This window comes from Mesorhizobium sp. M0217 (assembly GCF_040321955.1).
Taxonomy (GTDB): Bacteria; Pseudomonadota; Alphaproteobacteria; order Rhizobiales; family Rhizobiaceae; genus Mesorhizobium.
Genome location: NZ_JAMYSN010000013.1, coordinates 1 through 110,946, shown reverse-complemented (window position 1 = coordinate 110,946; position 110,946 = coordinate 1). Strand labels below are relative to the sequence as shown.

General features: G+C 62.7%; 115 protein-coding genes, 1 tRNA gene and 1 pseudogene (1 of these 117 only partly in view). 69 read left to right on the top strand and 48 right to left on the bottom strand.

Going from position 1 to position 110,946, the window contains the following annotated elements; genetic code table 11:
• Positions 1-681: the 3' portion of a sigma-70 family RNA polymerase sigma factor gene (locus NKJ18_RS20735; protein ID WP_352759449.1), read on the top strand. 177 nt of this gene lie to the left of the window's left edge; only the last 681 of its 858 coding nucleotides appear in the window; the start codon falls outside the window, past its left edge; it ends in the stop codon at positions 679-681.
• 113 nt (positions 682-794) lie between these two features.
• Here the strand turns inward: NKJ18_RS20735 and NKJ18_RS20730 are convergent, their stop codons facing one another.
• Entirely contained in the window at positions 795-1,379 is a 585-nt protein-coding gene (locus NKJ18_RS20730; RefSeq protein ID WP_352759447.1) for a TetR/AcrR family transcriptional regulator, read from the bottom strand.
• A gap of 103 nt (positions 1,380-1,482) precedes the next feature.
• Here NKJ18_RS20730 and NKJ18_RS20725 point away from each other — a divergent pair, with 103 nt between their 5' ends.
• Positions 1,483-2,298 carry an oxidoreductase gene (locus NKJ18_RS20725; protein ID WP_023832020.1) on the top strand — a complete coding sequence of 272 codons (816 nt, stop codon included), beginning with the start codon at positions 1,483-1,485 and terminating at the stop codon, positions 2,296-2,298.
• Between the two features lie 68 nt (positions 2,299-2,366).
• Complete coding sequence (locus tag NKJ18_RS20720; RefSeq protein WP_023730811.1) at positions 2,367-3,368, top strand: NADP-dependent oxidoreductase; 1,002 nt, start codon at positions 2,367-2,369, stop codon at positions 3,366-3,368.
• 96 nt (positions 3,369-3,464) lie between these two features.
• Here NKJ18_RS20720 and NKJ18_RS20715 read toward each other — a convergent pair whose 3' ends face one another.
• Positions 3,465-4,382, bottom strand: coding sequence for a polyprenyl synthetase family protein (locus NKJ18_RS20715; protein WP_352445288.1), 918 nt, complete (start codon positions 4,380-4,382; stop codon positions 3,465-3,467).
• A gap of 132 nt (positions 4,383-4,514) precedes the next feature.
• On the opposite strand from NKJ18_RS20715, the gene NKJ18_RS20710 reads away from it, so the two are divergent.
• The 4 genes from NKJ18_RS20710 to NKJ18_RS20695 all read left to right on the top strand — a co-directional run bounded on the left by NKJ18_RS20710 (position 4,515) and on the right by NKJ18_RS20695 (position 7,297).
• Positions 4,515-5,222: a biosynthetic peptidoglycan transglycosylase gene (locus tag NKJ18_RS20710; RefSeq protein ID WP_050587122.1), complete on the top strand. Its 708-nt coding sequence runs from the start codon at positions 4,515-4,517 to the stop codon at positions 5,220-5,222.
• A 153-nt stretch (positions 5,223-5,375) separates the two neighbouring features.
• Positions 5,376-5,558 (top strand): 50S ribosomal protein L32, encoded by a 183-nt coding sequence (gene rpmF, locus NKJ18_RS20705; protein ID WP_008834724.1) that lies wholly within the window; start codon positions 5,376-5,378, stop codon positions 5,556-5,558.
• A 196-nt stretch (positions 5,559-5,754) separates the two neighbouring features.
• On the top strand, positions 5,755-6,702 hold the full coding sequence (locus NKJ18_RS20700) for an agmatinase (RefSeq protein ID WP_352519841.1): 948 nt from the start codon (positions 5,755-5,757) through the stop codon (positions 6,700-6,702).
• 193 nt (positions 6,703-6,895) lie between these two features.
• The gene (locus NKJ18_RS20695) at positions 6,896-7,297 is read left to right on the top strand and encodes a hypothetical protein (RefSeq protein ID WP_023670154.1); all 402 of its coding nucleotides are present in this window, start codon (positions 6,896-6,898) and stop codon (positions 7,295-7,297) included.
• Positions 7,298-7,419: 122 nt separating this feature from the next.
• Here the strand turns inward: NKJ18_RS20695 and NKJ18_RS20690 are convergent, their stop codons facing one another.
• From NKJ18_RS20690 to NKJ18_RS20680, 3 genes are all read right to left on the bottom strand, one after another.
• Positions 7,420-7,851, bottom strand: a complete 432-nt coding sequence (locus NKJ18_RS20690) for a GlcG/HbpS family heme-binding protein (protein ID WP_352759445.1) — start codon at positions 7,849-7,851, stop codon at positions 7,420-7,422.
• Between the two features lie 176 nt (positions 7,852-8,027).
• Positions 8,028-8,261 (bottom strand): hypothetical protein, encoded by a 234-nt coding sequence (locus NKJ18_RS20685; protein WP_023684002.1) that lies wholly within the window; start codon positions 8,259-8,261, stop codon positions 8,028-8,030.
• Between the two features lie 79 nt (positions 8,262-8,340).
• The gene (locus NKJ18_RS20680) at positions 8,341-8,868 is read right to left on the bottom strand and encodes a winged helix-turn-helix transcriptional regulator (protein WP_023754138.1); all 528 of its coding nucleotides are present in this window, start codon (positions 8,866-8,868) and stop codon (positions 8,341-8,343) included.
• A gap of 115 nt (positions 8,869-8,983) precedes the next feature.
• Here NKJ18_RS20680 and NKJ18_RS20675 point away from each other — a divergent pair, with 115 nt between their 5' ends.
• From NKJ18_RS20675 to NKJ18_RS20655, 5 genes are all read left to right on the top strand, one after another.
• Positions 8,984-9,817, top strand: a complete 834-nt coding sequence (locus NKJ18_RS20675) for an alpha/beta fold hydrolase (RefSeq protein ID WP_352759443.1) — start codon at positions 8,984-8,986, stop codon at positions 9,815-9,817.
• 116 nt (positions 9,818-9,933) lie between these two features.
• Positions 9,934-10,590, top strand: a complete 657-nt coding sequence (locus NKJ18_RS20670; RefSeq protein WP_023683999.1) for a glutathione S-transferase family protein — start codon at positions 9,934-9,936, stop codon at positions 10,588-10,590.
• 5 nt (positions 10,591-10,595) lie between these two features.
• The gene (locus tag NKJ18_RS20665; protein WP_023699361.1) at positions 10,596-10,922 is read left to right on the top strand and encodes an ArsR/SmtB family transcription factor; all 327 of its coding nucleotides are present in this window, start codon (positions 10,596-10,598) and stop codon (positions 10,920-10,922) included.
• Positions 10,923-10,945: 23 nt separating this feature from the next.
• Positions 10,946-11,320, top strand: a complete 375-nt coding sequence (locus NKJ18_RS20660; protein ID WP_032893136.1) for a nuclear transport factor 2 family protein — start codon at positions 10,946-10,948, stop codon at positions 11,318-11,320.
• Between the two features lie 16 nt (positions 11,321-11,336).
• Positions 11,337-11,801, top strand: coding sequence for an SRPBCC family protein (locus tag NKJ18_RS20655; protein ID WP_023670148.1), 465 nt, complete (start codon positions 11,337-11,339; stop codon positions 11,799-11,801).
• Between the two features lie 29 nt (positions 11,802-11,830).
• On the opposite strand, the gene NKJ18_RS20650 is transcribed toward NKJ18_RS20655, so the two are convergent.
• From NKJ18_RS20650 to NKJ18_RS20640, 3 genes are all read right to left on the bottom strand, one after another.
• On the bottom strand, positions 11,831-12,094 hold the full coding sequence (locus NKJ18_RS20650) for an ArsR/SmtB family transcription factor (RefSeq protein WP_023670147.1): 264 nt from the start codon (positions 12,092-12,094) through the stop codon (positions 11,831-11,833).
• A 32-nt stretch (positions 12,095-12,126) separates the two neighbouring features.
• On the bottom strand, positions 12,127-13,365 hold the full coding sequence (locus NKJ18_RS20645; protein WP_023670146.1) for an MFS transporter: 1,239 nt from the start codon (positions 13,363-13,365) through the stop codon (positions 12,127-12,129).
• Positions 13,366-13,461: 96 nt separating this feature from the next.
• On the bottom strand, positions 13,462-13,656 hold the full coding sequence (locus tag NKJ18_RS20640) for a DUF1192 domain-containing protein (RefSeq protein WP_023670145.1): 195 nt from the start codon (positions 13,654-13,656) through the stop codon (positions 13,462-13,464).
• A 146-nt stretch (positions 13,657-13,802) separates the two neighbouring features.
• Here NKJ18_RS20640 and NKJ18_RS20635 point away from each other — a divergent pair, with 146 nt between their 5' ends.
• The 3 genes from NKJ18_RS20635 (at position 13,803) to NKJ18_RS20625 (ending at position 16,393) form a co-directional block, all read left to right on the top strand.
• Positions 13,803-14,813, top strand: coding sequence for an NAD(P)H-quinone oxidoreductase (locus tag NKJ18_RS20635; protein WP_032887144.1), 1,011 nt, complete (start codon positions 13,803-13,805; stop codon positions 14,811-14,813).
• Between the two features lie 421 nt (positions 14,814-15,234).
• On the top strand, positions 15,235-15,375 hold the full coding sequence (locus NKJ18_RS20630; RefSeq protein WP_023670143.1) for a DUF1127 domain-containing protein: 141 nt from the start codon (positions 15,235-15,237) through the stop codon (positions 15,373-15,375).
• Positions 15,376-15,700: 325 nt separating this feature from the next.
• Positions 15,701-16,393, top strand: a complete 693-nt coding sequence (locus NKJ18_RS20625) for a DUF1013 domain-containing protein (RefSeq protein WP_023670142.1) — start codon at positions 15,701-15,703, stop codon at positions 16,391-16,393.
• A 63-nt stretch (positions 16,394-16,456) separates the two neighbouring features.
• On the opposite strand, the gene NKJ18_RS20620 is transcribed toward NKJ18_RS20625, so the two are convergent.
• The 3 genes from NKJ18_RS20620 to NKJ18_RS20610 all read right to left on the bottom strand — a co-directional run bounded on the left by NKJ18_RS20620 (position 16,457) and on the right by NKJ18_RS20610 (position 18,065).
• Positions 16,457-17,176, bottom strand: coding sequence for a helix-turn-helix transcriptional regulator (locus NKJ18_RS20620; RefSeq protein WP_023670141.1), 720 nt, complete (start codon positions 17,174-17,176; stop codon positions 16,457-16,459).
• A gap of 126 nt (positions 17,177-17,302) precedes the next feature.
• Positions 17,303-17,713: a hypothetical protein gene (locus NKJ18_RS20615; RefSeq protein ID WP_031205930.1), complete on the bottom strand. Its 411-nt coding sequence runs from the start codon at positions 17,711-17,713 to the stop codon at positions 17,303-17,305.
• Positions 17,714-17,894: 181 nt separating this feature from the next.
• Positions 17,895-18,065, bottom strand: a complete 171-nt coding sequence (locus NKJ18_RS20610) for a hypothetical protein (protein ID WP_023670139.1) — start codon at positions 18,063-18,065, stop codon at positions 17,895-17,897.
• 204 nt (positions 18,066-18,269) lie between these two features.
• On the opposite strand from NKJ18_RS20610, the gene NKJ18_RS20605 reads away from it, so the two are divergent.
• Entirely contained in the window at positions 18,270-18,431 is a 162-nt protein-coding gene (locus NKJ18_RS20605) for a hypothetical protein (RefSeq protein ID WP_023670137.1), read from the top strand.
• Between the two features lie 9 nt (positions 18,432-18,440).
• On the opposite strand, the gene NKJ18_RS20600 is transcribed toward NKJ18_RS20605, so the two are convergent.
• From NKJ18_RS20600 to tkt, 8 genes are all read right to left on the bottom strand, one after another.
• The gene (locus NKJ18_RS20600) at positions 18,441-18,701 is read right to left on the bottom strand and encodes a hypothetical protein (protein WP_023706279.1); all 261 of its coding nucleotides are present in this window, start codon (positions 18,699-18,701) and stop codon (positions 18,441-18,443) included.
• Between the two features lie 85 nt (positions 18,702-18,786).
• Entirely contained in the window at positions 18,787-19,500 is a 714-nt protein-coding gene (locus NKJ18_RS20595; protein ID WP_352759438.1) for an SGNH/GDSL hydrolase family protein, read from the bottom strand.
• A gap of 63 nt (positions 19,501-19,563) precedes the next feature.
• Positions 19,564-20,304 carry a DUF899 domain-containing protein gene (locus NKJ18_RS20590; RefSeq protein WP_023693666.1) on the bottom strand — a complete coding sequence of 247 codons (741 nt, stop codon included), beginning with the start codon at positions 20,302-20,304 and terminating at the stop codon, positions 19,564-19,566.
• Positions 20,305-20,476: 172 nt separating this feature from the next.
• Positions 20,477-21,502 (bottom strand): class I fructose-bisphosphate aldolase, encoded by a 1,026-nt coding sequence (locus NKJ18_RS20585; protein ID WP_352759436.1) that lies wholly within the window; start codon positions 21,500-21,502, stop codon positions 20,477-20,479.
• Positions 21,503-21,622: 120 nt separating this feature from the next.
• Positions 21,623-22,825, bottom strand: coding sequence for a phosphoglycerate kinase (locus tag NKJ18_RS20580; RefSeq protein WP_352759434.1), 1,203 nt, complete (start codon positions 22,823-22,825; stop codon positions 21,623-21,625).
• Positions 22,826-22,970: 145 nt separating this feature from the next.
• The gene (locus tag NKJ18_RS20575) at positions 22,971-24,857 is read right to left on the bottom strand and encodes a potassium/proton antiporter (protein ID WP_352759432.1); all 1,887 of its coding nucleotides are present in this window, start codon (positions 24,855-24,857) and stop codon (positions 22,971-22,973) included.
• A 206-nt stretch (positions 24,858-25,063) separates the two neighbouring features.
• Positions 25,064-26,074, bottom strand: coding sequence for a type I glyceraldehyde-3-phosphate dehydrogenase (gene gap / locus NKJ18_RS20570; RefSeq protein ID WP_023670130.1), 1,011 nt, complete (start codon positions 26,072-26,074; stop codon positions 25,064-25,066).
• Positions 26,075-26,229: 155 nt separating this feature from the next.
• Positions 26,230-28,221 (bottom strand): transketolase, encoded by a 1,992-nt coding sequence (tkt, locus tag NKJ18_RS20565; protein WP_023670129.1) that lies wholly within the window; start codon positions 28,219-28,221, stop codon positions 26,230-26,232.
• A 273-nt stretch (positions 28,222-28,494) separates the two neighbouring features.
• On the opposite strand from tkt, the gene NKJ18_RS20560 reads away from it, so the two are divergent.
• From NKJ18_RS20560 to NKJ18_RS20545, 4 genes are all read left to right on the top strand, one after another.
• Positions 28,495-28,767 carry a DUF4164 domain-containing protein gene (locus NKJ18_RS20560; protein WP_023670128.1) on the top strand — a complete coding sequence of 91 codons (273 nt, stop codon included), beginning with the start codon at positions 28,495-28,497 and terminating at the stop codon, positions 28,765-28,767.
• 12 nt (positions 28,768-28,779) lie between these two features.
• Entirely contained in the window at positions 28,780-29,145 is a 366-nt protein-coding gene (locus NKJ18_RS20555; RefSeq protein WP_023670127.1) for a cell division protein ZapA, read from the top strand.
• A gap of 190 nt (positions 29,146-29,335) precedes the next feature.
• Complete coding sequence (locus NKJ18_RS20550) at positions 29,336-29,995, top strand: peroxiredoxin (RefSeq protein ID WP_023825000.1); 660 nt, start codon at positions 29,336-29,338, stop codon at positions 29,993-29,995.
• Positions 29,996-30,140: 145 nt separating this feature from the next.
• Positions 30,141-31,013, top strand: coding sequence for an MBL fold metallo-hydrolase (locus NKJ18_RS20545; protein WP_352759430.1), 873 nt, complete (start codon positions 30,141-30,143; stop codon positions 31,011-31,013).
• Positions 31,014-31,311: 298 nt separating this feature from the next.
• Here the strand turns inward: NKJ18_RS20545 and rpoH are convergent, their stop codons facing one another.
• Entirely contained in the window at positions 31,312-32,223 is a 912-nt protein-coding gene (gene rpoH / locus NKJ18_RS20540; protein WP_023670124.1) for an RNA polymerase sigma factor RpoH, read from the bottom strand.
• A 188-nt stretch (positions 32,224-32,411) separates the two neighbouring features.
• A complete protein-coding gene (locus tag NKJ18_RS20535) occupies positions 32,412-33,431 on the bottom strand; it encodes an RluA family pseudouridine synthase (protein WP_352759429.1) in 1,020 nt (339 codons plus the stop codon).
• Between the two features lie 24 nt (positions 33,432-33,455).
• On the opposite strand from NKJ18_RS20535, the gene NKJ18_RS20530 reads away from it, so the two are divergent.
• From NKJ18_RS20530 to tolA, 10 genes and pseudogenes are all read left to right on the top strand, one after another.
• On the top strand, positions 33,456-33,839 hold the full coding sequence (locus NKJ18_RS20530; protein WP_352759427.1) for a fimbrial protein: 384 nt from the start codon (positions 33,456-33,458) through the stop codon (positions 33,837-33,839).
• 26 nt (positions 33,840-33,865) lie between these two features.
• Positions 33,866-34,273, top strand: coding sequence for a VOC family protein (locus tag NKJ18_RS20525; protein ID WP_352759425.1), 408 nt, complete (start codon positions 33,866-33,868; stop codon positions 34,271-34,273).
• A 92-nt stretch (positions 34,274-34,365) separates the two neighbouring features.
• Positions 34,366-34,440, top strand: a tRNA-Glu gene (locus NKJ18_RS20520).
• 327 nt (positions 34,441-34,767) lie between these two features.
• Positions 34,768-34,995 carry a hypothetical protein gene (locus NKJ18_RS20515; RefSeq protein WP_352759423.1) on the top strand — a complete coding sequence of 76 codons (228 nt, stop codon included), beginning with the start codon at positions 34,768-34,770 and terminating at the stop codon, positions 34,993-34,995.
• A gap of 75 nt (positions 34,996-35,070) precedes the next feature.
• On the top strand, positions 35,071-36,963 hold the full coding sequence (locus NKJ18_RS20510; RefSeq protein WP_352759421.1) for a hypothetical protein: 1,893 nt from the start codon (positions 35,071-35,073) through the stop codon (positions 36,961-36,963).
• Positions 36,960-37,694 carry a hypothetical protein gene (locus NKJ18_RS20505; RefSeq protein WP_352759419.1) on the top strand — a complete coding sequence of 245 codons (735 nt, stop codon included), beginning with the start codon at positions 36,960-36,962 and terminating at the stop codon, positions 37,692-37,694. The genes NKJ18_RS20510 and NKJ18_RS20505 overlap by 4 nt, the downstream gene beginning before the upstream one ends.
• Complete coding sequence (locus NKJ18_RS20500; protein WP_352759471.1) at positions 37,691-38,578, top strand: SIR2 family protein; 888 nt, start codon at positions 37,691-37,693, stop codon at positions 38,576-38,578. Before NKJ18_RS20505 ends, NKJ18_RS20500 begins: the two co-directional genes overlap by 4 nt.
• A gap of 1,004 nt (positions 38,579-39,582) precedes the next feature.
• On the top strand, positions 39,583-40,206 hold the full coding sequence (locus NKJ18_RS20495; RefSeq protein WP_023824997.1) for a VOC family protein: 624 nt from the start codon (positions 39,583-39,585) through the stop codon (positions 40,204-40,206).
• The gene (locus tag NKJ18_RS20490) at positions 40,190-41,071 is read left to right on the top strand and encodes a glutathione S-transferase family protein (RefSeq protein ID WP_352759417.1); all 882 of its coding nucleotides are present in this window, start codon (positions 40,190-40,192) and stop codon (positions 41,069-41,071) included. Before NKJ18_RS20495 ends, NKJ18_RS20490 begins: the two co-directional genes overlap by 17 nt.
• 219 nt (positions 41,072-41,290) lie before the next feature.
• A pseudogene (tolA, locus tag NKJ18_RS20485) lies at positions 41,291-41,658 on the top strand (cell envelope integrity protein TolA).
• A gap of 131 nt (positions 41,659-41,789) precedes the next feature.
• On the opposite strand, the gene NKJ18_RS20480 reads toward tolA, so the two are convergent.
• Positions 41,790-42,005, bottom strand: a complete 216-nt coding sequence (locus tag NKJ18_RS20480) for a hypothetical protein (RefSeq protein ID WP_023690098.1) — start codon at positions 42,003-42,005, stop codon at positions 41,790-41,792.
• Positions 42,006-42,308: 303 nt separating this feature from the next.
• Between NKJ18_RS20480 and NKJ18_RS20475 the strand changes: the two genes are divergently transcribed.
• Both NKJ18_RS20475 and NKJ18_RS20470 read left to right on the top strand, forming a co-directional pair.
• On the top strand, positions 42,309-42,695 hold the full coding sequence (locus NKJ18_RS20475; protein ID WP_245261963.1) for a hypothetical protein: 387 nt from the start codon (positions 42,309-42,311) through the stop codon (positions 42,693-42,695).
• The gene (locus tag NKJ18_RS20470; RefSeq protein ID WP_023690100.1) at positions 42,692-43,207 is read left to right on the top strand and encodes a DUF2865 domain-containing protein; all 516 of its coding nucleotides are present in this window, start codon (positions 42,692-42,694) and stop codon (positions 43,205-43,207) included. The genes NKJ18_RS20475 and NKJ18_RS20470 overlap by 4 nt, the downstream gene beginning before the upstream one ends.
• 118 nt (positions 43,208-43,325) lie before the next feature.
• Here NKJ18_RS20470 and NKJ18_RS20465 read toward each other — a convergent pair whose 3' ends face one another.
• Positions 43,326-43,682: a hypothetical protein gene (locus NKJ18_RS20465; protein WP_023693676.1), complete on the bottom strand. Its 357-nt coding sequence runs from the start codon at positions 43,680-43,682 to the stop codon at positions 43,326-43,328.
• 284 nt (positions 43,683-43,966) lie between these two features.
• On the opposite strand from NKJ18_RS20465, the gene NKJ18_RS20460 reads away from it, so the two are divergent.
• The 7 genes from NKJ18_RS20460 to phoB all read left to right on the top strand — a co-directional run bounded on the left by NKJ18_RS20460 (position 43,967) and on the right by phoB (position 55,122).
• A complete protein-coding gene (locus tag NKJ18_RS20460; RefSeq protein ID WP_502906170.1) occupies positions 43,967-48,433 on the top strand; it encodes a PAS domain-containing hybrid sensor histidine kinase/response regulator in 4,467 nt (1,488 codons plus the stop codon).
• 496 nt (positions 48,434-48,929) lie between these two features.
• On the top strand, positions 48,930-49,958 hold the full coding sequence (locus tag NKJ18_RS20455) for a substrate-binding domain-containing protein (RefSeq protein ID WP_023670113.1): 1,029 nt from the start codon (positions 48,930-48,932) through the stop codon (positions 49,956-49,958).
• A gap of 96 nt (positions 49,959-50,054) precedes the next feature.
• On the top strand, positions 50,055-51,515 hold the full coding sequence (pstC, locus tag NKJ18_RS20450) for a phosphate ABC transporter permease subunit PstC (protein WP_023706293.1): 1,461 nt from the start codon (positions 50,055-50,057) through the stop codon (positions 51,513-51,515).
• The gene (gene pstA, locus NKJ18_RS20445) at positions 51,512-52,828 is read left to right on the top strand and encodes a phosphate ABC transporter permease PstA (RefSeq protein WP_352759411.1); all 1,317 of its coding nucleotides are present in this window, start codon (positions 51,512-51,514) and stop codon (positions 52,826-52,828) included. Before pstC ends, pstA begins: the two co-directional genes overlap by 4 nt.
• A 17-nt stretch (positions 52,829-52,845) precedes the next feature.
• Positions 52,846-53,670 carry a phosphate ABC transporter ATP-binding protein PstB gene (gene pstB, locus NKJ18_RS20440; RefSeq protein ID WP_023670110.1) on the top strand — a complete coding sequence of 275 codons (825 nt, stop codon included), beginning with the start codon at positions 52,846-52,848 and terminating at the stop codon, positions 53,668-53,670.
• Between the two features lie 41 nt (positions 53,671-53,711).
• Entirely contained in the window at positions 53,712-54,416 is a 705-nt protein-coding gene (gene phoU, locus NKJ18_RS20435; protein ID WP_023670109.1) for a phosphate signaling complex protein PhoU, read from the top strand.
• 16 nt (positions 54,417-54,432) lie between these two features.
• Positions 54,433-55,122 carry a phosphate regulon transcriptional regulator PhoB gene (gene phoB, locus NKJ18_RS20430; protein WP_031193203.1) on the top strand — a complete coding sequence of 230 codons (690 nt, stop codon included), beginning with the start codon at positions 54,433-54,435 and terminating at the stop codon, positions 55,120-55,122.
• Between the two features lie 30 nt (positions 55,123-55,152).
• On the opposite strand, the gene NKJ18_RS20425 is transcribed toward phoB, so the two are convergent.
• A complete protein-coding gene (locus NKJ18_RS20425) occupies positions 55,153-56,388 on the bottom strand; it encodes an ROK family protein (RefSeq protein WP_352759408.1) in 1,236 nt (411 codons plus the stop codon).
• Positions 56,389-56,654: 266 nt separating this feature from the next.
• On the opposite strand from NKJ18_RS20425, the gene xylF reads away from it, so the two are divergent.
• From xylF to NKJ18_RS20405, 4 genes are all read left to right on the top strand, one after another.
• Positions 56,655-57,695 (top strand): D-xylose ABC transporter substrate-binding protein, encoded by a 1,041-nt coding sequence (gene xylF / locus NKJ18_RS20420; protein ID WP_023683968.1) that lies wholly within the window; start codon positions 56,655-56,657, stop codon positions 57,693-57,695.
• A 144-nt stretch (positions 57,696-57,839) separates the two neighbouring features.
• Entirely contained in the window at positions 57,840-59,156 is a 1,317-nt protein-coding gene (locus NKJ18_RS20415; RefSeq protein WP_352459726.1) for a sugar ABC transporter permease, read from the top strand.
• Between the two features lie 12 nt (positions 59,157-59,168).
• Positions 59,169-59,966 carry an ATP-binding cassette domain-containing protein gene (locus tag NKJ18_RS20410; RefSeq protein ID WP_023683966.1) on the top strand — a complete coding sequence of 266 codons (798 nt, stop codon included), beginning with the start codon at positions 59,169-59,171 and terminating at the stop codon, positions 59,964-59,966.
• A 156-nt stretch (positions 59,967-60,122) separates the two neighbouring features.
• A complete protein-coding gene (locus NKJ18_RS20405; protein ID WP_023670103.1) occupies positions 60,123-61,769 on the top strand; it encodes a CHASE domain-containing protein in 1,647 nt (548 codons plus the stop codon).
• 39 nt (positions 61,770-61,808) lie between these two features.
• Here the strand turns inward: NKJ18_RS20405 and NKJ18_RS20400 are convergent, their stop codons facing one another.
• The 6 genes from NKJ18_RS20400 to NKJ18_RS20375 form a co-directional block, all read right to left on the bottom strand.
• Positions 61,809-62,051 carry a YMGG-like glycine zipper-containing protein gene (locus tag NKJ18_RS20400; protein WP_023683965.1) on the bottom strand — a complete coding sequence of 81 codons (243 nt, stop codon included), beginning with the start codon at positions 62,049-62,051 and terminating at the stop codon, positions 61,809-61,811.
• Positions 62,052-62,134: 83 nt separating this feature from the next.
• The gene (locus NKJ18_RS20395) at positions 62,135-62,461 is read right to left on the bottom strand and encodes a hypothetical protein (RefSeq protein WP_023670101.1); all 327 of its coding nucleotides are present in this window, start codon (positions 62,459-62,461) and stop codon (positions 62,135-62,137) included.
• Between the two features lie 142 nt (positions 62,462-62,603).
• Positions 62,604-62,780, bottom strand: a complete 177-nt coding sequence (locus NKJ18_RS20390) for a hypothetical protein (protein WP_352759406.1) — start codon at positions 62,778-62,780, stop codon at positions 62,604-62,606.
• Between the two features lie 129 nt (positions 62,781-62,909).
• On the bottom strand, positions 62,910-63,944 hold the full coding sequence (locus NKJ18_RS20385) for a sensor histidine kinase (protein ID WP_352759468.1): 1,035 nt from the start codon (positions 63,942-63,944) through the stop codon (positions 62,910-62,912).
• 163 nt (positions 63,945-64,107) lie between these two features.
• A complete protein-coding gene (locus NKJ18_RS20380; protein WP_023670098.1) occupies positions 64,108-64,275 on the bottom strand; it encodes a DUF1328 domain-containing protein in 168 nt (55 codons plus the stop codon).
• Between the two features lie 220 nt (positions 64,276-64,495).
• Positions 64,496-65,290: a response regulator gene (locus NKJ18_RS20375; RefSeq protein ID WP_352759404.1), complete on the bottom strand. Its 795-nt coding sequence runs from the start codon at positions 65,288-65,290 to the stop codon at positions 64,496-64,498.
• A 212-nt stretch (positions 65,291-65,502) separates the two neighbouring features.
• Between NKJ18_RS20375 and NKJ18_RS20370 the strand changes: the two genes are divergently transcribed.
• Together NKJ18_RS20370 and NKJ18_RS20365 are read left to right on the top strand one after the other, a co-directional pair.
• Positions 65,503-65,706 (top strand): NepR family anti-sigma factor, encoded by a 204-nt coding sequence (locus NKJ18_RS20370; RefSeq protein ID WP_352759402.1) that lies wholly within the window; start codon positions 65,503-65,505, stop codon positions 65,704-65,706.
• Positions 65,707-65,709: 3 nt separating this feature from the next.
• On the top strand, positions 65,710-66,261 hold the full coding sequence (locus NKJ18_RS20365; protein WP_352759400.1) for a sigma-70 family RNA polymerase sigma factor: 552 nt from the start codon (positions 65,710-65,712) through the stop codon (positions 66,259-66,261).
• A gap of 54 nt (positions 66,262-66,315) precedes the next feature.
• Here NKJ18_RS20365 and NKJ18_RS20360 read toward each other — a convergent pair whose 3' ends face one another.
• Positions 66,316-66,633, bottom strand: coding sequence for a response regulator (locus NKJ18_RS20360; RefSeq protein ID WP_352759397.1), 318 nt, complete (start codon positions 66,631-66,633; stop codon positions 66,316-66,318).
• Positions 66,634-66,970: 337 nt separating this feature from the next.
• Between NKJ18_RS20360 and NKJ18_RS20355 the strand changes: the two genes are divergently transcribed.
• From NKJ18_RS20355 to NKJ18_RS20345, 3 genes are all read left to right on the top strand, one after another.
• Positions 66,971-67,732, top strand: coding sequence for a Crp/Fnr family transcriptional regulator (locus NKJ18_RS20355; protein ID WP_023670093.1), 762 nt, complete (start codon positions 66,971-66,973; stop codon positions 67,730-67,732).
• A 124-nt stretch (positions 67,733-67,856) separates the two neighbouring features.
• Positions 67,857-68,183: an ElaB/YgaM/YqjD family protein gene (locus NKJ18_RS20350; RefSeq protein WP_023670092.1), complete on the top strand. Its 327-nt coding sequence runs from the start codon at positions 67,857-67,859 to the stop codon at positions 68,181-68,183.
• A gap of 11 nt (positions 68,184-68,194) precedes the next feature.
• On the top strand, positions 68,195-68,656 hold the full coding sequence (locus NKJ18_RS20345; RefSeq protein ID WP_023683962.1) for a hypothetical protein: 462 nt from the start codon (positions 68,195-68,197) through the stop codon (positions 68,654-68,656).
• A gap of 58 nt (positions 68,657-68,714) precedes the next feature.
• Here NKJ18_RS20345 and NKJ18_RS20340 read toward each other — a convergent pair whose 3' ends face one another.
• Positions 68,715-70,289, bottom strand: coding sequence for a sensor histidine kinase (locus NKJ18_RS20340; RefSeq protein ID WP_502906169.1), 1,575 nt, complete (start codon positions 70,287-70,289; stop codon positions 68,715-68,717).
• Positions 70,290-70,404: 115 nt separating this feature from the next.
• On the opposite strand from NKJ18_RS20340, the gene NKJ18_RS20335 reads away from it, so the two are divergent.
• Positions 70,405-70,632: a hypothetical protein gene (locus NKJ18_RS20335; protein WP_023683960.1), complete on the top strand. Its 228-nt coding sequence runs from the start codon at positions 70,405-70,407 to the stop codon at positions 70,630-70,632.
• 26 nt (positions 70,633-70,658) lie between these two features.
• Here the strand turns inward: NKJ18_RS20335 and NKJ18_RS20330 are convergent, their stop codons facing one another.
• Positions 70,659-71,579 (bottom strand): diacylglycerol/lipid kinase family protein, encoded by a 921-nt coding sequence (locus NKJ18_RS20330; protein ID WP_023701350.1) that lies wholly within the window; start codon positions 71,577-71,579, stop codon positions 70,659-70,661.
• Between the two features lie 256 nt (positions 71,580-71,835).
• Between NKJ18_RS20330 and NKJ18_RS20325 the strand changes: the two genes are divergently transcribed.
• The gene (locus NKJ18_RS20325; RefSeq protein WP_023715017.1) at positions 71,836-73,140 is read left to right on the top strand and encodes a PRC-barrel domain-containing protein; all 1,305 of its coding nucleotides are present in this window, start codon (positions 71,836-71,838) and stop codon (positions 73,138-73,140) included.
• Between the two features lie 97 nt (positions 73,141-73,237).
• Here the strand turns inward: NKJ18_RS20325 and NKJ18_RS20320 are convergent, their stop codons facing one another.
• On the bottom strand, positions 73,238-74,776 hold the full coding sequence (locus NKJ18_RS20320; RefSeq protein ID WP_352759390.1) for an alkaline phosphatase family protein: 1,539 nt from the start codon (positions 74,774-74,776) through the stop codon (positions 73,238-73,240).
• Between the two features lie 217 nt (positions 74,777-74,993).
• On the opposite strand from NKJ18_RS20320, the gene NKJ18_RS20315 reads away from it, so the two are divergent.
• The 4 genes from NKJ18_RS20315 to NKJ18_RS20300 all read left to right on the top strand — a co-directional run bounded on the left by NKJ18_RS20315 (position 74,994) and on the right by NKJ18_RS20300 (position 78,163).
• Positions 74,994-75,926, top strand: coding sequence for a VOC family protein (locus tag NKJ18_RS20315; protein WP_023724468.1), 933 nt, complete (start codon positions 74,994-74,996; stop codon positions 75,924-75,926).
• Between the two features lie 4 nt (positions 75,927-75,930).
• Positions 75,931-76,563: an alpha/beta hydrolase gene (locus NKJ18_RS20310; RefSeq protein ID WP_023727286.1), complete on the top strand. Its 633-nt coding sequence runs from the start codon at positions 75,931-75,933 to the stop codon at positions 76,561-76,563.
• Complete coding sequence (locus NKJ18_RS20305; protein WP_023683956.1) at positions 76,556-76,855, top strand: GNAT family N-acetyltransferase; 300 nt, start codon at positions 76,556-76,558, stop codon at positions 76,853-76,855. The genes NKJ18_RS20310 and NKJ18_RS20305 overlap by 8 nt, the downstream gene beginning before the upstream one ends.
• Positions 76,856-77,104: 249 nt before the next feature.
• A complete protein-coding gene (locus NKJ18_RS20300; RefSeq protein ID WP_023715013.1) occupies positions 77,105-78,163 on the top strand; it encodes a dipeptidase in 1,059 nt (352 codons plus the stop codon).
• A 3-nt stretch (positions 78,164-78,166) separates the two neighbouring features.
• On the opposite strand, the gene NKJ18_RS20295 is transcribed toward NKJ18_RS20300, so the two are convergent.
• The 4 genes from NKJ18_RS20295 to NKJ18_RS20280 are packed head-to-tail and all read right to left on the bottom strand — an operon-like array spanning position 78,167 to position 82,864.
• Positions 78,167-78,412, bottom strand: a complete 246-nt coding sequence (locus NKJ18_RS20295; RefSeq protein ID WP_352759386.1) for a hypothetical protein — start codon at positions 78,410-78,412, stop codon at positions 78,167-78,169.
• A 2-nt stretch (positions 78,413-78,414) separates the two neighbouring features.
• Positions 78,415-79,641, bottom strand: a complete 1,227-nt coding sequence (locus NKJ18_RS20290) for an aminomethyl transferase family protein (RefSeq protein WP_352759384.1) — start codon at positions 79,639-79,641, stop codon at positions 78,415-78,417.
• A 51-nt stretch (positions 79,642-79,692) separates the two neighbouring features.
• Positions 79,693-81,258, bottom strand: a complete 1,566-nt coding sequence (locus NKJ18_RS20285) for a phytoene desaturase family protein (protein WP_352759381.1) — start codon at positions 81,256-81,258, stop codon at positions 79,693-79,695.
• The gene (locus NKJ18_RS20280) at positions 81,245-82,864 is read right to left on the bottom strand and encodes a phytoene desaturase family protein (RefSeq protein WP_023835004.1); all 1,620 of its coding nucleotides are present in this window, start codon (positions 82,862-82,864) and stop codon (positions 81,245-81,247) included. Before NKJ18_RS20280 ends, NKJ18_RS20285 begins: the two co-directional genes overlap by 14 nt.
• Positions 82,865-83,065: 201 nt before the next feature.
• Between NKJ18_RS20280 and NKJ18_RS20275 the strand changes: the two genes are divergently transcribed.
• From NKJ18_RS20275 to NKJ18_RS20255, 5 genes are all read left to right on the top strand, one after another.
• Positions 83,066-83,866, top strand: coding sequence for a class I SAM-dependent methyltransferase (locus NKJ18_RS20275; RefSeq protein WP_023690119.1), 801 nt, complete (start codon positions 83,066-83,068; stop codon positions 83,864-83,866).
• Positions 83,867-83,893: 27 nt separating this feature from the next.
• Positions 83,894-84,574 carry a transcriptional regulator BetI gene (betI, locus tag NKJ18_RS20270; protein ID WP_023690120.1) on the top strand — a complete coding sequence of 227 codons (681 nt, stop codon included), beginning with the start codon at positions 83,894-83,896 and terminating at the stop codon, positions 84,572-84,574.
• Positions 84,575-84,632: 58 nt separating this feature from the next.
• A complete protein-coding gene (locus NKJ18_RS20265; RefSeq protein WP_352759377.1) occupies positions 84,633-85,715 on the top strand; it encodes an ABC transporter substrate-binding protein in 1,083 nt (360 codons plus the stop codon).
• A 116-nt stretch (positions 85,716-85,831) separates the two neighbouring features.
• The gene (locus NKJ18_RS20260) at positions 85,832-86,908 is read left to right on the top strand and encodes an extracellular solute-binding protein (RefSeq protein WP_023690122.1); all 1,077 of its coding nucleotides are present in this window, start codon (positions 85,832-85,834) and stop codon (positions 86,906-86,908) included.
• Entirely contained in the window at positions 86,905-88,200 is a 1,296-nt protein-coding gene (locus tag NKJ18_RS20255; protein ID WP_352759376.1) for a flavin monoamine oxidase family protein, read from the top strand. The genes NKJ18_RS20260 and NKJ18_RS20255 overlap by 4 nt, the downstream gene beginning before the upstream one ends.
• A gap of 39 nt (positions 88,201-88,239) precedes the next feature.
• On the opposite strand, the gene NKJ18_RS20250 is transcribed toward NKJ18_RS20255, so the two are convergent.
• The 3 genes from NKJ18_RS20250 to NKJ18_RS20240 form a co-directional block, all read right to left on the bottom strand.
• Positions 88,240-89,313 (bottom strand): ABC transporter ATP-binding protein, encoded by a 1,074-nt coding sequence (locus NKJ18_RS20250; RefSeq protein ID WP_352656681.1) that lies wholly within the window; start codon positions 89,311-89,313, stop codon positions 88,240-88,242.
• 91 nt (positions 89,314-89,404) lie between these two features.
• Positions 89,405-90,229 carry an ABC transporter permease gene (locus NKJ18_RS20245; protein ID WP_023745792.1) on the bottom strand — a complete coding sequence of 275 codons (825 nt, stop codon included), beginning with the start codon at positions 90,227-90,229 and terminating at the stop codon, positions 89,405-89,407.
• Positions 90,226-91,143: an ABC transporter permease gene (locus tag NKJ18_RS20240; RefSeq protein ID WP_352759373.1), complete on the bottom strand. Its 918-nt coding sequence runs from the start codon at positions 91,141-91,143 to the stop codon at positions 90,226-90,228. The genes NKJ18_RS20245 and NKJ18_RS20240 overlap by 4 nt, the downstream gene beginning before the upstream one ends.
• 291 nt (positions 91,144-91,434) lie before the next feature.
• Here NKJ18_RS20240 and NKJ18_RS20235 point away from each other — a divergent pair, with 291 nt between their 5' ends.
• On the top strand, positions 91,435-92,847 hold the full coding sequence (locus NKJ18_RS20235) for an aminotransferase (RefSeq protein WP_352759371.1): 1,413 nt from the start codon (positions 91,435-91,437) through the stop codon (positions 92,845-92,847).
• Between the two features lie 15 nt (positions 92,848-92,862).
• Here NKJ18_RS20235 and NKJ18_RS20230 read toward each other — a convergent pair whose 3' ends face one another.
• Positions 92,863-94,065 carry an aromatic ring-hydroxylating oxygenase subunit alpha gene (locus tag NKJ18_RS20230; protein WP_023696407.1) on the bottom strand — a complete coding sequence of 401 codons (1,203 nt, stop codon included), beginning with the start codon at positions 94,063-94,065 and terminating at the stop codon, positions 92,863-92,865.
• A 503-nt stretch (positions 94,066-94,568) separates the two neighbouring features.
• Here NKJ18_RS20230 and NKJ18_RS20225 point away from each other — a divergent pair.
• Positions 94,569-94,949: a hypothetical protein gene (locus NKJ18_RS20225; protein WP_023670066.1), complete on the top strand. Its 381-nt coding sequence runs from the start codon at positions 94,569-94,571 to the stop codon at positions 94,947-94,949.
• 235 nt (positions 94,950-95,184) lie between these two features.
• Here NKJ18_RS20225 and NKJ18_RS20220 read toward each other — a convergent pair whose 3' ends face one another.
• Together NKJ18_RS20220 and NKJ18_RS20215 are read right to left on the bottom strand one after the other, a co-directional pair.
• Positions 95,185-97,275, bottom strand: coding sequence for a hybrid sensor histidine kinase/response regulator (locus tag NKJ18_RS20220; protein ID WP_023670065.1), 2,091 nt, complete (start codon positions 97,273-97,275; stop codon positions 95,185-95,187).
• A gap of 222 nt (positions 97,276-97,497) precedes the next feature.
• The gene (locus NKJ18_RS20215) at positions 97,498-98,226 is read right to left on the bottom strand and encodes a response regulator (protein ID WP_023670064.1); all 729 of its coding nucleotides are present in this window, start codon (positions 98,224-98,226) and stop codon (positions 97,498-97,500) included.
• Positions 98,227-98,320: 94 nt separating this feature from the next.
• Between NKJ18_RS20215 and NKJ18_RS20210 the strand changes: the two genes are divergently transcribed.
• Positions 98,321-99,025, top strand: a complete 705-nt coding sequence (locus NKJ18_RS20210) for a response regulator transcription factor (protein WP_023701370.1) — start codon at positions 98,321-98,323, stop codon at positions 99,023-99,025.
• 71 nt (positions 99,026-99,096) lie between these two features.
• Here NKJ18_RS20210 and NKJ18_RS20205 read toward each other — a convergent pair whose 3' ends face one another.
• On the bottom strand, positions 99,097-99,267 hold the full coding sequence (locus NKJ18_RS20205; protein ID WP_023670062.1) for a hypothetical protein: 171 nt from the start codon (positions 99,265-99,267) through the stop codon (positions 99,097-99,099).
• 33 nt (positions 99,268-99,300) lie between these two features.
• Positions 99,301-99,633, bottom strand: coding sequence for a hypothetical protein (locus tag NKJ18_RS20200; RefSeq protein WP_023670061.1), 333 nt, complete (start codon positions 99,631-99,633; stop codon positions 99,301-99,303).
• Between the two features lie 331 nt (positions 99,634-99,964).
• Between NKJ18_RS20200 and NKJ18_RS20195 the strand changes: the two genes are divergently transcribed.
• Complete coding sequence (locus NKJ18_RS20195) at positions 99,965-100,426, top strand: L,D-transpeptidase (RefSeq protein WP_023683946.1); 462 nt, start codon at positions 99,965-99,967, stop codon at positions 100,424-100,426.
• Between the two features lie 164 nt (positions 100,427-100,590).
• Here the strand turns inward: NKJ18_RS20195 and NKJ18_RS20190 are convergent, their stop codons facing one another.
• The gene (locus NKJ18_RS20190) at positions 100,591-103,674 is read right to left on the bottom strand and encodes an efflux RND transporter permease subunit (protein WP_023696405.1); all 3,084 of its coding nucleotides are present in this window, start codon (positions 103,672-103,674) and stop codon (positions 100,591-100,593) included.
• The gene (locus NKJ18_RS20185) at positions 103,671-104,975 is read right to left on the bottom strand and encodes an efflux RND transporter periplasmic adaptor subunit (protein ID WP_023670058.1); all 1,305 of its coding nucleotides are present in this window, start codon (positions 104,973-104,975) and stop codon (positions 103,671-103,673) included. Before NKJ18_RS20185 ends, NKJ18_RS20190 begins: the two co-directional genes overlap by 4 nt.
• Before the next feature lie 145 nt (positions 104,976-105,120).
• Between NKJ18_RS20185 and NKJ18_RS20180 the strand changes: the two genes are divergently transcribed.
• The 6 genes from NKJ18_RS20180 to NKJ18_RS20155 form a co-directional block, all read left to right on the top strand.
• The gene (locus NKJ18_RS20180; protein WP_023824982.1) at positions 105,121-105,657 is read left to right on the top strand and encodes a TetR/AcrR family transcriptional regulator; all 537 of its coding nucleotides are present in this window, start codon (positions 105,121-105,123) and stop codon (positions 105,655-105,657) included.
• Positions 105,658-105,990: 333 nt separating this feature from the next.
• Positions 105,991-106,779 (top strand): 3-hydroxybutyrate dehydrogenase, encoded by a 789-nt coding sequence (locus NKJ18_RS20175; protein WP_023734628.1) that lies wholly within the window; start codon positions 105,991-105,993, stop codon positions 106,777-106,779.
• 139 nt (positions 106,780-106,918) lie between these two features.
• A complete protein-coding gene (locus tag NKJ18_RS20170) occupies positions 106,919-107,737 on the top strand; it encodes a chromate resistance protein ChrB domain-containing protein (RefSeq protein WP_023683941.1) in 819 nt (272 codons plus the stop codon).
• Positions 107,734-109,125, top strand: coding sequence for a chromate efflux transporter (gene chrA / locus NKJ18_RS20165; RefSeq protein WP_023734627.1), 1,392 nt, complete (start codon positions 107,734-107,736; stop codon positions 109,123-109,125). The genes NKJ18_RS20170 and chrA overlap by 4 nt, the downstream gene beginning before the upstream one ends.
• Positions 109,126-109,362: 237 nt before the next feature.
• The gene (locus NKJ18_RS20160) at positions 109,363-110,349 is read left to right on the top strand and encodes a methyltransferase (protein WP_352759369.1); all 987 of its coding nucleotides are present in this window, start codon (positions 109,363-109,365) and stop codon (positions 110,347-110,349) included.
• Positions 110,350-110,728: 379 nt separating this feature from the next.
• On the top strand, positions 110,729-110,946 hold a 218-nt coding region (locus NKJ18_RS20155; protein ID WP_352759366.1), incomplete at its 3' end, for a pilus assembly protein TadG-related protein.

Genomic DNA, 110,946 nt, shown 5'->3' with positions numbered 1-110,946 from the left:
CTGCGCCGCACGGTGACGCGGCTTTGCCTTGACCAGCTCAAATCCACGCGGCGCCAGCGCGAGACTTATATCGGCCCTTGGCTGCCCGAGCCGATCGTCGAAGAGGACGATCTTGAAGATGTCACCTTGCCGCTGATGTTGGCGCTGGAGCGGCTTTCGCCGCTCGAGCGGGCGGCCTTTCTGCTGCACGATGTGTTCGGGCTGGAATTCGAGGAGGTCGCGACCGCCATCGAGCGCGATTCAGCCGCCTGCCGCCAGCTTGCCGCTCGCGCACGGGGCCATGTCCGCGAGGCGCGGCCCCGCTTCAAGGTGGAGAAGCAGCGTGGCCTGGAGATCGCCGAAGCCTTTTTCGCGGCATCGCGCAGCGGCGACATGCAGGCGCTCGGCGCGCTGCTGACGGCAGATGTCAGCGCTCATGCCGATGGCGGCGGCAAGCGTCCGGCGGCTTTGGCGCCGGTGCTGGGCTTGGACGCCGTCATGAAGCAATACGCGCAAGTCGCGGCCTGGCTGCGCGACAATCGCTCGACGCTGGTGCGCATCGGCTTCGTCAATGGACTGCCGGGGTTCGTCACCCAGGAGGCCGATGGCGAACTGCAGACGACCGCGCTTGACATCGAGGACGGCAAGATCGCGGCCGTCTATGTCATGCGCAATCCCGACAAGCTCAGGCATCTGCGTTAGACCCGATTGAATCGGAGCGAAATACCGGTTCGGCCCGCCTCCAAAAGCCGGCCCTTCCTGTGTGCGACCCGCAGGACGATGTCAGGGCCCTTTGCCGCTGCCGCCACCGGCCTCTAGGATGCCTTCTCGCCGTCACGTGGCTGGATCAGCCTGCGCGCGGCATCTGCTCCTGCCGCAAGGAAGCGATCCGACAATTCGGTCCCTGCCACCGCGCGGGCCAGTTGAAGCGCGCCGATGAGGGTCGCAAAGACGCCCATGGCAACGCCTTCCGGATCCCTGGCCTGCGGAAGCGCTGCAGACAACTGGCGCACCAAAACCAGCAAGCGTTCGGTGTAGACTTGGCGCGTTTCGAGCGGCTGACGCGCGAGTTCCGGGAGCAGCGCGGCGTTGGCGCAGCCCGTTCCCGGGTTGTCCCGGTGCGCAGCTGACAGATACGCCGCTATGCCCATCTCCGGACCACCGGCGGCCAATACCTCCTGCAGTTGCTGCATCTGGCTCTCCAGTGCCGCTACCAGGCTTTCACGCACAAGCTCCGCCTTGGATTGGAAATGCGGATAGAAGGCTCCGTTCGTCAGCCCGGCGTCGCCCATAATGGCTGCCAGTCCGGACGCGGCGATGCCGTCACCGCGAAAACGCTGGGCTGCGACCTCGACGATGCGATCGCGGGAGGCGTCCTTTCGGCCCTTTTCGTAGCGCATGGCGGCTCTTCCTTTCTGCTATTGCATTAAGAGTGTAGTGTGATATTACGATCATAATTCAATCAACGGCAAAAAGCTAGCCCTCATGTCTCTGGAGTATCAAATGAATACCCTTTCGGGAAGAACCGCAGTCGTGACCGGAGCCTCTTCGGGCATCGGCCGCGCAAGTGCCGAGGCCTTGGCGGGGGCGGGGTATACCGTCTTTGGGACAAGCCGCAGCAAGGCCGGCAACGGCCCGGCGCAGGTGTCCATGCTAACCTGCGACGTGACCGACGGGGAGTCGGTCAGCGCGCTGGTTTCAGCCGTGCTGGCCCAGACCGGCCGCATCGACCTCTTGGTCAACAATGCCGGTGTCGGCCTGCTTGGCGGCGCCGAGGAATCTTCGGTCGCACAGGTGCAGGCTCTGTTCGACGTCAATCTGTTCGGCGTCATGCGCATGACCAATGCGGTGTTGCCGTCGATGCGGCGCCGCGGCCAAGGGCGCATCGTCAACATCGGCTCGATTCTGGGATTGGTGCCCGCGCCATACTCAGCGCACTACTCGGCGGTCAAGCACGCGCTGGAGGGCTATTCGGAATCGCTCGATCATGAGGTTCGCGCCTTCAACATTCGCGTCTCGGTCATCGAGCCGGCATTCGTGCGCACCGTCTTCGACCAGAACGGCATCGAGCCGGATTCCCTGTTGAAGGAGTACGATCAAGCGCGCGCCGGGCTCAAGGCGCTGCTTGCCGATGTGATGCCCAAAGCCGATCGGCCGGAAGTGGTGGCGGATGTGGTCGTCAAGGCAGCGACCGACGCCCGTCCGCGACGGCGCTATACCGCAGGGAAGGCAGCGCGCCAGGTCAGCCTGCTGCGCCGCTTCGCCCCCGCGGGGATGTTCGACAAGACCTTGCGCAAGCAGTTCCGCCTGCCGGTCTGAACAACGGTGGGACGGAGAATTTCACGCACAGACAGCAGGCCAACAGACACTCTCAGAAAGTCACTGCCATGAAGGCATTCGTTGTCGACAAATATAGCAAGAAAGGCATTTTGCGGCTGGCCGAGATGCCGGAGCCGGAGCTGCTGGACAATGACGTCCTGGTCGAGGTCCATGCCGCCGGGGTGAACCTGCTGGATTCCAAAATCAGGACCGGCGAATTCAAACTCGTCCTTCCCTATCGCCGGCCCTTCATCCTCGGTCACGACGTTGCCGGGAGGGTTGTCAGGGTGGGCTCGAAAGTCCGCAAATTCAAACCCGGCGACGCCGTCTATGCGCGGCCGCGCGACGGCCGGATCGGGACATTCGCCGAATTCATCGCAATCGATGAAGCCGACGTGGCGCTGAAGCCGGCGAACCTCAGCATGGAAGAGGCGGCCTCGATCCCGCTGGTCGGTCTGACCGCCTGGCAGGCTCTCATCGAGAGGGCGGGTCTGAAGACAGGCCAGAAGATCTTCATCCAGGCTGGCTCCGGCGGCGTGGGGACATTCGCCATCCAGTTGGCAAAGCACCTCGGCGCGATCGTTGCGACAACAGCGGGCGCGGCAAGCAACGATCTGGTCAGGGATCTCGGCGCCGATGTCGTCGTCGACTACAGGAAGGACGACTTCGAGAAAATCCTGTCGGGCTACGACGTCGTCCTGAACAGCCAGGACGCCAAGACGCTTGAGAAATCCCTGACTGTGCTGAAACCGGGTGGGAAGCTCATCTCGATTTCCGGTCCTCCGGATCCCGAATTTGCCAGGAAACAGAGACTGAACGTGGTGCTAAGGCTGCTGCTGCGGCTGCTGAGCCGTGGTATCAGGACCAAAGCCAAGCGCCGGGGCGTGGGATTTTCGTTCCTGTTCATGTCGGCGCAAGGTGAGCAGCTGAGCAAAATCACGTCCCTCATCGAAGATGGGGCGATTCGCCCGGTCGTCGACAGGGTCTTTCCTTTTGAAGCGACCAATGAGGCGCTGGCTTACGTCGAAACAGGACGCGCCAAGGGCAAGGTCGTCGTCAAGGTCAGATAGCGCGCCCAGTTGCTTTGGGGCATTTGAGAGACACCAAGCAAGGCAGCGCAAGGCCGACAAATTCCGAAAACGGTTCGGCATCCGATTGCCCAAACCTCAGTTGTTGCGGATTGCCACGAAGCTTGCCGCTGCCTTCAGCAAGGATGCCTGTTCACCGTATGGCTCAAGCAATTCATGGGCCTGCTTGACCAGCCCATGGAGCTGGCTGCGCGCCCAGTTCGCGCCATGCAGCGCCACCAGCGTCGCCTTGCCGGCGGCTGCGTCCTTGCCGGTCGCCTTGCCCATCTGGCTGGCATCGGCGGTCAGGTCGAGCAGGTCGTCGGCGAGCTGGAAGGCAAGCCCGACCGCCGAGCCGAATTCGGCCAGCCGGTCGCGGTTCTGCGGTGCGGCGCCGGCAATGATCGCGCCGGCTTCGCAGGCGAAGCGGATCAGCGCGCCGGTTTTCATCGCCTGCAGCCGGATAATGCCGGCTTCGTCCGGCCTGTTGCGCTCGGCTTCGAGGTCGAGCGTCTGCCCGCCAACCATGCCCCCGGTGCCAGCCGCGCGCGCCAGCGCCAGCACCAGCGCCGCCCTGCGCTCCGCCGGCAGCGCCGTCGCCTCATCGGCGAGGACATCGAAGGCAAGCGTCAGAAGCGCATCGCCGGCAAGTATGGCGGTAGCTTCATCGAAGGCCTTGTGCACGGTCGGCTGGCCGCGGCGCAGATCGTCGTCGTCCATGGCAGGCAGATCGTCATGGATCAGCGAATAGCAATGCACGCATTCGAGCGCCGCCGCCACGCGCATCGCCGCCTCGCCATCCGCGCCAAAAAGGGCGGCACTTTCCATGACCAGGAAGGGGCGCAGCCGCTTGCCGCCGTTCAGCACGCCATGGCGCATGGCCGCCATCAGACGCTCCGGTCGGGCGATCTCGCCGGCAAGCGTGCGGCCGTCGAGCAGCAGCCTGAGCCCGGCCTCGATCGCCGCCGCCCGCCCCAGAAGTGCGGCCTCAAAGGCCAATTGCTCGTCTTTCGTCATGGCCGGGAGCGGTAGCCGACACTCAGACGTTGCGCAAGAAGCCTCGCGCCATTATGCCGGAGGCGGGAGAGTGGCGCGGGTGGGGGCGGCTTGACGGAACCGATCGTCGATCATGAAACCGAAGGGTTTGAGATGGCGCGACCAAGGCGCGTGAACCGCGCCGGTCTGAAGCGCCTGGCACGGCGCGGCCTGGTCGTCGCCGTCGTGCTGGCGGCGATACCCATTGTGCTGACCTTCCTCTATCTGCCGTCCTTCGTGCATCCGATATCGACCTTGATGGTCAAAGACCTCGCGACCTTCTCCGGTTACGACCGGCGCTGGGTGTCGATCGACGATGTGTCCCCGGTGCTGGCCAATTCGGTGATCATGTCGGAGGACGGGCAATTCTGCTTCCATCGCGGCATCGATCTCGGCGAATTGCGCGGCGTCGTCGACGATGCGCTGGCCGGCGAGGCGACGCGCGGCGCCTCGACCATCACCATGCAGACGGTGAAGAACCTTTTCCTGTGGTCGCGGCCGCTGGGCTCGGTGCGCAAGGTGGTCGAACTGCCGCTGGCCGTCTATTTCGATGCGGTGATGTCGAAACGGCGGATCATGGAAATCTATCTCAACATCGCCGAATGGGGGCCGGGCATTTACGGCATCGAGGCGGCGGCGCAGCATCATTTCGGCGTTTCGGCCAAACAGCTGTCGCGGCGGCAGGCGGCATTGCTGGCCGTCTCGTTGCCCAATCCGATCGCCCGCAATCCGGCCAAGCCCGGTCCGGGTCTGCGGCGCCTGGCGTCGCTGATCGAACGCCGCGCCGGCCGTTCGGGCGCGTATGTCGGTTGTCTTGATTAGGTAGAACCGCTGCCGGCTCAAAAAAAATCGCCACGGTGCTGGCCAAAACGGCGCAGGGCGTGTATAGGCACCCGACTTTCTCAGATTATGGCCCTGACGCGGCCCTTTCACGAGGGCTATCGGGGCATTTTGACCATGTAGTGGAGCATATCCATGGCCGTTCCGAAACGAAAAACCTCTCCGTCCAAGCGCGGCATGCGCCGCTCGGCCGACGCTCTCAAGGCCCCGACCTATGTCGAGGACAAGAATTCCGGCGAAATGCGCCGCCCGCACCATATCGACCTGAAGACCGGCATGTATCGCGGTCGCCAGGTGCTGACGCCCAAGGAAAGCTGAGACCAGCTTTCGAAGGGTTTGAATGCCAAAAGAACCGGCCATTGGCCGGTTTTTTTGCGTTTGGTGCGCGTCGCGCCGCCAACTATGCCAAAGACCGGGCGTCCGTGGCGATACAAGCTGCGGCGGCGGTGCTGTATTGAGTGATGCCTTGTCGCGGCGCTTCCGCGCGATGATCGGCCGGCTTCAGAGGGACCGCATGACCAAGCTCACCACAGCACCGCGCGATATCTTCCAGACCTTCATGAACTTCCCGCTGGTCGAGGACCTCGATGCGCTGAAGGCGGATGTCGCCATCATCGGCATGCCTTACGGCAGTCCCTACACGATCGACGAGTTGGTCAACGACCAGACCAACGCGCCGACGGCGGTGCGGCGCGCCTCGCAGCGCATCAGCCTCGGGCTCGACCGCTATGATTTCGACATTGGCGGAACCCTGTTTGACGGGCAGGACGTCAAGGTGGTCGATGTCGGCGATGTCCCCGGCGATACCGCCGGCAGCCACTACAGGTTGGCCGAAACGGCGATCCGCAAGATCCGCGTCGCCGGCGCCTTGCCGATCACCATTGGCGGCGATCACGGCATTCCAATCCCGATCCTGCGGGCGCTGGACGGCGAAGGGCCGATCACCCTGGTTCAGATCGATGCCCATCTCGACTGGCGCGACAATGTCAACGGGGTCAGGGAAGGCTATTCCAGCCCCATCCGCCGCGCTTCGGAGATGGCGCATATAGCCGGGATTTTCCAACTCGGCATCCGCGGCCAGGGCAGCGCCCGGCTCGAGGAGGTCGAGGCGGCCCGCGCCTACGGCTCCAACATCGTCACCGCCAATGAATGGCAGGATATCGGTACGGCGGCGCTGCTCAAGCGCATCCCGGACCGTGGCCGCTATTACCTGACCATCGATGCCGACGGTCTCGATCCCGCTGTCATGCCGGCGGTCGAAGGCCCGGCGCCTGGCGGCATCAGCTACCGGCAGACGATCGAACTGATCAAGGGGCTGTTCGCCAAGGGACGTGTCGTCGGCATCGACATCGTCGAGATCGCGCCGGCGCGCGACGTCAACGAGATCACCTCGATGACCGCCGGCCTTTTCATCCTCAACGCTATCGGCGCCGCCGTGCGGACAGGCCAGTTCAAGCGCTGAATCCCGGCGTGTCGGTGGTCAGCCGGGGCAACTGTGGCTGACAGGGTTGTTTCGCGCGGTCTTTTTCCGTGTTTGCGGGCGCTAGCGAAAAATCTTGACGGCGTGCCTGCGGGGCATTCTACAGAAGGTGCCCCCATTGTTTAGGCAATTCCTTGGGAAACCGCTTTCCTGGAATTGCTAGAGGAGACGCCTGATGTTCGGTGCCATCCCGCTGCTGATCGTGCCCTTCGTGGCCTACAATCTCGGACTCCTCGGAATATTCGGCAGCGGCGACGATCCGTGGGCGACCGAGATCTTCTCGTTCAGCATGATGTCGGGCGGAGTGTTTTCGATGACGCTCGGCGACTTGATGGTCGTGATCGGGCTGATCTTCCTGTTCCTCGAAATGGTGAAGTCGGTGCGCACCACGAACGCTTCGATCATGGACCATCTGTTGTCGACGCTGGTCTTCGTGGCGTTCCTGGTCGAGTTCCTGCTGGTGAAGGGCGCGGCGCACTCCGTCTTCTTCACGCTGATGGTGATCGCCCTGTTCGATGTGCTGGCCGGGTTTTCGGTGTCGATGCGGTCGGCGAGTAGAGACATAAATTTGAACTAGCCGCCTTCGTTGGATGGTCGCATCCGTTCGCGATTGGCGTGGCTGCTCTTTCTGGTCGTCATCCCAGGGTCTTCGCGACGGAGTTTCGCTCCTGCTTCGCCCTGGGATGACGAAGCTCCCCCTCAGCCCGGATCGGCGGTGAAGCCCGCCGCTTCGATGCCGGCGATGGCGGCGGCTTCGTCATTGTCCGACGTATCTCCCGAAACTCCGACGGCGCCGATGACGGCGCCTGCCTTGTCGCGGATCAGCACGCCGCCGACGACCGGCAACACGCGTCCACCCGAGACGTCGGAAATGCCGGCGACGAGATGCGGCCGCTCCTTGGCGAAAGCCTCGACACGGCGCGAGCCCATGCCGATGGCCAGCGCCCCATAGGCCTTGCCGGCCGACATTTGCGGGCGCAGGAACGAGGCGCCGTCCTGACGCTGGAAGGCGACGAGATGCGCGCCGGCATCCAGCACGGAAACGCCGAGCGGTTTGAGCTTCATCTCGGCGCCCTTGGCGAAGGCGGCGTCGATGATGTGCTTGGCTTTTTCGAGGGTCAGTGCGGTCATGGCTGTCTCCTGATCAAAACGCGTCAATCATCGACCTGACATGCGGGATGCGAAATCCCGGTTGCGGTTGAAATTGCTTCGCGTGGGAAAGCGGAAATGGCGGGCATTGCTGATCGTGGCACATGGCGGATACGATCCGCCGGCATCCAGATCGGGCGTCGATGAAGAAGGCCGCGCTATTTTTTCTTGGCTCGGGGCGCTTTCTTGACCGGAACGGCAGGGGCGTTGGCGAGGTCTTCCGCTTCCTTGGCAAGGCGCAATGCCCGGAGCTTGTTGGTCTTGGCCTGGCGGGCGTCGGCCTCGGCGACATACTCCGCCATCGCCTTTTGCCGCACCGTGGCGGCCTCTTCCTGCTTCTTGAAACGCATATCCGCCCGGGCGCGGGCAGTATCCTTAGAGTTCTCGACCAAGAGCGTTATCCAATCCCGTAAATTATGTTTTTCAGCCCCTTGATAGCAGAGCCGGCCTGATAATGGGGAAATAAGTTGGTCAAGCGGCGGGGGCCTCGATGCCGCTCGACGCCTTGCGGGCGACCACCGCCTCATATCCGGCCTGCAATGTAGCGCGGACGGAAGGCCGCGCGGGTGTGGCGACAGGCGTGCCCAGATGGTCGTGGCGCAACTCGTCCATGAACTGCTCCCACATTGGCGGTCCGCCTTTCTCCAGCAGCTCGGCCCGGATCGAAAGCTCCTCGCTCACCGGCAGCCAGACGCGGCCCCAAGCGCCGAGATGCGCCATGATCGGCACCAGCGTGATGGCCATCTCGGTCAGGCTGTAGATCGCCTTCTGCTTGTGCGAGGGGTCGTCGGCCTTGGTCAGCATGCCGAGTTCCATCAGCCGCTTCAGCCGGTCGGCCAGGATGTTGGAAGCGATGCCCTCGATCGAGCCGTTGAGCAGTTCGCGAAAGTGGCGTTTGCCGCCAAAAATCATGTCGCGCAGGATGATCAGGCTCCAGCGATCGCCGAACACTTCCAGCGACAGATTGATCGGGCATCCCGAGCGGTGTTCGGTTTTCATCCGACTCTCCTCAAAAAACCAGTTGCATTATCGTATCAGTTTTATTATCGTGCAACCGATTGCAAAATGCAACCAGTTTGATTGGCCTTTGATTGGCCGATAGGAGGAGAGTTCCATGACAAACGCCGAGGCACCCGAAATAGCCTCCCAGACGTTCGGCGATCCCGGCGATCCAGCCGTTCTGCTGATCATGGGCGCCATGGCCTCGATGCTGTGGTGGCCGGAGGCGCTCTGCAAAAAACTCGCCGGCGAAGGCCACTTCGTGATCCGCTACGACAATCGTGACACCGGCCTGTCGACCAAATATACGCCGGGCGAGCCGCCGTATACGTTCGACGACATGGCGGACGATGCGGTGCGCGTCCTCGACAGTTGCGGCATCGGCAAGGCGCATGTGATCGGGATGTCGATGGGCGGCATGATCGCGCAACGACTGGTGTTGAAACATCCCTTGCGTGTCATCTCGCTGACCGTAATCAGCAGTTCGCCGGTGGGGATCGACACATCGCAGCTGCCGGGAACGACCGAAGCCTATATGGAGCACTCGGCCGATGGCGCCAGAGTCGACTGGTCGAACCGCGACCAGGTGGTCGGCTTCGTCGTCAAGGATGCGCGTGCGATCGCCAGCACCGCGCATCCCTTCGACGAGAAGGCGATGCGGGCGTTCGTCGAACGGGACTACGACCGATCCGGCGGCTTCCTGAGCGCGACTAACCATTTCATGCTGAAGAGCTGCGAGGATCTGAAAGGACGCCTGCGCGAGATCAAGGTTCCGCTGCTCGTCATTCACGGGACATCGGATCCGATCTTTCCGGTCGAGCATGGCGCAGCCCTTGCCGACGCTGTTGCCGGCGGGCGGCTTGTCCGCGTCGAAGGCGGTGGCCACGAACTGCATCCCGACGACTGGGGCACGATCGTTGCCGCCATCGTCACGCATACCAAACCCTGAAGGCAGTCTGGAACCTTGACACATTCGCCTCACGGAAATAGTTAAGTAATTGCTTCAGTGTCGGCGCAGGCTGGCACCGCTCCAGCATCGGCGAACCACAAACAGACGAGCAAAAAATGTCCCTGACCTTCCATTTCCATCCGCTGGCATCGTTCTGCTGGAAACCGCTGATTGCGTTCTACGAGAACGACACGCCCTTCACGCCGGTTATCGTCGACCTCGGCGACGAGCAGTCGCGGGCAGCATTCCTGAAGGTGTCGCCGACCGGCAAGATGCCGGCGCTGCGTGACGATGCACGCAATCGCACGGTGCTGGAATCGACCATCGTCATCGAATATCTGGCCGCGCATTATCCCGGGCCGGTCGAGCTCATCCCGGCCGAGGCCGACCTTGCTCTCCAGGTCCGCCAGGCCGACCGTTTCTACGATTTCTACGTGCAGGCTCCGATGCAGAAGATCGTCGGCGACAGGTTGCGCCCGCAGGACAAGACCGATCCGTTCGGGGTCGAGGAAGCGCGCGCGCAACTGCGCAACGCCTATGCGATCATCGAGGAGGAGATGCGTTCGAAAATCTGGGCGGCCGGCCCCACCTTCACCATGGCCGACTGCGCGGCCTCGCCGGCGCTGTTCTACGCCAACAAGGTCGAGCCGTTCGGCGACAGCTATCCGGCCGTGAAACACTACCACGACCGCCTGCTCAAGCGGCCGTCCTTCGCCCGGGTGGTCGAGGAGGCGCAGCCCTACTTCAAGTTCTTTCCCTACAATAACGGCTGATCGCGATGCTGCACGATCCCGCCCAGCTCGACCTGATGTTCCAGGCGCTCGCAGACCCGGCCAGGCGCAGCATGGTCGAACGGCTGTCGCGTGGGCCGGCCTCGGTCAGCCAGTTGGCCGAACCGCTGGCGATGTCGCTGTCGGCCGTCGTCCAGCATCTCAACGTGCTCGAAGCAAGCGGGCTGGTGCGCTCGGAAAAGCTCGGCCGCGTGCGCACCTGCCAGATCGCGCCGCAGGCGCTGCGCAGCGCAGAACACTGGATCAACGAACGGCGGCTGACATGGGAGCGTCGGCTCGACCGGCTCGGCGATTTTCTCGCCGGGACCGAATGACCTGAAGCAGAGGAGAAATGACCATGCCCGGCAAAAGCAGAGCGGAGTTGATCCGCGGCTATTTTTCCGCCTACCAGGCGAATAACAAGGCTGCCGTCGCGGCGGTGCTCGCCGACGATTTCACCTTCACCAGCCCCTATGACGACGCCATCGACCGTGCGACCTATTTCGAGCGCTGCTGGCCGGACAGCCCGGCCTTCAGCTCGATCGTCATCGAGCGGATATGCGAGGACGAGGACGCCGCCTTTGTCCTCTATCGCTGCGAGACGGCGGACGGAAAGACCTTCCGCAACACCGAACTGCATCTGTTCCATGGCGACAGGTTGCGCGCCGTCGAAGTCTATTTCGGCGCGTCCTATCGCGACGGCGTCTTCGTCGCGCAGAAACCATCAAGCTGACCAAGAGGACCCGACCATGGCCGAACGATCCGTCGTCCACTCCACCTTCGTCCTCGAGCGCCTCTATCCAGTTGCGCCGGCGAAAGTCTATTTCGCGCTCAGCGATCCGGCCGCCAAGCGGCGCTGGTTCGCCGACCCCGACAACCCGATGACCCACAGGCACGAAATGGATTTTTGCGTCGGCGGCCAGGAGGTCAATGCCGGCGGGCCGAAGGACGGGCCGATCCACACCTATACCGCCACCTATCAGGACATCGTGCCCAACCAGCGCATCGTCTACAGCTACGACATGCTGTTCGGTGATGTCAGAATCTCGGTTTCGCTGGCGACAATTGAGCTTCGCCCGGAAGGCACGGGCACGCGTCTGGTGCTCACCGAGCAGGGCGCGTTTCTCGATGGGCACGACACACCGTCATCGCGCGAGCATGGTACCGGATTCCTGCTCGATGCGCTGGGCAAGGCGCTGGCAACGGACACTTGAAAGCCAGGGAGGCGAGCTGGAATCGCGGCCTATGCTTCCCAGAACTGATCAAGCCAAATATTGAGCTTGAGGAAGCCGCCACTGCTGACTGTATAGACCCGCCTCGTGCCCTCGGCCTTGGCCTGAACCAGACCGGCGTCCAGCAACACTTTCAAATGCTGGGACACGGCCGGGCGGGAGACTGGCAGGCCCGAAGCCAGTTCGTTGACGGTTTTCGGGCCACGCCGGAGCTCTTCCAGAAGATAGCGCCGGTTGGGGTCCGCAATCGCCATGAAGGCGTCAGAAAAGATCATGCCTATACTTGTGGGGCAAAGCTTTTCAAATCTCAACCGTCGGCTTCCGCTTTTCTGAGCCGCAGTGCTTCAGGGGTGACCGAGCGATCGGCCGGCTGGGTCTTGAAGGCGTCGCGGTCTTCGATCGGCACCGGCGCGCGGCGGCTGATGCGCAGCAACGTGTAGGCGGCGAGGCTGAGATGCGCCAGCGCGGTGGCCAGGAACAGGCCTTCGGGGCGGAGCCAACCCATCAGGGCGGCAGCCAGCAGGGGCCCGATCATGGTTCCGAAGCCATACAGAAGCAGCAGGCCGCCCGAGACCTTGACGAAATCCTCCGATCGGGCGTGGTCGTTGGCATGCGCCACGGCGATCGAATAGAGCGTGTAGGCAAAGGCGCCGTAGGCGGCGGCGAAGACAATGACGAGGACGGCGGAACGCGGTTCGAACAGGAAGATCAGGATGGCGAACAGTGCGGCGCCGAAAGCCGCGCCCGCCAGCACGAAACGGCGGTCGGTCTTGTCGGAGAGGCGTCCGGCCGGAAGCTGCATGGCCGCGCCGGCAATAACGACAAGGCTCATCATCAGTGCGATCTGGGCGGTGGAGATGCCGATACGGGCGCCGTAGACGGCGCCAAGCGTGCCCCAGGCGCCATTGGCGATGCCGACCAACAGGCAGGCGATCGCCGACACCGGCGAGTTGGCGTAGAGACCTTTGACGTCGAGCTTGACGTCCTGCAAAGGCTTGGGAGACGAAGCCGACGACACCGCGGTCGGGATCAGCGACAAGCAGAACAATATGCCGGTGATCATGAACAGCGACGCCGATCTGACGTCGCCGCCCGCAACGATCATCTGGCCGCCCATGATCGAGGCATAGGTGACCATCATGTAGAGGCCGAAGACGGTGCCGCGGTTCTCGTTGGTGGCCTTCTCGTTCAGCCAGCTTTCGATGACCATGAAGGCTCCGGCCATGGTGAAGCCGGTGAAGGCGCGCAGCAGGATCCAGACATATTCGTCGATGATCAGGCCGGTAAGCAGCGCCACGATGGCGCCCGAAGCGGCAAAGGCGCCGAACGCCCGGACGTGGCCGGCGCGGCGCACCAGGCGCGGTGCGAAGAAGCAGCCGGTGACGAAGCCACCGGCCCAGGCCGTGCCCATCAGACCGAGCGATGCGGTCGAAAACCCTTCGATCTGGCCGCGCAACGGCAACAACAGGCCGTGCAATCCCGAAGCTGCAAGCAGGAAAGCGGTGCCGCGAAGCAGCGAGAGGATCGGCCTGTAGCTTGCAAACATTGTTTGATCCGTCTGGAGATTCGGTGGCGGGGTCTGAAGACAGGCGCATTCGGGCTTTTCGGCGGCGGATGCTCAACGCCGAAACTAACGCGAAAACTAGCCGCGGCGAAACAGGGCTTCGGCCGCCGATTTGGTGCTGCCCTTGGTCTGGAGCTCGGCTTCGAGCCGGGCAATCTCCTCGCGCAGGATGCTGATCCGTTCGGTAAGGTCACCGACCGAAAGCAGCGACAGATCCTGTCCGATCTCATGCGGGCGGGCTTTCTTTTTGGGTTCGTCGTCGAAGATCGCCATCGTCGCTCCTCCCTATTCAGTATTGGGCTGATTTGGCCATTTGCCTGATCCGGCAATCAGCATACATAGGGCAGGGGCGCAGATGCAAACAGCCGGCAAGAAGCTGGCAGCCGGCGACAGACCGGCGGACCGAGACGGGAAATTTCATGGCGAGCGGACATAAAATTCCAGCCACGATGACGGCCATCGCAATCTCGCAACCGGGCGGGCCGCGGGTGCTGAAACCGGAAACGCGCGACGTGCCGGTGCCTGGTCCCGGCGAAATCCTGATCCGGGTGCGTGCGGCCGGCGTCAACCGCCCCGACGTGCAGCAGCGCAAGGGCGCCTATCCGGCGCCGCCCGGCGCCTCCGACCTGCCCGGTCTCGAGGCATCGGGCGAAGTGGCCGCCCTTGGCGACGAGATATCGCGCTGGCGCATCGGCGACCGGGTCTGCGCGCTGACGCCGGGGGGCGGTTATGCCGAATATGTCAAGGTTCATGCCGGCAGCGTGCTGCCGCTGCCCGCCGGCTTCACCCACACGGAGGCGGCCGCGGTTCCGGAAAACTATTTCACCGTCTGGCACAATGTGTTCGAGCGCGGCGGCTTGAAAAAGGGTGAGACGCTGCTGGTCCATGGCGGCTCATCGGGCATCGGCACCACGGCGATCCAGCTGGCGTCGGCCTTCGGCGCGTATGTCGTCACCACCGCCGGCAGCAAGGAAAAATGCGACGCCTGCCTGAAGCTCGGCGCCGACCGGGCGATCAACTACCGCGAGGAGGATTTCGTCGCGGCGGTCAAGGATGCGACTGGCGGCAAGGGGGCCGACGTCATTCTCGACATGGTCGGCGGCGACTATATCGCGCGCAACTACGAGGCCGCCGCGGTCGAGGGCAGGATCGTCCAGATCGCCGTCCAGGCCGGCGCGGTGGCGAGCGCCGATTTCTCGAAAATCATGGTCAAGCGGCTGACCCACACCGGCTCGACGCTGCGGCCTCGCACGGTCGAGTTCAAGGCGGCGCTCGCCGCCGCACTGGAAGCACAGGTGTGGCCGCTGCTCGGCACCCGGAAGGTAGCGCCGGTGATGGACATGATCTTCCCGCTGACCGACGCCTGGCGGGCGCATGAGCGCATGGAAGAGGGCGAGCATATAGGCAAGATCGTTCTCGACGTCGGCTAGATGGGGCGAGATTCAGGTGAGGCCGGCCTGCGAATGGCGGCTCCCTGCGCTTCCGGCCTTCCGCCGGCCGAAGCCCTCATGAGGGGTTGCGGCAGCTAAGGCTACGTCCGGCGTAGGCCGGTGCTTCGAACTGAAGTACGCTCCGCTCCGGCCTTCGCCGGCCGAAGCCGTCATAAATGCCTCCGCTCTATGAAGGCTACGGCCGGCGTAGGCCGGTTCTCGGGAGCCGCCATTCTCGGCTCGGCCTGACCTGAAGCTCGCGCCATGCTCCGCGCTCAGCCTGTCGGCAAGATGAACAGAAGCTTAATGCTGCAATGCAGCATTTGCATTGCGGCTATGCAAAGACGTCTGTTCAATTCGTGGGCAGCCCTGCCTATCTAAGCGTCATCGAAACGATTTGATCCAACAACTGGAGGACACCATGAACCCGATCCGCGCTTTCCGTAACTGGCGTATGTACAACGAAACCGTGCGCGAGCTGAACAAGCTCAACGCCCGTCAGCTCAGCGACCTCGGCATCAGCCGCGGCGACATCGAGAGGATTGCCCGCAAGGCCATCTAATTCGAAGCCTGGTCGGCCGATGAGGCCTGACCACGCGGCAGAAGCAAGAGCCGCCGCAGACGGTATCCCGTCGCCGGTTCCGAGCCCGCTGGACCCTGTCCGGCGGGTTTTGTCGTTTTGGACCCCCTGTACAACTCGGCATCAATGATCGCCGGAGCCGAGGTCCTCCTGGCCTCCCCCGCTGTCCGTGTCCGACGGCTGCGCCCTGCGCCAAAAACATTGCGAAACGGCAGCGGAGCGGTTATACAGGCCGCGAATTTCCCATTTTGGTGGCTCTAAACCACCGCCCGCGCGGGAACGCGGGCGAACGAGAAGGATTTTTGAAATGGCCAATACGCTGCTGATGCCCAAGGCGACCGCCGTCTGGCTGGTCGACAACACCGCGCTTTCCTTCGAGCAGATCGCGCAGTTCTGCGGGTTGCATCCGCTCGAGGTCAAGGCGATCGCCGACGGCGAATCGGCGCAGGGCATCAAGGGCATGGATCCGATCATGACCGGACAGCTGACCCGCGACGAGATCGCGCGCGCCGAGAAGGATCCGAACCAGCGCCTGAAACTGTCCGACCCCAAGGTGCGGGTGCCGGAATCCAAGCGCAAGGGTCCCCGCTACACACCGCTGTCGAAGCGCCAGGACCGGCCCAACGCCATCCTGTGGCTGGTCCGCAACCATCCGGAATTGAAGGACGCGCAGATTTCGCGCCTGGTCGGCACGACCAAGTCGACGATCGAACAGATCCGCGAGCGCAAGCACTGGAATTCGGCCAATCTGCAGCCGATGGACCCGGTGACGCTGGGTCTCGCTTCGCAGATCGACCTCGACATGGAAGTCAACCGCGCCTCGCGCGGCCGCGAGCAGGCGCAGCCTGTCGGCGACACGCTGCTGCCGGCTGCCGTGACCGAGCGCCTGGTGCCGGCGCCGGAGAAGCCGAAGGACGAGGATGCCGAGCTCGACGCAAACGCCGTGTTCGCCAAGCTCTCGGCGCTCAAGTCCAAGAAGGAAGATGCGGACGACGAGTAAGGTTTGCGACAGTTCATCAAAAAAGCCCGCTTCGAGCGGGCTTTTTCATTGATTATCGAAGTCTCAGCTGCGCGCCGCCCGGTCCGGCGTCATGCCATAGTCCTCCGAGCGTTCGACGGCGCGGTAGAAGTCGGCAAGCTGCTTGCCGCGCTCAGGCTTGAAGATGCGGCCGGCGATGACCACCGAGGCGATGCGGTCGATGCGGAAGGCGCGGAAATCGTCGCGCATCTCGCACCAGGCAACCAGCGTCCATACCTTGCCCCAGAACCACAGACCGAGCGGACGGATGTCACGCCCGGTGCTGCGGCCGGCCTCGTCGCGGTAGTCGATGGTCAGCACCTGTCGCTTCTCGACAGCGCGCTCGATCACGTCGATCGCCTCACGCGCGGCGTCGCTCACCACCCACATCGGCGTGTGGATCTCGGTGCGGGCGATGCGGTCCTTCTCGGCGTCGGGCAGGACGGCGCCGATCTTGACCAGCGCCTCGTCGGCCGCACGCGCCATGGCCGCGCCGCCAAAGGCCCGCACCATGCGGGCGCCGGCGACCAGCGCGACGATTTCGTCACGCGTGAACATCAGCGGCGGAAGGTCGAAACCCTCCCTCATCATGTAGCCGACGCCGGCCTCGCCGTCGATTGGCACTCCGGTCGACTGCAAATCGGCGATATCGCGGTAGATGGTCCGCTCGGAAACCTCGAGCCATGTGCCGAGCTTCTGGGCGGTGACCAGCCGGCCGCCACGCAGGTGCTGCACGATCTGAAAGAGCCTGTCGGCACGTCGCATCGTATGGTCCCTCGACTGCTTGTCTATGAATGTCATGGTCCCAAAACCGGTTCCGCGTGACATCCATGTCCTGTTTTATGCTTGTCGTTCTCCCAAAAACCGCTGCGCACTTTTGGGCGACACGCATTATGGTTTAAGTCCTTCGCGCCTGCGCTGCACGGCGACGAATTCCGCGCCGAAGGACAACTTCTTCGTTGTCGGCGTGTTCACGTCGAGCACACGCCAGTACGGCGTGATATCGTTCAGCGTCATGCCGCGTTCGAGATCCTCATTGGCGGCTTCGGCGACGGTTCGCAGATGATAACCGATGGTGACCGGACATGTCACTTGCGCCCCATGCTCGATGGCGAGCGCGGTGCGCAAGGCGCGTACATCCATCTCGAGGCCGTTGGGGATCGTGCGGATGAAATCATCGACCTGACGGGGCGTCGGCACCAGCATCGGCTGGCCCTCGACGACGTCGCCCATTGTGCGTGGCGTCGGCTTCACGCCGTTGACGCCCGGCGTGTTCAGCCTGTCGTTCCAGCTTTTCACCATTCATGTCTCCTGACACGTTTATGGCATGGTGCTCCTGACAGCATTCTGTCAGGAGCCTTCAGCATTGTCCGTAGCAGGCGCCAAAGTTTTTGCGCCAGCCCGAGGGGTCGCCGCCCGGGGGGCCATGTCAATGATCCGGGCGTTGCGGGGTTCGCATCCAAGCATTGTCATGTAAAACGCCTCAGATCTCGCGAATGCGGCTGTGACCCTCATACATATCCGGCCAGCCAATGTCCTTGCGGATGTCCGCGGGCAAGGAGTTCAGGAAGCGCTGGGTACGAACTTCATTGCGCATCGTGCGGATCTTGCCGACATAGTGCTGTACGCTGTTCAAAATACCAAAGCTGTTCATGACCATCTCCTCTTCTCTGATGGAGACACTATTGCATACCCCTCCTGACAGCAGTCTGTCAGGAGCATGTCAGGTCGTTGAAGAAAGCTGCGAGGTGCTTGGCGGTCGGTTCGGAAACGAGCCTTTTGTCAGGAATGGCCAAGTCGACCGAGACCATGCAAGAACCGCTTTGACAGCCTGTCGCGATGCTGCTCAAAGGCGGGCATGTCGAAACTCCTCGCGCTCGTCATCATCGGCATGATGGCCATTCAGCTGATCAAGCCGCTCGGCTGGCCGGGCCTGAAGCGGCGCGGCGATTTCTGGAAGCTGGCCCTGATCGCCATGGCGGCCATCGCGCTGGCGGGTGCGCTGGGGCACTGGACATAGCCTTGAGGGTCAGGTCGGGTCCACCGTTCCCATGGCAATCATCCGGATGGCGTTGAGGCTGGGCACGAAGAAGTAATCGCCACCGCGCGTCGTCATGAATTCCGGCAGGTTCGCCGCAATAAAAGGCGTGCCGTTGGCCGGGCCGGCCGGAATGACATGCTTGCTCGATTCGGCGCGGTTGCCGGTCAGCGTGCAGGTGTCGTTGCCGGTTTCGGAATCCAGGCCGTAGCTCATCCATTGCTGCTGGATGATATTCTGGCTCAGATCCATTGGAAGCAGGCTGCAATCAACAGTATTTGGAAATACTCATGTCAGTTCTCTGAAGCCCACCAGTCCGAGCTTGTGCCCCCTCAGGTCAATCGGCGAGCACCCATCCGACCAGATGTTCGGCCCAGGCGCGGTAACCGGCTTCCGAGGCATGAAAGCCATCGGAGGCAAAGCCGGCCTCCGGGTTGGTGATCGGCAGCCGCGGCGCCGGCACGGCGCCGCGCTCGAAACAGAGGCGCTCGCCCATGCGGTTCATTGCGGTAGCGCGGATTTCGAGTATCTTGCCGAGCAGCGGCGGCATGGCCGGCGCACGGGTGAATTCCAGCACCGGCGACCAGACGACGCGGGCCTCCGGCCATTTGGCGCGCAGCGCGTAAAGCAGGCCGCCGAACTCTTTCTTGAAGCGCGGCACCGAGTGGAAATTCTTGGTGTCGTTGGTGCCGATGGCCAGCACTATATGCGTCCACCGATCGGCCGACAGATTGGGCAGCACATGGTCGCGGATCTGGCCCGACGTTGCCGAGTTGAACCCGGCGGCGCGCCAGCGCAGGGCAAGGCCGGTTCGTTTTGCGACCAGCATTGCAAGCTGCGCGGCAAGCCCGTTCTCGGAATTGCCGATGCCGACGGAAGCGGCCGAGGAATCGCCCAGCACCAGCAGCGAGATGGCCGGCGCCTTGCCCGATATTTCGTGCATGACCGGCCCTTGCGCCGGCAGCATGCGGGTGGTGCGGCGGCGCACGCCGAGGCCCTGCCAGACATAAACGGGGTAGGCGAGCCAGGTAAGAAGGGCCGGGAAGCGCATGGCGATACCGTTTAGAGATCAGCGGCAGCCTTAGCGCAAGTTTCGCCTGAGGTGAACGAGCTTCTAGTCGCAGCAGTTCGGCTTGTCCGCCTGCTTGTCCTGATATTCGTCATGCAGCCGCACCCAGTCCATCAGGCTATGATAAGGGCCATTTTCGCCGCGGCCCTTCGGTGTCATGTCGAGATAGTCGTAAGTGCCGATCTGGGCCTCGCCGCCGCGGGCGCGCGACATAAAGGTAAGGAATATGTCGCCGTTCTCTTCCTTGTAGAAAACACTGGTGCCGGGAAGGTCCTTTGACGTGCGCGGACGCGTCTCGAAATTGTAGGTGGTGTCGCCGGCCGCGATCTGCTTGTCGGTGAAGGAGACCTGCATGTCGAAGTTGAAATCCGAGGCGTAGGACGACACCCAGTCGAATTTCCAGCCCATACGCTGCTTGTAAGGCAGCAGTTCCGCCAGCGGCGCGCGCGCAACCACCACCAGCGACACGTCGTGGTGCCTGAGATGCTGATCGGCGCCGTCTATATGGTCGGCAAGGAAGGAGCATCCTTCGCAGCGGTGGTTCGATCCTGGCGTCATCATGAAGTGGTAGACGATCAGTTGGCTGTTGGCGCCGAACAGTCCGGCCAGGTTCTTCGGACCCTGCTCGGTCTCGAAGACATAGTCCTTGCGGATTTTCATCCAGGGCAGTTCACGCCGCTCGGCGGCGATGCGCTCACGCAACCGTGTCAATTCCTTCTCGCGCGCCAGATGCGCCTTGTGCGCCTCAAACCAGTCTTCACGCGAAACCACCTTGCTGCGAGTCATGAAGTTCTCCCTGTCTGTTCACCCAAGGACGTTTGGGGTGGGCAGAAACCGACATCGCCGTCAGCTTTTGCCGAAAAGGAGATAAGGATGGACGAACTCCGTCCAAGCCGGGCTTTGCATAAACAAACCCGGGCGCATCGGCCCGGGTTGTATGACAACGGGAGGACTGCGCTCAGGCGGCCTGTTCGAGGCTCGCCGTCCATCGTCCCAGCGCCGCCAGATGGTTCATGTGGGCACGATGGGTGAAGGCGGCCTGGCCGGCGGCGACGTTCGATGCCTTGCCGCTCCAGGCCTTTTGCGGGGCGGCCTGCAAGGCGCGGCCATAGGAGAAGGTCAGCTTCCACGGATGCGGCCCGATGGCGTTGATGGCGTTGAGGTTGGCGGTCGCCTCCTCGTCCGACTGCCCGCCCGAAAGGAAGGCGATGCCCGGCACCGCTGCCGGTACGGTTTCGCGGAACAGTTTTATGGTCTTTTCCGCGACCTCTTCGGGGCTGCTCACCTTGCCTGATTTCCTGCCGGCCAGCACCATGTTCGGCTTCAGGATGGTGCCTTCCAGCACAACGCGCGCCGCATGCAGCTCGTCATAGAGCTTGATCAGCGTTGCCTTCGAGATGTCGTAGCAGGTGTCGATGTCGTGCGCGCCGTCCATCAGCACTTCCGGCTCGACGATCGGCACGATGCCGGCCTCCTGGCACAGTGCGGCATAGCGGGCCAGCGCATGGGCATTGGAGGCAATCGAATTGGCCGAGGGCACGCCCTTGCCGGTGTCGATGTCGATCACCGCGCGCCATTTGGCAAAGCGGGCGCCGAGCTTGTAATAATCCGCGAGCCGCTCGCGCAAGCCGTCGAGGCCTTCGGTAACGGTATCGCCGGGAAAGCCCGCCAGCGGCTTGGCGCCGGCGTCGACCTTGATGCCGGGGATGGCGCCCGCCGCCTTGATGATGTCGACCAGAGGCGTGCCGTCGGCAGCCTTCTGACGGATGGTCTCGTCGTAGAGAATGACGCCGGAGATGTACTTCGTCATCGCGTCCTTGGCGCGGAACATCATCTCGCGGTAGTCGCGGCGGCTGTCGGCGGTCGATTCGACGCCGATGACGTCGAAGCGCTTCTTGATGGTGCCGGAGCTCTCATCGGCGGCCAGCAGGCCCTTGCCGCCGGCCACCATCGCGGCGGCAATGTCTTCGAGACGTTCGCTCATTTTTCTTCTCCTAAGGGGGTACGTTCCGCGCGTAACGGAAGTCTACCGCCAAAGGAATGGGATCGGAAAGCTCGAATCGATTGAAAGTTCCTGGCGTCCGTTTTTGCGCCCCCGATCCGGTCAGGCTTGTTTCTTCAGCACGTCGACGCCGGGCAGCGGCTTGCCTTCCATCCATTCCAGGAAAGCGCCACCGGCGGTCGAGACATAGGTGAAGTCGTCGGCGACGCCGGCATGGTTGAGGGCGGCCACCGTGTCGCCGCCACCGGCGACCGAGACCAGCTTGCCGGCCCTGGTGCGGGCCGCCGCGTGCCTGGCCGCCGCCACCGTGGCGTGGTCGAAAGGCTCGATCTCGAAGGCGCCAAGCGGGCCATTCCAGACCAGGGTCGCGGCGCGGTCGATCCATTCGCCGATCGTCTTCACGGTCTTTTCGCCGACATCGAGGATCATGCCGTCAGCCGGGACATCCGCAATGGCAACGGTTTCGCTGGCCGCACCCGCCTTGAATTCCTTGGCGACGACACCGTCGACAGGCAGGATGATGGCGCAGCCGGCCTCGGCGGCCTCGATCATGATCTGCTTGGCGGTCGCGGCAAGGTCATGCTCGCACAGCGACTTGCCGACAGCGGTGCCACGCGCGGCGAGAAAAGTGTTGGCCATGCCGCCGCCGATCACCAGCGCGTCGACCTTCTTCACCAGGTTCATCAACAGGTCGATCTTGGTCGACACCTTGGCGCCGCCGACAATGGCGACGACAGGGCGGACCGGATTGCCGAGCCCCTTCTCCAGCGCCTCGAGCTCGGCCTGCATGGTGCGGCCGGCATAGGACGGCAACAGCCGCGCCAGGCCTTCGGTCGAGGAGTGTGCCCGGTGGGCGGCGGAAAAGGCGTCGTTGACGAAGATATCGCCATTGGCGGCGAGCCGCTCTGTGAAGGCCGGGTCGTTCTTCTCCTCGGTCTTGTGGAAGCGGGTGTTTTCCAGCAGCAGCACATCGCCCTTGTTCATGGCGGCGACCGCACTGCCCGCCGTGTCGCCGACGCAGTCGCCGGCAAAGCCGACGGGGCGGCCAAGCACCTCCGCGGCAGCCTTGGCGATCGGCTCCAGCGAGAATTCGGGCGAGGGACCATCCTTCGGGCGGCCGAAATGCGCGAGCAGGATGACCTTGGCGCCCTTGCCGGACAGTTCGGCGATGGTCGGCGCAATGCGTTCGATGCGGGTGGCGTCGGTGACCTTGCCGTCGGCGACGGGCACGTTGAGGTCGACGCGCACCAGCACGCGCTTGCCGCTGATATTGCCGATATCGTCGAGTGTCTTGAAGGCGGCCATGCGGGTTCCTTTCCGTGGAAAATCGCCGGGACCATACCTCGCATCGATGACGATGCAAGGCTTGAGCCGGGGTGCGAGCTAAATTTTGAGATCAAGGCGAAGGCTGTCGTGATGATGCGGGACGCCAGCGTGAACCGATCGCTTGTCAGCCTTCGGTCGTTATCTTTTCCGCCGTCGGCTCAAGGGCCTTCTCATTGGCTGTCGCCTCTGCAGTCTGCGTCTCGGTCGGCTTGCGCCAGTTGCGGATGAAGGCGGAGACACGATCGCCGATCTCGCCGGCGCTCAGGAACACCGGAACCCGCGCCACCGGCGCGGTCGGCTCGAAGGAGAGGCCGAGACCGGTGATCTTGCCCTTGTCGTCGACGTCGCGGACGATCAATTCGATCGGGCCGATCAGCACCCGGTCGGCATATTCGGCATGGCCGCCGAGCCGCGCCGTCACCAGCGCGCCGACGGTGAGCTTCTGCTCGGCTTCGCTCAATCCCGGAGTGTATGCGGCCTCGAGCTCTGCGGCCGAGCGGGCGGGATCGACGGCAAAGGCGCCGAAGAAGTCGGCATCCTCGGGGTCGACTACGGCGCGGCTGGCAAACAGCTTGTCAAGCAGGCGCGGATAGCGGTCGGGCACGAAGATGTAGACCTGGTCGCCGGCCGCGAGCCGGCCCATGTCCTGGAAACGCATCGAGCGGCCGTCGCGCAGCACCAGCGAGGGCCGTGCCCAGCGCGGGATGCGCTCGCCGCGCGCCACCGGGCTGCCGGGCGCCACGCGGTAGGCGAGCAGTTCGTGATGGGCGGAGCCCGGCAGTTCGAGTTCGACCTTGTCGAGCGGCCCGAGCCTCGCCGGCACGATCAGGCCGAGCCGGCGCGCCAGCGGACCGACCGACCAGCCCTGCACCACCAGCGATACCAGCACGATGATGAAGGCGACGTTGAAGATGGTGCGGCCGTTCTCCAGTCCGCCGAGCAGCGGGGTGATGGCAAGCAGGATGGACACGGCGCCGCGCAGGCCGACCCAGGAGACGAAGGCGATCTCGGGACGCGGCAGGCGGAACGGGATCAGGCAGAGCCAGACGGCGACAGGGCGCGCGACAAACATCAGGAACAGGCCGAGCAGCACCGCCGGCACCATGATCGCCGGAAACTGCGAGGGTGTCGCGAACAGGCCGAGGATCAGGAACATGATGATCTGTGCCAGCCACGACATGCCGTCTTGGAAGCGCTTCAGGATGGTGACGGCGCGGATGTCGGAGTTGCCGGCAATGAGCCCGGCGAGATAGACCGCCAGGAAGCCCGAGCCGCCAATGGCGCCGGCCGCGGCGAACACCATCAGTGACAGGGTCAGCACGAAGATCGGCAGCAAGCCATGGTCAAGGTTAAGCCGGTCGACGAGGCGCACGATGCCGAGCCCGCCAAGCACGCCGACGACGGCGCCGAGCCCCATATTGAGCAGGAAGCCGAGGATCAGGTCGGTGACCAGCACATGGGTCTCGGGATTGGCGTGGGCGGCGATGATCTCGACCAGCGTGATGGTCAGGAAGATGGCGATCGGGTCGTTGGTGCCGGATTCGACTTCCAGTGTCGCGCGCACGCGTTCGCGCAGATTGATCTCGCCGGCGCGTAGCAGGAAGAAGACGGCCGCCGAATCGGTCGAGGCGACCGCGGCGCCGAGCAGGAAGGATTCCAGCCAGCTGAGGTCGAGCAGGTAATAGGCGGCGGCGCCGAACAGGCCAGTGGTCAGGATTACGCCGAAGGTCGCCAGCGACAGCGCCGGTCCGGCCGCCTGGCGCAGCGCGTTGAGCGGCGTGCCGAAACCGGAATCGAACAGGATGACCGCCAGCGCCAGTGAGCCGGCAAAATATGCCACGCGCGCATTGTCGAATTCGATGCCGAGACCATCGACGCCGCTGGCGAGGCCGATGCAGAGGAAGAGCAGCAGCAACGGGGCGCCGAAGCGGAAGGCGATCAGGCTCGAGAACGCTGCGGCGACGACTAGCGCTGTGCCGACCAGCGTGACGAGATAGATCGCATGCTCCATCCGTGATTTGCCCCTCGAATTCCTCTTTCTCCCGATTCACGGGAGAGTGGGGCGAAGGAATGGCCGGTGCAAGGCGCAAGGATGGCTTTTTGCCTTATGCCGCTGATTTTCCGGCGTTTGGCGGCTCGGCGCGCCTTGCCCGGCGCGCTGACGAAAAACGCCCGGGCACAGCCGGGCGTTCGAAGCTGCGAGACGATGCCTTCAGATCAGGCGATGGTCTTGCCAAAGGCGACCGAGGTGTCGGCCATGCGGTTGGAGAAGCCCCACTCATTGTCGTACCAGGACAGCACCGAAACGAAGTTGCCGTCCATGACCTTGGTCTGGTCGAGCGCCAGGATCGACGAGCGCGGATCGTGGTTGAAGTCGATCGACACATTCGGATGATGGGTGACGCCGAGAATGCCCTTCAGCTTGCCGTTGGAGGCAGCGATCACCGCTTCGTTTATCTCCTGCACGGTGGTGGCGCGCTTGGCGATGAACTTGAAGTCGACGACCGAGACGTTAGGGGTCGGCACGCGGATCGAGATGCCGTCGAGCTTGCCCTTGAGGTCGGGCAGCACCAGGCCGATCGCCTTGGCCGCACCGGTCGAGGTCGGGATCTGCGACAGGGCAGCCGCGCGGCCGCGGTAGAGATCCTTGTGCATGGTGTCCAGCGTCGGCTGGTCGCCGGTGTAGGAGTGGATCGTCGTCATCATGCCCTTTTCGATGCCGACGGTCTCGTGCAGCACTGCGGCGAGCGGCGCCAGGCAGTTGGTGGTGCAGGACGCATTCGAGATGACGATGTGGTCCTTGGTCAGCTTGTCGTGGTTGATGCCGTAGACGACGGTGAGGTCAGCACCTTCGGCAGGCGCGGAGACGACGACGCGCTTGGCGCCGGCGGTCAAATGCGCGGCAGCCTTGTCGCGGGCGGTGAAGATGCCGGTGCATTCGAGCGCGATGTCGATGCCGAGCTCCTTCCACGGCAGCTGCGCCGGGTCCTTGATCGCGGTGACCTTGAAGCTCTCCTTGCCGACGGTGATCTGGTCGCCCGAGACCGACACTTCGTGCGGGAAGCGGCCGTGCACGCTGTCATAGCGCAGCAGATGCGCGTTGGTCTCGACCGGGCCGAGGTCGTTGACGGCGACGACGTCGATGTCCTTGCGGCCGGATTCATGGATGGCGCGCAGGATGTTGCGGCCGATGCGGCCAAATCCGTTGATGGCAACTCTGACGGTCATTTTACTCTCCCTGGGAGCTGGAGGCGGCAGATGGGTCCGCAGCTTCATAGCGGCGGATGGCACAAGAATCCAGCCGCAGAAGGCCGAATTTAAATCGATTAGGTTGGTCCAGCCCCGCGAATCCGCCTTGGAGGTGCGCGGGACTGACCCTGATCTTACTTGCCGTGCAGGCGGGCTTCCGCCGCCTTGGCCGCGGCTTCGGCGGTGATGCCGAAATGCGGGTAGAGCTGCTCGATGGTGCCGGAAGCGCCGAAGCCGGTCATGCCGATGAAGATGCCGTCGGAGCCGATCAGGTGATCCCAGCCCTGGCGGATGCCGGCCTCGATCGCCATCTTGATCGGCGCGTTGCCGATCGTCTCCTTGCGGTAGGCGTCGCTCTGCTGGTCGAACAGTTCGAAGCAAGGCACCGAGACGACGCGGGTCGGGTGCCCATGCTTTTCAAGCAAATCACGGGCGCCGAGCGCGATCTCGACCTCGGAGCCGGTGGCGAAGATCGTCACCGCCGCTTCGCCGCTCGCCGCGGCCAGTTCATAGGCGCCCTGGCTGCTGAGGTTCCTGGCCGAGTGCTCGGTGCGCACCGTCGGCAGGTTCTGACGGGTCAGCGCCAGGGTGGACGGGGTCTTTTCCGATTCAATGGCGATCTGCCAGCATTCGGCGGTTTCCACCGCGTCGGCCGGGCGGAAGACATTGTGGTTGGGGATGGCGCGGAGCGCCGCCAGGTGCTCGACCGGCTGGTGGGTCGGGCCGTCTTCGCCCAAACCGATCGAATCATGGGTCATGACGAAGATCGAGCGGATGCCCATCAGCGACGCCAGCCGCATCGACGGACGGGCATAGTCGGAGAAGCACATGAAGGTGCCACCATAGGCGATGAGGCCGCCATGCAGCGTCAGGCCGTTGAGGGCGGCCGCCATGCCATGCTCGCGGATGCCGTAGTGGACATAGCGCTGGCCGTAATCGTCCGGCGTGATGTTCTTGGTCTGGCTGGTCTTGGTGTTGTTGGAGCCGGTGAGGTCGGCAGAGCCGCCGATGGTTTCCGGCACCGCGCCATTGATGACTTCCAGCGCCATTTCCGACGATTTGCGGGTGGCGACCTTCGGCTTGTCGGCCGACAGCTTCTTCTTGTAGTCGGCAATGACGGCATCGAAATTCGACGGCAGCTTGCCGGCGAGGCGGCGCTCGAACTCGGCCTTCAACTCAGGCTTGGCCTTGGCCAGGCGGCCTTCCCAGTCGGTGCGCGGCTTGACGCCGGCCTTGCCGGCGGTGCGCCAGGCGTCGAGAATGTCGGCCGGAATTTCGAAGGGCGGCGAGTCCCAGTTGAAGAATTTCCGCGCGCCTGCGATCTCGTCGGCGCCGAGGGGCGAACCGTGGGCCTTGTTGGTGCCGGCCTTGGTCGGGGCGCCGAAGCCGATGGTCGTCTTGCAGGCGATCATCGTCGGCTTGTCGGAATGGCGGGCGGCTTCGATGGCGTAGGCGATTGCCTCGGGGTCGGTGCCGTCAATGTGGCTGGCGTTCCAGCCCGAGGCCTGGAAGCGGGCGACCTGGTCGGTGTTGTCTGCAAGCGAAACCGGACCGTCGATCGAGATGTTGTTGTTGTCCCAGAAGACGATCAGCTTGTTGAGCTTGAGGTGCCCGGCCAGCGCGATGGCTTCCTGCGAAACCCCTTCCATCAGGCAGCCGTCGCCGGCCAGGACATAGGTGTAGTGGTCGACGAGGTCATTGCCGAAGGCGGCGTTCATGATGCGCTCGCCGAGCGCGAAGCCGACCGAATTGGCGAGACCCTGGCCGAGCGGGCCGGTCGTCGTCTCGATGCCGGTGGCATGGCCGTATTCGGGATGGCCGGCGGTCTTGGAACCCAGCTGGCGGAAATGCTTGATCTGGTCGAGGGTCATGTCCTCGTAACCGGTCAGATGCAGCAGCGAGTAGAGCAGCATCGAACCATGGCCGGCCGACAGGATGAAGCGGTCGCGGTCCGGCCAATGGGGGTTCTTCGGATCATATTTCAGGAAGCGGGTGAACAGCACTGTGGCGATGTCGGCGCAGCCCATGGGCAGGCCGGGATGGCCGGACTGGGACTTCTCGACGGCGTCCATGGAGAGAAAACGGATTGCATTGGCCATCCGGTCATGTTGTTCACGCGACGTCATGGTACCTCCGGGGTGGGGATTTGTGGGCTTGGCAGAGCCCAGGAAAGAGTGCGCGACACATAGCAGCCACGGGCTTTTAGTCAACAAATCGGCTGCACATTTGCCGGTCTTGTGATGGCTTTGAGACCTTATGGGGCGACCTACATTAGCGTTAGCGGGGGACAGTCGCGAGAGCTTTGTTGACGTTGCCTTCACCCGGTGCCTAATGTTTCCTTGTTAACGCGTTCTGAACGCGAAGCGATTCGGTGATGGGCAGGGCACAGGACGAAGGCCATGACCGGCGAAACCACACTCAAGGAAGTCATCCACAGGCTGGGCAAGGCCATCGAGGGGCTGGAAAACGCCGTCGCGGCCAAGCTCGAGCACGAGCGCGACTATTCCGAAGCCGAGGCTGAGGTGCAGCGCATGAACGCCGACCGTTCACGGCTGGCGCAGGAACTCGACAATTCCGAAGCCCGCGCCGAACGGCTGGAAGATGCCAACAAGGAAGTGTCGCGCCGCTTGGTGACCGCCATGGAAACCATCCGCGCGGTGCTGGACAGGTAGGAGCTGCAGGCCATGGCACAGGTCACGGTTTCCATCGACGGCAAGCAGTATCGCATGGCTTGCGACGAGGGTCAGGAAGAGCACCTGATCGACCTCGCCGAGCGGTTCGACCGTTATGTCTCGCATCTGAAGGATTCGTTCGGCGAGATCGGCGACCAGCGGCTGACGGTGATGGCCGGTATCATGGTGATGGACGAGCTTTCGGAGCTGCAGAAGCGGGTCAAGGGCATGGAGACCGAAGTGCAGACGCTGCGCAAGACGCGCGACGAAGCGCTGACCAAGGCCGACAAGAACGACACCGTGCTGACCAGCGCGCTCGGCGCGCTCGCCCAGCGCATGGAAGACCTGGCCACGTCGCTGGCGGTCAACAAGGCCTGAGCCTTCCCCGCACAAACGAAAGATTGTCGGCCCAACGTCGGTCCGTAGAACGAAAGTGCTCGTTCCGTCGCCAATAATAGTTTCCTATTGTCCTGCAGCCGCGATTTTTGCGCTAAGATGCGGGAATGCCGGAGCGTTGACGCCGTCCACGGCCGCTCCTGACGAAATCTGTTGCTGGGGAAATAATGCCATGAGCCTTCGTATCAACGACATCGCGCCTGACTTCACCGCCGAGACCACGCAAGGGCCGATCAAGTTTCATGACTGGATCGGCGACGGCTGGGCGATCCTGTTCAGCCATCCGAAGAATTTCACCCCGGTCTGCACCACCGAGCTGGGCACGATGGCGGGGCTCGAAGGCGAGTTCAAGAAGCGCAACGTCAAGGTCATCGGCATTTCCGTCGATCCCGTTGCGAGCCACGACAAGTGGCAGGCCGACATCAAGACGGCGACCGGCCAGACGGTGAACTACCCGCTGATCGGCGACAAGGACCTCAGGGTGGCCAAGCTTTATGACATGCTGCCGGCGGGCGCCGGCGAGACGTCGGAAGGCCGTACGCCGGCCGACAACGCCACGGTGCGCTCGGTCTATGTCATCGGGCCGGACAAGAAGATCAAGCTGGTGCTGACTTACCCAATGACGACGGGCCGCAACTTCGACGAGATCCTGCGCGCGGTCGATTCCATGCAGCTGACGGCCAAGCACCAGGTGGCGACGCCGGCCAACTGGAAGCAGGGCGAGGATGTGATCATCACCGCCGCGGTTTCGAACGAAGATGCGGTCAAGCGTTTTGGCGCTTTCGAGACGATCCTGCCCTATCTCAGGAAGACCAAGCAGCCGTCAGCCTAGGTTTTCTCCGTCGGAGCTATTTGGGGCTTCAGTCCTATTTGTGGCAAGGCGTGCTTGACCGGCGCGCTTTGCCAGATGACCATGCTCTTGTTCAACCCGACGGAGAAAACGGTTCCTGTCGGGCAAGGGGCAGGGGGGCCGGACATTGGACATCGCTTCGGCCAAACCTGAGGTCGCCGGCTTCTATGACAAGCCGACCGGCGCCATCCAGTATGTCGTCACCGACCCGGTGACGAGACGCTGCGCCGTCATCGACCCGATCCTCGATTTCGACGAAAAATCCGGCGCGACGGCGACGAAGAATGCCGACGCCTTGCTGGATTTTATCCGCGAAAACGGGCTGGAGCTCGAGTGGATCCTGGACACCCATCCGCATGCCGATCATTTCTCGGCGGCGCACTATCTCCGGGAAAAGACCGGCGCGCCGACGGCGATCGGCGACAGGATCATCGAAGTCCAGGCGCTGTGGAAGGCGATCTACAACTTGCCGGATTTCCCCGCAGACGGCTCGCAGTGGGACCGGCTGTTCGGGGAAGGCGAAACGTTCATGATCGGCAACCTTCCGGTCAAGGTGCTGTTCTCGCCCGGCCACACGCTGGCCTCGATCACCTATGTCATTGGCGACGCAGCCTTCGTCCACGACACGCTGTTCATGCCCGACAGCGGCTCGGCAAGGACGGACTTTCCCGGCGGCAGTGCGGCGCGGCTGTGGCATTCGATTGAGGGCATTCTGGCGCTGCCGGACGATACGCGCGTGTTCGTCGGCCACGACTATCAGGCCGGCGGCCGCGAGCCGTGCTGGGAGAGCACGGTCGCCGAGCAGAGGGCAAAGAATATCCACCTCGTTGCGGCGCGCAGCGAAGCCGAGTTCGTCGCCTTGCGCGAAGCGCGCGACAAGACACTGCCGATGCCGCGGTTGATCCTGCATGCGCTGCAGGTCAACATGAATGGTGGACGGCTGCCGGAACCGGAGGCCAATGGGAGGCGGTATCTGAAGTTTCCGCTTGATGGGCTTTGAGAGGGCAGTTGGCGAAGCTGCCGATCTCCCCCCTTGCGGGGGAGATGCCCGGCAGGGCAGAGGGGGCTGTCCCGCTGACCTGTCAGTCGGGTAGCTGTGCCGTCAATTCCGATAGGGTAGCCAAAACCGAAGTTGGCGATCCTTCACACCCCCCTCTGTCCTGCCGGACATCTCCCCCGCAAGGGGGGAGATTGGATGTCAAGAATGCTTTCGCCAATCGCCAGCGTAAGCGTAAGACATAAAAAAAGGCGGCGCCGGTTTCCCGACGCCGCCTTCTGTTCCTTAGCCGAACCCGGCTTTACGCCGCGGGCTGCGCCTCGATCGTGCGCAGCGCCTGCATCTGGCGCTTGGCGGCGGCCTTGACCGCGTCCTGCACCTTCTCGAAGGCGCGCACCTCGATCTGGCGCACGCGCTCGCGGCTGATGTCGAACTCGGACGACAGCTCTTCCAGCGTCAGTGGCTCCTCGGCGAGGCGGCGTGCCTCGAAGATGCGCCGCTCACGATCGTTCAGCACGGCCAAAGCACCCGACAGCATGCCGCGGCGGTTTTCCAGCTCGTCCTGTTCGATCAGCATGTCTTCCTGGCTTTCGTGGTCATCGACCAGCCAGTCCTGCCATTCGCCGGATTCACCTTCGCTGGCGCGGATCGGCGCGTTCAGCGACGCGTCGCCCGACAGGCGGCGGTTCATCGACACGACTTCGGCTTCCGACACGTTCAGCCTGGTGGCGATCTCGGTGATCTGGTCGGGCTTGAGGTCGCCATCGTCCAGCGCCTGGATCTTGCCCTTCACCTTGCGCAGGTTGAAGAACAGGCGCTTCTGATTGGCGGTCGTGCCCATCTTGACCAGGCTCCACGAGCGCAGGATGTACTCCTGGATCGAGGCCTTGATCCACCACATGGCGTACGTCGCGAGGCGGAAGCCACGCTCGGGTTCGAATTTCTTGACGGCCTGCATCAGGCCGACATTGCCTTCCGAGATCACTTCGCCGATCGGCAGGCCGTAGCCGCGATAGCCCATGGCGATCTTGGCGACGAGCCGAAGATGGCTGGTGACGAGCTTGTGCGCAGCGGAAGTGTCTTCATGCTCGGCGTAGCGCTTGGCGAGCATGTACTCTTCCTGCGGCTGAAGCATGGGAAAGCGGCGGATTTCTTCCAGGTAGCGGCTGAGGCCGCCTTCGCCGGAAACGATACTGGGTAGTGACTGGGCCATGATTGCGCCCCCTCTCTATTGGAGTGATGCCCCCGAAACGCGGCGGGCATGTGACGCGAGCACCAAAAGGCTCGCCCGCGACAACTGATTTATATAGGAACAAAACCAGAAAAGACAGGCATTTGTTCAACACGAAACAGTGTGTCACGCTGAAGTGAACAATGCCGCTCAGGTTTTAGCTGGCTGGTTCAGAGCTTGCGGAAGCCGCCGACGAGTTCCTCCATGTCCCCCGGTATCGGCGCCTCGAACCTCATCGATAAATGGGTAGCCGGGTGCCGAAATGCAAGGAGCCAGGCATGCAAAGCTTGCCTGGAAAACGCCTTGACCTGACCCTTCAGCAGTTCAGGCAGCCGGTTGGCCTTGGTGCGGAAGGCCTGGCCGTAATCGGGGTCACCGATGACGGGGTGGCCGATATGAGCCATGTGAACGCGGATCTGGTGGGTGCGGCCGGTTTCCAGCCGGCATTCGACCAGGCTGGCGGTGGCGAACGCCTTCTGGCCCTCGCCGAAACGCTCCTTGACGGTGAAATGGGTCACGGCGTGGCGGGCATCGTCACGGCCTTCCGGCACGACGGCGCGGCGCACGCGGTCGGCGGCACGGCCAAGCGGCGCGTCGACCGTTCCGGTCGGCCGCGACGGGATTCCCCAGACCAGCGCCAAATAAGCACGTTCGAGGTCGCCGGTGCGGCCGTGGTCGGCAAAGGCCTCCGACAGCGCCTTGTGGGCGCGGTCGGTCTTGGCCACCACCATGACGCCGCTGGTTTCCTTGTCCAGCCGATGGACGATGCCCGGCCGCCTGACGCCGCCAATCCCTGAAAGGCTGTCGGTGCAGTGGTGGATCAGGGCATTGACCAGCGTGCCGGTCCAGTTGCCGGCGCCGGGATGGACGACGAGGCCGGCCGGCTTGTTGATGACGATCAGCTCGTCGTCCTCATAAAGCACGTCGAGCACGATGGGCTCGCCTTGCGGTTCGGCCGGTTCCGGCTCGGGCATGACGACCGATACGCGCTCGCCGGGACTCATCTTGCGCTTGGTCTCGTAGACCGGCTTGCCGTCGATCGAAACGGCACCTTGCCGGATCAGCATCTGCGCCCGGCTGCGCGACATGTCAGGCCCGAGGGCGCTCGCCAGCCACTGGTCGAGGCGCTGGCCGGCGGCATCGGTGCCGGCCTCTATGAATTGTCGGGTCTCTTCGTTATGAGCGCTCATCGAAAAAGTTCCGGAAGTTCTGCCATGGCCCGGCCCGCCGACGATGAAGATCAGGAAAAGCCGCTCGATCCCGAGATCGAAAAGGTGCGTGGCAGGCTCATCCGTTTCATGGCCATCAATCTCGGCCTGCTTTTGCTGGCCCTTATGGTGGTGATCGCGGCCATTGTCTACAAATCCCGTAAGGCGCCGCCGGCGAACCCGCCGCTGGCCGGCGACATCCAGGTGCCGGGTGGCGAGCCGCTGGCAGAAGACATCGTGTTGCCGGTCGGGGCCAGGGTGATCAGCCAGTCGCTGTCGGGAAACCGAATTTCGATCGACGCGGAGCTAGCCGACGGCAGCCGCGCCATCTTCGTCTACGACATTGCCGAGCGCCGCCTCATCGGCCGCTTTGCCGTCCGCAACAAATAACTGGCGCAACAACTGGGCCGTAACAAATGACCGGATTTGCCGAAAGCCGCCGCATTGCGACCGTCACGCTCGTCGTCGGCGATTATGACGAGGCGATTGCCTGGTATGTCGGCAAGCTTGGCTTTGTCCTCTGCGACGACACCGATCTCGGTGACGGCAAGCGCTGGGTGACGGTGACGCCGGCGAACGGCCAGGGCGCAAGGCTGCTTCTGGCCGAAGCTGACGGCGAGGCGCAAGAGAAGAGCATCGGCAACCAGACCGGCGGCCGCGTCTTCCTGTTTCTCGAAACCGACGACTTTGCCAGCGACCATGCGGCGATGCTGGCGAAGGGCGTCGACTTTCGCGAAGCGCCACGCCATGAGTCCTATGGCACGGTAGCGGTGTTCGCCGATCTTTACGGCAATCTGTGGGATCTGATCGAGCCGAAACGCTAGGTCCGCAAACCGAGATTGCACAGAAGCGGTCCGGCGGTTCGAAGCCCAGTTGCTTTTTCCAAACCGTCAGCCTATATCGCCGGTTCTTGAACGCGCCCATCGTCTAGCGGTCAGGACACCGCCCTCTCACGGCGGGAACAGGGGTTCGATTCCCCTTGGGCGTACCAAAGAATTCAGACACTTAGCGCATAGGCCAAAAAAAAGCTGTCAACTGATGCGAAATAGCCGTTCGCAATGCGGTAGAAGTAACGTTCAAGGCAGGACTTCGGCCGACCTTTTTCGGTTAAGCTTTCTTTGTGTTTTTCCCGGCACTGTGGTTGCCAGTTTGACCCGCACGTGCGACACATGCGTGGTATTGCTTTGGGGGGCATGGGGATGTTTCGACGCACTGTCGGCAAGATTTTGCCGCTTGACGTGTTGCGGTCACGTGTCCATATACCCCATCCTGTGCTTGGAGCCGCTTCGGCGCCCTCGCTGAAAAACAGAAGCCACCCATGCTGACCCTCGAGTCCATCTTAAAGGCAACGCGGCAAATGACATCCTATGGCGAGCACGGCACCGCTGGTGCGCTCGACCATTTACCTGCGCGCGTGCAGGGGCCACGTGAACGCAAAAGAACTGCGGGCAGCAATTCAGCCGGAAGTGACATCTCGAAGCCAACCGGGACATCCAAGCCGGCCCGACGCTGGGACGATGAGCTGAAAATTTTCCGCCACGACTAAGAAGCTGATATGCTTTTAGAGTCGCGGACTAGCTATCTAGCCCTGCATGATCAAACGGGCGGCCAGAGCCGGCGGGTGGAGGTTGCGGAATCGCTAGCTGCCGTCGTCCACAAATGGACCGCGGGCTCTCGGGTTTCCCCGATCTGGCTCATCAAGGGCTTTGATGGGGCCTCGACATCGTTCTCCGGCAAGCAGTTTTTGTTGTTCCTCGGGCCTGTGCAACCTGCTGCCTTATTGGCAAGCATTGAAGGGCTGGCGACTGCGGGTCACGTTGGAATATGGCTAACCGCCGGGTGCTTCAATGTCGTGCTGCGTATTGCCGATAGTCGACCCGGAAAAAGCTTGGTGCGATCCCTTTTGAAGTGGGCAGCCGATGAGAAAATCCCACATGAGCAATGGACGCTGAGTGACTGCATCATTACAAAGACCGCACATCGAGCATATGCCGAAGGTAGCGGGCATAACGTCATCGACAAATTGGCGAAGTCGGTTGCCCAGACCACCTCGCCGGTTTTGCATTCCGCATTTGAAGAAAATGTCGTGGCAACTGCGACGAGTCTAATGCGTGCTGCCACAGCCTATCCGTTGATCTTTTCAAAAATGCATGCGATTGCCGAGGCCGCATGCGCTCAGGTCGAAGCATACAACGACGACAAAATCGGCGTTCTCGACATGCAATCCCGATTGCTCAGCATGAATGCTGCTCTTTCCCGTTTCTCGTCTCAAGCCTTCTCTGGTATCTCTCCGATATTGGCCACGGAGTGCCACTTCTGGATACATTCGCTGCTAGGAACAGGCAGCGCGAATATTGCACTGGCCAACCTAGTTGATTCAATCCAGCAAGTCCTAGGTGAAGCTCGCTTACCTGAACGATTGGGCTTACTGGAGGGAAAAACGTCTGACGTTCCAAGCAAAATCGAGTTGGTTACAGACTCCTCGCTTCTAGATTTTGACATTATGTCCATGACGGGCCATGACGTCATCAGCAGCAGTCCAATCGTACCGCTAGTGACTTACTTCAGCGGCCGCGACGGGTTTAGTAGCCGTCTTGCTACCCTAAGTGCCCCCCTCGCCACCCTGGCCGAGTGCAATAGCTTCCGCTCAAACCTTCTGACCGTGACGCATGAGATAAGCCACATTTTCGTGCAATCGGCATTGTCCTTCCTCGGGCCGTCATTGAATGAGGAGGATATGAATCTCGCTCGCACAGTGGCGAAGCCGCACTTTCAGGCTGCGAATCATCTGGAGGCAGCCCGCCAACTGTTGGTAGAGGCAGTGATAGCGATGGAGCTTGCCCGAACCGATCTCCAGTCCGACCAAGTTGACAATAAGCTACCGGAGCTATTTGAGCGCTGGCGCGATGAAATGCAGGAGATTTTGGTCCACGCCTTCGATTTTTTGTATTTTCACCAGGGTGACCCGACATTCTACGTCACTAGCATTTGGCATAGCTGGTGCGCGATACCAGGTATCAGCAACCGAGTCCCTGAGTACCTTATGAGGACCCTTTGTACGGTTGCCGCAACGCTTCTGACGGGAAGTTCGAAAGGACTTTTTCAAGCGGCGCTGGCCAGCACAAAAGCCCTACTTTCCGACATCACACCGAACATTGACCCTTCAAGCAATTACGTTGAGCAGGCGCTACGATTGATCGATCGGATTGATAGAGATCAGTCGAACTTCAAACAGATGGAGAAAGACTTTTTTGCCCGCCTCTATCTCGTTCGCCTTGTGAAAATATACCTCTTCTCGGAACTTTTGGCCGCGCGGCTATTTTCTGATCCTTATGCTCGGCCAAGCGGTACCGGTGACGAAAAGAGAAAGCTTTCTTATAATACAGCGCCGTTGGGAAACGCTCTCATCTTTCTCAAAGATCAACTTAAGGAGAATCCATCTGAAGCCGAGTCGCTTTGGGTTCTGCATTGCCTTGCGTTCGATCTCAGGCGAGTGCCGGGATTTGTCAAATGAGCTCTTACAGCGGCTATATCATCGCAAGTCCGGCATCTCGCGACTTCACTAGCAAAGATTTCGAGCAGCGCGAACCAGAGGTTACAAACGGCCCGACGCTCCGCTATCTCGATTCTGCCTATGGTATTCGTCGATGGGATGAATATTCGCTTAGCAGTCCGGTTTCACTCGCTGATGAGAGCGAAGGAGCGCGAGAGCGATACGTATATCAAATTTTCATAGTCCGCGGATTTGCAAAGATGATAATACTAGCAAATCGTCGTAAGATCGTAGACTACGCGGTAAATCAAATTTTTGATCGGCGTATATTCCCAAATCTACGGAAAGTTTCAGTGTTTGTTGATCGTATGATAGAACATTGTAGGCAGCCGGAGAGTGAGTTCCTGGTTACATCTCTTCATGGCCGCTTCGCCGGGCCGACGACGACGCTTCGTAGCATCTCACTATACGGCGATGACGTGACGCAATCTCCTCTCTATGTAGAGCACCATCAAACTTTTAATTTTCATTCGGGCGGCCTTGGCAGGCGACTATTCGAAGGATTGCCGCGAGTCAAAACCTACGAAGACGGCGAGATTGTACGGATTGCAAGTGACGGTTTTGTTAACTTAAACCTAAGCACTCGCACGCGAGCGCAGGAGCTGATTGACGTCATTAATTTCGTGATAGTTAACCGGTGGATTGAAGACTGGGTGCCGCTGGGTAAGGGGGAGATTTTGTGGCCAACATGAATATGCCGGACAGCTGGCAGAATGAAGATTCGCTTGTAGACCATCTCGCAGCACAGCTTGTTGCCGGCAGGTTAGGCCTGTTCCTTGGGGCAGGTGTGTCAAAATTCTTCGACTTGCCTGATTGGAAAACACTAGTTGAGAGAATGTCGATCGCTGCCGGTGAAGGCATGCCCCCAGATGGGTTTAACCCCATAGCGAAGGCAGAGGCCTTGCGCGTCAAGCACTATAAAACCGACCCGGCGTTTAACGCTGCGGTTAAGAAAGCCTTGTACGACGGTGTCACGCTCGATTTTGCTATGATCAGCGAGAATAGATTGTTGGCAGCAATTGGGTCATTGGTTATGGCGTCGCGCAGAGGTTCCGCAGCGAAAGTAATAACGCTTAACTTCGATGACCTGCTTGAAATTTATCTTGAATTTTACGGCTTCACTACGGCTATAATCCGGGAGGGGCGTCACTGGGCTCAGAACGAGGATGTGATCATCTATCACCCCCACGGCTTCCTGCCTTTGGACCATGCCCAAGAAAGCAAAAAGATTGTTCTTGGGACGACAAGTTTCCATGATGTTATGACGTCTGAACTGTGGCGCCCTATACTTGAGGCTGCTCTTCGACAGCACACGTTCTTGTACATTGGCCTTTCAGGTGAGGATATGCACCTGCATAGCCACTGGACCAAGCTCAAAGGGTCGCACGCCATCGTCAATGACCGCATTTGCTATCACGGTGTGCGCTTTATTACCGGCTCGGGCGACGATGATACCACAGTGATGACGGAACAGTGGGGTATACACACCCACAAGCTGGCAAGCCACGAGGACCTTTCAGGATTCCTTTTCAAGATTTGCCAAGAAGCCCGGCGAAAAAGGATCTCTGTAGCTTAGGTCAACGTCTTGCCTTGCAGCAGTGACAGTTTTTTAGCCCAAAGCTAGGTCCGGTTTGCCACTCGCTGGGGCTTGCGGTAGTGGGGAGCATGTCCGAGCGTGGTCATCTTCGTGCCGTGCAGAACGCACGGCCTCTGAGGAGACGCGCCGCGCATTTGTTCGAGAGCCAAGTCAACGAAGCTCTTTGCGAACAACGCGATGCTTCTCGTACCCTAGATAAACGAATCGGCTCTCGGACCAGTCGGGTTCTGGCCTGCACCGTAGGAAGCAGCCACTCACGCCGGGAACAGGGGTTCGATTCCCCTTTGGGCGTACCAAGCAACGGCTCGGCCGTTTCTCCCCACATCGTTACAGCGTTCAGGCAAGCAGCCGTGTCGATTGTGTCTGACTGTGAGTGTTGGCGGGGTAAGAGTCTTCACATCCGCATATCCAGATACACCCAATTTAAGTCAGGCCGCGACGCTTGAAAGCGTAGCGATCTCTGTTACTTGCGGTGCGGGGATAGCATCTGCGGCAACGCGGATTTGGTTGGGCATAGCAAGTATGAGTTCGGCAAAAATGATATGCTCGCGCTGTCACGGCAGCGGGCAGGTTTTCGATTGCTTGAAATGGCGTGAGTCGAAAGGGCATTGCTGCCCGCAAGGTACGCATCGGGCCGGCTGTCCCGGGCAGACCATGGCATGCGCCGAATGCGCGGGCCTGGGCACGCTGGCGGAGGCCGAACTTAGAGCCGTCGCTTAGCCAAGATTCGACAACCTTGAGCGCTTGGCTCTCCACGCATCGTTAGCTATCGTCGCTTCTGGCGCGGCGCTGCCAATTGCACTAGCATCATTGTACGAAGCCTTTCCAAAGGGCTCGTTACGGCGCGCAAAACGCCGGGGAACAGATAGGGGGAAACGCCGCCAGGCATGCACATCGGCCACGCGCATGGCGTGCGGCGATGGTATGAGGTGGCGGGATCCAAGCTCGCCCCGGAAGGCGAGGGGTCGGCGAGGAGGAGACCGATGCAGAAACTGCAGTCGCAGGGCGTCCATCACATCACGCTCGTCGGCGCCGGCCGCCAGACCTCGATCGATTTCTGGGAGGGCGTGCTCGGCATGCCGTTCATTTTCGAGCAACCCAATCTCGACAAGCCAAGCGAAAGCCATCTCTATTTCGATCCCGGCGACGGCAGGTTGATCACCGTCTTCACCGACGAGAGCCGCACGCCGGTCAAGCGGCGCACGCCCACCGAACCGGGCTGCGTCCATCATATTGCGTTCTCGGTGTCGCGCGTCACTTTCCTGCAGGCGGTCGCCCGGCTCGACGAACGCGCCATCAAGCACAGCGGCGTCAAGGATCGCGGCTTCATGGATTCGATCTATTTCGAGGATCCGCTCGGCCTGTTGATCGAGCTGGCGTCCTACCGCTTCGAGCCGCCGGCCGGCTTCACCCACGCCGATGTGCTGATGCAGGCGCACAAGCTGCGCGTTGTGCGCGGCGACTACAACATCGCCGAAGTGCACCTTGCCGACGCAATCCAGACGCTGGTCGAATGGTCGCGCGCGACCTTGTCAGACGACCGGACGCCGAAGAATCCATACCGACGGCCAGCAAAAGGGGAGGACCACAATGGCAAAGACAGTTAAGAGCGCTGGCAAACCAGCGGCCAAGCCAGCAGTAAAAGAGGCAGTGAAGCCGGCGGCAAAAGCGGCCGTAAAGGCCGCGCCGAAGGCAGCCGCAAAGCCGGCCGCCAAAACCGCGACGAGGCCGGCTGCCAAGAAATCCGCGCCGAAGGCCAAGGCGGCGAAAAAACCGGCGCTGAAGCTCTCGATGCTAAAGCCAAGCGTCAACAACATGACCGTTCGGGTGTTTGCCCGTGCAGCCGGGTTCGACGCCGCCGAGACCGACGCCTGGGGCCACACGCGGTCGCCGGAATATATGGCGCGCAATCCGGCGCATCTGACGCCGATGATCGAGGACAAGGGGCTGCCGCGCGGCGTGCTGTGGGAGAGCTGTGCCATCATGCAGTATCTCGCCAACAAGCACGGGCTGGAGAAATTCTATTCCAAGGCACCGGCCAAGCGGGCGATGGTCGACAGCGCCATGTTCTACCTGATCGGCACGCTCTACCCGTATGTGGCGCGCGCCACCTATCCGGCGCTGGGTTTCCCGCACTATGCCGGCGAGGTCGGCCATAGCGACGCTCATCCGGAGAAGAAGTCCGAGGCGCAGAAGGCCGCCATGGCGGCGATTGCCGAGCCGCTGGAGGTGTTTCACTCCTTCTTCAGGGACGGCAAGCCGTTCATCGGCGGCAAGCACCCGTCGATCGCCGACATACGCCTGGCATCGACGCTGGAGTTCCTGGCCGTCATCGACTATGCGCTGCCAAAATGGGCCAAGGAGTATGTCGCGGCGATGGAGAAGAAACTCGGCCAGGCCTATGCCGAGCCGGCCGGCGACGTGCGCGGCTACATCGCCTATGTGAAGTCGCAGGCCAGCGCGCAAAGCTAAGGATTCATTAACCAGAACGCTGTCTATTGAAGGCACCGCGCGACCACGGATGTACTGGCGCAAGGGTGTGAAGGGAAAGGTCGGCGCAATGCCGGCCTTTTGCTTTTCGCCGATGCGCCATCAGGCGCGTCTCATGCTGTAAAGTCCGACATCAGGCATATTGCCATCGTCTGCTTCGACCCTACCATCATGGTCGGCGGACGACACACGAGGAGCTTTATGAAGGGCGTAGCGAGAGTGTTTGCGATTGCCGGTGTTGTGTTGGTCGGAGGCTACCCGTGCAATGCCGCGCCGCTCGACACGATGGCGGAGGTCGTCGATGCCATCCAGGCGTGCTGGACGCCGCCGGCGGGTGCTGGAAATGCCAGCGTCACCTTGAGCTTCAGCTTCAAACGCGACGGCACGCTGATCGGTCCGCCGCGGCCGACGGCGATCAAGGTCGATGGCGATGCGGATACCAGGAAATCATTCGTCGACGCCGCAACCACTGCCCTGCAAAAGTGCCTGCCGTTGAGCTTCTCGCCGACGCTGGCGCAAGCATCGCGGGCAATGTCTTCACCGTGCAATTCGCTTCGCCCAAGCAGTAGGCGAGCGGGCGAGCGTTTCACCGTTTCACAAACGGCGACCCCCTCTCTCGTTGTCTTGACGCAATTCCCAGGGGAAAGCGCTACGCGCTTTTCCCGGAAAAACGACTCACACTTTCCTGAAGTTGCTCTGATCAGTTGTGCGGGCGTCTGATATCGACATGCCGCTGCAGTTCCGGCGTCTCGAAGACGTAGTCGGCCCAGGCGGATTCCGGAATCTGTCCGGCCAGATAGCATTCCAGCAACAGGCTCTGTTCGGGATCGAGCGCTCTCGGCGCCCGCTCATGGTCCAGCCCCAGCGAGTGGAACAGGTTCCTGGTCAGGCCAGAGACAGTGAAGTGAATAGACATCTTCGTCTCCTTTGCCCGACACAACGCGAGACACCGGAGAAAGGTTTCATCCGCAAGGGCCGACAACGCGGGATCGATGATTGCGGCGGCCTGGGCTCGCCCAAGCCTGGCTACGTCTCAATCTTGAGACAAAAGTGTAATAGCGAATTTACAGGAACCGGCATAATACACTCGGCATAAAATACCTGGCGGTTGCTGGCGTCTCTTGAATTAGACTTACCTCCCGCATTGAGGCTCAATCGGCTGGAGCGGCGATCGGCTCCACAGGGGTACAAGGAACCAGGTGTCGCCGATGATGCGTTTGTGGCAGTCGTGACCTTTGCACTGGTGTCGGTAGCGGCAAGCGTCCTCGGCATTTCGGCTTCCCTTGCCGATCCATGCGCCGCGCTCAGGAGCCAGCTGGCACCGTCCGGCCGCAGCGGCGGGATCAGCCCCGAGCTTGCGCAGCTGCGTCGCCAGCTTGCGGCGATCCAGGGGCTGGAGAGGCAACGTCGGTGCACGGCGCAAAGTGCGGTGGGGGGCTTCTTCAATGCTTGCGCCGACCTCGCCAAAAGCCGCACACAGGTGCAACGCCAGATCGCGGCGCCGCGATTTCGCGCCGGGATGCGTCCGGACTGCAGGCCAGGCTCGTCGCGCTCGGCTGCACGCCCGCCGCCGGGCAACAAAGACAGCGTCCGGCTGGCGCCATGATCGGCAGCAATTCGATGCTGTTTTGCGTTCGTCTCTCCGACGGCTATTTCTTCCCGGCGCCGAAATCGCAGTTCGTGCAAGGCGGCGATGTCAAGGAGATGGTCGATCAGTGCCGCTACATCTGCGACGATGCCGGCGTCGACCTGTACACGCTCAGTGATCCAAGCCTTGAAACCGAAGAGATGGTCGCGCTCGATACGCGCACATCCTACAAGGACCTGCCGACGGCCTTCAAATATCGCAATGATGCGAACTTCAGGGCCTGCGACCTCAAGCGCTATCACCGGCGCGTTGCCGAGCTGAGAGCGCGCACGGTGACGCCAGCCAATATGGCCAACGCGATCATTCCTTTGCCGTCAGCGAAGCCGGATCTTGGCACCGTGGCGCAACTTCTCCAGCCTGGCGCAGACGCTGCAGAGGCCAGGGGCGCCGCCCAGCGACAATCGGTCGAGCCATTGGCCGGCTCGCGGCCGGTCAGGGTGGTCGGGCCGGCTTTCTTCCCGGCGGAGTAACCTGCGCCTAGAGCGTTTCACCGTTTCACCGAAACGGCGAACCGCTCTATGTCTTTGTTTTACGCAATTCCGGACGGAAAACCGTTTCACACTTTTCCTGGAATTGCTCTAGTACCAGCTATTCGCAAACCATCCTGTAGCGTTTGCCGGGTTCGCTGACATTCTTGCAGGTGAGCGGATTGGCCGGTTCGGAAGCCATGCTGGGCGGGCTGGACCTGACGTGCCGCCTTGGCGCAGCTATTTGTGTTGTGTGCCTGCGTGCCGCGGGCCGGTAGGGCTCCTGCGGCGGCGGCGTCGGAAACACACCGGCTGCCGCCTGCATCCGGCTGGCCTCAGTCTGCGACGGATCGCGATCCCAGACCCGCCTGATATCGAGCGGCTTCGGGATCACCACCGTGCCGTCATAGCTGCGTGCGCAGCCGCTGCCCGCAAGCAGCGCCAGGCACAGGAAACAAGGCACGATCCAACCCGTCATCAGCAACACCCCCGCCGACTTATAGCCCGGCCGGGGTTCCGCCGACAACCGGCGGAATACCGCAGGGCAATGTGGCTCTGGCCGCAGTCTGGATTGGTTATGGTTAGCGGATCATTAATGCTTCTCGGGCACATTCCGCCGGCGAACCGCTGAGGGGGTTCGGCCTTGGCTTTCGGGGTGGGAACGGGATGGCTGACGGGACTGTTGGAACACGCGGCGGACGCGGTTCCCGAAAAGGCGTGGTGAACGGCGAGGATACGTCCGTCGGGGGTTCGCCCGAAGCGATGCGCGAACTGGTCGAGGCCGGCGCCGACTGGGTCTGGGAGACCGACGCCGAGCTGCGCTTTTCCTGGCTTTCGGAGAACTACCAGGCCGCCACCGGCATCGATCCCGCCAGCATTCTTGGCCGTTTCCGCTTCGATTTCCTCAAGCAGATGGTGCACGGCAATCGACACGCCGCCGCGCATCTGGAGGATCTGCAGGCGCATCGGCCGTTTCGCGACTTTGTTTATGAGTTGAAGGGCGGCCGTCCCGGCTGCCGCTGGGTTTCGATCACCGGTTCCCCGCGGTTCGACGGCGAAGGCGAATTTATCGGCTATCGCGGCATCGGCCGCAACGTCACGGCACTGGCCGGTGCGCTGGACGAACTGCGGCAGGACGAGAGCGATCCGCCGGCCGGCGAGGCTACGCAGCACCTCGCCGATCTCGAGCGGACAATGGATGCCATGCATATGGGCGTCGTGGTGCTTGACGCGAAGTTCGACACGCTCATCGTCAACAAGGCCTATCGCGAGCTCTCCAGGATTCCCGACGGCGCCGTCACGGTCGGCGCGCCGTTCAGCCTGTTGATGGAACTCAACCGCCGCAACGGCATCTACGGCGATCTCGATGGACAGCAGTGGCAGCACTACCTCGCCACCCGCATCGAGGAGATCAGCGCCGGCTCGGTTGCGCCACGCGAATTTCTCCATGCCAATGGCAGGACGATGATGTTCTCCGTGACGGCATTGTCCGGCGGCAAGCGGCTGTTGACCTACTACGACGTCTCCGAGCTCAAGCGTCGCGACGCAGAGATCGAGAGTGCCAACGCCAAAATTACGGAGACCTTCGCCAATCTTCGCACGATGGTCGACCAGATGCCGATCGGCGTGCTCGTCCTTGATGCGGAGATGCGCGCGGAGGTGATCAACCGCGCCTTCTATGATTTCTGGGAAATCGATCCCCGACGCGCCGGCATCGGCTGCGGCTTCCGCGAACTGATGCAGGCCAGCCGCGATATGGACCCGTACGGTGCTGACGATGCCGAATGGCAGGGCCACATCGCCGAGCGCGAAGCAGAAATCTCGGCCGGCCTGGTTGGCTCCAGGCAACTGCCACGCAATGACGGCCGTACGCTGATTGCCTCGCTGGCGCCGCTCGCCGGCGGCAAAAGGCTGATCTCCTATGTAGACGTCACCAACATGAAAGATCGCGAGGCTGAACTCGCCCTAGCGCTGGAGAAATCGCGGCTGGCCGAGGCGGTGATCAACGGCGTCAAGGATCCGATCTTCGTCAAGGACGACAATCTGCGTTTCGTCTTCGTCAATGAGGCGTTTTCGGCACTGTTCGGACAGAGCCCGCAAGCGATGCTGGGCAGGCCCGGCGGCGACTTCCTCAAGCAAAAGGACGCCGCCCAATTCGAAGACAGCGAACGCGCCGTGCTGGCGACCGGCACGCCCTACGAGGTCGAGGAGACTTTCGACGCCGAGGGCGCCAGCCGCTCGCGCATCGTGCGCAAGAACCGCGTCGGCATGCCCAGCGGCCGCAACTATGTCGCCGGTTTCCTGTTCGACATCTCCGACATGAAGCGCCGCGAGACCGAAGCCGAGGACGCCCGCAAGAACCTCACCACGGTGCTGGAGTCGCTGCCGGCGGCCGTCATCATCTATGACCGCGACGACAAGTTCGTCTTTGCAAACCGCAAGCTGCAGGACACGCTGCCGGAGCTGAAACCGGCATGGCAGCCCGGCCGCAGCTTCCGCGAGGCCCTGGAACTCGGACATTCGGTCGGCTATTTCCGATCGAGCGGCGATCGAGAAATCGATAGGCTCTATGAAGGCGACCCCGATGTCTGGCTCAATGCCATCCTCGCCCGCTATCGCCTGCCCAACTCGTCCTATGAGCGCCTCAATGCGGACGGCCGCTGGTATCAGGTCTACGATATGCGCACCGAGGACGGCACCTTCATCGGCGTGCGCGTCGACATCTCGGAGATCAAGAGCCGCGAAAAGGCGCTGCAGGAAAGCATGCGCCAGATCGACCTGTTCCGCCACGTCATGGACGAACTGCCGGTCGCCGCCTTCATCAAGGCGCAGGATCTGAGCATGGAATTCGTCAACAAGGCCTGGTGCGCGCTGACCGGCATCCCCAAGGAGGAAGTCATCGGCCGGACCGATCTCCAGCTTTTCGGCATCGACGACGCCGAAACCTACACCCATGACGACACCGAGGTCGTCGTCACCGGCCGCGGCCGCGAGATCGAGGAGCCCGTTACCCATCGCGACGGCACGGTGCGGCAATTGATGACGCGCAAGAGCCGGCTGGTGGCGCTCGATGGGTCGGTGCACCTTGTCGGCTCCAGCACCGACATCACCGACGTCAAGGCGCGCGAGCAGGCGCTGGAAGAGAGCATGCGCGAGAACGAGGTGTTCCGCAATCTCATCGACAACGTGCCGGTGTCGATCTACGCCAAGCGCTCCGACCTCAGGCAGTTCTACGTCAACAAGGGCTGGTGCGACCTCACCGGCCTCCGCAGGGAAGACGCGATCGGCAAGACGGACATCGAGATTTTCGGCGAAGACGGCGAAGCCTTCGTCAACAGCGATCTCGCCGTGCTGCGCACAGGCGATACACAGGAGATCGAGGAAACGGTGACGCTTGCCGACGGCAGCGTGCGCCACCAGTTCGCCCGCAAGGGCGCGATGATCGCGTCCGACGGTTCGCTCTATCTGATTGGGTCGACCACCGACATCACCGAACTGAAGCTGCGCGAGGCCGAACTGCGCGAGGCGCGCCAGCGCGCCGTGCTGGCCGACCGCGCCAAGTCGGAATTCCTGGCCAATATGAGCCACGAGATCCGCACGCCGATGAACGGCGTACTCGGCATGGCCGAGTTGCTGGCCAAATCCGACCTCGATCCCAAGCAGAAGACGTTCACCGATATCATCGTCAAGTCGGGTAACGCGCTCTTGACCATCATCAACGACATACTGGACTTCTCCAAGATCGATGCCGGACAGCTGGTGCTCGACCCTGCGCCCTTCAACCTGCCCGAAGCGATCGAGGATGTGGCGACGCTGATATCGACGCGCGCCAAGGAGAAGGACCTCGAGCTCATCGTGCGCGTCGAGCCGGGCCTGGAAAGCCTGTTCGTCGGCGATGTCGGTCGCGTCAGGCAGATCGTCACCAATCTGGTCGGCAACGCGGTGAAGTTTACCGACGAAGGCCACGTGCTGGTCGACGTGACCGGACAAAGGGGGCCGACGGGGACAAAGCTTACCGTTTCGGTCACCGACACCGGCATCGGCATTCCGCAGCAGAAATTAAAGCTCGTCTTCGAAAAATTCAGTCAGGCCGACACCTCGTCGACCAGACGCCACGAAGGCACAGGGCTCGGGCTCGCCATCACCTCGCGGCTGGTCGAGTTGATGGGCGGCGAGATCGGTGTCGAGAGCGCCGAAGGCAAGGGCTCGACCTTCTGGTTCACCGTGACATTGCCCAGGGCCGAGGAACAGACCGGACGGCGGATCATGCCGGTCGACGTGACCGGCTCACGGGTGCTGATCGTCGACGACAATGCCGTCAACCGATCGATCCTGAGCGAGCAGATGGCGTCATGGACCTTCGATTCCTGCGCCGCCGAAAGCGGACCCGAAGGGCTCAAGGTGCTGGTCGCCGCGGCTGCCTACGGCGTGCCGGTCGACTGCGTCGTGCTCGATTATCAGATGCCGGGGATGAGCGGCGCCGAAATGGCGCGCGTCGTGCGCAACACCGCAGGGCTGGCCGACACGCCGATCATCATGCTGACCTCGGTCGACCAGTCGCTCGCCAACACCAGCTATCGCGATCTCGGCATCGACGCCCAACTGATCAAGCCGGCGCGTTCCTCGGTGCTTCTGGAAACGCTGGTCGCCACCATCCAGCGGCACCATCACAATATCACGGACGGCCGTGTGCTGCCGGCGGCAAGCAGCGGTTCCGGCGGCGGCAGGAACGAACCGTCGCCGGCAAAGCCGCCGCTCGCTGCATCGGAACGCGCCTTGCTGCAACCGCCGCCGGTTCGTGCCCGCGCCCGGGCCGTCGGGGATGAAAGCCGGCTCGACATTCTCGTTGCCGAGGACAATGAGGTGAACCAGATGGTGTTCACCCAGATAATCGGCGAAACCGGCTACAGTTTCGAAATCGTCGGCAACGGCCGCAAGGCGCTCGACGCCTTCGGCCGGCTTAATCCGCGCATGATCCTGATGGACGTCTCGATGCCGGAGATGAACGGGCTCGAGGCCACCGCCGCAATTCGCCGGCTGGAAGAACATACGGGTATGCATATCCCGATCGTCGGCGTCACCGCGCATGCCTTGAAGGGCGACCGTGAGCGCTGCCTGGAAGCCGGCATGGACGACTATCTGCCCAAGCCGATCAGCCCCAGGGCGCTGCTCGAAAAGGTCGAGCGCTGGGTCGGCATATCAGGCGAAGCCCAACGAGACGCTGGATAGCAACCTGCGGCGCCGCCGGGATTCGGCCGCGCCGCAACAGCCAAGGATATGGTGCGATCGCACCATATCAAAGCTGGCGCCCAGTCAGGACAATGGTCGCAACGAAACCGCTCATTCAGTTACGGGCGGGAGCAAGCGACCGCCGACAAGAAACAGCGTCGAATCTACCCCAACGGACCTGTTTTTGGCGATGGCTCGGCCAAGATTCGCTCTGGTCACGGGCAACGCGCTCCCGTCCGGGTTTTCTTTCTCGGCATCGCGGCCTGCGGTGTGCCGGGACTTGATGCCAGCACGAATTGCGCAAGCGTCTGATTCCAGCGGCAACTTCCATTCCCACAAACCGGCTTAAAGGGTGCGGCCCACAAGACGTCTGTGCGACGTTACCGGGCTGACACGAAACTGTCATGCGACTGTAATAATCGAAGGCTATTGGCCTCAGCGGGCGCCGGTTTGAAGAGGGCGCCAAGAGACCATCTTCCGAACAGGAGCAGGCCACATGAAGAAATTCCTCGTTACGGCATCGGCCGTGGCGGTAGCGTTCGCCGCATCGTCCGGTGTCGCCGCTGCGCGTGACCAGATCCAGGTCGCCGGTTCGTCGACCGTGCTGCCTTACGCCAAGATCGTCGCCGAGCAGTTCGGCGAAACCTTCACCAACTTCAAGACCCCGGTGGTCGAGTCCGGCGGCAGCGGCGCCGGCATCAAGGAGTTCTGCAAGGGCGTCGGCGAAGACACGATCGATATCGCCAACTCCTCGCGCCCGATCAAGAAGGACGAGCTGAAGTCCTGCGCCGACGCCGGCGTCAAGGACGTCCAGGAAGTCCGCATCGGCTATGACGGCATCGTCTTTGCCACCGACATCAAGGGTCCGGACTGGGCGCTGGTTCCCGCCGACATCTACAAGGCGCTCGCCGCCAAGCTGGTGGTCGACGGCAAGCTGGTCGACAACCCGAACACCAAGTGGAACCAGGTCAATCCGAAGCTGCCCGACTGGGATATCGCCGCCTATATCCCGGGTGAGAAGCACGGCACCCGTGAAGTGTTCGAGACCAAGCTGCTCGACGCCGGCTGCGACAAGGCCGCTTTGAAGGCTGCCGGCATCGCCGACGACAAGGAAATCGGCAAGACCTGCATCGCCATCCGCAAGGACGGCAAGGCTGTCGACATCGATGGCGACTACACCGAGACGCTGGCCCGCATCGACTCCAACAAGACCGGCGTTGGCGTGTTCGGCCTCGCCTTCTACGAGAACAATGCCGACAAGCTGAAGGTCGCTACCGTGGAAGGCATCGTGCCTTCGACGCAGACCATCGCCGATGGCACGTACCCCGTGTCGCGGCCGTTGTTCTTCTACGTCAAGAAGGCGCATCTGGGCGTCGTTCCCGGCCTCAAGGAATATGTCGAGTTCTTCCTTGATGACCAGATGATCGGCCCGGAAAGCCCGCTCGCCCAGTACGGCCTGGTTTCCGCTCCCGACGCCGAACGTCAGGGCCAGCGCGACGCCTTCGCCGCCGGAAAGACGATGTAATCAACCGACCGGATCAGGGCGCGGGCCAAATCCGCGCCCTGATTTCGCCGCTTGCCGCAACGGTGGCGGCGATCTGAATTTTCCCTGGGGTGGGTGATGTCGTCCTTGCTCGTACTCGCCATAGTCATCGCCATAGGCGTGGTCGCTTTTGTGATCGGCCGCCAGCGCGCAGCGGCGCAGGATACCGGCAAGGTCAAGCCGCATTCGCGCGCGCATTATCATGGCTGGTGGGCCTTTCTGCTCGCGGTCCTGCCTGCCGTCCTGCTGCTCGCCGTCTGGGATATCGGCTCTTCCTTCTATCTCGACCGGCACATCCATGCCGCTTTGCCCGAGCGCACCGCCGACACAAAGGTGGCCAGCGAAGCGCTCGACGCCAGCCTGGTGAAGAGCCTGGCCAAGGGCCTGCGCCGGCTCGATGGCGATACCGCACTTCCCGCTACTTTCGCCGAATTGCAGCCGCTGCTCGCCGCCAAGGGCGTGGCACTGGCCAGCGACACACAGGACTATATGATCCCGATCGCGGTCGAGGCGAACCAGGTCCAGGACCGGCTCGGCCTGTTCGGCGCCGTGCTGACCTTCGCGCTGTCGGTCGCCGGCGCCTTCTATGCGCTGAGGCAGATCGCGCCGCGCGCCAGGGCGCGCAACAATGTCGAGAAGCTGATGCTGTGGGGGCTGCTTGCGGCCTCGACCATCGCCATCCTGACCACGGTCGGCATCGTGCTGTCGATGCTGTTCCAGACCATCACCTTCTTCGAGAGCGTGTCGCCGATGAGCTTCTTCTTCGGCACGGTGTGGGATCCGCGTTTCGCCGCCGCCGGTTCCGGCGGCAGCCAGGGTCAGTTCGGCCTGATCCCGCTTCTTGCCGGCACGCTCTACATCGCCGCCGTCGCCCTTCTGGTGGCAGTGCCGGTCGGGCTGATGTCGGCGGTCTACATGTCCGAATATGCCTCGCGCGGTGTGCGCTCGGTGGTCAAGCCGGCGTTGGAACTGCTGGCCGGCATTCCGACCATCGTCTACGGCATCTTCGCCGTTGTCACGCTCGGACCGTTCTTGCGCGACCTGTCGGCGGCACTCACCGGCGGCTCGCCCTTCATCCAGGGCCAGAGCATCTTCACCGCCGGTCTGGTGATGGGCGTCATGCTGATCCCGGTCGTGTCCTCTTTGTCCGACGACATCATTACCGCGGTGCCGCGCGCAATGCGGGACGGCTCGCTCGGCCTCGGTGCCACGCGCTCCGAGACGATCAAGCGGGTGATCCTGCCGGCGGCACTGCCCGGCATCGTCGGCGCCATCCTGTTGACGGCGTCGCGCGCCATCGGCGAGACGATGATCGTCGTGCTGGCGGCGGGCGTCGCCGCCAATCTGACGGCCAATCCGTTCGAGGCGATGACGACCATCACCGTCAAGATCGTCAACCAGCTGACCGGCGATCTCGAGTTCAACTCGCCGCAGACGCTGGTCGCCTTCGCGCTCGGCCTGACGCTGTTCGCGCTGACGCTGGTGATGAACATCGTCGCCCTCTACATCGTGCGCAAGTACCGGGAGCAGTACGAATGACCGACATCCCCCTGGACACGATGGCGGGTGCCGTCGCGCGTCCGCGCCGCGACATCGGGCTGAAGGCGCGCTATGCCGCCGAACGCCGGTTCCGCATCTATGGCGTGATTGCGATCTCGGTGGGCCTGGCGTTCCTGGCCATCATGTTGATCACCATCGTCTCGAAAGGCTACACCGCCTTCTGGCAGACGACGGTGACGCTGCCGGTCACCTTCGACGAGAAGGTGATCGATCCCTCCGGCAAGCGCGCGACCGACCCTACCGTGCTGATCAAGGCGAACTATCCCAAGCTCGCCGAAAACGCGCTGGTGGCCAAGCTCGGCATCGATCCGGCCAACAAGCCGATGATGCTGAAGCTCAAGGGCTTCCTGTCGGAAGGCGCCCGCGTCCAGCTGCGCGACATCGTCTCCGCCGATCCGTCGGTGATCGGCAGGACGCGTGACGTCGACATCCTGGCTGCCGCGAACCTCGACTCGGCCTTCAAGGGCCAGATCGACCTCGGCGTCGATGAAGCGCGCCGCAAGGTGTCCAACCAGCAGATCGACTGGATGAACAAGCTTAAAGCCGACGGCGTGATGGCCGAGCATTTCAACACCGGCCTGTTCACCTATGGCGCCTCCAGCCGGCCCGAAACGTCGGGCATGGGCGTGGCGATCATCGGCTCGTTCTACATGATGGTGATCGTGCTGTTGCTGGCGCTGCCGATCGGCGTCGCCGCCTCCATCTATCTGGAGGAGTTCGCCAAGAAGAACCGCTTTACGGACCTGATCGAAGTCAACATCAACAATCTCGCGGCGGTGCCGTCGATCGTCTTCGGTCTGCTTGGCCTTGCCGTGTTCATCAACTTCCTCGGCATGTCGCGCTCGGCTTCCTTCGTCGGCGGCCTGGTGCTGACCTTGATGACATTGCCGACCATAATCATCGCCACGCGCGCCGCCCTCGCCGCGGTGCCGCCGTCGATCCGCTCGGCGGCCCTAGGTCTCGGCGCCTCCAAGATGCAGATGGTGTTCCATCACATCCTGCCGCTTGCCGCCCCAGGCATCCTTACCGGCACCATCATCGGCCTGGCGCGTGCGCTCGGCGAGACAGCACCGCTGCTCTTGATCGGCATGGTCGCTTTCGTCGCCGATTATCCGACGACGCCTTTCGATCCGGCGACCGCGCTGCCGGTTCAGATCTATATGTGGGCAAACGAGGCTGAGCGCGCTTTTGTCGAGCGCATGTCCGGCGCCATCATCATCCTGCTCGTCTTCCTCATGGCCATGAACATCACCGCGATCGTGCTCCGGCGCCGGTTCGAGCGGCGCTGGTAGAAAAAAGGCAATTTGGTATGAACATCATGACCGAACAGTCCCTTGAGAATGCAGTGGGCGACAAAATGAACGCCAAGTCGAACGAAGTCATCAAGATGCGCGGCGACAAGGTCGGCGTGTTCTATGGCGAGAAGCAGGCGTTGTTCGACGTCAATCTCGACGTCCGCCAGAACCAGGTGACGGCGCTGATCGGCCCGTCCGGCTGCGGCAAGTCGACCTTCCTGCGCTGCCTCAACCGCATGAACGACACCATCGATTCGGCGCGGGTGACCGGCAAGATCACGCTCGATGAAGACGACATCTACGACAAGAACATCGATGTCGTCGAACTGCGCGCCCGCGTCGGCATGGTGTTCCAGAAACCCAACCCGTTCCCGAAGTCGATCTACGAGAACGTCGCCTACGGCCCGCGCATCCATGGGCTGGCCAAGCGCAAGTCCGACATGGACCAGATCGTCGAGCAGAGCCTGAAGAAGGCGGCGATCTGGAACGAGGTCAAGGACCGCCTGCAGGAGCCCGGCACCGGCCTGTCCGGCGGCCAGCAGCAGCGCCTGTGCATCGCGCGCGCCATCGCCGTGTCGCCGGAGGTGATCCTGATGGACGAGCCCTGCTCGGCGCTCGATCCGATCGCCACCGCCCGTGTCGAGGAGCTGATCGACGAACTGCGCCAGAACTACACGATCGTCATCGTCACCCACTCGATGCAGCAGGCGGCGCGCGTGTCGCAGCGCACGGCGATGTTCCATCTCGGCTATCTCGTCGAGGAGGGCGCCACCGACAAGATGTTCACCAACCCCGACGACAAGCGCACCCAGGACTACATTACCGGCCGCTTCGGCTGAGCCGTCCGGCGGGTGAATTTTCAGGCACGAGGACCAAGATCATGGGTGAACATACCGTCGCCTCCTTCGATGAAGAGCTCGGGCAGATCAGCAAGCTGATCCGCGACATGGGCGATCTGGCAGGCTCGATGGTCAGCGGCTCGACCAGGGCGCTGCTCAATTCGGACAATGCGCTGGCACAGCGTGTCGTTTCCGACGACGCCATCATGGATGCGCGCCAGCGCGAACTGGACGACCGCGCCATCACGCTGATCGCCAAGCGCCAGCCGATGGCCAACGATCTGCGCGCCGTGGTCGGCTCGATCCGCATGGCCGGCGACCTCGAGCGCATCGGCGATCTCGCCAAGAACATCGCCAAACGCGTCGGCACCGTGGGCTTGAGCGTCACGCCGCGCGACCTCTCGCACTCCATCGATGCCATGGCGCAGCTGGTGCTGATCCAGGTGCAAGGCGTCGTCGAGGAATATGCCGCCACCGATGCGGCAGCTCTTGCAAAACTCAGGAATGACGACGAGCGCATCGACGTCAAATACACGTCCGTGTTTCGTGAGCTCTTGACCTACATGATGGAAGACCCTCGCAACATCACCGCCTGCACGCATCTCTTGTTCTGCGCCAAGAATCTTGAGCGCATCGGCGATCATGTCACCAACATCGCCGAAAATGCGTATTATGTGCTGACCGGCCAGCAATTGCCCGCCAATCGTCCGAAGCAGGACGAGACGGCGATGGCCACGCCGGCCTGATGAGGGTGAACTGCCTATGATCGCGCCACGCATCATGGTCGTGGAGGACGAGGAGCCGCTAGGCGTGCTCCTCCGCTACAACCTCGAATCCGAAGGCTATCACGTCGAGGTGGTGACACGCGGCGACGAGGCCGAGATCCGCCTGCAGGAAAACGTGCCCGATCTCCTGGTGCTCGACTGGATGGTGCCCGCTGTTTCCGGCATCGAGCTCTGCCGGCGGCTTAGAGTGCGGCCCGAAACCGAGCGGCTGCCGATCATCATGCTGACCGCGCGCGGTGAGGAAAGCGATCGCGTGCGCGGCCTGTCCACCGGTGCCGACGACTATCTGGTCAAGCCATTCTCGACGCCGGAGTTCATGGCGCGCGTGAAGGCGCTGCTGCGCCGGGCCAAGCCGGAAGTGCTGTCCAGCGTGCTCAAGGTCGGCGACATCGTGCTCGACCGCGAGTCGCACCGTGTCTACCGCAAGAAGAGCGAGATCAGGCTCGGACCGACCGAGTTCCGGCTGCTCGAATTCATGATGCGCCATCCCGGCCGCGTGTTCTCGCGCAGCCAGCTGCTCGACAATGTCTGGGGCGAGACGATCTACATCGACGAGCGAACCGTCGACGTCCATGTCGGGCGCTTACGCAAAGCGGTCAACAACGGCCGCATGCCGGATGTCATCCGTACCATTCGCGGCGCCGGCTACGCGATCAGGGAAGACTAGGATGCTGCGCGTCGCGCCGTTGCCGGCCATTCAGGCGACATGCTTGCCGGATTTGGCCTGAATGCCCGGCGCGAAAATCTCCTGATCGACGAAGCCGAGCGCGCGCATGGCACAGCCTTCGCGGATCAGCGGCAGCTCGTTGGGCTCGGTGTCGAAGGAGATCGATTTCGAGTGCTGGCCGCCGGCGGTCTGGGCGATCGCTTCGCGCAATGCCGGCTCGATCAGGTCGAAGGCGGCGGCGCTGACGCCAACCATGGCGACAGGCGCCGGGTCGATCAGCGCAAACAGGCTGCCGAGGCCGAAGCCGAGCGCCTCACCGGCCTTGCGATAGGCTTCGCGCTCCGGGCCATCGGTTTCGCGGGCGCGCGCGGCGAGTGCGCGCATATCAGCGTCGCCGATATCGACCGGCTCGGCATCTTCGCTCATCATTTTGGCGCTGCGCCAGATGGCGTAGTTTCCGGCATAGGCCTCGACGCAGCCGCGCCGCCCGCAGCGGCAGAGCGCGCCGCCCGGACGGTGGATCATGTGGCCGAACTCGCCGCCCGAGGAATGGGTGCCGGTGAACAGATCGCCTTTCAGCACCAGCCCCATGCCGATGCCGTGCGACAAGAGGATCGCGATGAAATTGTCGCGGTAGCGCTCGGGCTGGCGCCATTGCAGGGCCACCGCCATCATATTGCAGTCGTTCTCCATGGTGGCAGGAATGCCGAATTCCGCTTCCAACATGTCGGCGAAGGCAATGTCGGTCAGTGGCGTGATTGGCGACCACAGCATGGCCCGCGCCTGCGAATCGGTGATGCCCTGGATACCCATGGCAATGCGGGCGATGCTCTGGACATCGAGGTCCGGGTCCGCGAGACGCCGCCCGACGATTGCTACGCATTCGCCGATCAGCTCGTCGCGCGGCATGGTCAGCGTGTCGAGCCGGCGCTGTTCTTCCGCGACCACCTGGCCGGCATAGTCGATGACGGTGACGGAGAGGAAGTTCAGCGACAGCACCACGGTCATGACCGCCGCCGCTTCCGGGTTGAGGCCAAGGCCGACCTGCGGCCGGCCGCGTTTCAGCGAGCCGGTCTCGCCAGGCTTGCCTTCAATCAGGATGCCTTCTTGAATTAGATCAGACGAGATTGCCGATATCGTCGAATGGCTGAGGCCGGTGGTCGCCGCAATCTCGGTCCGCGACGGCTGGCCGGCCCGGCGCACGGCCGAAATCACCATCGCACGGTTGCGACGGCGCAGATCGTCGTGGCGGATCCCAACCGACATTTGTTTTCCTCCCGGCCTCCTCGCGCCTCATGATAGTGAAGGCGTTCGACGGCACCAGCCAAATATTGGCAGACGCCGGCAGCCCTGTCATTGTTTATTGCGGAGCTCGAAAAAATTCGGCAACGCCATCAGAATCCATCATAATCGATGTTGACAGTGCCTTATCATTGAACCAGTATTTTTTCGAGGCTCGAAAAAATGGAGCCTCTTTGTGCAGGCCTTCGGGCCGGTTTTGTCGCGCCGTGGGCGGCGCAGGGAGGGTTATAATGAACAGATTTGCAGCCGCCATGCTGGCGGGTGTCGCCATGTCGCTGGCGCTGATGTCGGTCGCGCAGGCGAAGGACAAGGTCATCGGCGTGTCGTGGTCGAACTTCCAGGAAGAGCGCTGGAAGACCGACGAGGCGGCGATGAAAACGGCGATCGAAGCCGCCGGCGACAAGTACATTTCGGCCGACGCGCAGTCCAATCCCGGCAAGCAGCTGACCGACGTCGAAAGCCTGATCTCGCAGGGCGCCAACTCGCTGATCATCCTGGCGCAGGACGCCTCGGCCATCGGCCCGGCGGTGCAGAAGGCGCTGGACGAAGGCATTCCGGTCGTCGGCTATGATCGCCTGATCGAGAACAAGGACGTCTTCTACCTGACCTTCGACAACAAGGAAGTCGGCCGCATGCAGGCCCGCGAAGTGTTCAAGGCGAAGCCCGAAGGCAACTATGTCTTCATCAAGGGCTCGGGCTCGGATCCGAATGCCGATTTCCTGTTCTCGGGCTCGATGGAAGTGCTCAAGGAAGCCATCGACTCGGGCAAGATCAAGAATGTCGGCGAGGCCTATACCGATGGCTGGCTGCCGGCCAACGCCCAGAAGAACATGGAACAGTTCCTGACCGCCAATGACAACAAGGTCGATGCCGTGGTTGCGGCCAATGACGGCACCGCCGGCGGCGTTGTCGCCGCGCTGACGGCGCAGGGCCTTGCCGGAACGGTTCCGGTCTCGGGCCAGGACGGCGACCATGCCGCCCTGAACCGCATCGCGCTCGGCACGCAGACGGTGTCGGTGTGGAAAGACGCGCGCGAACTCGGCAAGAACGCCGCCGAGATCGCCTCGCAGCTTGCCGATGGCAAGAAGACGGGCGACATTGCCGGCGCCAAGGACTTCACCACGCCTGGCGGCAACACCGTCAAGTCGCTGTTCCTGACCCCCGTCGCGATCACCAAGGACAACCTCAACGTCGTCATCGACGCCGGCTGGATCAAGAAGGACGAAGTCTGCACAGGCGTCGCCGCCGGCAGCGTCGCGGCTTGCAACTGATCTCAACGACTTGAAGAAATGAGGCGCCGCGGCTGTCAAGCCGCGGCGTTTTCTCTACGAGAATTGTGTGTTTCCGCCATCGGCGGCAAACTTCTAGGCTGTGGTCCGGCATCCGCGCCAGACGGCAAGCCGCTGGAGGACATCATGACCGACACGACCTCAAATCCGCAGGCCGATACGGCACGAGCGTCTGAACTCGGCGCGGTCGCCCGGTTCCTGAAGGCGACCGAGCTCGACACGCGCATGCTCGGCATGGTCGGCGCGCTGCTGGTCATCTGGGTCGGCATACATATCCTGTCGGGTGGGCTTTTCCTGACGCCGCGCAATCTTTGGAACCTGTCGGTGCAGACGTCCTCGGTCGCGATCATGGCGACCGGCATGGTACTGGTCATCGTCATGCGCAACATCGACCTTTCGGTGGGCTCCGTCGAAGGCGTGATCGGCATGATCATGGGCGTGGCACAGGCCGAATTCCTGATTCGCGTCATCGGCTTCCAGCTTGGAAACCCCTGGCTCTGGATCGTCGCGCTTGCCGCCGGCGTGGTGCTTGGTCTGCTGATCGGCGCGTTCCAGGGCTTCATCATCGCCTATATGCAGGTTCCGGCCTTCATCGTGACGCTTGGTGGCCTGCTGGTCTGGCGTGGCATGGCATGGCTCATCACCAGCGGGCGCACGGTCGCGCCACTCGACGCCACCTTCCAGCTGATGGGCGGCGGACCACGCGGCTCGATTGGCGCCGCTGCCAGCTGGATCGTCGGCATCGTCGCCTGCGCGGCGGTCGCCTTCGCGCTGCTCAACGGTCGCTCGCAGCGCAAGCGCTTCAGCTTTCCACTGCGCCCCGTCTGGGCCGAGACCCTGCTTGGCGTGGTCGCTTGCGCGGCCATCCTCGGCGCCGTGTGGATCGGCAATTCCTATCCATGGCCGATCGGCATCGTGCGCCAGTACGCACAGCAGAACGGCATCACCGTTCCCGAAGGCGGGCTGTTCATCGCGCATGGCATCGCCATACCGGTGCTGATGGCGGTGACTGTCGGCATCATCATGACGTTTATCACCAAGCGCACGCGTTTCGGCCGCTATGTCTTCGCCATCGGCGGCAATCCGGAGGCAGCGGAACTCGCCGGCATCAACACGCGCTGGGTGACCATGAAGGTGTTCATGATCATGGGTGTGCTGGCTGCAATCAGCGCGGCGATCTCGTCGGCCCGTCTCAATGCGTCAACCAACGCGCTGGGCACGCTGGACGAGCTTTTGGTGATCGCGGCCGCTGTCATCGGCGGCACGTCGCTCGCGGGCGGCGCCGGAACGGTGATGGGCGCCATGCTCGGCGCGCTACTGATGCAGTCGCTGCAATCCGGCATGGTGCTGCTCGGCATCGACTCGCCGCTGCAGAGCATTGTCGTTGGCGCTGTCCTGGTCATCGCCGTCTGGCTCGACACCGTCTACCGCAAGCGCGTCTAGGGAGGAACGATTATGGAAAAAACTGCTCCCACCGGTACGCCACTGATCGACATGCGCAACATCTCGATCGCGTTCGGTGGCATTCGCGCCGTCGACGATGCGTCCATCGATCTTTTCCCGGGCGAAGTGGTGGCGCTGCTTGGCCACAACGGCGCCGGTAAGTCGACGCTGATCAAGATCCTGTCGGGCGCCTACAAGCGCGATGCCGGCCAGATCTTGGTCAACGGCCAGGAGGCCTCGATCTCCAATCCGCGCGACGCCAAGAAATACGGCATCGAAACGATCTACCAGACGCTTGCGCTGGCCGACAATGTCGACGCTGCCGCCAACCTCTTCCTCGGCCGCGAACTGATGACCGCGTGGGGGACACTCGACGATGTCGCCATGGAGGCCGAGGCGCGCAAGGTGATGGGCCGGCTCAATCCGCGCTTCCAGCGCTTCAAGGAGCCCGTGATCAAGCTATCGGGCGGCCAGCGCCAGTCGGTGGCGATCGCACGCGCCATCCTGTTCAACGCCCGCATCCTGATCATGGACGAACCGACGGCCGCGCTTGGGCCGCAGGAGACGGCGCAGGTCGGCGAACTGGTAAAGCAGCTCAAGGCCGACGGCATCGGCATTTTCCTGATCAGCCACGACATTCACGACGTGTTCGAGCTTGCCGACCGGGTCTGCGTAATGAAGAACGGCCAGGTCGTCGGCACCGCGCTCACCACCGATGTGACGCAGGACGAAGTGCTCGGCATGATCATCCTGGGAAAGTGCCCGCCCGGCGCCATTCCCGGTCCGGGTGCGCTGAAGATCGCGGCCTGAGACCACGCTATCGTCAGCTGTCATGTTCACTGATGCTCGAGATCGATAAGCCGGCTAAATATGCATGATATGCCAGCTGTCATTATGGCTTGGCCGCGCCATTGTCTTGCCGCGGCGACTTGCCCATAAAGGTCCCGAACCGTCCATGGGCCTGCGTTGAAGAAGTTTTTCCCGATCCTTGCCTTCATTGCCGTTGCACTGATCAGCCTGACGATGGCGGGCTTCGCCTATTTCGCGACCCAGGAAGCGGCGCGCATCAAGTTCGAGGCGACGGCCGACGACGCGCTCAACCGCATCGAAAGCCGTATCGATCTGCATCTGTCACTGCTGCGCTCGACGCAGGCGCTGTTCGACGCCCGCAATGGCGAGATTTCAGGTAGCGAATTCAAGGCCTTCTTCAGCGCCCTCGATGTCGATAACAATTTCGCCGGCCTGCGCGGCATCGGCTATCTCAGGCTGGCCAAGACCGGTGACGAAGCGGCGGTCGAGCGCGACATGTTGCGCGACCGCGGCGCCGCCCACACGGTCTATCCGGACACGACACAGCCATGGCGCACGCCCGTCGTGCTGTTCGAGCCGCTCGACCCTGCCAACGAATCCACCATCGGCTACGACATGTTCACCGAGCCGGTGCGGCGCGAGGCGATCGAAAAAGCGATGGCCGATGACGCACAGCACGCAAGCGGTCTGGTCCAGCTCGGCCAGGACACTGGCGCGGCGCAGACCTTTACCGGTTTCCTGGTCTTCGTCAGGCTCAATGTCGAAACCGCGCCGGATGGTATCAATGCGTCCAGATCATCGACATCAGGCCTTCTCTACGCGGCCTTCCGCGCCCGCGACCTGTTCCAGACCGCGCTCAGCCGCACGCCTTTGCTGCCGGTCAACACCGCGGTCTATGACGGCACGGCCGACGCCGACAATCTTCTGTTCCAGTCGGAAACGCCGCCGGTTGCGAGCTTTGGCGACAGGCTGTTGGTGACGCGCAAGATCATCGTCGCCGGTCGGCCGTGGACGGTGCTGTTTCGGCCGACAAGTGCATTTTCGCAACCGTCCTCGCGCGCCATTCCGGTCATGCTCGGGCTGTTCGGCCTGCTTCTGGCCGGGGCCATCGCGTTGGTGGCGCGCTACCAGGAGCGCGCCTACGACGCCAAGTCGCTGCTGCATGAAACGACGGAAAAAAGCCTGCTCGAAAAGGATTTGATGCTGCAGGAGATGAAGCATCGGATCAAGAATTCGATCACGCGGGTGCTGGCGATTGCGCGCCAGACGGCAGCGCAAGCAACCGACGTGAAGGAGTTCTCAACTTCCTTCTCAGCCCGCCTGCAGGCAATGGCGGCTTCCCAGGATATGCTGACGCGTTCGCGCTGGCAGAAGGCCGATCTTGGCGACCTGCTGCGCATCGAGCTCGGCCAGGTGTTCGGCAAGGAGCTTCCGGAAGGGATATTGTCAGGGCCTCAGGTGCTGCTCGACGAGAGGACGACGCAGGCGCTTGGCCTGACCTTTCACGAACTGGCGACGAATGCGCTGAAATATGGCGAGGCCGGCAATTCCGTGGGTGCGCTCAAGGTCGACTGGTCGTTCGAGGGGCGCGGGTCCGAGCGGATGCTGGTTCTGAACTGGCGCGAGGCCGGGCAGAAGGAACTCGAAGCGCCGGCGAAGACCGGCTTCGGCACCAAGCTGATCGACCTCAATGTCACGCGCGAATTGCGCGGCACGATTGCCCGAGATTTTCGCATCGATGGGCTTACGGTGGAAATCAGGATCCCGCAGCCTGATGCAGTCAAACAAACGGAGACCGGCTGACCGGTCTCCGTCGCGATTGTCTGACGCTTTTGAAGCGGATCAGCAGCGAGCGGTGTAGAGCCGGCCGCGATTGTCGCGATACTGGCAATAGCCGTTGCGCAGGTTGCGCACCAGCAGGCCGGAACCGGCGCCAACGGCTGCGCCGATCAGCGCACCCTTGCCGCCGCCGATCAGTCCGCCGGCCAAAGCACCGACACCGGCGCCGACACCGACATCCTGCTCGGTCGTGCTGCAGCCGCTGACGGCGACCACCGTAACCATGGCAATAATCAATTTCCGCATAGAATCTCTCCTCACTTTTGTCCTCACTTTAGTAAGCTCCAGCCGCTATTTAGCACGAAACAGCAGCCTTTGCCCGCTCGATCTTATTGTTGGCTAAGAGAGTCTTTTTCGCGGCGCGTGGCGTTCGACGCGACCACGACACTGGAAATCTGCAAAGACGCGTCGAGGGTGCCGTCCGGGCGCACGTTCCAGACGATCTGGTCGTAATCATCCTCCAGCGCGGGGTCGACCGTAAGACATTTGGCAACGACGTGCTCGGCCTGACCCTGCACGTCGCCGGCAGCGAATGGACGTTCTGCCGTGCATGCTTCGGCGGTTTCGAAAACACTGACCGGCACCGGCAGTTCACGACATTCGGTCATGTTGTTCGAACAGCCAATTACCAAAAGCAAAGCGGCGATGTGTTCCACGGCGACACGTCCTCTCGCCATAAGAACGGTCCACAGCCGTCAAAGTTCCTGTGCCGAAAGGGGCGTTAATAATTGGTCGGCTACGAGCTGGACAGCTTCTGAGTCAGGCTGCTTGGGAGCAGCGTGAACCTGAGCATCTGGCTCAGGCCAATTGCGACGCCACGATCAGCACAACAGCGGCGACGAGCGCGACAACGGCGAAGCGAAGCAAGGGGTGCCAGGCGTGCTGCAAAGGCGAGGCTGAAGCATCAGGATCCTGAAAGCCGCTCATCGAGACCCGCGCGGCCTGCTCCAGCCTGTTCATATCGGCCACCGTCATGATCATTCCTCCCATACTTGTGTTGCAGGCCGCGGCCGAAACATCGGTTGAATCGGTCAAGATCCAGCAATCTCTGGGAACCACAGCATCGGATTTTATGGTGAACAGCCGGTTAAGGAATCCCGCCGCTCATTCGGTTTCGAAATTGCCGTGCGGAACGACGAGGCGATATTCGAGGCGGTCACTGGTGATCTCCAGCGTCGCCGTGCCGTTCAGCGATGCCGGCACGACACGTTCGAGGGCAACGCTGCCGAAGCGTTTCTCGGTGCGCCTGTTATCATTGGCGACAATGGCCTCGACCCAGGTCAGCGACAAAGCCGGCTTGTCGGCGGCCTCTGCGACGTTCGACAGATCGGCGGTTACCTCGACAAAGCCGTCCGGCCGCGCCAGGGCGCCGTAGCTGAATGAATTGACGGCGAGTTCGTGCATGGCCAGGCCGATATGAATGGCCGCGTTGGGATTGAGGTAGGGGTTGACGCCATTGAAGCGCAGGCTCTGCGCGGGATCGGCGCCGTAGCGAACGACCTGGCCGCGGATAAGCTCGCGAAGTGCTGCACCCCGCCAGTTCGACGACGTTACCAGATCCTGGGAGGAAGCCAGTGACTGCAGGCGGCCGCGAAAGCGCTTCAGGAAATCGTCGGGTGTCTCGGAATAGCGGCCGGTCTGGGTGGCAATACTCTGGATGATGGCCAACAGGTTCTTGGAGCGGTGGCTGACTTCGCGCAACAGCGTCTTCAGCGTCTGTTCGCGGCGTTTCTGCTCGGTGGTTTCCACCATCGTGGTGACGACGCCCTGCACGTCGCCGCGATGGCCCCGATCGGCATCGACCCATACCTGGAACCAGCGCATGCCATCACCGGTGGGAACACTCAGTTCAAGGCGTTCCGGATTGCCGGAAGCGATCACATTGCTTTTGGCGGCGGCCATTTGTTCAGCTTGCGCCGGTGGCAACGCGCCGTTGCTGTCGGCTGTGTCGGAAACCCACGGCGCACGCATGTTGCGGGCCCATACAGTCTTCAATTCACGATCCTGATAGAGGACGGAAATGCCGGCATTGTGCAGAGCGTGAAGCAAGGCCCGGCCAAGCTGCATTCCGCTTTCAGCCGGGTGCAGTGCGATCACCTCGTCGCCCTGTCCGCTCTCGCCTCCGCCAATGGAACGCATCAATCACCTGTCCACCTGATCAGGACCGAACGATTCACTTGGACTCAGTTCCTGAGTAGGTCCCCAGAAAAGGTCCGCCGGACGATGTCCCGTTGGAGGACATCGCCCGGCGGTGGCTGGAAACCGTTTGAGGGGTGCGGCTTCCAGTGTTCTTCGCCCGCTCCTACGATGCCCGTCTGAACAGGCCGGCCAGAAGCGAGATGACGAGGAAGGCGAGAAAGATGAAGAACAATATTTGCGCGATACCGGCCGAGGTACCGGCGATGCCGCCGAAACCAAGCGCGCCGGCGATGATCGCCACGACGAGAAATACGAGCGCCCAGTAGAGCATGATCTGTCTCCTTCCGATACTGGATCAAGAACGTGAGTGATTGCTGTTTGTTCCACCATTTGCCGAAAAAGAAGGTCTTTGGAAGGGGCCCGGACGCGAATTGATTCGCGCGCGTGAGCGCCATACGGCGCGACGGGCAGCCGCCGATCGCCGGGTTAGGCGATCGCCAGTGCCGCCAACGCTGCGAGGCGGCGAAAAGTTGGAGATTGAAGGCCCTACTTCACGCGGCGGCCTTGGCCTGCCGGTCGAAGAACAGCGCTTGGCTGATCAGCGCCTTGACCATGTCGGGATTGAACGGCTTGGTGACGAGGAAGGCCGGTTCAGGCCGCTCGCCGGTCAGCAGACGTTCGGGGAAGGCGGTGATGAAGATTACCGGCACCGAAGTCGACGACAGGATTTCGTTGACCGCATCGATACCCGAGCTGCCATCGGCAAGCTGAATGTCGGCCAGCACCATCTTCGGCCTTGTCTTGCCGAACATCGCCACCGCCTCGGTATGGGTGCGCGCGGTTCCGACCACGTGGTGGCCGAGGCTCTCGACCATTTCCTCGATGTCCATGGCGATCAGCGGCTCGTCCTCGATGATCAGCACATCGGTCGCCACCTGGCGAGAGATCTCGTTGCTCGCCTGGGCAAGCAGTTCGGAGAATTCCTTGGCGTCGACATCGAGAATTTCAGCTGCCTCGTCTTCACCGAAGCCTTCGACCGCGACCAGCAGGAAAGCCTGGCGTGGCCGTGGCGCAATGGCGTTCAGATTGGCGGCGGCGCGCTGCTCCCATGCCGATTGCGCCTGCTCCTGCGGAATGCGGATGGCAATGGAGGTGAACAGTTTGGCGAATACCTTGTAGAGCGCGATGCGGTCGCTTGACGCTTGCGGGAAGATGTCGACGTCGGCGATGATGGCTTCGAGCATCGCGGCGACCAGCGCATCGCCACTCTCCTGCGATCCGGATACGGCGCGTGAAAAGCGGCGCAGGAACGGCAGGTGCGGAGCGATGGTTGCGGAAAGGCTCATGGTAGACGTCTCCCTCAGATGACGTGATTGCATAGATTGCAGGTCAAGCTGATTGCAAGCCCCAACACCCAAACGCGGGTTTTGCGAAAAAGTTCCGAGACTTGTGGAACGAAACTGTACGGGCGACGTTTGTGGTGCGATGGGCAACCAGACGAGGGGGCCGCTTTGCGTTGTGTAATGGGGCGGATCGGGGCGCTGGATTTAAGGGCGAAATGAAGGACATGAATAAAGAAACGCTGGCTGGCGCCGCTGACAGGCGCCGGGCCAATTCCGGCGACCCGCTCGGGGCGAATTCGGAAATTGGCCGTAAACTCAAACAGTATTATGACGAGCTGGTCTCGGACAATGTGCCGGATCGCTTTGCCCAGTTGCTCAGCCAACTGGAACAGGCCGAACCCGCACAGAAGAAGGACTGAGGCATGGCAGCTGTCTCACAAGGGTTCAAGACCGACCTGCTCGGCTCGATCCCGAGCCTGCGGGCCTTTGCCGTGTCGCTGACGCAGAATGCCGACAAGGCCGACGATCTGGTGCAGGAGACGCTGGTCAAGGCTTGGGACAAGCATGAGAGCTTTCAGCCCGGCACCAATCTCAAGGCATGGCTGTTCACCATCCTGCGCAACGAGTTCTATTCCCAGATGCGCAAGCGCGGCCGAGAGGTGCAGGACAGCGACGGCATCATGACGGCTAGGCTTGCCGTTCATCCGGCTCAGCACGGCCAGCTTGACCTCAAGGATTTCCGCGGCGCGCTCGAGCAACTCCCCGAGGACCAGCGCGAAGCCATCATCCTCATCGGCGCTTCAGGCTTTTCCTATGAAGAGGCCGCCGAAATCTGCGGCTGTGCGGTCGGAACGATCAAGAGCCGGGTCAGCCGGGCCCGCAGGCGGTTGCAGGAGATCCTGAAAATCTCCGGTGAAGACGAATACGGGCCGGACGCAATCTCGTCCCAGGTGACGGGTTCAAACGCTGCCTGACAGCGGAGGCCCGTCTCGGGCTTGGGCTCTCTACACATACGCATCGAAGATATCTCAGACTGGCGCGCGTCCGCAGGCCGCCGCCAGAGCCTCGACGAGATCGGTCCCCGAATAAGGCTTGGTGACCAGGCGGATGCCGGGAAAAGACACTTTGATCTCATCCGGGTCCGAATAGCCGGAGGCAAAGACAAACGGCAGGCCCAATTGGCGCAGCCGCGCGGCGAAATCGAGTGTGGACGTTCCGCCCAGCATGAGGTCCACGATAGCGGCGTCGAACTCGCCAACGACCTTCTGCTCATCGATCTCGGCCAGAGCGCGGGCAATCACTACGTCGCTCGCGCCATGGTCGCGGCAAAGCTGCTCGACATCCATGGCGATCAGGAATTCATCCTCCAAGACAAGAATTCGCAATCCCTCAAGCAATGGCGGCACTTGGCAATCTCTCCTCAATTCTTGCAGCATCGGGTACAGTGACTCCAGTCAACCGCATCGCGGACCTTGGGGGATCGGTCAGGCCTTAATCCGAAAGTTCGCCCACCGGCTCTACTCCAAAAGCGAGCTTCGAATTCGCCTCAGTGGAGTGTAGCGAGTCATGATCGCTATTTGCCATCCTGTCATTTAAAAAAGACATGCCATCGGCAGCGGAACCGCGGCCTTGCAAGGCGTAGCACTCAGTCTCTGGCAAGAGACTTTCGAAAGAGAGATCGAAATGTCTGGCCAGAATGGTCGTTCGTTTTCCAGCCGTCAGTACCCATGCGAGATCTGCCCGCTTCGGCCATTGCCGGTGTTCCGGGAATTCGAGAAGCAGGAGCTTGCCTATGTCAGCATGTTCAAGAAGGGCGAACTGGCCGTCGACAAGGGCGCCACAGTGCTGGTCGAAGGCAGCCAAAGTGCTCATCTCTACACCGTGCTTTCGGGCTGGGCCTTCCGCTACAAACTATTGTCGGACGGCAGGCGCCAGATCCTGAACTACTCCATGCCCGGCGATCTTATCGGGCTGCAGGGCAGCCTGATGGGCGAAATGCAGCACTCGGTCGAGGCGCTGTCGCCCATGCTGTTGTGCGTCTTCGAGCGTGAAAACCTGCACGAGCTCTACCGCAACCATCCGGGCCTTGCTTACGACATTACCTGGCTGGCGTCGCGCGAGGAGCGCATGCTGGACGAGAACCTGCTCAGCGTCGGTCGGCGCACGGCGGTCGAGCGCACCGCCTATCTCATTGCCTTCATCGCCAGCCGCGCGGCGGCAGTCGGGCTCAACGGCAAGGCGCCGGTGCAAATCCCGATTACCCAGCAGCATGTCGCCGATACGCTCGGCCTGTCGCTGGTCCACACCAACAAGACGATCCGCAAGCTCATCGATCGCAAGCTGATCGCCTGGCGCGACGGCGGTTGCGAAGTGATCGACGGGGAGGGGCTGAAGGATCTCGCGCGCTGGGAGGGCCTAAGCGAAGGCCGTCGGCCGCTGATCTGACAGGCAGGCCTCCATCTGGGGCTGGACTCGCACTTGCAAACACCCTTTCATGGTTACGGTCTCCGATTTCGGAACCATGACGTGTGTCGGGCGTTTGAAGCCAAGCAAACGCAAGGAGTTTAGAATGGCAACTGCCGCAGGAAAAACCGCCAACGAAAGTCAGACGAACGCCGACCTGGAAGCCGACATTCGGCAGTTGAAGGCGGATATCGAAAAGTTGACCAAGCAATTGGCCAAGACCGGCGAACATGGTTACGGCACGGCGCGGCGCGCTGCTGCCGAAGGCGTCGACCAGTTGCGCGCGCAGGGCGAAGCCGTCTTCGACAGCCTGCGTGGCAACGCCAAGGATCTTGAGGCCCAGATCACGGCCAATGTGCGCGAGAAGCCGGTCACTTCACTGGCGATCGCGGCCGGCGTCGGCTTCCTGTTTGCGCTTCTTGCCCGGCGCTAGTTTCGACAGAGATGGGCATGCTGGCACCGCTTATCTCGGCCTTGGCCTCGGGTGAAGCCATTGCCGCCATGCGCCGCGCGCGCACGGCGGCAATCGTCTACGGGCTCGCCGCCGTGGCTGCCCTGTGCGGCCTCGGGTTTCTCCTGGGGGCGGCCTACATCTGGGCGGCTGACCGTTATGGCTCGATGGCCGCCTGTCTTGGCTTCGCCGCTGGTTTCCTGGTACTGGCCGGGCTTATCGTGCTCATTCATCAACTTGCGGCTGGAACGCGTGCACGCCGACGTGCGCGAAGGCGCAATGCCGACCTGAAGGCGCTCGGTATCACCGCGGCGCTTGCCGTGCTGCCGGCCTTGCTCAAGGGGAAAGGCGGGAAGGGCGTCATTCTCGGCCCGATGATCGCGCTCGCGGCCTATGCCATCTACCGCGAGAACGTCAAACCGGATCCGGGCGATCCAGACAGCGAAGCCGACTAAAGCGCGTCGCGCTGATACGCTGTTCCCGGGAAAACCGCTTAGCACTTCTGAAATTGCTTTAAGCCGGCAGATCTTCAAGCGGCATCGATATTTCGGCGAACACGCCTTCGCTGCGGAATTCGTGGGTCACTTCGCTCGATAAAACCTTCGCGAGGCTGCGGCGGATCAGGATAGAGCCGAAGCCCTGGCGTTCCGGCGGGTCGACTTTCGGCCCACCGCTTTCGCTCCAGGTCAGCACAAGGCGGCGCGCGCCTTTCTTGCCCGCCGCCTTCCAGTCGACATCGACCTTCCCCGAGCCAACCGACAGCGATCCGTATTGCAGCGCGTTGCTGGCCAGTTCGTGCATGATCAAACCGAGCCCCACCGCCTGGTCGGGCGAAAGCAGCAGATCCGGACCGGAGATCACGATGCGCGGCCGTTCTGCCGAATCGAACGGCTTGACCTCGATCTGCATCAGTTCGCGAATACCGATGCCGCGCCATTCGCGATCCGACAGCAGGTTATGGGCAGCGCCCAGCGCCTGCAGCCTGGCGCCGAAGGCTTCCAGGAATTCGCTTGGGCGGCGAGCGTGGCGAACGGTCTGCGTCGCCAGCGCCTGCACCGTCGCCAGCGTGTTCTTGACCCGATGGTTGAGCTCGCGCAGCAGCAGCCTTTGCCGGTCCTCGCCGAGCTTGCGTTCCGAGATGTCGTAGTTGACGCCAAAGATCAGCGTCGGCTTGCCTTCGCCGTCGCGCTCGATGACGCGGCCGCGGGTGACTATCCAGCGCGGCGGATCGAAGCCTTTGACCCGGTATTCGCCGAAATAGTCGTCGCTGCCGGTCAGGGCATCGCGAAAGCGCGTCTCGGTCTGGTAGACGTCGCGCGGGTCGATGGCGGCCAAAATGTCGCGCGCCCGCAGCCGGTTCGAACGCGGCAGGTTGAACAGCTCCGACAAACGCACGTCGCATTCGATCATGTCGGTGCGGATATCCCAGGCCCAACTGGCGAGCGAGGCGGCATCGAGCGCTATGGCTCGGCGCTTTTCCTCCTGCGCCAAAGCAGCCGTGGCAATGGCGCCGCTGCGGGTGGCGTCCTTGAGGGTAAACAGGCTGGCGGCGAGGCTGGCCAGCGATTTCAAATGATCGAGCGCGGCAGCGGACGGAAGTTCATGCGGCTCCCGGTCGAATACGCACACCGTACCGACGCGCGCGCCGGCGACCACCATCGGCGCGCCGACATAAAAGCGGACATGGTGTTCGCCGGTGACCAGTGGGTTGCGGGAGAAGCGAGGGTCGATGCTGGCATCCGGCACCACCATGGGCTCGTCGCCGGCGGCAATGGTATGGGCGCAGAACGATATGTCGGTCGCGGTTTCGGTCTCGTTGAAGCCGACACAGGATTTGAACCACTGTCGTTCGGTGTCGAGCAGCGTGACGAGCGCGATCGGCGCCTGCATCACGGCTGCGGCAAGGCCGGTGATGCGATCGAAGTCGGGATCGGAGTCGGTGTCGATCGCGTCAAGCCTATGCAGTACGGCAAGCCGCTCCGGCGCCGCCACGGCGCGGCGGACCTCAACCGGCAAACCAGCCTGCTTCGCCACCTTGCTATCCACCAAGCCCCCTCGCTTGCAGGCCCCACCTGCGGCGGCGCGCATCTCGCGCGGCCGTCGTCGCGCGCCGGAACTTTTGTAGCAAGCAATCGTTACCCCACCATGTTTCGCCGGCGATGGTTTTATCCACCATCCCGGTTGCGCGATAGGAACGCCGCCAATGACCAAGATCGCCCCTGAAAACAAAGCCCGTCAGGGGCGGTGGGGTTGGCACGGCCTGCGCATATTGGTCGCCGCTTTGCTCCTGGCTTTCATTGCTTGGGGAGCGGCCGAGATTTATGGCCAAAAGATCGATCCAGATACCCCTGAAAGCCAGGGGCAGCCCACCGGCCAGAGCGCGCCGGCCAACCAGAGCGCGCCAGCCGGCGAGGGGCAGTCGGGCGGCTAGGGTTTTCCGCGTCATTCGTAATCGCATCAGGCGGCCTTCGCCTGGGCGGCTTGCGCCGGAACCAGGACGTTCAGTGCGCCAGGGTGGATCTGGATTGTCGTTTCGCGCTCCAGCTTGACCAGTTCGCCGTCGATGACGGCGCCGAATTTCTTGCTCCCTGTATGGATCTTCACGATTGCCTTGTCGGCCTGATGAGTTTCGACATGATCGCTGTCGCGCCACCTGCCTCGAGCCATGTCGAAGAGCGCCCTGACCAGCTCGCCACGCTGCCGCGCCACGGTGACATAGATGCCGAGCACGCCGCCGGCAGGATTGTCGGCATAAGGCAGATGGCCTTCGCCAAACAGATTGTTGGAAATGCCGATGCCGCTGATGCGGGTCACGATCTCGGCTTCGCCGACCGTCAATGTCACCTTCATGGCGGGAGGATTGTTGATCGTAGTCCAGGCGGCCTTGGCCGAAGCGCGAATCTTTCCCAGGCGCGAGGCGAATTCCATATTGTCGCGCAGCTTCACCATCCTGGCGTGCAGGCCGATCGAGAACTGATGCACGAACGGCCGGCCATTCGCGCTCGCGATATCAACCGCCATGATCTCGCCGTCGGCAAAGGACTTCAGCGCGCCATCGATGGTCTGCGGAATTCCAAGGCCGCGGGCGAACAGGTTCATTGTTCCTGCAGGCAGGACGGCCAGCGCCTTCTTGCCATTCATCAGCCGCCCCGCGGCGGCCGAAATGGTGCCGTCGCCGCCACCGGCCAGCACGACGTCGAAGTCGCGCCGCGCGGCGACCTTGTCGAGCGCCGCGACAATCTCCTTGCCGGCGACGATGTCGATCTCGATGGAGTGACCAGCCGCCTCGAGCGTCTGGCGCATCCGGTCGGTTAGCGCTGAAAGATCGGTGGTCCGCAAGGTGCCGCCGTCCCGGTTCAGCACCGCTGCAAATCGCATGCCCCACTCCGTATTCTTTAGCGGCCGGAATGCCAGCCGCAGGCTGAAACGGGCAAGCTTGGGAAAGGTTCCATCGGCCGGGTGGGAATGTCGGGCGATTCCGCGGACTTGCCCAGGGTATTTCGATGCTCCCGTTTTTTCGGAACAAGCGCCTTGTCACAACGTTGTGATCCCATTGGAGGCGCCGCCTTCGGTCTCCCGGCAAGTGGTTTGCCGATTGCGGCGCACATGAGATCACGCAAGAGGAGACTTAATCATGATCCGCACACTGTTCGCGACGACCGCATTGGCAACGCTGATCGCTACCGGTGCGTTTGCGCAGTCAACGACGACCCCGGCGACGACCCCAGCGCCGGCTGAAGCCCCTGCTACCATCGCGCCGGCGCCGCAACAGGCCGACGGCGCGCTGATGACCAATATCATCGGCGAGTCTGTCTACAATGGCACTGGCGACGATGCGCAGAAGATCGGTGACGTCAGCGACGTCGTCCTCGATGAAAACGGCCAGGCGAAATCCGCCATTATCGGCGTTGGCGGCTTCCTCGGCATAGGCAGCAAGAACGTCGCCTTCGACTACGGCAAGTTGCAATGGGTCGAGAGGAATGGTGATCGCTGGCTCGTCGCCGAGACGACGAAAGAAGCGTTGACGGCGCTGCCCGACTTCGACCGTAAGCCTTACGATCCGGCCCCGGCGCCTGCTTCCACGGCGCAGAACGACCCGCAGAAGCCGGTTGATCTCAACGCCGCGCCGTCAGAACCGGCGGTGAAACGCGCTGACGGCAATCTCGCAACCAACATCATCGGCGAGAATGTCTACAATGGCACTGGCGACGATGCCCAGAATATCGGCGACGTCAATGACATCGTGCTGACCAAGGATGGCAAGGCGCAGTCGCTGGTGATCGGCGTCGGCGGCTTCCTCGGCATGGGTGAAAAGAACGTCACCTATGATTTCGCCAAGGCACGGTGGGCCGAAAAGAACGGCGATCGCTGGCTGGTGGCGCAGACGACCAAGGAGGAACTGCAGGCGCAGCCTGATTTCGACCGCAAGCCCTATGATCCGGCGCCGGTGACGACAACCTCCGACGCAACGCAGCCGACTGCTCCCGCTGCCCCGACGGCCGTTGCACCGGCTGACAATGCTCAGCCAGCGGACAAGACCGCGGAAGCTCCGGCCGGTACAAAAGCCACCGATCCGACGCAAACGGCAGCGATCGACAAGTCGACACTGACCGAAATGCCGGTCGGCAACATCAGAGGCGACGACCTGAAGGGCACCACCGTCTATGGCGCCAACGACGCCAAGGTCGGCGAGATCGGCGACGTCGTGCTCACGCCCGACAGCAAGCCGGATGCCGTCATCATCGATGTCGGCGGCTTTCTAGGCATCGGCGCCAAGGAGGTCGCGGTCGGCATGGACAAACTCAAATTCATGACCGACAAGGACGGCAACAAATATCTCTACACCAACTTCACCAAGGAGCAGCTGCAGGCGCAGGCTGCGTATGACAAGGGCAGCTATGCCGAGAAGCGCGACCAGCAGCGGATGATGGTACAGTAAGGGAATAGGCAGTAGGGATTGGGCAGTAGGCGAAACCGAGTGACGAGGCAATCAGGCCGCCAGAACATTCTACTGCCTACTGCCTACTGCCTACTGCCTACCACATATCCACCACCCCTTCGTCCGTCAGCTCTGCAAGCGCCAACGACTGGTCAAGATGCTCGGCGCGCCAGGCAAGCAGTCGCTCGGCAAATTCAAGCCGCACGCTGAGATAGGCCGGGTCGGCGGCAACGTTGGCCAGTTCGCCCGGATTCTTCTGCATGTCGAAGAGCAGCGGCGGCAGGCCGCCGCCGAAATGCACGTATTTGAATTTTTCCGTACGGATGACGGCGAGGTTGCACTGGCGCGAGCCGATGCCGAAATGCCGTTCGGCCTCACCGCTGGCAATCGAGCGGAAGTCGAACTCCCAATGCGCCGCGTCGCGCCAATCCTTAGGCGGTTCATCTTGCAGGAACGGTTTTAGCGAGCGGCCGTCGAGATGCAGCTGGGCGTCGGCGTCCAGCAGATCGAGCAAGGTCGGGAAGATGTCGACGGCCTCGGTGAAGTGGTTGACGGTCGAGCCGGCTGCATTGCCGTGACGCGGGTCGCGCACGATCAATGGGATGTGATAGCTGCCGTCGAAGAAGCCGCCTTTGCCCAGCATGAAATGGTCGCCCATCATCTCGGCGTGGTCCGAAGTCAGCACGATGATGGTGTCATCCCATGCATTCGCCGTCTTGATCGCTTGCCAGATGCGGCCAAGCTGCGCGTCGACCTCCGAGATCATGCCGTAATAGATCGCGCGGATGGCCCGGATGTTGTCGTCGCCCCAGTCGCGCACGTGGCCGTCGGTGCCGGGGCGGAAGCTTCTCCGCTTCTGGCGACCAAGGTCGTAAGCCAGATAGGGATGCCTTTGCGCCTCGGCCTGCCAAGTCTCGACATGGCGGAAGGGCGGTCCGTCCGCCGGATCATACAGCGTGTTGTAGGGCCGCGGTACGACAAAGGGCGGATGCGGGCTGATGAAGGAGACATGCGCGAACCATGGCGAATCCTGTTCGTCCAGCCAGCGAATGAATTCGCCGGCAAGAAAAGCGGTCGGCGTCTCGTCCCTGGAATAGACAGGCGGCGCGCTGGTCACGGCGTCGCCCGCTTCCCCGCCCACGGGGCGGTGAATGCCGGGAGAGCCCGCGCTGGTGTCGACGCCACGTGCCTTCAGCCATGACAGCCATGGTTTCTGATGCTCAGGCAGGAACTGGCGAACGCTGAAGCCGGGCAGCACGCCCTCATAGCTTTTCAGCCGGGGATCGCCCGGCGCCATCGTGCGCGGATCGGGCGAGACGTCGGTGTAGCCGAACAAAGTCGGATCATAGCCGAGGGCGCGGGCCGAAAGCGCCATGTTGCCGTGGCGGGCGTCGAGCGGCGTGCCGTTGCGGCAGACGCGATTGTTCATCTGGTAGAGGCCGGTGTAGAGGCACGCGCGGGCCGGCGAGCAGGGCGCCGCGCCGCCGTAATGCCGCATGAAAAGGACGCCTTCGGCGGCGAGCGCATCGGCATTCGGCGTCTTCACCACGGCATGGCCGGCAGCCGACAGGCAATCGCCCCGCCATTGGTCGCAGGAGATCAATAGGATGTTCGGGCGTCTGCTTTTCGCGGCCAATGCTCTATCCTGTCACGTCGGGAAGACGTTCAATGAACCGGAATTTGGCGGCAGCGCAAGCCTGTCAGTCTTGCTTAAATGGTGAACGAAAATTTCCTGCTGTTCACTATTGGGATACAGTCCATTCTGAGTTTGCCGCCTTTGCCATTGCCAGGCGGCCCCTCATATAGGCGTGGACAGCGGCAAGAGCCGCAAACCGAAGGGAAGGAGCAAGACAATGCTCGACCAGATCAAGGGCCTGCATCACGTGACGTCGATGGCCGGCGATGCGCGCCAGAACAATAATTTCTTCACGCACAAGCTCGGCCTGCGCCGGGTCAAGAAGACCGTCAACTTCGACGCGCCAGATGTCTATCACCTCTATTATGGTGACGAGCACGGTACGCCCGGCTCGGTGATGACCTATTTTCCGTTCCCGGACATTGCCAGGGGCCGCCATGGCGTCGGGGAAGTCGGTACCACGGCCTATTCGGTGCCGGCCGGCACGCTCGGCTATTGGGAAAAGCGCTTCGCCGATGAAGGCGTTGCGGGTGTCTCCCGCGAAGAGACGTTCGGCGAGAAGCGGCTGGCCTTCGCCGGTCCCGACGGCGACGGTTTCGCGCTGGTCGAAGACAAGGCGGACAGCCGCGCGCCATGGTTGAAAGGCGGCATTCCCGCTGATGAGGCGATACGCGGCTTCCACTCGGTCTCGCTCAGATTGAAGGATGGTGGCGCCACGGAAGAGCTGTTGAAGTTCATGGGCTATGAGCAAGTGGACAAGTCCGGCAGTGTCAGCCGGCTCGCCATCAAGAACGGCAACGGCGCTGATGTCGTCGATATCGAATCGCTTCCTACCGCGGGCTTTGCCAATCTCGGCGCCGGCTCGGTCCACCATGTCGCCTTCGCGGTGGAGAACCGCGCCCAGCAGCTCGAAGTGCGCAAGGCGCTGATCGATACGGGTTATGGCGTGACGCCGGTGATCGACCGCGACTATTTCTGGGCGATCTACTTCCGAACGCCGGGCGGCGTGCTGTTCGAAGTCGCCACCAATGAGCCGGGCTTCGACCGCGACGAGGACACCGCCCATCTCGGCGAAGCCCTGAAACTGCCGACGCAGCACCAGCATCTGCGGCCCTATCTTGAAGAGCATCTGCAGAAGCTGGAAGGCTGAGACGATGAGCAAGGAAGCTTACATCCATAAGGCGCTGCCGGGTTCGCCCGGCGGCCCGCTGCTCTTCGTCTTTCACGGCACCGGCGCGGACGAGAGCCAGCTGCTGTCGCTCGGGCGCGACCTCGCGCCACAGGCGACGATCGTATCGCCGCGCGGCGATGTTTCCGAGCATGGTGCGGCGCGTTTCTTCCGCCGCACCGGCGAGGGCGTCTACGACATGGACGACCTCGCGCGGGCGACCGCCAAGATGGCCGGTTTCATCAAGGCGCAGGTGGCAGCGGCAAGGCCATCTTCGGTCTTGGGTCTCGGCTATTCCAACGGCGCCAACATCCTGGCGTCCGTAATGTTCGCCGCGCCCGAGCTGTTCGATGCGGCGGTGCTGATGCACCCGCTGATCCCGTTCGAACCGCAGGTGCAGGGCAGCCTTGCCGGACGCCGCATCCTGGTCACCGCCGGCAAGCGCGACCCGATCTGCCCGCCCAACCTGACATCCCGGCTGGAGGCCTATTTGCGCGCCGATGGCGCCGATGTCACAGTGGAGTGGCACGATGGCGGCCACGAAATTCGACCAAACGAGATCGAAGCGGCGAGGCGGCTTTTTGCCGATGCGCCGGTTGAAGGAGCAAGCGATGCCTGACGAATTGCCTGAGATCGAACTCGAGGACCGCGGCTCGAAGGGACGTTATGTGCTGCGCGGACCCGGCGGCGCCGAGGCGGAAATGACCTTCACCAAGGTCGGCGAGCACCAGATCATCATCGATCACACCGAAGTGCCGGACGTGTTTCGCGGCCAGGGCGCCGGCCTTCGGCTTGTCACACGCGCCGTCGAGGACGCGCGGGCAGTGGGCAAGAAGATCATCCCGCTCTGCCCCTTCGCCAACGCCCAGTTCCGCCGCCATCCGGAATGGGCGGATGTGCTGAAGCAATAGACCTTTTTCCCTTCTCCCCTTGTGGGGTGAGTTGCCGGTCGCCGAAGGCGAATTCATCGTGCCGGTGGCACGATGAAAGGCCGGCGAACGCCGGGACGCTGCGAAGCAGCGGGGACCCGGCAGGTGGTCGGAGTCGCTCAGCCACAAGAGCGAACGCCTCTCTGGCATTTGCGCAGTTCGGCCTTCTTGCCTAAGTACACAGTTCGCTGCGGTTCGTCCGCTCCTGCCAACTGACCGAATGGCTTCCTGATGACCGAATCCGATCTCGTCCCCGTCTTCGACGGCCACAACGACACGCTGCTGCGACTGTACCAGTCGAAAGACACCGACGTCGAAAAGCTGTTCATCGAGGGGACGCAGGGCGGTCATATAGATCTGCCGCGCGCCAAGAAGGGCGGCTTTGCCGGCGGCATGTTCGCGATCTTCCCGCCGCCGGTCGAGAAGAGCAAACGCTCTGCGGTGCCGCCGGCGCCGAGCGACAATGAGCCATTGCCGCCGGAACTGCCACGCGCTGATGCGCTCAATTCCACCATCGGCATGGCCTCGATCCTGTTTCGGCTGGAGCGAGCGGGGGCGCTGACCGTCTGCCGCAGTGCCGGTGACATTCGCGAGGCGATGGCGAAAGGTTCGATCGCGGCGGTGTTTCATATTGAAGGCGTCGAGGCGATCGATCCCGAACTTACCTTGCTCGACGTGCTCTACGAAGCCGGCCTGCGCTCGCTCGGCATTGTCTGGAGCCGACCCAACGCCTTCGGCCATGGCGTCCCGTTCCGCTTTCCGTCGTCGCCCGATACCGGACCGGGGCTGACCGATGCCGGCAAGGCGCTGGTCAAGGCCTGCAATCAGCTCAAGATCATGGTCGACCTGTCACATCTCAACGAAAAGGGCTTTCGCGATGTCGCCGCGCTCAGCGATGCGCCGCTGGTCGCCACTCATTCCAACGTGCATGCGCTGTGCACCCATTCGCGCAACCTGACGGACTGGCAGCTCGGCGCTATCCGCGAGACCGGCGGCATGGTCGGGCTCAACTTCGCCACCGGCTTCCTGCGTGAAGACGGACGGATGAATTCGGACACCAGCCTCGACATCATGGTGCGCCATGTCGACTCGCTGCTGCAGGCGCTGGGCGAGGACGGCGTCGGTCTCGGCTCGGATTTCGACGGGGCGATGATTCCGGCCGTCATCGGCGACGTTGCCGGTCTGCCGAAGCTGATAGATGCGCTGGCCGCGCGCGGTTTCGGACGCGCGTTGATCGAGAAGATAGCCTATCGCAACTGGCTGAGCGTTCTCGAAAGAACCATAGGCTGAGGCTTAAGCGCCCATGCGCTTCAGCCAATCCTGGCCGCCGCGATCCCTGATCATCGGCAGCGGGTTCTCCCAGTCCAGCCGCGCGCAGATGCGGTAGACTTCGAGCGTCTCGGCGCTCATTTCGCCGCGCTTGTAGAAGTACATGGCGGCGGCATAGCGGGCGCGACCCGACCATTTTTCGCCGAGCGGCGTGTTGACCAGCTGCCACTGTTCGGCGGCTTCCGTCTCATCATCCGGTTCGTCGGCCATGATCAGAAATCCGCCGGCGGATTGGCGGTGCGGCGGTCGAGCTTGATGAAAGGACGGGCCACCACCTTGGCCCGCTTCATCAGCTTCTGGTACTGCAACTCGCGCATGGCGTAGATCTCGACCCAGAGGTCTTCCACCATCGTATCACCATAGGGACGCGTCAGCGAGGCGATGGCGATATTGCGCTTGGCCATCGGCGACCAGATGGCGGCGCTGACCAGCCCGACCTCCTGATGCTTCTTGTGGTAGACGATGGCGTGCTCGGCCGGGATGTTGCCTTCGATCTCCAGCCCGACCAGCATGTGGCGCAGCTTGCGTTTGGCGCGCGCTTCGAGCATGGCGCGGCGGCCATTGAAATGGCCTTTTCCCAAATCGACCATAAAGCCGAGACCGAACACGACCGGCATGCGCAGACGGTCGGCGCGAATGGCATGCTCGGCGGTGGTGAAGTCGGCATTGGCGACGATGAGGCCGGCTTCCAGCCGGGCGCGGTTGAGGGCGGCGTAGCCGATGGCGCGGATGCCGCGCAGTTCGCCTGCCGTCATCAGGCGGTCCCAGAGGCTGAGCGCTTTTTCGGCCGGCACGAACAGTTCGTAGCCGAGATCGCCGGTGAAGCCGGTGCGTGAGATGGTGACGGTGCTACCGTCATGCGGGAACTCGGCGAGATCGAACACTTTGAGTTTTTCAACGCCGGCAAAGCCGGCCTCGCGCAGCACGGCGAAGGAGGTTGGGCCTTGCAGAGCGAGACCAGCGACGCTTTCAGTCTCTTCTTCGACGGTCACTTCGAAACCGATGGCGCTGTCGAGCAGCCAGGGCAGGTGCCGCTCCTGCGAACACAGGCGGAAGCGGGTCGGCGACAGCCGGAACAGCGTGCCGTCATCGAGGACAAAACCTTCGTCGTCGCACCATGCGGTGTAGTGGACGCGGCCCGGTTTCAGCTTGGTGACATCGCGCAGCGTGACGCGATCGAGGAAGGCTTCGGCATCCGGCCCCTCGATGCGGTATTTGGTCATCGGCGAGATGTCGAACAAAGCCGCCTGGCTGCGGATGGCGAAATATTCGAGTTCCTCGTCCCACAGCGAATGCGGCGCGCGATAGCCGGCCCAATTGTACCAGTCCTGAGTTTTGGCCAGCGCATCGATGCGCGGCTGGAACGGCGTGCCGAGACGCAGTGTGCGGAAATGCGACTGCGCTGTGGTGCGGGCGGCGTTGTTGATCGGACTCGTCATGACGGCATTCCTTCGCCGTAAAGTGCGGCGTTGACTGGCTGAAACATCCGATCATCCCTTCGTCGCGATGATGCGCCGCGCCGCATTCAAACCGGGAGCACCCGAAACGCCGCCGCCCGGATGCGAACCGGCGCCGGCGAGGAACAGCCCCTCGATCGGCGTGTCGTAGCCCGACCAGCCGGAGACGGGCCGCGACATCAACATCTGGTCGGCCTGCAATTCGCCGTGGTGCCAATGGCCGCCCGGCATGCGGCAATTGGCTTCGATATCGGCTGGCGTCAAAAGCTCGGCATGCAGCACGGACTTGCCGATACCGGGGGCGTACGCTTCGAGCTGCGCCATAACAGCCTTGAGGAATTTCGGCTTGCCGGCATCCCAACCCTCTTTCAGCGCATAAGGCGCGTATTGCACGATCGCCGACAGCACGCAGGCGCCGCTTGGCGCGAGCGACGGGTCGGAGAGCGAGGGCAGTGTGATCTCCATCACCGGTTCGGCTGAGAACTCGCCATATTTTGACGGGTTGAAGGCGCGCTCGACATGGTCGGCCGAGGGCGCGATGACCAGACGGCCCTTGTGATTATCGGCGCCGACGCCGGAAAATTGCGGTTGCCGTTCGAGCGCCAGATGGAGCTTCGCCGCGTCGCCCCTCATGCGGATGTTCTTTACCTTGCGCACGAAACCCGTGTCGATCTCGCGCGGGCCGACGAGATCGAGCATGGTCGTCGCCGGGTTGATGGCGGAGACGATCGTTCTGGCGTGCAGCACCTCGCCGCCGTCGAGGGTCACGCCGAGGGCGCGCCCTTTCTCGACGACTATTCTGGCCACGGGCGCTGCCGTGCGGATGGTGACGCCGGCTTTCTCCGCCGCCGCGCGAATGGCGGCAACGACCGCACCCATACCACCTTTCGGCAGCATCTGTGCCCCGGCCGCACCGTCAGTCTCGCCGGCCAGCCGGTAATAGAGGCCAAGCAGCGAGGTGGGCGAACGCGGGCCGAGGTGGCTGCCAAGCGTGGCGTCGAAGGCAAGCAGGCCCTTCAGCCTGAGATCGGCAAGCTGTTCGTCGAGCAGGTCGGCGACGTTCAACAGGAGCACCCGCAGGAAATCGCGCATGTCTTCCTTGCCGAGCTTTTTCAGCGCCACGGCCGTCTGGCCGAGCGCTGCGGTTTCAAGCAGGGACATGCCACCGAGATCGGGCGGGCGCCGCGACAGGAACGGTTTCAGGATGCCGGCATAGCGCATGAGTTGCGCGCGCAATTCCTTCCAGGCGGACTGCTCGGACGGAGTGGAGCTGGTCAGCACTTCGCCATAGGCGCCATGCAGGACAAGCGGCGGGCCGTCCCTCGCCAAGGCGACTGACGGCATGAAGTCTGTACGGGTGACCTGCAGCCCGTGTTTCTCCAGCTCCAATGTCTTCACCACGTCGGGGTGCAGGCGGTTCAGCACATGCGCGATCGAGGAGACCCGAAAACCCGGCGCAAACTCTTCGGTGCGCGCCGCGCCGCCGACATCGCCGGCCGCTTCCAGCACCAGCACCTTGCGGCCGGCTTTCGCTAGAGTGGCGGCAGCGACAAGGCCGTTGTGGCCACCGCCAATGATAATGGCATCAAATGACGTCATGGGCCGGGCTCATATGGGAGGTCGATTTGGCGAGGTCGCGCAGGATCTCGGCTGCCGCATTGCGGCCGGGTGCGCCCATGACGCCGCCGCCGGGATGTGTCGAGGAGCCGCACATATAGAGCCCGCCGACCGGCGAGCGGTATTGTGCGTAGCCCGGCACCGGCCGGTTGAACAGCAACTGGTCGAAGGTCAGCTCGCCCTGAAAGATGTTGCCTTCGGTGAGGCCGACCTCGGCTTCGATCTCGCGCGGCGTGCGCACCTCCATATGGACGATGCGGTCGCGGAAGCCTGGCGAGTATTCCGCGATCTGCGCAACCACGCTTTCAGCGAAACCGTCGCGGTCGGCATCGGTCCAGTCCCGGCCCTTCACCTTGGGCGGTGCGTACTGCACGAAGCAGCTCATGAAATGCTTGCCCGGCGGCGCCATGGTCGGGTCGAGCGTCGTTGGGATGACCATGTCGAGGAATGGGTCGGCCGACCAGCGACCGACCTTCCAGTCGTCATAGGCGCGCTCCATGCGCTCCATGGAATCGGTGAAATGCATGTCGCCGCGATAAACGGGTGAATCCTTCGGCAGTGCCGGGAATTCCGGCAGAGAATCCAGCGCGATGTTGACCTTGCCGGAGGAGCCGCGGATCTTGAAGTTCCTGACCCGCCGCAGGAAAATGTCGGGCAGTTCCTTCTCCTCGACCAGTTTCAGGAATGTGCGTTTGACGTCGGCGTTGGAGACGACGAGCTTGCCGTAGACCTCCTCGCCGCCGGCCAGCACCACGCCCTTGGCCTTGCCTCGGCTCACCAGCACATGGTCGACCTCGGCGCCGGTGCGGATAGCGCCGCCGGACGCCTTGAAGGAAGCGGCGAGCGCCTTGGTGACGGCGCCCATGCCGCCGCGCGCATAGCCCCAGGCGCCGACCGAGCCGTCGACCTCACCCATATAATGGTGCAGCAGCACGTAGGCTGTGCCGGGCGACATCGGCCCGAGCGCGGTACCGATAATGCCGGACAAAGCGAAGTTCGCCTTGATGACATCGGTCTCAAAATATTCGTCGAGGAATTCCGAGATCGACATGGTCCAGAAGCGCAGCGTCAGCGCCATTTCTTCTGATGACAGGCCGACGAATTTCTTGCCGAGATAGAGAAGCTCTCCGAGGTCGCGCGGCTTGAGACTGGCCGGGTCCGGTGCGGTGCGCATCAGCAGCGGCTGGATGAAACGGCACTGCCGCGTCACGTCGCGCGAATAGCGGTCATAGGCCTCCGCGTCGCGCCTGGAGAAGCGGGCGAATTCGCGCCGGTGCGCATCGTGGTCACGGTAGTTGGCGAGGTAGTCGCCGTCGCGGGTGAACACGGCGCCGCCCTCATAGGAAATAACCTGCAAGCCGAAACGCGGCAGTTCGAGGTCGCGCATGATCTCGGGGCGAAACAGCGAGCAGACATAGGAGCAGTTGGAGTAGAGGAAGCCCGGCGTCAGCTCGCGGCTGGTGGCGGCGCCGCCGACCCAGTCGTTCTTTTCCACCACCAGCACGTCGAGCCCGGCGCGTTGCAAATAGCAGGCGTTGACCAGGCCGTTGTGTCCGCCGCCGATGACGATCGCATCCCAAGCTTTCATTCGCGCCCAGCCTTCATGGTGCTCGACCCTTCATTTTCGCGTGATTTGTCGCCGAATGCGCGGAATTTGGCACGGCAGCGGCTATTCTGTCCAGCCGTTCTGAATGAATGTTCAACAAATGATATTGCGTTTTCCTGTTAATACGCTACGCTTTGCCGGCATTCGAACCTGCGCAATTCGGCTGACGGGACTTAAGGTCTGATGATCGAAACGGCAGATGGCGAGCCGGAATATGACGACGCCGCGATCCGCTTCCTCGAGGCGCTGTGGGGCGAGGGCTATCTGTCGCCGGGCGGACCAGACGAGGTCGACCGGGTGGTCGAAGGGCTGTCGCTCAGGGGCAAGACGATCCTCGACATCGGCTGCGGCTCCGGCGGCATCGCGCTGCATCTGGTGGAGCGCCACGGTGCTGCTCATGCCACCGGCTTCGACATCGAGCGGCCGGTGATCGAGGCGGCCAGAAAGCATGCCGCTGCACGAGGGCTTTCAGACCGCGCCAGCTTCGTCCAGGCGCCGCCGGGGCCGCTGCCTTTTGCCGACGCTTCGTTCGATGTCGTCTTCTCCAAGGATGCGCTGGTGCACGTGTCCGACAAGGACGCGCTGTTTGCGGAAATCTTCCGCGTGCTGAAGCCGGGCGGCGTCCTTGCCGCCTCCGACTGGCTGATCGGCCATGACGGCGAGCCGTCATCTGAGATGAAGGCCTATGTCGCGGCCGAAGGCCTGTCCTTCGCCATGGCCTCGCCGGCACGCTATGCGCAAGCGATGCGCAGCGCCGGCTTTGCCGATGTCACTGTGAAGGACCGCAATTCTTGGTACCGCGAGGTCGCACGCGGCGAGCTGGAAAGGCTGAAAGGCCCGCTCTACGAGACGGCGGCAGTCGCGGTCGGAGCGGCCTATGTCGACAAGAACATCAAGACCTGGGAAGCCATGCAGAAGGTGCTTGACAGTGGCGAGCACCGTCCCACTCATCTTCGCGGGTGGAAGCCGGCTGTGGTGGGATAGCCGGCAATGTGGAGCATGACGGCACCGATGAAAGCTGCAGCGCGCGAAGAGCGATCCTCCGACACGTCTGGAAAAACCGAGCCGGAAAAACGCGGCCGCAAGGCGTCGAAGGAGGTCAGGCAACAGCAGCTGATCGAAGCGACCATCGATTCGCTGGCCAAGCGCGGTTATTCGGAAACGACGATGGCCGATGTCGCTGACGGCGCCGGCCTGTCGCGCGGCATCGTCAACTTCCATTTCGAGAGCAAGGAGAAGCTGCTCGTCGCCACCCTGGCCTATATGGCCGACGAATATGCGGCGCATTGGCGCGTCGCGCTGACCAAGGCCGGCGAGGATCCAGCCCGGCAGCTGCGGGCGCTGGTCGCCGCCGATTTCGACCGTTCGATCTGCAACAAGCGCAAGCTCGCGGCGTGGTGCGCGTTCTGGGGCGAGGCCAAGTCGCGGCCGACCTACCAGGCGCTGTGCGGCGCGCGCGACGCGGCCTACCAGAAGATCTTCATCGACCTCTGTGCCACGCTCAAGCAGGGCGGTGGTTATGGCTATGAGCCGCAGGTCATGGCGCTGGCGCTCAGCGCCATGCTGGAGGGCTTGTGGCTGCGGCTGATGATGGGGACCGAGGACGTCACCCGTGAGAGCGCGCTACAGGCGGCAAACGAATTCCTGTCGGCCGCCTTTCCGAAGCACTACCCGCCGGACAGCGGACGTTGACAACAACCGGCGGATCCAAGCCGGAGCGAACAATCAGAAACAAAGAGGATGGAACAGCATGAAAAGAATAGCCCGACGCCTGACACTGACATTGGCGCTGACGGCGACGCTGGCTGGTTCGGCCGCGGCGATTGCGGTCCCCGCCGACAAGGACCTGATCGTGTTCGACTGGTCCGGCTATGAGGACCCGAGCTTCCACCCCAAATATGCCGAGAAGAACGGCGACTCGCCGACCTTCGCCTTCTTCGGCGACGAGGACGAAGCCTTCGAAAAAGTGCGCTCCGGCTTCAAGGCCGATCTTGGTCATCCCTGCTCGCAGAGCGTGACAAAGTGGCGCGAGGCGGGGCTGCTGCAGCCGCTCGACACCTCGAGGATCACCGGCTGGAAGGATCTCAATCCCGGCATCATGGCGATGAAGGATCTGGCCACCACTTCGGACGGCAAGGCCTGGTTCATGCCGTGGGACTGGGGCAACACCCAGCTCACCTACAACTCCGACAAGATCGACGCGAAGGATGTGCAGTCGCTGAAGGCCTTCGCCGATCCCAAGTTCAAGGGGCGGGTCTCGATCGGCGACAATGTCGACGACGCCTATGCGCTGGCCAGCCTTGCCATGGGGCTCAAGGACTGGACCAAGATGACGGACGACCAGTTCAAGCAGGCGTCCGACTTCCTGCGCCAGGTGCACAAGAATGTCCGCTCCTACTGGACCGATACCACGGACGTCGTCCAGTTGCTGAGCGGCGGCGAGGTCGATCTCGCCTGGGCATGGAACGATGCCACGGTACAATCCGTCGCTGCCGGTGTGCCGATCAAGTCCAAGAAGGATACGGACGAAGGCATCTCGACCTGGGTCTGCGGCTACGTGCTGTTCAAGGACGCACCCGGCAATGTCGACAAGGCCTATGACTACCTCAACGCGATCAACGATCCCGAGACCGCCAAGGTGCTGGTCAAGGACTGGGGTTATGGCCAGGCCAACGCCAAGGGCATGGCCGGCGTCGACCCGGCGATCCTGAAAGAAAAGGGCTATGACGATGTGCAGAGATTCGTCGACAAGACCCTGTTCCAATCGCCCGTGCCGTCGTCGCTCAAGCTCAAGATGATCGCCGAATTCGAGAAGATCAAGGCGGGGTACTAAAGCTCTGTCCGGCTTCCTCCGTCTGCCTGTCAGTGCGCCGGGCAGACGGTCTCGCCAAGGCCGCTGAAATTCCGTAACGTCGCCCGGCCGCTTTTCGCGATGAGGAGTTTCGCGCCATGAATTCCATGCTTCGCCGCCTTGCTCTTGCTGCCGCCCTTACGGTCGGCGCAGGCGCCGTGCTTGCTTATGCCGAAGGCGGCGGAGACCTCGTCGTGTTCGACTGGTCGGGTTATGAAGATCCGTTGCTGCACCCCGACTACACCGCCAAATACGGCGCCGAGCCGACCTTTGCTTTCTTCGGCGACGAGGAGGAAGCGTTCCAGAAGATGCGCGCCGGCTTCAAGGCCGACATCGCCCACCCCTGCTCGCAAAGCGTGACCAAGTGGCGCGCGGCCGGCATTCTGCAGCCGCTCGACACCTCCCGGATCGCCGGCTGGCAGGATCTCAATCCCGGCATCATGGCGATGAAGGATCTCGCCGTCACCGCCGACGGCAAGGCCTGGTTCATGCCGTTCGACTGGGGCAACACTTCGCTGCTCTACCGCACCGACAAGGTCACGGCGGAGGAAGCGCAGTCGCTGAAGATTTTCGCCGATCCCAAATTCAAGGGCCGCGTCACCATCGGCGACAATGTCGATGACGCCTATGCGCTGGCCAGCCTGGTCATCGGCCTCAAGGACTGGACCAAGATGACCGACGCGCAGTTCCAGGAGGCGTCCGCCTTCCTGCGTGACGTCCACAAGAACGTCCGCTTTTACTGGACCGACGACACCGACCTCAACCAGGCCTTTACCGGCAATGAGGTCGACCTCGTCTGGGGCTGGAATGAGACCTTCGTGACGCTCAAGGGCCAAGGCATGCCGATCGCCATGAACCGCGACACGAGGGAAGGCATATCCACCTGGGTGTGCGGCTATGTGCTGATGAAGGATGCGCCGGGCAAGCTCGACCAGGCCTATGATTTCCTCAGTGCGGTCAACGCGCATGCCGTGTCCGATTACTTGGTCAAGACCTTCGGCTACGGCCACGGCAACAGCGCCGGGATGGCCGCGATCGACCATCAGGTGCTGAGCGACCGTGGCTTCGACAATCTCGACAAGTTCTTGGACAAGACGCTGTTCCAGCAGCCGGTGCCGCCTGAGCTCAAGCAGCGCATGGTCACGGAATTCGAGAAGATCAAGGCCGGCTATTGAGCGACAGGACTGAAAGAACCGATGTCGTCATCGTCGGCGCCGGTTTCACCGGCCTGTCGGCTGCACTTGAGCTCAGAAAGGCCGGCATCGATGTCGTGCTGCTCGAGGCACGCGACCGCGTCGGCGGCAGGGTCGAGGCTATTCGCAACGGGCTTGGCGAGCGCATCGACAGCGGCGGCCAGTTTTTCTGCGAAGACATGCCGGAGGTGACGGCGCTGGCCGCGTCCCGTGGCAAGGCCTTCGTCGAAACCTATGTGAATGGCGATTTCATCACCCATCCATCGCTGTCGGTCGAAGAGGCCGAACGGTCCTATCATGGCGCGATGGCAATCCGCGAGCGGATGAATGCGATCGAGCCGGACGATCCCTCGATCGCCGGCATGAGCGCTGCCGCCTGGCTCGAACGCCAGCATGATCCCACTGACGCCAAGACGGCTTTCCGCTCGATGATCGAAGGCCTGTGGTGCCTGGCGATGGACAAGGTGCCGCTGTGGTACCTCATCGACAATGACCGCCGCATCACCAACGAGGTGCCCGAGCTGCAATATTCGCTGCTCGAAACCATGCAGTCGCTGGCCGAGGACATGGCGGGAGATCTCGGCGACAGGGTTTGGCTGAACGAGCCGGTTACGCGCATCGAGCACGGGCCGCAAGGGGTTCGTGCCGTCTCGGCAAGCAGCGCCATCGAAGCGCGAAAAGTGCTGGTCGCGCTGCCGCCGGCGACGGCCGCGAAGCTGGATTTCGCGCCCGCTCTGCCGCCGGCTCTCGCAAAGGCGCTCGGCGTCTGGGAAAGCGGTGCGGTGATCAAGATCCTGGTGCGCTATCCCACGCCGTTCTGGCGCGAGCGCGACCTGTGCGGCATGGTGATGTGGCGCGACCTGCCGGGCCTGTTCGCCTGTGACGCCAGCAAGGATGCGCAACATGCCGCGCTGGTCGTCTTCGTCGGCGGACCACTGGCGTTGCGTTGGCGTCCGCTCGCGGACGCGGCGCTGCGTGCGGAGGTCACGGCAAGGCTCGTTGATGCCCTTGGCCCGGAGGCGGCCGATATTATCGATTTCAGCCAGCGGGACTGGATCGATGACCGCTGGAGCGGCGGCGCCTACAGCGACCTTATTGTCGATGTGACGGCACGGGATGCCGAGCGCACGATCCGTGCCGGCGCAGATCCTGTTCATTTCGCATCGTCGGAACTGTCGCCGTCATTCCCGGGCTATGTCGAAGGCGCCATCGTGATGGGGCGGATCGCAGCCAAACAGATCGCGACGGAACTTAAAATTCTTAGTGGAGCATGATCTTATTCCGAATCCGGTTTCCACTTTTCGGGATCATGCTCAGTCCGCCATCGCCACCAAGGCCTCCGGATCGTAGCCGAGGCGGATCGAAGTGCCGACGGGGATATCGTCGGCGCCGAAGTCGTTGGTCTCGGTGACCGACAGTGGCTTTTCCAATCCGGGTATCTCGACGATCAGGTGGGTGATCTCGCCAAAATAGTGGCGTTCGACCACCTTGCCGGCCACTTCGAATTTCGCCGTCGCATTGTCCCACAGCACGCGCAATCGCTCCGGCCTGATGCCCAGAGTGGCGCCGCCGCCATTGCGCACGAAGGCCTTCGGCTTGTCGGTCCTGACCCGGCCGAAGCCCAGCGTGTCGACGACCAGCGAGGCGCTGCTCTCCTCGACGATCTGCGCTTTTACGAAATTCATGCCGCCGAGGAAATCGGCGACCTGGCGGTTGACCGGCCGCTGGTAGATTTCCTTGGGCGAGGCGACCTGGGCGATCTTGCCGCCGAACATTACGGCGATGCGGTCGGACATAGCGAGCGCCTCATACTGGTCATGGGTGACCAGCACGAAGGTGATGCCGACCGCCTGCTGCAGGCGGCGCAGTTCGAGCTGCATCTGCTCGCGCAATTTCTTGTCGAGAGCCGACAGCGGCTCGTCGAGCAGCAGCACCTTGGGCCGCATCACCAAGGCGCGGGCGAGCGCCACGCGCTGGCGCTGGCCGCCGGAAAGCTCGGTGGCGAGGCGTTTGCCGAGGCCGGTGAGCGACACCTGCGCCAGCGCTTCCTCGACGCGGCGCTTTTCTTCCGTTCCTCCCAGCCTGAGCCGTTTCAGCCCATAGGCGACATTCTGCTCGACATTGAGATGCGGGAAGATGGCATAACTCTGGAATACCATGTTGGTCGGCCGGCGGTTGGCCGGGATGCCTTCCATCGACTGGCCGCCGACCGAGATCGAGCCGCTGGTCGGGTTGTCGAAACCGGCAATCATGCGCAGCAGCGTGGTCTTGCCGCAGCCGGAAGGGCCGAGCAGCGAAAAGAACTCGCCCTCCTTGATGGTCAGCGAGGCGTCGTCGAGCGCCTTGAACGCCCCATAGCTGCGGGTAACGCTGCGGATTTCGATCATTGCCCGGTCGGTTTGGGGTCGATCAGATTGGGCCCGCTCGGAATTATCTTGCTTGGATGGCTCATCCTGAGGCCGTTCGGCCCGGGACTGCTCAGGCATAGAGGCCTCCCTCGCTCTGGGTGCGTCTGGCCGCATGGCGGCGCAGGATCTCGGCAACGGTCATCAAAACGAAAGAGGCAACCAGCAGCAGCGTGCCCAGCGCCAACACACCCGGCAGCTTGGCGGCAAAGCGCAACTGGCCCCAGATATAGATCGGCAGCGTCGTCTCGGTGCCGGTCAGGAAGAAAGCGATGACGAACTCGTCGAGCGAGATGGTGAAGCAGACCAGGAGGCTGGAAATGATCGCCGGCGCCACCATCGGTAGCGTCACCCGCCGGAAGGTGCCGAAGGCACTCTCGCCGAGATCGGCGGAGGCTTCTTCGAGGCTGCGGTCAAAGCCCTCGAAACCGGCGGTCAGCACCGTCATCGAATAGGGAATGCAGATCAGGACATGGCCGAGCACGACGGTGAACAGCGACAGGCTCAGGCCTAACTGCAGCATGACCAGCAGCATGGAGATGGCGAGGATGATTTCCGGCAGCACCAGCGGCGCCATGATCAGGCCATTGATTGTGCGGCGGCCGGGATAGCGGTAGCGGGTGATCGAGCGGGCGGCGAGGATGCCGAGCAGCGTCGCCAGCACCGATGCCGAGATACCGACGATCAGGCTGTTCCAGGCGGCGTCAAGCAGCGCCGGCGTCTTCGGCAGGTCTTGGTACCATTTCAGCGTATAGCCGGTGAGAGGAAATTTTGGCGTCGGCGTGGTGTTGATCGAGAAGATCGGCAGGAAGATCACCGGCAGATAGAGAAAGACGACGTAGAGGAAGGCGTAGGCGGACAGCCAGCCGCCGGGAAAAAGGCGCCGCCTCGCCGTCATCGCGCCAGCCTCTGCAGCGCGCGGATGATGAGCACGGTGGCGCCCGCCATCAGCGTCACGACCAGCATGGTGGTCACGGACAGTGCCGCGCCGAGTGGCCAGTTGGAGGCCTTGTGAAACTGCGACTCGATGGCATTGGCGATCATCACGCCATCCTTGCCGCCGACCAGCCTTGCGGTGACGTAGTCGCCGACGGTGGGGATCATGACGATGAGAGCGGCCGAGATGACGCCCGGCGCCGACAGCGGCAGCGTCACGCGCAGGAAGGAGCGCAGCGGGCCGTCGCCAAGATCGGTGGCAGCCTCGACCAAGGTGCGGTCGACCTTCTCGAGCGAAACGAAGATCGGCAGGATGGCAAAGGCCGCCCAGGCGTGTGTGAGCGTGATGATGACGGCGCTGGAATTGTAGAGTAGCGCGGTCGATGGTTCGTCGATGATGCCGAGGCCCATCAGGCCGGAATTCAGCACGCCATTATAGCCGAGGATGACTTTCCATGACATCACGCGCAGGAGATAGCTGGTCCAGAACGGGATGGTGATCAGGAACAGCCACAGGCTCTTGTGGCGACCGCCATGGAACGAGATGAAATAGGCGATCGGATAGGCGAGGATGACGGTGAAAAAGCTCACCGTCAGCGAAATGCAGAGCGAGCGCCAGAGCAGATCGCGGTAGATCGGCTCGGTCAGCGCGATGCGATAATTCTCCAGCGTGAATGTATGGTCGATGGTGAGGTAGTTCTGCGTCCAGAAGGAGTGGGCGAAGACCACCAGGATCGGCACCAGCAGCAGGATCAAAGCGTAGACCAAGGTCGGGCTGATCAGGGCAAGGCCCTGGACGGACTCGGACTGCAGAAGGGCGTTTCGCCTTGCTCGCGTCATGCGCCGCGTGGGCACCCCTTCGGCAGCTACCGTCATTGCAGCGACCCGGGCGTGATCTCGGTTGCTGGCTCGAACTGTTCCGCCATGATGCTCCCATCGACCGGGCCGGCTGCCTGTTCCCAATTTTTGCGGAGCGCGCTTTGCTGGTTGCGCTCAAGCTTGCCGGCTTTCTTTCATCATGAGCGCATCCGTGCATTGAAATCAAGCGCTATTTCTGTAATATTGATTGAACGGACATTCAAAATGAAGTGAAGAAAGCCGGCTTTCCTGCCCTTGGCGCTTCGCTTTCTGTCCGGTGAAATTACGCTCAGACGATGCGAGGCAATGATGGCGGCTGCAAGAGACCTAAGAGCGATGGAAATGGCTGACGGTGGCGATGCGGTCGAGCTGGCCAAGCGCCATCTCATCCAGCCCTGGCCTTATGCCGGCTCGGTCGGCAATGAAGCGCGTGCGCTGATCGGCGAGGGCGATGGCATCTACATCACCGATGTAACAGGCAAGCGACTGATCGACGGGCCGGCCGGCATGTGGTGCATCAATGTCGGCCACCGCCGCGAGGAGCTGGCCAGGGTGATGTACGACCAGGCGATGATGCTGTCCTACAACACGCCCTGGTATACGATGAATGCGCCGTCGGCCGAGCTCGCCAAGCGCCTCGCCGATCATGCGCCGGGCGATCTCAGCCATACCTTCTTCACCACCGGCGGATCGTCGGCTGTCGAGACGGCACTGCGCTTCATGCAGTTCTACAACAATGTGCGCGGGCGGCCGGAAAAGAAGCTGATCCTCAGCCGCGGCGGCGCCTATCACGGCTCGACCTATCTGTCGGCCTCGCTCAACGGCCGGCCGCGCGACCGCGACTGGATGGACGGCGCCGACGATCTGGTCGTCAAACTGTCCTCGCCAGACCCGTTCCGGCGGCCGAAAGGCATTGACATCGCCGCCTTCTGCGATTTCCTGGTCTATCAGTTTCGCGATGCGGTCGCCCGCGTCGGCGCAGAGAAGATCGGTGCTTTCGTCGGCGAACCGGTGCAGGCATCCGGCGGCGTCGTCGTGCCGCCGGATGGCTATCTCAAGCGCATTCGCGAAATCTGCAGGGACAACGATATCCTCTATATCTCCGATGAGGTGGTGACCGGCTTCGGGCGGCTCGGCCATGTCTTTGCCTCCGGCGATGGCTTCGGCATCGACCCCGACATGATCACCTTCGCCAAGGGCGTTACATCAGGCTATTTCCCGCTTGGCGGCGTCATCATCTCGGAGCGGCTGCTTCAGGAAATGCGCCGTTCCAACCATCCCGATGCGATGTTCGGCCATGGCCTGACCTATACCAGTCATCCCATCGGCTGCGCGGTGGCGCTGAAGAACCTCGATATCCTGGAAGACAGCGTGCTGGCCCACACGCGCGATGTCGCGCCCTATTTCCAGGCGCAGTTGAAGACGCTGGAGGAACTGCCGCTGGTTGGCGAAGTCCGCGGCATGGGCCTGATGGGCTGCGTCGAGTGCGTAGCCGACCGCGAAAGCAAGGATCCGCTGCAGCTCGACAAGGATGTCGGCAAGCGCATCGACGCGCATTGCCACGAACTCGGCCTCCTGGTCCGGCCGCTGATCAACATGTGCGTGATGTCGCCGCCGCTGATCATCACGCGAGAGCAGATCGACGACATGGTGGCGATCCTGCGCGAAGGCATTTCGCGGACCATGGACGATCTGCGCAAAGAGGGCGTGTGGCAGGGGTGACTGGCAGTTCCGCCCCTACACCTGCGAGCGCATAGCCTCATTGAGGTTCCACATGTCCTTCTCCTCCGGCGCCGTCTCCAGGCCCAGCACCGGGATCTGCTTGCGCAGATGGTCGTGGTGGGTGCGCACACCGTATTCGAGGTCGGAGAGATAAAAACCCTCGAAGGCCTCCGAGATCATGGACTCGTTTGACCAGACGGAAAGCTGCACGTCCTCGTTCATGGTATCGCGGTCGATGCGGTAGGCGAGATAGCGGGCGGCCGCCTGTTCCCGGGTCTCGTCGGGGTAGCGGTAGATGGCGCCGCGCAGCAGCGTCTCGCCGGTCGACAGCGGGAACTCCTGATAGAACTGCACCGATTCCGGCATGATCGACAGCGCGTTGTTGGGGAAGATGCCGTAATAGATCCAGGCCCTGCGCAGATGCTCCGGCAGGTGTGAGGCATCGGGCGTGAGCTTGATGTATTCGCGCACGCTCCAGCGCCGGCCGGCATGCGGATTGTAGGTGGCAAACGAGCGCGACACGCCGTTGATGAACGGCTCGTCGAAATAGGTCGAGCCGTAGAGATCCTGCAGCGCCGGATGCGCCATGGCGACGTGGTAGCCTTCATTGTCGACGTCGCGCACCGACTTCCAGTTGACCGGCGTTTTCTGTGTCCAGATGCCCCAGGACGGCACCATCTCGGCCACGTTGTAGTGTGCCATCTCGGCCTCGATCGGCTTCAACAGTTCGGCCACCGAAGGCTGCGGGCCGCCCTTGCGAAAGCGGACAAAGATGAAGCCCATCCATATCTCAAGGTCGAGCGGCATCAGGCCGAATTCGGTCTTGTCGAGCTCGGGGAAGGAGCGCGGCCGGGCGGCGCCGCGCAGCGTGCCGTCGAGATTGTAGACCCAGCCATGGAACGGGCAGACCAGCGCGTTCTTGCAGGTGCCCTGGCTGTCGGCGACGACGCGGCTGCCGCGATGCCGGCACATGTTGTTGAAGGCGCGCACGACGCCGTCCTTGCCGCGCACGATGAGCGCCCGCTCGCCGACCACGTCCATAGTCAGATAGTCGCCGGCATTCGGCACGTCGCAGACATGGCCGGCGATCTGCCAATGGTTGCGGAAGACGTATTCCTTCTCAAGTTCGAGAAGCGCGTCGGAGTGATAACTCCAGCCCGGCAGACCCCGCCGGTCCCAATCATTGGGGATCGCCACGTCACGGAGATGCGGGTTCATAAAAAAGCTCTTCTTTTATTGAATACTCATTCAATAAAACCATATTTTACATTGAAATGCAATGGCTTGTAGAAATCACAACTTTTCAAGTCGGCACAACAGGACCAGCTGAAAGCCAGAAAATCCCGGAATATCCGGGCGTTAACCGGGGGCGTGAAATAGCTGTCCGGCATGCGGATTTGGCCGTGCCGAGCTTGCAAACACGGCCCGCTCCGAGACGAAAATACCTGGCGTCCGCAAATTCGATCCGCAGTGTGAGCTTGTTCATAGTGCGGCCGACAGGAAGCGGGCTTGGTGCGTTCGCGGCCCGCCTGTCGTCAACATTTGATTGCCCGGATGAAACAGCTTCGCAAACGCATCTTGCCGTCGGCACATGACCGGATCTGTCCGGATATGCCCGAATTTCTTGTTTCAAACCTGTTACGCGGGCAAGCCAAGCGCATCATTCGCCCGTTACCAGGCGCGCTTAGGTTCGTTTCATAAGAAAACGAAGGGGAGCAGCAATGCATACGAAAGTCGAGATCACTAGCAACGAACGACGCGCCAAACTGGCACTGCGTCAGCGCGCCAGCGACCATCCGGTTGCGATGTTCTCCATGCTGGGCGCCTGCGCTCTGGCCGTCATGTTCCTGACACCGGCTTCCGGTCCGGCTTTTGCTTCGCTCAACCCGCCGGCCAATGTTGTCCAGGGCGCGCCGACCACCATCAAGACCGCCCGGCTGCCGGAGCCGGAAATCGATTTTGCCTGCCAGGGTCAGGCCTGGGGCGCCGAGAGCGCGGAGTGCCTGCGCGTCATCGCCGCCCAGTCCGGCGTGCACAAGGCGCGTTCCGTCCGCATGATCGCCAACGCAGCGCCGCTGACCACGACACCCAACGTTTTCTGAACCTCCCGAGCGCTTCCTCCCGCGCTCGTTCTTGGCTCCCGCCGCTTCCCTCGGTCGGGAGCCTCTTTTTTAGGGCCTATCGATATTCGGGTGAGGCCGGCCTGCGCATGGAGGTTCCCTGCGCTTCCGGTGCTCGCGTACTTCAAGTACGCTCCGCTCCGGTTCTCGGGAACCACCATTCTCGACTCCGCCTGACCCGAATCTCGATAGACCCTACGTGGGTGCTTCGGAAAACTTAGCCGGCGGCGGCGACCTGGTCGGCTATTGCCGAGAGTACGCCGCGGACGTCCAGCGTCGAGAACGGCTTTTCCAGGATTTGCGGGCGCTGCGGCGCCGGCAAGGCTTCGATCTCGGCCTTGGCGCCGATCAGGTCGCCGGTTACCAACACGAAGCGTTTGGCCAGCGCCAGGTTGTCGGCGAGCAATTCGCGGTAGATGGCAATGCCGCTGGTGCCGGGCATGCGCAAGTCGGAAAAGACGATGTCTGGCGGCATGTGGCCGGTCAAGGTCGCCGCCGCCGACGTCCAGGCCGGCACGACCCGCGACTTGATACCCATCAGTTCCAGGATGTCGGAGAGGGAGCCGGCGACGTCGGGTTCGTCGTCGATGATCAGCGCATGGCGCAAGCCGCTGGAACGAGCCGGGCTGTCGCCGGCTGCTGCCGCGCCGCCGGTGATTACCGGCAGCTGGACGACGAAGCGCGCGCCACGCGGCAGCACCTCCTCGAACCAGATATTGCCGTTGTGGCGCTCGACGATCGATTTCGAGATCGACAGGCCGATGCCGGTGCCGACGCCGACCGGCTTGGTGGTGAAATAGGATTCGAAGATGCGGCTGCGGATCGCCTCGGGAATGCCCGGTCCGTTGTCCTCGACCGAAAACCCGGGGTTGCCGCGATCGCTGCGGAATGTCCGCACCTTGATCAGGCGGTCGCCGCCGATACCGGCCAGAGCGTGTTGGCTGTTGATCAGGAAATTGGCGGCCACCTGCGTGACGTGGTCGGCATCGGCCATCGCCAGCAGCGGGCCGGGCGCGAAATCGGTGTCGATGATGATGCCGCTCGAGCGTGCGCCATAGGCGGTTACTTCGAGTGCGGCGCGGATCACCTGGTTGAGATCGGTCTCGGCCTGCGCCGCCGGATGCAGGCGCACCATCGACAGGAAGCTTTTGACGATGCGGCCGCAGCGCTCGGCAGCGGCGCGCACTTTCTCGGCGCGAACCTTGGTCTGCGGGTCGGTGGCGAATTCATGCAGCAGCGTCGACTGCGCAACGACCACGGCGAGCGGGTTGTTGAGCTCGTGCGAAACACCGGCCAGCAGTGAACCCATCGCCGCCATCTTCTCGTTCTGGTGCAGTTTTTCGCGCTGGCGGTTGATCTCTTCTTCGGCGCGCAGCTTATCGCGCAGATCGCGGATCGAACCGAAGATGAGCTGACGGTCAGCCACCCGCATCTCGGTCGCCGTCAATTCGATGGGAAACACCTCGCCGGCCGCATTCTGTGTCACGGTCTCAAGCCGTTGGCCAACCATCGGCGCGCCGCGGCCAGACATGTATTCGGCGCCCGAGACATAGCCCTTGCGGTAATATTCCGGCACCACGGTATCGAGCAGGTCCTTGCCGAGGATGTCGCTGCGCTGATAGCCGAACATCTTTTCGGCGGCCGGATTGAATTCGATGATCGAGCCGGTCTCGTCGATGACGATGATGGCGTCGAGCGACGCCTGCAGCATGGTGCGGCGGATGACTTCGCTGGCATGGGCGTCGGACGGCGAGTGCTCGATGGCGTCGCCGATGGCGAGCGCGATGATGTGCATCGTCGCCTCTTCCTCTTCGGTCCATTCGCGCTCGTTTAGGCAGTCGTTGACCGCGAACGTGCCCCACAGATGACCGTGCGCGAACACCGATACCGACAGGAACGACTTGATGTGCTGCTTTTCGAAATCGGCCCTGAGGAACCCGTCGAGATCGCGCGTATGGCCGGCGAAGATCTTGCCTTGCCGCTCGTCCTCTCCAATCCGCTCCAGCAGCGGATCGGTATCGACGATCGACTGCATGATCACCGTCGGCGAAGCCAGTTCGCCGCCGAAGCGAGGATCGATCCAGTAGGCGGCGACCGATTGGGCGAAGCCCTGGCCGGGCAATTCGCGCAGCCTGAACAGGATGCCGCGCTGGCAATTCATGGCGCTGCAGAGCGTTTCGAGGATGGTTTCCATCTCGCGCTGCCAGTCGCCGGCATCGCGCAACCGGCGGACAACGCGCACAGCCGCCATCGCGGCGCTCTGGCGAGCGCCTTGCGGGTCCATACGTGGTGCTGGTTCAGCGGTCATGTCAGCCATCAGTAAAGGGCCGTCGAATTAGGCAGCTATGGAGCATTTCACGAAAAAGGTGAAACGCTCCATGTTTCAATGTAATCCCGAACGGAAATCGCTACGCACTGTTCCTGGAATTGCTAGAGCGTTTCACCGTTTCACGGAAACGGAGAAGCCTCTATCTCTTTGTTTTTACGCAATTCCGGGCGGAAAACCGCGTACACTTTTCCTGTAATTGCTCTAGTGCCCGTCACCGGTCGGCAGCGAGAAGATATAGCCTTCGCCGCGCACTGTGCGCAAAAATTTCGGATTGGCCGGATCGGTTTCGATCTTCTTGCGCAGCCGCATGATGCGAATGTCGACGGCGCGCGACGATTCAGGATCCTCGACAAAACCAATCGCCTCGGAGATCGCCGATCGCGTCAACAGCCGGTTGGCGCGGGTCAGGAAAACCTCCAGCACATCGAACTCGCTCTTGGCCATGTCGATGACGGCGCCGTTGGCGCCGGTGACAAGCCTGCCGTCGAGGTCGGCCTGGAACGGGCCGAAGGTCAGGCGGCGGCCGCCATCGGCTTGTGTCTTCGCCGCCTGGGGCGGGCTCGGCTGCGGAACGCGGCGCAGCACGCTGCGCACACGAGCCAGCACCTCACGCAACTCGTAGGGCTTGACGATGTAGTCGTCGGCGCCAAGCTCCAGCCCGACAATGCGGTCGAGTGCGGTGCCGGCAGCCGTGGCATAGATGATGCCGACCGGTATTTTCGAGCGCAGCCAGCGGCCGAGCGACAGTCCGTCCTCGCCCGGCATGGCGATGTCGAGAATGGCCAAATGAAACGATTCCGTCTCCAGCAAGGCGCGCGCCTCGGCCGCGCTTCCGGCCTGGGTCACATCGTAGCCGTTGGCGCCGAGATACTCGGCGACCGCGTCCCGGAGATCGGGCTCGTCCTCGACGATGACAATCCGTGCCCGCACTATGGCCTCGCTCCCGCTTTCAGCGGAAAGTAGATTGGGTATAAACATGATGTCCAGCACTCATATCCGGTTGCGGGGGAACGGGAAGAAAAACATGGCTGCACGATCCGTCATCGCGCTGGTTTCCGTCGCCGATGTGGTGGCCGGCGATCTTGCCGATCATCTCGACCGGCGCGGCCATGACGTGCGCGAGGCGCGGCAGCCCTGGGAAGCTGAATCCCTGCTTTCGGCCGGAGGCATCGATATCGTCATCGTCGGCGACAGCCTCAGCCAGGCGGAGGGGCGGGACCTGCTCAGGCGTTATGGCGGCGGCCAGAGCGCGGACGGGAAGGCGGCGCCGGATTTCATCCTGATCTGCCGGCCGGCCGATCTGGTCGACAAGGTGCTGGCGCTCGAGCTTGGCGCCGCAGATGTCGTCGAAAGTCCGCTCAATGTCAGGGAGCTTGCCGCGCGCATCGGCGGCCTGCTGACGCGGCGCGGCAGGTCCGCCCAGGAACTGATCGTGCTGGAAAATGCCACCGTCGATTTGCGGTCGGCCATCGTCATGCACCGTTCGGGTACGGAAGAACAGCTGTCGCCGGGCCAGGTGGCGCTGCTCAGGCTGTTTCTGGCCAGCCCGCGCAAGGTGCTGACGCGCGACGACATCATTGCGGCGGCGCCCGCCGAAAATGCCGATGCCTTCGACCGCTCGATCGATTCGCGCATCGTGCGGCTGCGCCGCAAGCTCGACACCGAAACCATCACAACTATACGCGGCGCAGGCTACCGGTTCGACCCGCCGACGCAGCGCGCCGACTGAGGGTCGGGAGGCTGGATTGTTCCTCGGCTCGCCCAAAAAAGCTGCGCAATCTCGGGCGCCATGCATAGGCGTCAGCGCACCACCAGAAGCGATGGTCCCGACGGCAATTCGCTGGCGACTACGATTTCGCTGGCGGCATGCGCGCGGTCCTTCAGGAGAACCGTGGCGAGACCGGCAAAGCCGAGCAGGCCTTGTGCATAGAGCAGTACCGAAAGCACGGAGGCTGCAGATTTCGTCTTCATCGGTTGTCCCCAAAAATCAGAACCGCGGGTGCTTCAGGATAAACCCGAAGTGCCCGCGTCGCCCACGGAGCCCCCCGTTGCGACGCGGGCCTTCGGTCCTCTCGGCAGCAAGTTGCCGGAGGGGCCGCGCATCCACTTCAACCCGAGGCCGACCCGCCAGAGGGCCCTGAGACGGTTGATGCGCAGACTGGAGACAATCCAGACCAAGGCTATGAACAGCGCGGCATGCAGCGTCGAAATCTCACCCGAATTCATCACCGCCAGTTTCGTCATCGGGGTGCCGGCTACTGTGCCGATGCCGCCGACGACAAATGCGGCGATGCTTATCCTGAAGAGCCAGGACAGGGTGGTCGATTTGATGCTCATTTTCGTTGGCGCCGGCTGTTCTCGTTGGGATGACTGTGCCGCGAGCCTGTAACCAGATCATGCCGCCCAGGCCGCGCTTTGTTGCAAGTCGGTTTCGAGCGAAGCCAATCTTCTTTCATATAAGGACATCAGCACTTTCGTTTGGGGGCGCGGTGCGTGATCGGGAGTGCGCAGCGAAGGCGGAGCACGCTTCCCTTGTCCACCTTGCTTGTTAACCAGAGGAAACAGATTCGAAACACAAACGAGCCTCAGCGAAGTCAGTCTGAAACATGGCGCGGGGATAAGGCGGCCACCGAATTGACGCCGGCAGGACCGGCAAAGAGGAGCCATCATGTACAAAGCCATTTCCGCCAAACTCATCAACGTCACCGCCGCAGCCGGCGGCGCCGCGCTTCTGCTTGGCACCGCCAACAGCACCGCCCATGCCGCGGCAAACCAGATCGTGGCGCGTGTTTCGCTGTCGCAGCAGACCATGGAAGTGCTGGTCGATGGCCGGCCGACTTTCGCCTGGAAGGTCTCGACCGGCGACAGTGCGCATGTCACGCCGACCGGCTCGTTCAAGCCGACCCGCATGCACGAGATGTGGCATTCGAAGAAATACGACAACGCGCCGATGCCGCATTCGGTCTTCTTCAGCGGCGGCTACGCCGTGCATGCGACCAACGCCATCAAGCGGCTGGGACGGCCGGCGTCGCATGGCTGCGTGCGGCTGCATCCCGACAATGCCGCCGACTTCTACCAGTTGGTCGAAACCTTCGGCCCGACCAACACCAGCATCGTCATCGTCAAGTAGCAGACTGCGTTTGGAGCGATGGTGCAGCGCAGCCGGCCAGGTCATGCCGCACCGCAAGTTCCCGCCTGAAGCTCCATCAGAGCTTCGCGGTAAATCAATCCAGTCAAAAAAGAGGCCGGAAATTTCCGGCCTCTTTTCGTTTGTTCGCTAACGCCGTTCGCAGCTCAGTCCGCGTGCACCGGCATCAGCTTCGGGTCTGGCTTTTCGGCGTGGTGCGGCAGGTCCTTGCTGGCGATGAAGGTGTAGAACATCGGCACCACGAACAGGGTGAACATGGTTCCGACCAGGATGCCGGTGAAGATCACGAGGCCCATCGAATAGCGCGCCGCCGCACCAGCACCACTGGACACGATCAGCGGCACGACGCCGAGCGCCATCGCCGCTGTCGTCATCAGGATCGGCCGCAAGCGCACCTTGGCCGAGGCGACGATCGCATCGCGCCGCCTCATGCCATGCAGCTCGCGCTGCTGGTTGGCGAACTCGACCAGAAGAATGCCATGCTTGGTGATCAGACCTATCAGTGTGATCAGGCCGACCTGCGTGTAGATATTGAGCGTTCCAAGCCCCAGATTGAGCGGCACGATGGCGCCAAAGATCGACAGTGGCACCGCCATCATGATGATCAGCGGGTCGCGGAAGCTTTCGAACTGCGCCGCCAGCACCAGATAGATGACGATTACGGCGGCTGCGAACGCGATAAGGATCGTGTTGCCCTGCTCCTTCTCCTGCCGGGACTGGCCGGAATAATCGATGAAGAAGGTATCGGGCAGGCTCTCCTTGGCAAGGTTCTCCAGGGTCTGCAGCCCGTCGCCCGTGGTGACGCCGGGAAGCGGCAGCGCTGATATCGTCGCCGAGTTCAGCTGGTTGAACTGCTCGATCGCGGCCGGCGCGGCGTTGGTCGAAATCTTCACTACCGCTGAAAGCGGCACCATTTCGCCGGTCACGCTACGCACGAAATATTCGCCGAGCTTCTCGGGATTGTCGCGGAATTCCTTCGGCACCTGCGGGATGATGTCGTAGCTGTTGGAGTCGCGGTCGAACTGAGCCACTTCGGCGCCGCCGACCAGCAGCGTCAGCGTCTGGCCGATGTCGGCGATCGGCAGGTTGAGAGCCGCCGCGCGGTCGCGGTCGATGGTCACCGTCACCTGCGGAGCGTCAAAGGACATCGAGTTTTGCACGACGATGAAGCGGCCGGAGGCCTGCGCCTTGTTCTTAATCTGCTCGGCCGCCTCGTAGACCTCGGCGGAACCACCGGTCGAGCGCACCACCATGGAGATCGGCAGGCCGCCGCCGGAGCCCGGCAGCGTCGGCGGCGCGAAGACGAAGGCCTCGACGCCGGCCACCTTGCCGAGGCGTCCCTGGATATCGGCTTGAAGCTCCTTTGAGTTGCGCTGGCGCTCGGCCCAATCCTTGAAGGCGAAGCCGACAAAGGCGCCGTTGGTGGCGCCGCCAAAGGCAACGGCAGAGAATTGCGCCCTGGTTTCGGGAATGTCCTTCACCAGGCCGAGGATCTGGTTGACGTAGGTCTCGGTGTAGTCCGAGGTCGCGTAGCGCGGTGCCGTCACGATCGACAACAGGAAGCCCTGGTCCTCTTCCGGCGCCAGTTCGCTCGAGGTCTTGGTGAACATGAAGCCGGTGAGCGCAACCAGCGCCACGACCATCAGCAGTGTCACCGGTCGATTTCTCAAGGAGGCGGTGACCGCCCGCTCATAGACATGCTCGACACGGCTGAAGGTTCCGTCGACGACGCGCTGGAAGCGACTGTGCGATCCCGCCTTGAGCAGACGCGCCGCCATCATCGGCGTGATGGTGACGGCTATGAGGCCGGACAGCACCACCGAACCGGCGAGCGTCACCGCGAACTCGCGGAACAGCGCGCCGGTCAGGCCGCCGGTGAAGGCCAGCGGCGCGAACACGGCGGCGAGCGTGATGGTCATGGCCACGATGGCGGAGAAAATCTCGCGCATGCCGTTGAAGGCCGCCTGCATCGGCGACATGTGGTCCTCCTCCATGTGGCGATGAATGTTCTCCACCACCACGATAGCGTCGTCGACGACAAGGCCGATGGCCAGCACCATGGCCAGCAGCGACAGAAGGTTGATCGAATAGCCGACCGCAAACAAAAGAAAGCAGACGCCGACCAGCGACAGCGGGATGGTCACGATCGGCATCATCACCGAGCGGAATGAGCCGAGGAACAACAGGATGACCACGACGACGATGGCGACGGCTTCGGCGATGGTCTTGAACACTTCATCGATCGAGGCGCTGATCTGTTCGGTGGAATCGTAGACGATTTCGATGGTCATGCCTTTCGGCAGCGTCTCTTGAATCAAAGGCACGATCTTGTGGATCGCCTCCGCCGTTGTCAGCGGGTTGGCGGCCGGCGTCGGGAAGATGGCGAGGAAGGTGCCGGGCTTGCCATTGAAGCTCACCCTCGTGTCGGTGCTCTCGGCGGCAAGCTCGACTCGCGCCACGTCGCGCAAGCGCACCACCTGGCCGTCCGTCGAGCGCAGCGGAAGCTCGGCAAAGGCCTCAGGCGTCTGCAGCGTCGAGCGAACCGTGATCGAGGAGACGACATATTCGTTCTCGGTGTTGCCGGGCGCCGACAGGAAGTTGGAGTTGTTGATCGCCGCCAGCACTTCGGCGGCGGTGACGCCACGCGCAGCAAGCTTGACCGGGTCGATCCAGACCCGCATCGAATATTCCTCGGCGCCGAAGATCTGCACGTCGGCGACACCTTCGACCGTCGACATGCGGGGCCGCACGACGCGCTCGATATATTCGGTGAGCTGCTCCTTGCTCATGTTCGGATTCTGCATCGAGATGTACATCATCGCGAACTCTTGGCCGGTGCCCTTGACGATGACCGGGTCCTTGGATGCATCCGGCAAGGTGCCGCGTACGCCCTGCACCTTCGACAGGACCTCGGTGAGCGCGACATCCGGATTGGAGCCGAGCTTCATCTGGACGACCACAGTGCTCGAAGACGGCCGGCTGGACGAGGTGACGTAGTCGATGTTCTCGGTCGAGGCGACGGCCCGCGCGATCGGGGCGGAGATAAAGCCCTGGATCAGGTCGGCGCTGGCGCCGGGATAGGCGGTGGTGATGGTGATCGCCGTCTCGTCAACCTTGGGATACTGCCGGATCGACAGGTTGAAGATGCCCTGGAAACCCAGGAGCAGGATCATGCAGGCGAGGACGGTGGAGAGGACCGGCCGGCGAATGAAGATGTCGGAAAAGTTCATTGCTGAGCCTGCTGGTTAGCCGACTTGCTGGGGTCAATGGTGTTGTCGACAGCGACGGACATGCCGTTGAAGAGACGGTTCTGACCGGCGGTGACGACCTCGTCACCGGCCTTGATGCCCTCGATGATCTCGACCATGCCGTCGTTGCGGCGGCCGGGCTTCACGAACACCTGCGACAGCACGAGCGCCGGCTTTTCCGGTTCTGCCGCGGGCTTCGCGGGGTCGACAGCCGGCTTGTCCGCGGGCTTCGCCGCGGCGTCTTCGGCAGCCGGTTTCGCGTCTGCCGGCTTTGCATCTGCCGCCGGCTTTGCTGCGTCGGCCCCCGCGGCAGGCTTTTCCTCGGGTTTCGCGGCTGGGGCGCCTTCCGCCGGCTTCGCCGGAACGACGACGAAGACGAAGTCGCCATAGAGGCTCGACGTCAATGCCGTCTGCGGCAAGGACAGAATGTTTTTCTCCTGCGGCAGCTCGACGCGAACCTGGACGAACTGGCCGGGCGTCAGCTTGCCGTCAGGGTTGGCGACCTCGCCGCGGACGGACACCAGGCGGCTTGAAGCGTCGATCTTGGGATCGATGCCGCGAATGGAGCCGGCAAACGGCATGTCGGCGCCGCCGCCGGTGCCGCCGAGGCCGAGCCGCACCGCCTGGCCTATCTTGAGCAGCGGCAGCTGCTGTTCGGGTACCGAGAAATCGACCCGCATGGTGTCCAGATCCTGCAAGGTCACCACTGCGTTGCCGGGCGAGAGATATTGGCCGAGGTCGATCTTGGGGATGCCCACGGTGCCGGCGAACGGCGCCGTCAGCTGCTTCTGATCGAGCACGGCCTGCAGCTTGTTGACCTGCGCGGCGGAGGCCGATGCAGCGGCTTGAGCGGTGTCGAGCGTGGCATCCGTTCCGACGCCGCGCCGCTGCAGCTCCAGCGCGCGTTCGAGCGCCGTCTTGTCGGACACGGACTGCGCCTTGGCCGCGACCAGATCCGCGCGTTCGACGGCATCGTCGAGCTGCAGCAGGACCGAATCGACCGGCACCTTCTGGTTGGCATGGAAAAGGATGTCCTTGACGATGCCGCTGGTCTCGACGGTAAGGTCGACACCGCGCACGGCGCGTACCGTGCCGATCGCCTCGACGCCCGGCGTCCAGTCGGAAGGCTTGACGACAACCGTCGATACGGTCGTCGCCGGCGGCTTCATGGTGGCGAAATACTGTTTGATAGCGTTGTCGCGGAACAGGTTGAAGCCGACAACGCCGACGCACACCAGAGCGAGCAGAAGCAGAATTGCGGTGATAGAGATGAAGCGCTTCACGAACTGTCCCCTCGGCCGGTGTCCGGCAAAATAGCCGAATAGCGGGACACTTATCGACGCCAGGTCCCGATTATGACGGCGAACTTACTGTACCGTCTGGACGGTCTTGTCAATTCCGCCTAGGCTGGTGCGGGGGAAGGGATCGATGAAGACCCAAAGGGCAAATTCGCGCGACAAGATACTCGCCGCCGCCGCCGATGTCGCACGCGAGGCCGGTCCCGGCAGCCTGTCGCTTGACGCCGTCGCCAGCCGCGCCGGCGTGTCGAAAGGCGGCCTGTTATATAACTTTCCGACCAAGGCCAAACTGATGCAGGGCCTGGTGGAGAATTACCTGCGCGCGTTCGAGCTGGCGCTGGAATCGGGCCGTGTCGCCGGCGCCAGCGGCGAGAACCTGCTCGCCACCTATATCCGGCTCTCGGCGGATGATTGCGAGGAGCCGAAGCCGACGGCTTCGTGGATATTCTCGGCGATCGCCGAGGATCCGGATTTCCTGACGCCGATAAAAGCCTTCAAGTCGCAGCTGCTGCAGCGGCTGAAGAGCGAGACGCCGGACCTGAAGACGCTGCTGGTCTGCTTTCTGGCCATCGAAGGGCTGCGCAGCATGAACCTCTTCGATTCCGACGTGCTTTCCGCCGACGAACGCCGCTTGCTGGTATCGGCCCTGCTGGAGATTGCGGGATAGCTCAAGGCGTCGGGTCGAAGAAGCGATACGGGCCGGGCGGAAAGCACGGTTGGTGAGCGGCATGGCATAGGCACGCATCACGACATCGGCGATTTCAAGCTACAGCCCCCCTGATTCGTTGGATCGATGGTTCAGGAATGACTGCGCGAATGCGCGGCCGACTATGTTGCGCCGCACCATAACACTGCCGTGTCAGCCTCGAGACGGCGCTCGGCGAGGCCGGCAAAGCGCGTTTTAGGGCTGTGATGGCGCCGACATATGGTTATGGCGTTGTCATGTTGTGGCGCACAAACTATGTGCCTTTGTAGTCCTCCTAACAGTCGCGAGATCTCCATGGGTTCCCTTTCTTCGAAGAATGCGCTCGTCACCGGATCGACCAGCGGCATTGGCCTGGCCATTGCCCGCGCCCTTGCCGCCGAGGGCGCTAACGTCACGATCAACGGCCTTGGCGAAGCCGCGGCGATCGAACAGGAGCGCGCCGGCATCGAGAAGGATTTCGGCGTCCAGTGCCGCTACTCCGGCGCCAACATGATGGACGGCGCAGCGGTGACCGCCATGCTGCGCGAAGCCGAGCAGGCCTTAGGCAGCCTCGACATTCTGGTCAACAATGCCGGGATACAGCATGTCGCGCCAATCGAGGAGTTTCCCGACGACAAGTGGGAAGCCATCATCCGCATCAATCTGCTTGCCGCCTTTTACGCGATCAAGGCCGTGGTGCCCGGCATGAAGGCGCGCAAATGGGGCCGCATCATCAACACCGCGTCGGCGCATGCACTGGTCGCCTCGCCGTTCAAGTCGGCTTACGTCTCGGCCAAGCACGGCATAGCGGGTCTGACCAAGACGGTAGCGCTGGAAGTCGCGCAGGACGGCATCACCGTCAACGCCATCGCGCCCGGCTATGTCTGGACGTCACTGGTCGAAAAGCAGATCCCCGACACGATGAAGGCGCGCGGCATGACCGAGGAACAGGTCAAGCGCGACGTGCTCCTGGCGGCACAGCCGACGAAGCAATTCGTCACCGTCGAGGAGCTCGCCGCGCTGACGCTGTTTCTGTGCTCGGACTCGGCCAGGCAGATTACCGGCACGACTTTGCCGATGGATGGCGGCTGGACGGCGCAGTAGGCGCGCTCCCCGGCGCCGCTCTTTCCTTGACAAAGACGAAAGATCAATCCAGCATTGTGGCAAGGGGTTCCTTCGCGACGACCCCGTGAGGCGTCAGCCCAATGATCGCGTCCAAACTCTCACTCTGGAGGTGGACGCCATGCCGTCAACAACCGCAATCACCGTAGCGCAGCTTTCCCGCCTTGTCGGTCTGTCCGACGCGCCTGTTCTTGTCGATGTCCGCATCGACGAAGACTACGACGTCGATCCGCGGCTGCTTCCGGCCTCGTGCCGGCGCGACTTCAAGTCTGTTTCGAGCTGGGCGGCCGAGTTCACGGGGGCTCATGCTGTCGTCATCTGCCAGAAGGGGCTGAAGCTCTCGCAAGGCGTTGCCGCATGGCTGCGCCATGAGGGCATTGCTGCCGAATCCCTTGAAGGCGGCTTCGAGGCGTGGCAGGCGGCCAAGGGACTTCTGGTCAAGGCCGACAAGATACCGCCCCGCGACGACAAGGGCCGCACGGTCTGGGTGACGCGTGCCCGCCCCAAGGTCGACCGCATCGCCTGTCCTTGGCTGATCCGCCGCTTCGTCGATCCCTCGGCGGTGTTCCTGTTTGTCGAGCCGTCTGAAGTGCTGGCGGCCGCCGATCGGTTTGGGGCGGTTGCCTTCGACATCGACGACGTGTTCTGGAGCCATCGCGGCGAGCGCTGCACCTTCGACACGATGATCGAAGAGTTCGGGTTGCGGTCCGAAGCGCTCGATCGCCTTGCGCTGATCGTGCGTGCAGCCGATACGGCGCGCCTCGATCTCGTACCGCAGGCGGCCGGGTTCCTCGCTGCATCGCTCGGGCTGTCGCGCATGTTCCGCGACGATCTCGAACAGCTTGATGCCGGCATGCTGCTCTACGATGCGTTCTTCAGATGGTGCCGCGATGCCACTGACGAAACCCACAATTGGCCCAGCGCGGGCAAAGCGCCATGAGCGCCCTCGCCGCGGACGACGATGCACAGGCTACCGAGGCTCCGATCGTCCCGACCTTCCGCCAAGCCGCGAAACTGTGGGCAAGGATCGGCCTGCTCTCCTTCGGCGGGCCGGCCGGACAGATCGCGCTGATGCACAAGGAATTGGTCGAGGATCGCCGCTGGATCGGCGAGCAGCGGTTCCTGCATGCGCTCAACTACTGCATGCTTCTGCCAGGCCCCGAGGCACAGCAGCTCGCCATCTATATCGGCTGGCTGCTGCACCGGACCGCCGGCGGCCTCGTTGCCGGCATCCTGTTCGTGCTGCCCGGTGCGTTTGTCATGCTGGGCCTCAGCATCTTCTACGTGCTTTACAATGATGCGCCCGTCATCGAGGCGCTGTTTTTCGGCATCAAGGCGGCGGTGCTGGCCGTCGTCGTCGAGGCGGTCCTCCGCATCGGCAAACGGGCGCTCAAGAACCGGGTGATGATGGCGATCGCGGTGGCCGCGTTCCTTGCCATCTATGTCATCAGGCTGCCGTTTCCGCTGATCATCCTGGTTGCAGGGCTGACCGGCTGGATCGGCAACCGCCTGGCACCGGCGCGTTTTTCCGGAGCCGCACGCGGCAAGGACAATTTGCCCGATGTCAGGGGCGCCGTCGACGTCATGTTCGAACGCGGCGACCTCGCTCACACCAAGCCGACGAAATGGCACGCGCCGCGCACCATCGCGATCTGGCTGCCGATCTGGCTCGGGCCGGTCGTACTGATCCTGGCGCTGACCGGCCCTGCCAGTGTTTGGGCACAGCTTGGCGGCTTCTTCAGCCTGATGGCGGTGGTCACATTCGGCGGCGCCTACGCTGCGCTCTCCTATGTCGCGCAGGCAGCGGTGACCTCGTTCGGCTGGCTGGCGCCGGGTGAAATGGTCGATGGGCTTGGTCTGGCCGAGACGACGCCGGGACCATTGATCCTGGTGCTGCAGTTCGTCGGCTTCGTCGCCGCCTATCGTCACGCCGGTGCGATGGGACCGCTTGTGGCCGGATCGCTCGGCGCATTGCTGACGGTCTGGGTGACGTTCGTGCCGTGCTTCTTCTGGATCTTTCTGGGTGCCCCCTACATCGAGGCGCTGCGCGGCAACAAGGCGCTGTCGGCGGCGCTGAGTGCGATCACGGCGGCTGTGGTCGGCGTGGTGATGAACCTTGCGCTGTGGTTCGCACTGCATGTCGTCTTCGGCGCGGTGCACCGTTTTGGTCTTGGGATGGAGCTACCGGTGCTGTCGTCGCTGGATTGGCGCGCCGCGCTGCTGGCGGCGGCCGCCATGGTCGCCATGCTGAAACTGAGGATCGGCATGCTGCCGACATTGGCCGGCTCGGCGCTGGCCGGACTGGCGCTGCTGGCCTTGCCTGCGTAGCGTCCGAAGGCGCGACCAGCCATTATCACAGCCGGATTTTTGAGGTATGCCGGGCCGGCGCACAACGGTCGCGGGCGCTGGTAGGATCAGCGCTGGCCCCGGAGATACGCTTTACGTCGAACCCGATACCGCCAAGCTGAACCTGCTCGACGCGGAGAGCGGCGCGCTGGCGAACTGATTTGACGAGGTTGGCCGAGCTGTTCAAAGTCGATCCTGGATCGCACAACGGGATATGACATGGTGGATTCCGATCGGATCGACAAGCTGATCGCAGGGGTGCCCCCCGCCTTGGCGCTTCGTGCCGGGCTGGACCTTGGCATCTTCACCTGGCTCGGCGGCGATGCTGCGACTGCCGACAGCCTTGGGGCAGCGCTCAAAGTCGAGCCCGCTCGTCTGTCGCGGCTCCTCTACGCGCTCGCCAGCATCGGTCTCCTCGACGTCGAGGATGGTCAGTTTCGCAACGGAGCCGAAGCGTCGGAGTTTCTTGACGCGTACAAGCCGACCTATCGCGGCGGCGATCATGTGCTGCTGCGCGAACTCTGGGGAGCCGACCTTTTGACCGCAGAGTCGCTGCGGCAGAATCGGCCGGCCGCGCTGCACGACTTTTCCGAAGCGGGGCCAGAATCCGCAGCGGCCTTCAGCCGCATGCTCGCACCGGGAGGGGTGATTTTCGGCCGAAATCTCGCCCGTGAACTGGACTTCTCGGCGGTCAGTTCGGTGATCGACATCGGCGGCGGCGCCGGGACCATTCTGGTCGGTCTTCGCGAGCGATGGCCGCATATTGCGGCGACTTTGATGGAACTCCCGACGGTCGCGGCGGTCGCACCAGCGATCCTGTCGGAATACGGTGCCGGCGATGTGGTTGTCGAAGAAGGCGACATAACGGTCGCGCCATCGACCGGCCGGCATGACTTGGCAATCCTGAAGGCTGTCGTCCAGGTCCTGCCGCCGGACCAGGCGCGCAGTTCGATCCTGAACGCGGCGCGTTGCCTCACCCAAGGAGGCGAGATCGCAATTGCGGGGTGGGGTGTCGTCGATGACGACCGTCTCGGCCCGCCTGAGGGTGTCTTTCTCAATCTCACCTTCCTGAACCTTTACCGCGCGGGCGAATCGTACACGGAAGGTCAGTATCGCGGGTGGATGGCCGGGGCTGGGTTCCGGGATATCTCCAGGTCGCAGCTGACCGACGGCACCACGTTGTTTCGTGGGCGCCTCACGGACTGATCGTGGCTGGAGTGGTTGGTTTCGGGCGTGTGTGGCCCTCAGAGCCAGCCCCGGACGGATTGCACAAAGTTCCTGAGGCGGCGTGAGCCGATCTTTCCCCTTACCGGCAGCGCGGTGTCCCCTGTCTTCTCGATAGCTTCTTCGCAGAGGGGGCATTTAAATGTCACTTGGTCGACAACAAAGTTCGGGATAGCGGCATATTTCGCATTCGTCGATTGGGGCGGAACCTCCGACAGGATGTTGCGCGGTCGCTGCAACTTGCGCCTAGCTAGCCCGTTCGACTACGTCGAATCGGAATGGAGTTTTTAGACATTCGTTTATCTATTCGTGGTTTCTAATACATATGGCATCCAACGCGTTCACCCGGATTTGGTTTGCTTTGAGCCGCCTAAGGCGCGCCACGAACGGTAACGTTGCCGTCATCGTTGCCTTCACCTTGCCGGTCGTGGTTGGCGGCGCCGGCCTCGGTGTGGAGACATCCTTCTGGTATTACAGCAGCCTCAAGCTGCAGGCCGTTGCCGATGCCGCGGCCTATGCCGGTGCGCTCGAGAAAGTCGCGGGTTCCGATAACCCGACCATCATCGCCGCCGCCACGCA

Bases quoted from the DNA above. Each gene is read 5' to 3' on its own strand.
- NKJ18_RS20725 (WP_023832020.1), top strand. From the start codon at position 1,483: ATGAATACCCTTTCGGGAAGAACCGCAGTCGTGACCGGAGCCTCTTCG.
- NKJ18_RS20245 (WP_023745792.1), bottom strand. From the start codon at position 90,229: ATGACGGCGAGGCGGCGCCTTTTTCCCGGCGGCTGGCTGTCCGCCTAC.
- NKJ18_RS20625 (WP_023670142.1), top strand. From the start codon at position 15,701: ATGGCCAATACGCTGCTGATGCCCAAGGCGACCGCCGTCTGGCTGGTC.
- NKJ18_RS20250 (WP_352656681.1), bottom strand. From the start codon at position 89,313: ATGATCGAAATCCGCAGCGTTACCCGCAGCTATGGGGCGTTCAAGGCG.
- NKJ18_RS20500 (WP_352759471.1), top strand. From the start codon at position 37,691: ATGAATATGCCGGACAGCTGGCAGAATGAAGATTCGCTTGTAGACCAT.
- NKJ18_RS20455 (WP_023670113.1), top strand. From the start codon at position 48,930: ATGAAGAAATTCCTCGTTACGGCATCGGCCGTGGCGGTAGCGTTCGCC.
- NKJ18_RS20365 (WP_352759400.1), top strand. From the start codon at position 65,710: ATGGCAGCTGTCTCACAAGGGTTCAAGACCGACCTGCTCGGCTCGATC.
- NKJ18_RS20360 (WP_352759397.1), bottom strand. From the start codon at position 66,633: ATGGATGTCGAGCAGCTTTGCCGCGACCATGGCGCGAGCGACGTAGTG.
- NKJ18_RS20675 (WP_352759443.1), top strand. From the start codon at position 8,984: ATGACAAACGCCGAGGCACCCGAAATAGCCTCCCAGACGTTCGGCGAT.
- NKJ18_RS20300 (WP_023715013.1), top strand. From the start codon at position 77,105: ATGACCGAATCCGATCTCGTCCCCGTCTTCGACGGCCACAACGACACG.
- NKJ18_RS20170 (WP_023683941.1), top strand. From the start codon at position 106,919: ATGCCGTCAACAACCGCAATCACCGTAGCGCAGCTTTCCCGCCTTGTC.
- NKJ18_RS20195 (WP_023683946.1), top strand. From the start codon at position 99,965: ATGTACAAAGCCATTTCCGCCAAACTCATCAACGTCACCGCCGCAGCC.
- NKJ18_RS20305 (WP_023683956.1), top strand. From the start codon at position 76,556: ATGCCTGACGAATTGCCTGAGATCGAACTCGAGGACCGCGGCTCGAAG.
- NKJ18_RS20385 (WP_352759468.1), bottom strand. From the start codon at position 63,944: ATGCGTTCCATTGGCGGAGGCGAGAGCGGACAGGGCGACGAGGTGATC.
- NKJ18_RS20375 (WP_352759404.1), bottom strand. From the start codon at position 65,290: ATGAGCCTTTCCGCAACCATCGCTCCGCACCTGCCGTTCCTGCGCCGC.
- NKJ18_RS20525 (WP_352759425.1), top strand. From the start codon at position 33,866: ATGACCGGATTTGCCGAAAGCCGCCGCATTGCGACCGTCACGCTCGTC.
- NKJ18_RS20260 (WP_023690122.1), top strand. From the start codon at position 85,832: ATGAATTCCATGCTTCGCCGCCTTGCTCTTGCTGCCGCCCTTACGGTC.
- NKJ18_RS20390 (WP_352759406.1), bottom strand. From the start codon at position 62,780: ATGACGGTGGCCGATATGAACAGGCTGGAGCAGGCCGCGCGGGTCTCG.
- NKJ18_RS20535 (WP_352759429.1), bottom strand. From the start codon at position 33,431: ATGAGCGCTCATAACGAAGAGACCCGACAATTCATAGAGGCCGGCACC.
- NKJ18_RS20690 (WP_352759445.1), bottom strand. From the start codon at position 7,851: ATGACCGCACTGACCCTCGAAAAAGCCAAGCACATCATCGACGCCGCC.
- NKJ18_RS20230 (WP_023696407.1), bottom strand. From the start codon at position 94,065: ATGAACCCGCATCTCCGTGACGTGGCGATCCCCAATGATTGGGACCGG.
- NKJ18_RS20240 (WP_352759373.1), bottom strand. From the start codon at position 91,143: ATGACGGTAGCTGCCGAAGGGGTGCCCACGCGGCGCATGACGCGAGCA.
- NKJ18_RS20200 (WP_023670061.1), bottom strand. From the start codon at position 99,633: ATGAGCATCAAATCGACCACCCTGTCCTGGCTCTTCAGGATAAGCATC.
- NKJ18_RS20180 (WP_023824982.1), top strand. From the start codon at position 105,121: ATGAAGACCCAAAGGGCAAATTCGCGCGACAAGATACTCGCCGCCGCC.
- NKJ18_RS20490 (WP_352759417.1), top strand. From the start codon at position 40,190: ATGGCAAAGACAGTTAAGAGCGCTGGCAAACCAGCGGCCAAGCCAGCA.
- NKJ18_RS20295 (WP_352759386.1), bottom strand. From the start codon at position 78,412: ATGGCCGACGAACCGGATGATGAGACGGAAGCCGCCGAACAGTGGCAG.
- NKJ18_RS20595 (WP_352759438.1), bottom strand. From the start codon at position 19,500: ATGCGCTTCCCGGCCCTTCTTACCTGGCTCGCCTACCCCGTTTATGTC.
- rpmF (WP_008834724.1), top strand. From the start codon at position 5,376: ATGGCCGTTCCGAAACGAAAAACCTCTCCGTCCAAGCGCGGCATGCGC.
- NKJ18_RS20285 (WP_352759381.1), bottom strand. From the start codon at position 81,258: ATGACGTCATTTGATGCCATTATCATTGGCGGTGGCCACAACGGCCTT.
- NKJ18_RS20160 (WP_352759369.1), top strand. From the start codon at position 109,363: ATGGTGGATTCCGATCGGATCGACAAGCTGATCGCAGGGGTGCCCCCC.
- NKJ18_RS20630 (WP_023670143.1), top strand. From the start codon at position 15,235: ATGAACCCGATCCGCGCTTTCCGTAACTGGCGTATGTACAACGAAACC.
- NKJ18_RS20620 (WP_023670141.1), bottom strand. From the start codon at position 17,176: ATGCGACGTGCCGACAGGCTCTTTCAGATCGTGCAGCACCTGCGTGGC.
- NKJ18_RS20640 (WP_023670145.1), bottom strand. From the start codon at position 13,656: ATGGCGATCTTCGACGACGAACCCAAAAAGAAAGCCCGCCCGCATGAG.
- NKJ18_RS20290 (WP_352759384.1), bottom strand. From the start codon at position 79,641: ATGACGAGTCCGATCAACAACGCCGCCCGCACCACAGCGCAGTCGCAT.
- NKJ18_RS20425 (WP_352759408.1), bottom strand. From the start codon at position 56,388: ATGTCGGTTGGGATCCGCCACGACGATCTGCGCCGTCGCAACCGTGCG.
- NKJ18_RS20220 (WP_023670065.1), bottom strand. From the start codon at position 97,275: ATGACCGCTGAACCAGCACCACGTATGGACCCGCAAGGCGCTCGCCAG.
- NKJ18_RS20330 (WP_023701350.1), bottom strand. From the start codon at position 71,579: ATGCGATTTGCAGCGGTGCTGAACCGGGACGGCGGCACCTTGCGGACC.
- NKJ18_RS20325 (WP_023715017.1), top strand. From the start codon at position 71,836: ATGATCCGCACACTGTTCGCGACGACCGCATTGGCAACGCTGATCGCT.
- NKJ18_RS20210 (WP_023701370.1), top strand. From the start codon at position 98,321: ATGGCTGCACGATCCGTCATCGCGCTGGTTTCCGTCGCCGATGTGGTG.
- rpoH (WP_023670124.1), bottom strand. From the start codon at position 32,223: ATGGCCCAGTCACTACCCAGTATCGTTTCCGGCGAAGGCGGCCTCAGC.
- NKJ18_RS20670 (WP_023683999.1), top strand. From the start codon at position 9,934: ATGTCCCTGACCTTCCATTTCCATCCGCTGGCATCGTTCTGCTGGAAA.
- NKJ18_RS20225 (WP_023670066.1), top strand. From the start codon at position 94,569: ATGCATACGAAAGTCGAGATCACTAGCAACGAACGACGCGCCAAACTG.
- NKJ18_RS20505 (WP_352759419.1), top strand. From the start codon at position 36,960: ATGAGCTCTTACAGCGGCTATATCATCGCAAGTCCGGCATCTCGCGAC.
- NKJ18_RS20400 (WP_023683965.1), bottom strand. From the start codon at position 62,051: ATGCGGAAATTGATTATTGCCATGGTTACGGTGGTCGCCGTCAGCGGC.
- pstB (WP_023670110.1), top strand. From the start codon at position 52,846: ATGAACATCATGACCGAACAGTCCCTTGAGAATGCAGTGGGCGACAAA.
- NKJ18_RS20660 (WP_032893136.1), top strand. From the start codon at position 10,946: ATGCCCGGCAAAAGCAGAGCGGAGTTGATCCGCGGCTATTTTTCCGCC.
- NKJ18_RS20310 (WP_023727286.1), top strand. From the start codon at position 75,931: ATGAGCAAGGAAGCTTACATCCATAAGGCGCTGCCGGGTTCGCCCGGC.
- NKJ18_RS20585 (WP_352759436.1), bottom strand. From the start codon at position 21,502: ATGAGCGAACGTCTCGAAGACATTGCCGCCGCGATGGTGGCCGGCGGC.
- NKJ18_RS20235 (WP_352759371.1), top strand. From the start codon at position 91,435: ATGGCGGCTGCAAGAGACCTAAGAGCGATGGAAATGGCTGACGGTGGC.
- NKJ18_RS20550 (WP_023825000.1), top strand. From the start codon at position 29,336: ATGAGCCTTCGTATCAACGACATCGCGCCTGACTTCACCGCCGAGACC.
- NKJ18_RS20665 (WP_023699361.1), top strand. From the start codon at position 10,596: ATGCTGCACGATCCCGCCCAGCTCGACCTGATGTTCCAGGCGCTCGCA.
- NKJ18_RS20415 (WP_352459726.1), top strand. From the start codon at position 57,840: ATGACCGACACGACCTCAAATCCGCAGGCCGATACGGCACGAGCGTCT.
- NKJ18_RS20495 (WP_023824997.1), top strand. From the start codon at position 39,583: ATGCAGAAACTGCAGTCGCAGGGCGTCCATCACATCACGCTCGTCGGC.
- NKJ18_RS20515 (WP_352759423.1), top strand. From the start codon at position 34,768: ATGCTGACCCTCGAGTCCATCTTAAAGGCAACGCGGCAAATGACATCC.
- NKJ18_RS20700 (WP_352519841.1), top strand. From the start codon at position 5,755: ATGACCAAGCTCACCACAGCACCGCGCGATATCTTCCAGACCTTCATG.
- NKJ18_RS20555 (WP_023670127.1), top strand. From the start codon at position 28,780: ATGGCACAGGTCACGGTTTCCATCGACGGCAAGCAGTATCGCATGGCT.
- phoU (WP_023670109.1), top strand. From the start codon at position 53,712: ATGGGTGAACATACCGTCGCCTCCTTCGATGAAGAGCTCGGGCAGATC.
- NKJ18_RS20560 (WP_023670128.1), top strand. From the start codon at position 28,495: ATGACCGGCGAAACCACACTCAAGGAAGTCATCCACAGGCTGGGCAAG.
- NKJ18_RS20645 (WP_023670146.1), bottom strand. From the start codon at position 13,365: ATGTTTGCAAGCTACAGGCCGATCCTCTCGCTGCTTCGCGGCACCGCT.
- NKJ18_RS20730 (WP_352759447.1), bottom strand. From the start codon at position 1,379: ATGCGCTACGAAAAGGGCCGAAAGGACGCCTCCCGCGATCGCATCGTC.
- NKJ18_RS20370 (WP_352759402.1), top strand. From the start codon at position 65,503: ATGAAGGACATGAATAAAGAAACGCTGGCTGGCGCCGCTGACAGGCGC.
- NKJ18_RS20635 (WP_032887144.1), top strand. From the start codon at position 13,803: ATGGCGAGCGGACATAAAATTCCAGCCACGATGACGGCCATCGCAATC.
- NKJ18_RS20600 (WP_023706279.1), bottom strand. From the start codon at position 18,701: ATGGATCTGAGCCAGAATATCATCCAGCAGCAATGGATGAGCTACGGC.
- NKJ18_RS20175 (WP_023734628.1), top strand. From the start codon at position 105,991: ATGGGTTCCCTTTCTTCGAAGAATGCGCTCGTCACCGGATCGACCAGC.
- NKJ18_RS20410 (WP_023683966.1), top strand. From the start codon at position 59,169: ATGGAAAAAACTGCTCCCACCGGTACGCCACTGATCGACATGCGCAAC.
- NKJ18_RS20695 (WP_023670154.1), top strand. From the start codon at position 6,896: ATGTTCGGTGCCATCCCGCTGCTGATCGTGCCCTTCGTGGCCTACAAT.
- NKJ18_RS20275 (WP_023690119.1), top strand. From the start codon at position 83,066: ATGATCGAAACGGCAGATGGCGAGCCGGAATATGACGACGCCGCGATC.
- NKJ18_RS20680 (WP_023754138.1), bottom strand. From the start codon at position 8,868: ATGAAAACCGAACACCGCTCGGGATGCCCGATCAATCTGTCGCTGGAA.
- NKJ18_RS20355 (WP_023670093.1), top strand. From the start codon at position 66,971: ATGTCTGGCCAGAATGGTCGTTCGTTTTCCAGCCGTCAGTACCCATGC.
- NKJ18_RS20720 (WP_023730811.1), top strand. From the start codon at position 2,367: ATGAAGGCATTCGTTGTCGACAAATATAGCAAGAAAGGCATTTTGCGG.
- NKJ18_RS20190 (WP_023696405.1), bottom strand. From the start codon at position 103,674: ATGAACTTTTCCGACATCTTCATTCGCCGGCCGGTCCTCTCCACCGTC.
- NKJ18_RS20590 (WP_023693666.1), bottom strand. From the start codon at position 20,304: ATGACTCGCAGCAAGGTGGTTTCGCGTGAAGACTGGTTTGAGGCGCAC.
- NKJ18_RS20710 (WP_050587122.1), top strand. From the start codon at position 4,515: ATGGCGCGACCAAGGCGCGTGAACCGCGCCGGTCTGAAGCGCCTGGCA.
- gap (WP_023670130.1), bottom strand. From the start codon at position 26,074: ATGACCGTCAGAGTTGCCATCAACGGATTTGGCCGCATCGGCCGCAAC.
- pstC (WP_023706293.1), top strand. From the start codon at position 50,055: ATGTCGTCCTTGCTCGTACTCGCCATAGTCATCGCCATAGGCGTGGTC.
- NKJ18_RS20615 (WP_031205930.1), bottom strand. From the start codon at position 17,713: ATGGTGAAAAGCTGGAACGACAGGCTGAACACGCCGGGCGTCAACGGC.
- NKJ18_RS20575 (WP_352759432.1), bottom strand. From the start codon at position 24,857: ATGGAGCATGCGATCTATCTCGTCACGCTGGTCGGCACAGCGCTAGTC.
- NKJ18_RS20380 (WP_023670098.1), bottom strand. From the start codon at position 64,275: ATGCTCTACTGGGCGCTCGTATTTCTCGTCGTGGCGATCATCGCCGGC.
- NKJ18_RS20350 (WP_023670092.1), top strand. From the start codon at position 67,857: ATGGCAACTGCCGCAGGAAAAACCGCCAACGAAAGTCAGACGAACGCC.
- betI (WP_023690120.1), top strand. From the start codon at position 83,894: ATGAAAGCTGCAGCGCGCGAAGAGCGATCCTCCGACACGTCTGGAAAA.
- NKJ18_RS20655 (WP_023670148.1), top strand. From the start codon at position 11,337: ATGGCCGAACGATCCGTCGTCCACTCCACCTTCGTCCTCGAGCGCCTC.
- NKJ18_RS20280 (WP_023835004.1), bottom strand. From the start codon at position 82,864: ATGAAAGCTTGGGATGCGATCGTCATCGGCGGCGGACACAACGGCCTG.
- NKJ18_RS20465 (WP_023693676.1), bottom strand. From the start codon at position 43,682: ATGACGGGTTGGATCGTGCCTTGTTTCCTGTGCCTGGCGCTGCTTGCG.
- NKJ18_RS20340 (WP_502906169.1), bottom strand. From the start codon at position 70,289: ATGCGCGCCGCCGCAGGTGGGGCCTGCAAGCGAGGGGGCTTGGTGGAT.
- NKJ18_RS20580 (WP_352759434.1), bottom strand. From the start codon at position 22,825: ATGGCCGCCTTCAAGACACTCGACGATATCGGCAATATCAGCGGCAAG.
- NKJ18_RS20470 (WP_023690100.1), top strand. From the start codon at position 42,692: ATGATCGGCAGCAATTCGATGCTGTTTTGCGTTCGTCTCTCCGACGGC.
- NKJ18_RS20460 (WP_502906170.1), top strand. From the start codon at position 43,967: ATGCGCGAACTGGTCGAGGCCGGCGCCGACTGGGTCTGGGAGACCGAC.
- NKJ18_RS20315 (WP_023724468.1), top strand. From the start codon at position 74,994: ATGCTCGACCAGATCAAGGGCCTGCATCACGTGACGTCGATGGCCGGC.
- NKJ18_RS20605 (WP_023670137.1), top strand. From the start codon at position 18,270: ATGTCGAAACTCCTCGCGCTCGTCATCATCGGCATGATGGCCATTCAG.
- chrA (WP_023734627.1), top strand. From the start codon at position 107,734: ATGAGCGCCCTCGCCGCGGACGACGATGCACAGGCTACCGAGGCTCCG.
- NKJ18_RS20650 (WP_023670147.1), bottom strand. From the start codon at position 12,094: ATGATCTTTTCTGACGCCTTCATGGCGATTGCGGACCCCAACCGGCGC.
- phoB (WP_031193203.1), top strand. From the start codon at position 54,433: ATGATCGCGCCACGCATCATGGTCGTGGAGGACGAGGAGCCGCTAGGC.
- NKJ18_RS20480 (WP_023690098.1), bottom strand. From the start codon at position 42,005: ATGTCTATTCACTTCACTGTCTCTGGCCTGACCAGGAACCTGTTCCAC.
- pstA (WP_352759411.1), top strand. From the start codon at position 51,512: ATGACCGACATCCCCCTGGACACGATGGCGGGTGCCGTCGCGCGTCCG.
- tkt (WP_023670129.1), bottom strand. From the start codon at position 28,221: ATGACGTCGCGTGAACAACATGACCGGATGGCCAATGCAATCCGTTTT.
- NKJ18_RS20265 (WP_352759377.1), top strand. From the start codon at position 84,633: ATGAAAAGAATAGCCCGACGCCTGACACTGACATTGGCGCTGACGGCG.
- NKJ18_RS20610 (WP_023670139.1), bottom strand. From the start codon at position 18,065: ATGAACAGCTTTGGTATTTTGAACAGCGTACAGCACTATGTCGGCAAG.
- NKJ18_RS20345 (WP_023683962.1), top strand. From the start codon at position 68,195: ATGGGCATGCTGGCACCGCTTATCTCGGCCTTGGCCTCGGGTGAAGCC.
- NKJ18_RS20715 (WP_352445288.1), bottom strand. From the start codon at position 4,382: ATGACGAAAGACGAGCAATTGGCCTTTGAGGCCGCACTTCTGGGGCGG.
- NKJ18_RS20205 (WP_023670062.1), bottom strand. From the start codon at position 99,267: ATGAAGACGAAATCTGCAGCCTCCGTGCTTTCGGTACTGCTCTATGCA.
- NKJ18_RS20530 (WP_352759427.1), top strand. From the start codon at position 33,456: ATGGCCCGGCCCGCCGACGATGAAGATCAGGAAAAGCCGCTCGATCCC.
- NKJ18_RS20335 (WP_023683960.1), top strand. From the start codon at position 70,405: ATGACCAAGATCGCCCCTGAAAACAAAGCCCGTCAGGGGCGGTGGGGT.
- xylF (WP_023683968.1), top strand. From the start codon at position 56,655: ATGAACAGATTTGCAGCCGCCATGCTGGCGGGTGTCGCCATGTCGCTG.